This window comes from Kribbella sp. VKM Ac-2568 (assembly GCF_004345365.1).
In the GTDB taxonomy this organism is placed as follows: Bacteria; Actinomycetota; Actinomycetes; order Propionibacteriales; family Kribbellaceae; genus Kribbella; species Kribbella orskensis.
Genome location: NZ_SLVF01000019.1, coordinates 57,241 through 158,954 on the forward strand (window position 1 = coordinate 57,241; position 101,714 = coordinate 158,954).

General features: G+C 68.7%; 98 protein-coding genes, 1 tRNA gene, 1 pseudogene and 1 riboswitch (1 of these 101 running past the window's edge). Of the genes and pseudogenes, 41 read left to right on the top strand and 59 right to left on the bottom strand.

The annotated features are described in order from the left end of the window. From EV648_RS38615 to EV648_RS38630, 4 genes are all read right to left on the bottom strand, one after another. Nucleotides 1–655, bottom strand: partial view of a 3-hydroxyacyl-CoA dehydrogenase family protein gene (locus tag EV648_RS38615; RefSeq protein ID WP_132300796.1) — the 5' end (the start) only. The gene continues 1,124 nt to the left of window position 1, outside the view; the window shows 655 of its 1,779 coding nt (coding positions 1–655); the start codon lies at nucleotides 653–655; the stop codon falls past the left edge of the window. A 64-nt stretch (nucleotides 656–719) separates the two neighbouring features. Then, a complete protein-coding gene (locus tag EV648_RS38620; protein WP_158294188.1) occupies nucleotides 720–1,172 on the bottom strand; it encodes an NUDIX domain-containing protein in 453 nt (150 codons plus the stop codon). Next, nucleotides 1,169–2,065, bottom strand: coding sequence for a bifunctional 2-polyprenyl-6-hydroxyphenol methylase/3-demethylubiquinol 3-O-methyltransferase UbiG (locus EV648_RS38625; RefSeq protein WP_132300800.1), 897 nt, complete (start codon nucleotides 2,063–2,065; stop codon nucleotides 1,169–1,171). The genes EV648_RS38620 and EV648_RS38625 overlap by 4 nt, the downstream gene beginning before the upstream one ends. After that, entirely contained in the window at nucleotides 2,062–2,385 is a 324-nt protein-coding gene (locus tag EV648_RS38630) for a hypothetical protein (RefSeq protein ID WP_132300802.1), read from the bottom strand. The genes EV648_RS38625 and EV648_RS38630 overlap by 4 nt, the downstream gene beginning before the upstream one ends. Before the next feature lie 72 nt (nucleotides 2,386–2,457). Here EV648_RS38630 and nucS point away from each other — a divergent pair, with 72 nt between their 5' ends. After that, on the top strand, nucleotides 2,458–3,117 hold the full coding sequence (gene nucS / locus EV648_RS38635; RefSeq protein WP_132300804.1) for an endonuclease NucS: 660 nt from the start codon (nucleotides 2,458–2,460) through the stop codon (nucleotides 3,115–3,117). Nucleotides 3,118–3,240: 123 nt separating this feature from the next. Here the strand turns inward: nucS and EV648_RS38640 are convergent, their stop codons facing one another. Then, a complete protein-coding gene (locus EV648_RS38640; protein ID WP_132300806.1) occupies nucleotides 3,241–5,115 on the bottom strand; it encodes a M4 family metallopeptidase in 1,875 nt (624 codons plus the stop codon). Between the two features lie 260 nt (nucleotides 5,116–5,375). Here EV648_RS38640 and EV648_RS38645 point away from each other — a divergent pair, with 260 nt between their 5' ends. Together EV648_RS38645 and glmS are read left to right on the top strand one after the other, a co-directional pair. After that, entirely contained in the window at nucleotides 5,376–5,654 is a 279-nt protein-coding gene (locus EV648_RS38645; protein ID WP_132300960.1) for a hypothetical protein, read from the top strand. Nucleotides 5,655–5,727: 73 nt separating this feature from the next. Then, nucleotides 5,728–7,548: a glutamine--fructose-6-phosphate transaminase (isomerizing) gene (gene glmS, locus EV648_RS38650; protein ID WP_132300808.1), complete on the top strand. Its 1,821-nt coding sequence runs from the start codon at nucleotides 5,728–5,730 to the stop codon at nucleotides 7,546–7,548. 96 nt (nucleotides 7,549–7,644) lie between these two features. Here glmS and glsA read toward each other — a convergent pair whose 3' ends face one another. After that, the gene (glsA, locus tag EV648_RS38655) at nucleotides 7,645–9,054 is read right to left on the bottom strand and encodes a glutaminase A (RefSeq protein WP_132300810.1); all 1,410 of its coding nucleotides are present in this window, start codon (nucleotides 9,052–9,054) and stop codon (nucleotides 7,645–7,647) included. Nucleotides 9,055–9,257: 203 nt separating this feature from the next. On the opposite strand from glsA, the gene EV648_RS38660 reads away from it, so the two are divergent. Genes EV648_RS38660 through mmuM form a run of 4 tightly spaced genes read left to right on the top strand, consistent with a single transcriptional unit; the run spans nucleotide 9,258 to nucleotide 12,955 of the window. Continuing rightward, nucleotides 9,258–10,382, top strand: coding sequence for a mandelate racemase/muconate lactonizing enzyme family protein (locus EV648_RS38660; RefSeq protein ID WP_132300812.1), 1,125 nt, complete (start codon nucleotides 9,258–9,260; stop codon nucleotides 10,380–10,382). Beyond that, nucleotides 10,379–11,110: a FadR/GntR family transcriptional regulator gene (locus EV648_RS38665; protein WP_132300814.1), complete on the top strand. Its 732-nt coding sequence runs from the start codon at nucleotides 10,379–10,381 to the stop codon at nucleotides 11,108–11,110. Before EV648_RS38660 ends, EV648_RS38665 begins: the two co-directional genes overlap by 4 nt. 25 nt (nucleotides 11,111–11,135) lie before the next feature. Next, nucleotides 11,136–12,062, top strand: coding sequence for an FAD-dependent oxidoreductase (locus EV648_RS38670; RefSeq protein ID WP_132300816.1), 927 nt, complete (start codon nucleotides 11,136–11,138; stop codon nucleotides 12,060–12,062). A gap of 5 nt (nucleotides 12,063–12,067) precedes the next feature. After that, on the top strand, nucleotides 12,068–12,955 hold the full coding sequence (gene mmuM / locus EV648_RS38675; protein WP_132300818.1) for a homocysteine S-methyltransferase: 888 nt from the start codon (nucleotides 12,068–12,070) through the stop codon (nucleotides 12,953–12,955). On the opposite strand, the gene EV648_RS38680 is transcribed toward mmuM, so the two are convergent. Continuing rightward, on the bottom strand, nucleotides 12,932–14,434 hold the full coding sequence (locus EV648_RS38680; protein ID WP_132300820.1) for a PLP-dependent aminotransferase family protein: 1,503 nt from the start codon (nucleotides 14,432–14,434) through the stop codon (nucleotides 12,932–12,934). The genes mmuM and EV648_RS38680 overlap by 24 nt on opposite strands. A 47-nt stretch (nucleotides 14,435–14,481) precedes the next feature. On the opposite strand from EV648_RS38680, the gene EV648_RS38685 reads away from it, so the two are divergent. Next, the gene (locus EV648_RS38685) at nucleotides 14,482–14,946 is read left to right on the top strand and encodes a carboxymuconolactone decarboxylase family protein (protein ID WP_132300822.1); all 465 of its coding nucleotides are present in this window, start codon (nucleotides 14,482–14,484) and stop codon (nucleotides 14,944–14,946) included. Nucleotides 14,947–14,951: 5 nt separating this feature from the next. Then, complete coding sequence (locus EV648_RS38690) at nucleotides 14,952–15,653, top strand: isocitrate lyase/phosphoenolpyruvate mutase family protein (protein ID WP_132300824.1); 702 nt, start codon at nucleotides 14,952–14,954, stop codon at nucleotides 15,651–15,653. Nucleotides 15,654–16,094: 441 nt separating this feature from the next. Here EV648_RS38690 and EV648_RS38695 read toward each other — a convergent pair whose 3' ends face one another. Next, entirely contained in the window at nucleotides 16,095–16,568 is a 474-nt protein-coding gene (locus EV648_RS38695) for a pyridoxamine 5'-phosphate oxidase family protein (protein ID WP_132300826.1), read from the bottom strand. A gap of 9 nt (nucleotides 16,569–16,577) precedes the next feature. Next, the gene (locus EV648_RS38700; RefSeq protein ID WP_132300828.1) at nucleotides 16,578–17,474 is read right to left on the bottom strand and encodes a S9 family peptidase; all 897 of its coding nucleotides are present in this window, start codon (nucleotides 17,472–17,474) and stop codon (nucleotides 16,578–16,580) included. 50 nt (nucleotides 17,475–17,524) lie between these two features. Here EV648_RS38700 and EV648_RS38705 point away from each other — a divergent pair, with 50 nt between their 5' ends. After that, nucleotides 17,525–18,433 carry a cyclase family protein gene (locus EV648_RS38705; RefSeq protein WP_132300830.1) on the top strand — a complete coding sequence of 303 codons (909 nt, stop codon included), beginning with the start codon at nucleotides 17,525–17,527 and terminating at the stop codon, nucleotides 18,431–18,433. A 101-nt stretch (nucleotides 18,434–18,534) separates the two neighbouring features. Further along, nucleotides 18,535–19,023 carry a pyridoxamine 5'-phosphate oxidase family protein gene (locus EV648_RS38710; protein ID WP_132300832.1) on the top strand — a complete coding sequence of 163 codons (489 nt, stop codon included), beginning with the start codon at nucleotides 18,535–18,537 and terminating at the stop codon, nucleotides 19,021–19,023. Here EV648_RS38710 and EV648_RS38715 read toward each other — a convergent pair. Together EV648_RS38715 and EV648_RS38720 are read right to left on the bottom strand one after the other, a co-directional pair. Next, nucleotides 19,020–21,029, bottom strand: a complete 2,010-nt coding sequence (locus tag EV648_RS38715) for a protein meaA (protein WP_132300834.1) — start codon at nucleotides 21,027–21,029, stop codon at nucleotides 19,020–19,022. The two genes, EV648_RS38710 and EV648_RS38715, sit on opposite strands and share 4 nt — an antisense overlap. A gap of 99 nt (nucleotides 21,030–21,128) precedes the next feature. Continuing rightward, complete coding sequence (locus EV648_RS38720) at nucleotides 21,129–21,461, bottom strand: STAS domain-containing protein (protein WP_132190909.1); 333 nt, start codon at nucleotides 21,459–21,461, stop codon at nucleotides 21,129–21,131. Between the two features lie 121 nt (nucleotides 21,462–21,582). On the opposite strand from EV648_RS38720, the gene EV648_RS38725 reads away from it, so the two are divergent. From EV648_RS38725 to EV648_RS38745, 5 genes are all read left to right on the top strand, one after another. Beyond that, the gene (locus tag EV648_RS38725; protein WP_132300836.1) at nucleotides 21,583–21,915 is read left to right on the top strand and encodes a hypothetical protein; all 333 of its coding nucleotides are present in this window, start codon (nucleotides 21,583–21,585) and stop codon (nucleotides 21,913–21,915) included. A gap of 240 nt (nucleotides 21,916–22,155) precedes the next feature. After that, entirely contained in the window at nucleotides 22,156–22,803 is a 648-nt protein-coding gene (locus tag EV648_RS38730) for an RNA polymerase sigma factor (RefSeq protein WP_132300838.1), read from the top strand. Nucleotide 22,804: 1 nt separating this feature from the next. Next, complete coding sequence (locus tag EV648_RS38735) at nucleotides 22,805–23,947, top strand: CU044_5270 family protein (protein ID WP_132300840.1); 1,143 nt, start codon at nucleotides 22,805–22,807, stop codon at nucleotides 23,945–23,947. Between the two features lie 75 nt (nucleotides 23,948–24,022). Continuing rightward, nucleotides 24,023–24,847, top strand: a complete 825-nt coding sequence (locus EV648_RS38740) for an ATP-grasp domain-containing protein (protein ID WP_132300842.1) — start codon at nucleotides 24,023–24,025, stop codon at nucleotides 24,845–24,847. Nucleotides 24,848–24,939: 92 nt separating this feature from the next. Next, nucleotides 24,940–27,441, top strand: coding sequence for an RNA helicase (locus tag EV648_RS38745; protein WP_132300844.1), 2,502 nt, complete (start codon nucleotides 24,940–24,942; stop codon nucleotides 27,439–27,441). 9 nt (nucleotides 27,442–27,450) lie between these two features. Here the strand turns inward: EV648_RS38745 and EV648_RS38750 are convergent, their stop codons facing one another. Continuing rightward, nucleotides 27,451–28,671 carry an MFS transporter gene (locus EV648_RS38750; RefSeq protein WP_158294189.1) on the bottom strand — a complete coding sequence of 407 codons (1,221 nt, stop codon included), beginning with the start codon at nucleotides 28,669–28,671 and terminating at the stop codon, nucleotides 27,451–27,453. A 73-nt stretch (nucleotides 28,672–28,744) separates the two neighbouring features. Here EV648_RS38750 and EV648_RS38755 point away from each other — a divergent pair, with 73 nt between their 5' ends. Further along, a complete protein-coding gene (locus EV648_RS38755) occupies nucleotides 28,745–29,293 on the top strand; it encodes a CGNR zinc finger domain-containing protein (RefSeq protein ID WP_132300848.1) in 549 nt (182 codons plus the stop codon). On the opposite strand, the gene fabV is transcribed toward EV648_RS38755, so the two are convergent. The 4 genes from fabV to murA form a co-directional block, all read right to left on the bottom strand. Next, the gene (fabV, locus tag EV648_RS38760) at nucleotides 29,283–30,467 is read right to left on the bottom strand and encodes an enoyl-[acyl-carrier-protein] reductase FabV (RefSeq protein ID WP_132300850.1); all 1,185 of its coding nucleotides are present in this window, start codon (nucleotides 30,465–30,467) and stop codon (nucleotides 29,283–29,285) included. The two genes, EV648_RS38755 and fabV, sit on opposite strands and share 11 nt — an antisense overlap. 22 nt (nucleotides 30,468–30,489) lie before the next feature. Further along, nucleotides 30,490–30,789, bottom strand: coding sequence for a helix-turn-helix transcriptional regulator (locus EV648_RS38765; protein ID WP_199235066.1), 300 nt, complete (start codon nucleotides 30,787–30,789; stop codon nucleotides 30,490–30,492). A gap of 3 nt (nucleotides 30,790–30,792) precedes the next feature. Next, a complete protein-coding gene (locus EV648_RS38770; RefSeq protein ID WP_132300852.1) occupies nucleotides 30,793–31,104 on the bottom strand; it encodes a hypothetical protein in 312 nt (103 codons plus the stop codon). Nucleotides 31,105–31,170: 66 nt separating this feature from the next. Continuing rightward, nucleotides 31,171–32,457, bottom strand: a complete 1,287-nt coding sequence (murA, locus tag EV648_RS38775; protein WP_132300854.1) for a UDP-N-acetylglucosamine 1-carboxyvinyltransferase — start codon at nucleotides 32,455–32,457, stop codon at nucleotides 31,171–31,173. A gap of 51 nt (nucleotides 32,458–32,508) precedes the next feature. On the opposite strand from murA, the gene EV648_RS38780 reads away from it, so the two are divergent. After that, complete coding sequence (locus EV648_RS38780) at nucleotides 32,509–33,093, top strand: cob(I)yrinic acid a,c-diamide adenosyltransferase (protein ID WP_132300856.1); 585 nt, start codon at nucleotides 32,509–32,511, stop codon at nucleotides 33,091–33,093. A 43-nt stretch (nucleotides 33,094–33,136) separates the two neighbouring features. On the opposite strand, the gene sppA is transcribed toward EV648_RS38780, so the two are convergent. From sppA to EV648_RS44975, 14 genes are all read right to left on the bottom strand, one after another. After that, nucleotides 33,137–34,795 carry a signal peptide peptidase SppA gene (sppA, locus tag EV648_RS38785; RefSeq protein WP_132300858.1) on the bottom strand — a complete coding sequence of 553 codons (1,659 nt, stop codon included), beginning with the start codon at nucleotides 34,793–34,795 and terminating at the stop codon, nucleotides 33,137–33,139. 61 nt (nucleotides 34,796–34,856) lie between these two features. Continuing rightward, nucleotides 34,857–35,288, bottom strand: coding sequence for a DUF2550 domain-containing protein (locus EV648_RS38790; protein ID WP_132300860.1), 432 nt, complete (start codon nucleotides 35,286–35,288; stop codon nucleotides 34,857–34,859). Between the two features lie 92 nt (nucleotides 35,289–35,380). Further along, nucleotides 35,381–35,785: a F0F1 ATP synthase subunit epsilon gene (locus EV648_RS38795; protein WP_132300862.1), complete on the bottom strand. Its 405-nt coding sequence runs from the start codon at nucleotides 35,783–35,785 to the stop codon at nucleotides 35,381–35,383. Then, nucleotides 35,785–37,239 (bottom strand): F0F1 ATP synthase subunit beta, encoded by a 1,455-nt coding sequence (gene atpD / locus EV648_RS38800; RefSeq protein WP_132190972.1) that lies wholly within the window; start codon nucleotides 37,237–37,239, stop codon nucleotides 35,785–35,787. The genes EV648_RS38795 and atpD overlap by 1 nt, the downstream gene beginning before the upstream one ends. A 5-nt stretch (nucleotides 37,240–37,244) precedes the next feature. Beyond that, a complete protein-coding gene (locus EV648_RS38805) occupies nucleotides 37,245–38,156 on the bottom strand; it encodes a F0F1 ATP synthase subunit gamma (protein WP_132300864.1) in 912 nt (303 codons plus the stop codon). A 7-nt stretch (nucleotides 38,157–38,163) separates the two neighbouring features. After that, nucleotides 38,164–39,801 (bottom strand): F0F1 ATP synthase subunit alpha, encoded by a 1,638-nt coding sequence (gene atpA, locus EV648_RS38810; protein WP_132300866.1) that lies wholly within the window; start codon nucleotides 39,799–39,801, stop codon nucleotides 38,164–38,166. Between the two features lie 104 nt (nucleotides 39,802–39,905). After that, a complete protein-coding gene (locus EV648_RS38815) occupies nucleotides 39,906–40,703 on the bottom strand; it encodes a F0F1 ATP synthase subunit delta (RefSeq protein ID WP_132300868.1) in 798 nt (265 codons plus the stop codon). Then, nucleotides 40,703–41,269: a F0F1 ATP synthase subunit B gene (locus EV648_RS38820; RefSeq protein WP_132300870.1), complete on the bottom strand. Its 567-nt coding sequence runs from the start codon at nucleotides 41,267–41,269 to the stop codon at nucleotides 40,703–40,705. Before EV648_RS38820 ends, EV648_RS38815 begins: the two co-directional genes overlap by 1 nt. Before the next feature lie 31 nt (nucleotides 41,270–41,300). After that, nucleotides 41,301–41,525, bottom strand: a complete 225-nt coding sequence (gene atpE, locus EV648_RS38825; protein ID WP_132190977.1) for an ATP synthase F0 subunit C — start codon at nucleotides 41,523–41,525, stop codon at nucleotides 41,301–41,303. A gap of 73 nt (nucleotides 41,526–41,598) precedes the next feature. Then, complete coding sequence (atpB, locus tag EV648_RS38830) at nucleotides 41,599–42,381, bottom strand: F0F1 ATP synthase subunit A (RefSeq protein WP_132300872.1); 783 nt, start codon at nucleotides 42,379–42,381, stop codon at nucleotides 41,599–41,601. Between the two features lie 97 nt (nucleotides 42,382–42,478). Then, nucleotides 42,479–42,691 carry a hypothetical protein gene (locus tag EV648_RS38835; RefSeq protein ID WP_132190979.1) on the bottom strand — a complete coding sequence of 71 codons (213 nt, stop codon included), beginning with the start codon at nucleotides 42,689–42,691 and terminating at the stop codon, nucleotides 42,479–42,481. A 126-nt stretch (nucleotides 42,692–42,817) separates the two neighbouring features. After that, nucleotides 42,818–43,282 (bottom strand): hypothetical protein, encoded by a 465-nt coding sequence (locus tag EV648_RS38840; RefSeq protein WP_132300874.1) that lies wholly within the window; start codon nucleotides 43,280–43,282, stop codon nucleotides 42,818–42,820. 275 nt (nucleotides 43,283–43,557) lie between these two features. Then, nucleotides 43,558–44,676 carry a glycosyltransferase family 4 protein gene (locus EV648_RS38845; RefSeq protein ID WP_132190981.1) on the bottom strand — a complete coding sequence of 373 codons (1,119 nt, stop codon included), beginning with the start codon at nucleotides 44,674–44,676 and terminating at the stop codon, nucleotides 43,558–43,560. Next, on the bottom strand, nucleotides 44,676–45,692 hold the full coding sequence (locus tag EV648_RS44975; protein WP_132300964.1) for an L-threonylcarbamoyladenylate synthase: 1,017 nt from the start codon (nucleotides 45,690–45,692) through the stop codon (nucleotides 44,676–44,678). The genes EV648_RS38845 and EV648_RS44975 overlap by 1 nt, the downstream gene beginning before the upstream one ends. A 121-nt stretch (nucleotides 45,693–45,813) precedes the next feature. Between EV648_RS44975 and EV648_RS38855 the strand changes: the two genes are divergently transcribed. Both EV648_RS38855 and EV648_RS38860 read left to right on the top strand, forming a co-directional pair. Continuing rightward, on the top strand, nucleotides 45,814–46,830 hold the full coding sequence (locus EV648_RS38855; RefSeq protein ID WP_132300876.1) for an adenosine deaminase: 1,017 nt from the start codon (nucleotides 45,814–45,816) through the stop codon (nucleotides 46,828–46,830). A gap of 160 nt (nucleotides 46,831–46,990) precedes the next feature. Then, on the top strand, nucleotides 46,991–47,950 hold the full coding sequence (locus EV648_RS38860; RefSeq protein ID WP_241996045.1) for a hypothetical protein: 960 nt from the start codon (nucleotides 46,991–46,993) through the stop codon (nucleotides 47,948–47,950). 266 nt (nucleotides 47,951–48,216) lie between these two features. Here the strand turns inward: EV648_RS38860 and prmC are convergent, their stop codons facing one another. The 11 genes from prmC to EV648_RS38915 all read right to left on the bottom strand — a co-directional run bounded on the left by prmC (nucleotide 48,217) and on the right by EV648_RS38915 (nucleotide 60,681). Next, nucleotides 48,217–49,050 carry a peptide chain release factor N(5)-glutamine methyltransferase gene (gene prmC / locus EV648_RS38865; protein WP_132300878.1) on the bottom strand — a complete coding sequence of 278 codons (834 nt, stop codon included), beginning with the start codon at nucleotides 49,048–49,050 and terminating at the stop codon, nucleotides 48,217–48,219. Beyond that, the gene (gene prfA / locus EV648_RS38870; protein WP_132300880.1) at nucleotides 49,047–50,123 is read right to left on the bottom strand and encodes a peptide chain release factor 1; all 1,077 of its coding nucleotides are present in this window, start codon (nucleotides 50,121–50,123) and stop codon (nucleotides 49,047–49,049) included. The genes prmC and prfA overlap by 4 nt, the downstream gene beginning before the upstream one ends. 110 nt (nucleotides 50,124–50,233) lie before the next feature. Next, on the bottom strand, nucleotides 50,234–50,440 hold the full coding sequence (gene rpmE / locus EV648_RS38875; RefSeq protein WP_132190984.1) for a 50S ribosomal protein L31: 207 nt from the start codon (nucleotides 50,438–50,440) through the stop codon (nucleotides 50,234–50,236). A 388-nt stretch (nucleotides 50,441–50,828) separates the two neighbouring features. After that, nucleotides 50,829–53,012 (bottom strand): transcription termination factor Rho, encoded by a 2,184-nt coding sequence (gene rho, locus EV648_RS38880; protein WP_199235067.1) that lies wholly within the window; start codon nucleotides 53,010–53,012, stop codon nucleotides 50,829–50,831. Between the two features lie 337 nt (nucleotides 53,013–53,349). After that, on the bottom strand, nucleotides 53,350–54,237 hold the full coding sequence (thrB, locus tag EV648_RS38885) for a homoserine kinase (RefSeq protein WP_132300884.1): 888 nt from the start codon (nucleotides 54,235–54,237) through the stop codon (nucleotides 53,350–53,352). 1 nt (nucleotide 54,238) lies between these two features. After that, nucleotides 54,239–55,315 (bottom strand): threonine synthase, encoded by a 1,077-nt coding sequence (thrC, locus tag EV648_RS38890; protein WP_132300886.1) that lies wholly within the window; start codon nucleotides 55,313–55,315, stop codon nucleotides 54,239–54,241. Between the two features lie 5 nt (nucleotides 55,316–55,320). Continuing rightward, on the bottom strand, nucleotides 55,321–56,643 hold the full coding sequence (locus EV648_RS38895; protein ID WP_132300888.1) for a homoserine dehydrogenase: 1,323 nt from the start codon (nucleotides 56,641–56,643) through the stop codon (nucleotides 55,321–55,323). Then, on the bottom strand, nucleotides 56,640–58,043 hold the full coding sequence (gene lysA, locus EV648_RS38900) for a diaminopimelate decarboxylase (protein WP_132300890.1): 1,404 nt from the start codon (nucleotides 58,041–58,043) through the stop codon (nucleotides 56,640–56,642). The genes EV648_RS38895 and lysA overlap by 4 nt, the downstream gene beginning before the upstream one ends. Beyond that, entirely contained in the window at nucleotides 58,040–59,698 is a 1,659-nt protein-coding gene (gene argS, locus EV648_RS38905; RefSeq protein ID WP_132300892.1) for an arginine--tRNA ligase, read from the bottom strand. Before argS ends, lysA begins: the two co-directional genes overlap by 4 nt. Nucleotides 59,699–59,934: 236 nt before the next feature. Further along, nucleotides 59,935–60,468: a hypothetical protein gene (locus tag EV648_RS38910; protein WP_241996048.1), complete on the bottom strand. Its 534-nt coding sequence runs from the start codon at nucleotides 60,466–60,468 to the stop codon at nucleotides 59,935–59,937. A gap of 27 nt (nucleotides 60,469–60,495) precedes the next feature. Continuing rightward, nucleotides 60,496–60,681, bottom strand: coding sequence for a PspC domain-containing protein (locus EV648_RS38915; RefSeq protein ID WP_132300894.1), 186 nt, complete (start codon nucleotides 60,679–60,681; stop codon nucleotides 60,496–60,498). 153 nt (nucleotides 60,682–60,834) lie between these two features. Here EV648_RS38915 and EV648_RS38920 point away from each other — a divergent pair. Together EV648_RS38920 and EV648_RS38925 are read left to right on the top strand one after the other, a co-directional pair. After that, nucleotides 60,835–60,906, top strand: a tRNA-Arg gene (locus EV648_RS38920). A gap of 229 nt (nucleotides 60,907–61,135) precedes the next feature. Then, a complete protein-coding gene (locus EV648_RS38925) occupies nucleotides 61,136–61,531 on the top strand; it encodes an SHOCT domain-containing protein (protein ID WP_132300896.1) in 396 nt (131 codons plus the stop codon). Between the two features lie 93 nt (nucleotides 61,532–61,624). On the opposite strand, the gene EV648_RS38930 is transcribed toward EV648_RS38925, so the two are convergent. Then, the gene (locus EV648_RS38930) at nucleotides 61,625–62,152 is read right to left on the bottom strand and encodes a hypothetical protein (RefSeq protein WP_132300898.1); all 528 of its coding nucleotides are present in this window, start codon (nucleotides 62,150–62,152) and stop codon (nucleotides 61,625–61,627) included. An 853-nt stretch (nucleotides 62,153–63,005) separates the two neighbouring features. Here EV648_RS38930 and EV648_RS38935 point away from each other — a divergent pair. Further along, the gene (locus EV648_RS38935) at nucleotides 63,006–65,753 is read left to right on the top strand and encodes an AAA family ATPase (RefSeq protein WP_206751959.1); all 2,748 of its coding nucleotides are present in this window, start codon (nucleotides 63,006–63,008) and stop codon (nucleotides 65,751–65,753) included. Nucleotides 65,754–66,024: 271 nt separating this feature from the next. After that, a complete protein-coding gene (gene zwf, locus EV648_RS38940) occupies nucleotides 66,025–67,539 on the top strand; it encodes a glucose-6-phosphate dehydrogenase (RefSeq protein ID WP_132300900.1) in 1,515 nt (504 codons plus the stop codon). 54 nt (nucleotides 67,540–67,593) lie between these two features. On the opposite strand, the gene EV648_RS38945 is transcribed toward zwf, so the two are convergent. Further along, nucleotides 67,594–68,193: a TetR/AcrR family transcriptional regulator gene (locus EV648_RS38945; RefSeq protein ID WP_132300902.1), complete on the bottom strand. Its 600-nt coding sequence runs from the start codon at nucleotides 68,191–68,193 to the stop codon at nucleotides 67,594–67,596. 99 nt (nucleotides 68,194–68,292) lie between these two features. Between EV648_RS38945 and EV648_RS38950 the strand changes: the two genes are divergently transcribed. Continuing rightward, nucleotides 68,293–69,042 carry an SDR family NAD(P)-dependent oxidoreductase gene (locus EV648_RS38950; protein WP_132300904.1) on the top strand — a complete coding sequence of 250 codons (750 nt, stop codon included), beginning with the start codon at nucleotides 68,293–68,295 and terminating at the stop codon, nucleotides 69,040–69,042. Between the two features lie 34 nt (nucleotides 69,043–69,076). Here EV648_RS38950 and EV648_RS38955 read toward each other — a convergent pair whose 3' ends face one another. From EV648_RS38955 to EV648_RS38975, 4 genes and pseudogenes are all read right to left on the bottom strand, one after another. Next, the gene (locus EV648_RS38955; protein ID WP_132300906.1) at nucleotides 69,077–69,949 is read right to left on the bottom strand and encodes an LLM class F420-dependent oxidoreductase; all 873 of its coding nucleotides are present in this window, start codon (nucleotides 69,947–69,949) and stop codon (nucleotides 69,077–69,079) included. A gap of 381 nt (nucleotides 69,950–70,330) precedes the next feature. Continuing rightward, nucleotides 70,331–71,146 (bottom strand): annotated as a pseudogene (folP, locus tag EV648_RS38965) (dihydropteroate synthase); the annotation flags it as partial. Nucleotides 71,147–71,166: 20 nt separating this feature from the next. Beyond that, nucleotides 71,167–71,258, bottom strand: a riboswitch (ZMP/ZTP riboswitch). 24 nt (nucleotides 71,259–71,282) lie between these two features. After that, a complete protein-coding gene (locus EV648_RS38970; RefSeq protein ID WP_132300910.1) occupies nucleotides 71,283–71,666 on the bottom strand; it encodes a nuclear transport factor 2 family protein in 384 nt (127 codons plus the stop codon). Further along, nucleotides 71,663–72,766 (bottom strand): DNA alkylation repair protein, encoded by a 1,104-nt coding sequence (locus EV648_RS38975; protein ID WP_241996049.1) that lies wholly within the window; start codon nucleotides 72,764–72,766, stop codon nucleotides 71,663–71,665. Before EV648_RS38975 ends, EV648_RS38970 begins: the two co-directional genes overlap by 4 nt. 889 nt (nucleotides 72,767–73,655) lie before the next feature. On the opposite strand from EV648_RS38975, the gene cobF reads away from it, so the two are divergent. The 4 genes from cobF (at nucleotide 73,656) to EV648_RS38990 (ending at nucleotide 77,241) form a co-directional block, all read left to right on the top strand. Then, a complete protein-coding gene (cobF, locus tag EV648_RS38980; RefSeq protein ID WP_132300912.1) occupies nucleotides 73,656–74,450 on the top strand; it encodes a precorrin-6A synthase (deacetylating) in 795 nt (264 codons plus the stop codon). A gap of 186 nt (nucleotides 74,451–74,636) precedes the next feature. Further along, the gene (locus EV648_RS44545) at nucleotides 74,637–74,810 is read left to right on the top strand and encodes a hypothetical protein (RefSeq protein WP_241996050.1); all 174 of its coding nucleotides are present in this window, start codon (nucleotides 74,637–74,639) and stop codon (nucleotides 74,808–74,810) included. After that, nucleotides 74,807–75,547, top strand: a complete 741-nt coding sequence (locus tag EV648_RS38985; protein ID WP_241996051.1) for a chitinase — start codon at nucleotides 74,807–74,809, stop codon at nucleotides 75,545–75,547. The genes EV648_RS44545 and EV648_RS38985 overlap by 4 nt, the downstream gene beginning before the upstream one ends. A gap of 83 nt (nucleotides 75,548–75,630) precedes the next feature. Continuing rightward, nucleotides 75,631–77,241 carry a carboxylesterase/lipase family protein gene (locus EV648_RS38990; protein WP_132300914.1) on the top strand — a complete coding sequence of 537 codons (1,611 nt, stop codon included), beginning with the start codon at nucleotides 75,631–75,633 and terminating at the stop codon, nucleotides 77,239–77,241. A 1-nt stretch (nucleotide 77,242) separates the two neighbouring features. Here the strand turns inward: EV648_RS38990 and EV648_RS38995 are convergent, their stop codons facing one another. From EV648_RS38995 to EV648_RS39010, 4 genes are all read right to left on the bottom strand, one after another. Further along, entirely contained in the window at nucleotides 77,243–77,851 is a 609-nt protein-coding gene (locus EV648_RS38995; RefSeq protein ID WP_241996059.1) for a TMEM175 family protein, read from the bottom strand. A 64-nt stretch (nucleotides 77,852–77,915) separates the two neighbouring features. Further along, complete coding sequence (locus tag EV648_RS39000) at nucleotides 77,916–79,418, bottom strand: MFS transporter (protein WP_241996052.1); 1,503 nt, start codon at nucleotides 79,416–79,418, stop codon at nucleotides 77,916–77,918. A gap of 77 nt (nucleotides 79,419–79,495) precedes the next feature. Further along, nucleotides 79,496–79,975, bottom strand: coding sequence for a MarR family winged helix-turn-helix transcriptional regulator (locus tag EV648_RS39005; protein ID WP_132300918.1), 480 nt, complete (start codon nucleotides 79,973–79,975; stop codon nucleotides 79,496–79,498). A gap of 581 nt (nucleotides 79,976–80,556) precedes the next feature. Further along, nucleotides 80,557–81,057, bottom strand: coding sequence for a DinB family protein (locus EV648_RS39010; protein WP_132300920.1), 501 nt, complete (start codon nucleotides 81,055–81,057; stop codon nucleotides 80,557–80,559). Between the two features lie 148 nt (nucleotides 81,058–81,205). On the opposite strand from EV648_RS39010, the gene EV648_RS39015 reads away from it, so the two are divergent. The 9 genes from EV648_RS39015 to EV648_RS39055 all read left to right on the top strand — a co-directional run bounded on the left by EV648_RS39015 (nucleotide 81,206) and on the right by EV648_RS39055 (nucleotide 89,900). Beyond that, the gene (locus EV648_RS39015; protein ID WP_132300922.1) at nucleotides 81,206–82,387 is read left to right on the top strand and encodes an MFS transporter; all 1,182 of its coding nucleotides are present in this window, start codon (nucleotides 81,206–81,208) and stop codon (nucleotides 82,385–82,387) included. 14 nt (nucleotides 82,388–82,401) lie between these two features. Further along, complete coding sequence (locus tag EV648_RS39020) at nucleotides 82,402–83,553, top strand: N(5)-(carboxyethyl)ornithine synthase (protein ID WP_132300924.1); 1,152 nt, start codon at nucleotides 82,402–82,404, stop codon at nucleotides 83,551–83,553. A 59-nt stretch (nucleotides 83,554–83,612) separates the two neighbouring features. Beyond that, a complete protein-coding gene (cobG, locus tag EV648_RS39025; RefSeq protein ID WP_199235068.1) occupies nucleotides 83,613–84,830 on the top strand; it encodes a precorrin-3B synthase in 1,218 nt (405 codons plus the stop codon). Beyond that, entirely contained in the window at nucleotides 84,827–85,462 is a 636-nt protein-coding gene (locus EV648_RS39030; RefSeq protein ID WP_132300928.1) for a precorrin-8X methylmutase, read from the top strand. Before cobG ends, EV648_RS39030 begins: the two co-directional genes overlap by 4 nt. Then, nucleotides 85,459–86,964, top strand: a complete 1,506-nt coding sequence (locus tag EV648_RS39035; protein WP_132300930.1) for a precorrin-2 C(20)-methyltransferase — start codon at nucleotides 85,459–85,461, stop codon at nucleotides 86,962–86,964. The genes EV648_RS39030 and EV648_RS39035 overlap by 4 nt, the downstream gene beginning before the upstream one ends. Before the next feature lie 93 nt (nucleotides 86,965–87,057). Then, nucleotides 87,058–87,747: a hypothetical protein gene (locus EV648_RS39040; protein WP_241996053.1), complete on the top strand. Its 690-nt coding sequence runs from the start codon at nucleotides 87,058–87,060 to the stop codon at nucleotides 87,745–87,747. 82 nt (nucleotides 87,748–87,829) lie between these two features. Continuing rightward, on the top strand, nucleotides 87,830–88,591 hold the full coding sequence (locus tag EV648_RS39045; protein ID WP_241996054.1) for a hypothetical protein: 762 nt from the start codon (nucleotides 87,830–87,832) through the stop codon (nucleotides 88,589–88,591). A gap of 100 nt (nucleotides 88,592–88,691) precedes the next feature. After that, nucleotides 88,692–89,393: an SDR family NAD(P)-dependent oxidoreductase gene (locus EV648_RS39050; protein WP_132300932.1), complete on the top strand. Its 702-nt coding sequence runs from the start codon at nucleotides 88,692–88,694 to the stop codon at nucleotides 89,391–89,393. A 15-nt stretch (nucleotides 89,394–89,408) separates the two neighbouring features. Continuing rightward, nucleotides 89,409–89,900 (top strand): 2,4'-dihydroxyacetophenone dioxygenase family protein, encoded by a 492-nt coding sequence (locus EV648_RS39055; protein ID WP_132300934.1) that lies wholly within the window; start codon nucleotides 89,409–89,411, stop codon nucleotides 89,898–89,900. On the opposite strand, the gene EV648_RS39060 is transcribed toward EV648_RS39055, so the two are convergent. Further along, entirely contained in the window at nucleotides 89,876–90,226 is a 351-nt protein-coding gene (locus EV648_RS39060; RefSeq protein WP_132300936.1) for a LysR family transcriptional regulator, read from the bottom strand. The two genes, EV648_RS39055 and EV648_RS39060, sit on opposite strands and share 25 nt — an antisense overlap. 54 nt (nucleotides 90,227–90,280) lie before the next feature. Between EV648_RS39060 and EV648_RS39065 the strand changes: the two genes are divergently transcribed. Beyond that, complete coding sequence (locus EV648_RS39065) at nucleotides 90,281–91,342, top strand: FAD-dependent oxidoreductase (protein ID WP_132300938.1); 1,062 nt, start codon at nucleotides 90,281–90,283, stop codon at nucleotides 91,340–91,342. 6 nt (nucleotides 91,343–91,348) lie between these two features. Here EV648_RS39065 and EV648_RS39070 read toward each other — a convergent pair whose 3' ends face one another. Then, nucleotides 91,349–91,825: a GyrI-like domain-containing protein gene (locus EV648_RS39070; RefSeq protein WP_132300940.1), complete on the bottom strand. Its 477-nt coding sequence runs from the start codon at nucleotides 91,823–91,825 to the stop codon at nucleotides 91,349–91,351. A gap of 155 nt (nucleotides 91,826–91,980) precedes the next feature. Here EV648_RS39070 and EV648_RS39075 point away from each other — a divergent pair, with 155 nt between their 5' ends. After that, nucleotides 91,981–93,285: a glycoside hydrolase domain-containing protein gene (locus EV648_RS39075; protein ID WP_199235069.1), complete on the top strand. Its 1,305-nt coding sequence runs from the start codon at nucleotides 91,981–91,983 to the stop codon at nucleotides 93,283–93,285. Between the two features lie 21 nt (nucleotides 93,286–93,306). On the opposite strand, the gene EV648_RS39080 is transcribed toward EV648_RS39075, so the two are convergent. Then, a complete protein-coding gene (locus EV648_RS39080; protein ID WP_158294190.1) occupies nucleotides 93,307–93,678 on the bottom strand; it encodes a cupin domain-containing protein in 372 nt (123 codons plus the stop codon). A gap of 61 nt (nucleotides 93,679–93,739) precedes the next feature. Here EV648_RS39080 and EV648_RS39085 point away from each other — a divergent pair, with 61 nt between their 5' ends. Beyond that, nucleotides 93,740–94,204: a MarR family winged helix-turn-helix transcriptional regulator gene (locus tag EV648_RS39085; protein WP_132300944.1), complete on the top strand. Its 465-nt coding sequence runs from the start codon at nucleotides 93,740–93,742 to the stop codon at nucleotides 94,202–94,204. 4 nt (nucleotides 94,205–94,208) lie between these two features. Here the strand turns inward: EV648_RS39085 and EV648_RS39090 are convergent, their stop codons facing one another. The 5 genes from EV648_RS39090 to EV648_RS39110 form a co-directional block, all read right to left on the bottom strand. After that, nucleotides 94,209–95,477 (bottom strand): serine hydrolase, encoded by a 1,269-nt coding sequence (locus tag EV648_RS39090; protein ID WP_132300946.1) that lies wholly within the window; start codon nucleotides 95,475–95,477, stop codon nucleotides 94,209–94,211. 121 nt (nucleotides 95,478–95,598) lie between these two features. Then, on the bottom strand, nucleotides 95,599–98,451 hold the full coding sequence (locus tag EV648_RS39095) for an RNA helicase (RefSeq protein ID WP_132300949.1): 2,853 nt from the start codon (nucleotides 98,449–98,451) through the stop codon (nucleotides 95,599–95,601). Nucleotides 98,452–98,849: 398 nt separating this feature from the next. After that, nucleotides 98,850–99,269, bottom strand: a complete 420-nt coding sequence (locus EV648_RS39100) for an SgcJ/EcaC family oxidoreductase (RefSeq protein ID WP_132300950.1) — start codon at nucleotides 99,267–99,269, stop codon at nucleotides 98,850–98,852. Between the two features lie 426 nt (nucleotides 99,270–99,695). Next, nucleotides 99,696–100,583: a chitosanase gene (locus EV648_RS39105; protein ID WP_305000068.1), complete on the bottom strand. Its 888-nt coding sequence runs from the start codon at nucleotides 100,581–100,583 to the stop codon at nucleotides 99,696–99,698. A gap of 143 nt (nucleotides 100,584–100,726) precedes the next feature. Beyond that, nucleotides 100,727–101,599: a diacylglycerol kinase family protein gene (locus EV648_RS39110; protein WP_132300952.1), complete on the bottom strand. Its 873-nt coding sequence runs from the start codon at nucleotides 101,597–101,599 to the stop codon at nucleotides 100,727–100,729. Nucleotides 101,600–101,714 lie beyond the last annotated feature (115 nt).

Below are 101,714 nucleotides of genomic sequence, written 5' to 3' on the forward strand. Positions count from 1 at the left end.
CCGCGTCCACGTCCTCCCGGGTGGCGTAGTGCGACTCGACCATCGAGACGGCGTGGTTCAGGTAGCCGAAGAGCAGGGCGTTCGCGATGAAGCCGGCCCGGTCGGCCGCGACCACGGGCACCTTGTCCAGGCGGCGGGCCAGCGCGAGCACGTCCTCGACCACGTCCGGCTCGGTGACGACGGTCTTGATCACCTCGACGAACTCCTGCACCGGCGCCGGGTTGAAGAAGTGCATGCCGACCACGCGGCGCGGGCGCTGGGTGGCCACGGAGATCTCGGTGACCGACAGCGAGGAGGTGTTGGTGGCCAGGATCGCGTCGTCGCGGACCACCTTGTCCAGCGCCGAGAAGATCTCCCGCTTCAGCTCGAGCCGCTCGATCACGGCCTCGATCACCAGGTCGCAGTCGGCCAGCGCCTCGATCTCGGTGGCGAAGGTGACCCGGTCGAACAGCGCCTGCTGGTCCTCGACCGACAGCTTGCCGCGCTTCACCGCCCGGTCGGTCGAGTGCTGGATGTGCCCGCGGCCGCGTTCGACCGCCTCCTCGTCACGCTCCACGCCGACGACGCTCAACCCGTGCCGGGCGAACACCTCCGCGATACCGGCACCCATCGTGCCGAGACCGACAACTCCCACCGTCTTCAGATCGCGCGCCATGGCTCGAAGTGTGCCAGTCGCCACAGTGGTCTGGACATGAGGTGTGTCACCAGCGAGGGCAACCTCACACCTCTTCGAAGGCCGCCGGAGTCTTCTCCCAGGCGTCCAGGAGCCGCTCCAGGTCCGGTGCCGTCTCCAGCGCGGCCGCGATCAGCCTCGGTCGCACGTCCTGTACTGCGAGCTGCCGCGGCTCGATCCACACGGCCCGGTAGCTCCCGCTCTCCGACTCGGCCGGGCTCGACATCTCCTCCCCTGTGCCGGAACCGAAGTCACCGCTGAGGATCTCGGCCCGGTAATACAGCTGCGTGCTGAGCCCGAAGTGCACCACTGCGACGAGCCCTCGGATCTTCACGATCATCCCGAGCTCCTCGTAGGCCTCCCGGGCGGCGGCCTCCACCGGATTCTCGTCCTCCTCGACCTGCCCGCCCGGTAGTACGTAGTACGTCCTCCCCTCCCGGACGCGCTCGATCGCCGCGACGCCCAGCTCGGTGCACAGCACGATCCCCGCCCGGATCACGCGGTCGCCAGGACGTAGAACCAGCCGCCGACCCGCGATTGATGGCGCTCCAGGTGCAGCACGGTCCAGCCGGTGTCGGTGAGCAGCTGCCGCAACGGTTCCTCCTGCCACATGGTGAAGTGCCGTGGGAGATCGAGATACCGGTTCGACCACTCGTCGCCGTCACCCTCGCGCGTGGTGAAGGCGAGCAGCCCCGCCGCCTCCCGCGCCTTCCGCAGTACGACGGCCAGCTGGTCGGGGTCGAAGTGCAGGAACACGGCATCGGCGAAGACCACGTCATAAGGCCCGCCGAAGTCGTCCACCAACGCGTTCAGCTGGTCCGCCTCAAACCCGTCCGCCCGCATCATCTCGACGAACGACCAGGCCGCGTCGGTACGCCGTACGCGATAGCCGCGCTCCTCCAGCTCCACGGCATCCCGCCCGGTCCCGCTTCCCAGCTCCAGGACGGTCGCGCCCGGGCGGAGCCGGTCACCGGCCAGGTCGAGCAGCTCCAGCAGCGGGCCGTTCGGATCGCGCGGGATCGACTCCCGGAACCGGTCCGCCGCCTGCTCGTAGGCGGCCAGGGTGACCTCGTTGGCGCTCGGCAGGATCGACCACCCGTCGCCGTCGTGCTCGATCACCACCCGGCCCGCCGGCAGCGCGATCGGCAGGTCCAGGGTCGGCGCGATCACCGCGACCGTCTCGCCGCGATGCTGGTCCGCGATCTCCCTGAGCACCTCGTCGCCCGGCCCGGACGGCAGCCCCACCAGCTGGACGCCCAGGTTCTCGGCCAGCAGCCCGGCCGGCTCTTCGGCACCCGGACCCGCATAGACCCGGGCGATCCGCTCGCCTGTCAGGCTGCCTCGGTACGCGGGCGGCAGGACGATGAGCCGCGCCGGGCACATCAGGTTCATCCGCGGACGAACTCCAGGGCCTGCTCCGCGAACTTGGGCCAGCTCGCCGAGTGCTGGAGCGGAACGACCACCCATTCCTTCATCGGCCGGCCCATGCCGGGGTCGAAGTGCTCGGCGCCGGCCAGCGCGAGCGCCACCTCGCGCGGTTCGGGCGGCAGCTTGAACGTCATCGCGTCGCCGTACAGCCCGGCGAGCATCTTCTTCTCGATCTTCAGGCACGGCATCCCGAACATGCTGCCCTGCACCACCCCGGCGGGCTCCAGCCCCACCGCGACCGCCTCGTACTCCGTTCTGGCCTGCAGGCTGATCTTCGGCTTCATACCGGCAGCTTCTCAGCAACACACCCCACGCGCCATCAACCCCGCCCGCCGAGTGCACTACCGTGCTTCTTCGTGCGCCTGGTGATTGCTCGTTGCTCAGTGGACTACTCCGGCCGGTTGACCGCCCATCTGCCGATGGCGCCGCGGCTGTTGATGGTGAAGGCGGACGGGTCCGTGCTGATCCACGCCGACGGCGGGTCGTACAAGCCGCTGAACTGGATGTCTCCCCCGTGCAAGCTGACGGAGGAGGAAGGTGTCTGGAGCGTTACCAACAAGGCCGGCGAGGAACTGCGGATCATCTTCGAGGAGGTGCTCAGCGATTCGTCGTACGAGCTCGGGCTCGACCCCGGGCTGATCAAGGACGGCGTCGAGGCGCACCTGCAGGAACTGCTGGCCGAGCACGTGCACACGTTCGGCCAGGGGTTCACCCTGGTCCGGCGCGAGTACCCGACCGCGATCGGCCCGGTCGACCTGCTCTGCCGTGACGCGGACGGCAAGCACGTCGCCGTCGAGATCAAGCGCCGCGGCGAGATCGACGGCGTGGAACAACTCACCCGGTACGTCGAACTGCTGAACCGCGACCCGCTGCTCGCCCCGGTCCGCGGCATCTTCGCCGCCCAGCTGATCAAGCCCCAGGCCCAGTTCCTCGCCACCGATCGCGGGCTGGAATGCGTCACCGTCGACTACGACGCCCTGCGCGGGATGGAATCCGACGTACTGCGCCTGTTCTGACCCGCCCGACCCCGTTGACAGCTGATGTCGGCAGGGAACGGTTCAGCGTCGGTGACCGGTGGCTGCACAGGTTCCGGTGAGGACGGCGGGTCGGCCGTCCTCACCGGACCTGACGAAAGGTGCTCAGCAGGCGACCACCGCGTCCACGGTGAAGCCTTGGGCCACCACGGATCCGTCGGTCACGAGGCGGACCGAGCCGGTCGGGGTGGTGATGCACGGTGAGGTCGCACCGTTGCGATCCTGGCCTGTGTAGCGGGCCAGTTCGTTACCGGCGCCGTCGGACACGATGACGAAGTCGAAGTCCTTCTCCGTGTCGAGCAGGCTGAAGTGGAACGCGAACCCGCCGGTGCCGTGGTCATAGGTCCAGGTGCAGTCCGCGTTGTTGCCGTACGGGTGCGGCGACCCGAACGGGATGGTGGCATCTGGGTCGCTGAGGCAGGGCGGGGGCGGCGGAGTGGCAGGCGTGCAACCGGAGTGGACGCCGACTGCTGCCCAGGCGGCGCTGACCGCGGCCTGGCTCGTTCCCGCTACCGCGACGGTGGAGTTGCGGGCGTCGCAGAAGTTCGCGAACTCCGGCAGGCTGGTGAAGCCGTCGTAGAAGACCTGCGCCGCACGGGCCAGGCCGAGCGCCGGCACCGTGACGTCGCAGTCCGCCGTGTGCGTGTGACCGCTCAGGCTCCCGCCACAGCCGGCGTTCTTGCCGCCGTTGACGGCCAGGTAGTAGGCGTGGTTCGGGATACCGCTGTTGGAGTGCACGCCACCGTTGTCCGCGGTCGTCACGATGAACTCGCTGAAGTGGTCCGGATCGGCGTCCTCCTGCGGATCGCCCATGTTCCGGAAGCCCAGTGCGATGTCCGGTGCTTTGATGACGTCCTCGCCGATCAGCCAATCCGGCGTCCCGGCCGGGTCCCGGCGGTTCTGGGCCGCGTAGAACTCGATCGTGTTGCCCATCATGTCGCTGAAGGACTCGTTCAGCGCCCCGGACTGGTTCTCGTAGATGAGGTTCGAGGTGAACTCGGTGACGCCGTGGGTGAGCTCGTGCCCGACCACGTCGAGGCCGCCGGACAGCGGCAGGCAGCTCGTGCCGTCGCCGTCGCCGTACGTCATCTGCTCGCCGTTCCAGAACGCGTTGCAGTAGCGGTTCGCGAAGTGCACGGTCGAGATCAGCGGCATGCCCTGGTCGTCGAGGCTGTTCCGGTCGAAGACGTCGGCGTAGAAGTCGTCGACGACGGCCGAGTAGTAGTGCGCGTCCACACCCGGCGCCTGGCTGGGTGACAGGAACTTCGGCTTGTTGAAGGTCCAGTGGTCATCGCTGTCGGTCATGATCGTGCCGGGCTGCACCTGCTTGTTCCCGGCGTCGTACGTCTCCTGGCGGCCGTCGGCCGAGCGCAGGAAGAAGGTGCTGCCGATCCGGATGGTGGAGAACGTCTTGGGGTCGCCCTTCACTCCGGTCCCGTCGCCGTGCGCGACCGCGTCGTACTGCTTCTTGACCGCGCCGGAGGTGGCGTCGACCCACTGCACCCAGCGCTGATCCGCGCGCTGGCTCACGACCTGGTGGAAGAGTCGCCCGTCCTTGGGATCGATCCGTAGCGCGGACGACCACTTGCCGGCCGCTCCGACCCGCTTCGCCGCGATACCGCGGGCGCCCGCGGCCGACACCGAGGCGCTGTTCTTGGCTTTCAGGCCCGGGAAGTACGCGCCGACCACGGCGGTGGTCCGGCCCGACTTGTCGGCCAGCACGGTCAGCTGGCCGCCGAGGACCCGGGCGGCGCCGACCATCTGCTGGTAGCGGGTCTGGGTACCGCCACCGGCCCGGTCGGCGGTCCAGAGTTTCACCATCCCCGGCGGTACGGCGAAGGTACGGGCATCAGCTCCGGACAGGGCTATCGACCCGCCTGGGAGTGGAGTGGTGGCCGCCTGCCCGGCGGTAGCGGTAGTGCCGCCGGCAGTGACCAATGCGAGGGCCGCGATCGCGACCACGACGGTTGATCGGTGCATGACAAGGCCTTCCCGGTCGAAGGGACGTCGACGGGTCGGCCGAACTCCAGCCCCGAGAAGTCGCCCGTACAAGGCCAGTCGTACGCCTGGCTCCGGATACCGGCAAGACCGGGGTGCGTCGATTTCACTCGGGCCGGGTGACAGGAGTAGCGTTCACGCCCGGTACCGGTCTGGTCATCTGCTGTCAGAACAGCGAAATTTGCCCGATTTCGGGCAAGACCTTGGCGTTGGACCCTGAGACACTGCACAGTTGACGGGTGATCAGTGAGGCAACGGCAGGTCCGGTAGACGAACTCGCCGAACAGATCAGCCGGACGACCGGACTTCCGCCGGACGACGCGCGGCGGGTGGTCGCCGACGTGCTGGCCTACTTCACCGAGACCACCGAAGAGTACGTCCGGCGCCGGCACCGCGAACTGCAGACCTACGGTGCCCGCAACGACGAGATCTTCGCCCGGCTCGGCACCGAACTGCGGCACTGGCCGGTGCGCTCTCCCGAACTCTCCACCCGGCAGCTACGACGGATCGTCTACGGCTGACGGCGACAACACCCCCGTGAGCCCGCCGGCACGGCGGGCCTTTCCACGACAAACCTCCGAAAGGCATGAACACATGTGCGGAATCGTCGGGTACGTCGGCACCAAGCCGGCCGCGCCCATCCTGGTGGACGGACTGGCGCGACTGGAGTACCGCGGCTACGACTCGGCGGGTGTCGCCGTACTCGGGTCCAGCGAGCTGAAGGTGCACAAGGACGCCGGCCGGGTTCGTGAGCTGGAGGCCTCGCTGCCGAAGCGGTTCGGCGGCAAGCTCGGCATCGGCCACACCCGGTGGGCGACCCACGGCGGCCCGAGCAAGGACAACGCGCACCCCCACGCCAGCGGCAACGAGCGGATCGCCGTCGTGCACAACGGCATCTTCGACAACGCCGGCGCGCTGCGCGCCCAGCTGGAGGAGGCCGGCGTCAAGCTGCGCTCGGAGACCGACACCGAGGTCCTCGCGCACCTGATCGAGCAGTCCGAGGGCGCCACCCTCGAGGAGAAGGTGATGGCCGCCCTGCGCCGGATCGAGGGCACCTACGGCATCGCCGTGATCGACCTGGACTTCCCCGACCGGATCGTGGTCGCCCGCAACGGCAGCCCGCTGATCCTCGGCATCGGCGACGGCGAGATGCACGTCGCCTCCGACGCGGCCGCCCTGATCCGCTACACCCGTCAGGTCGTCTACCTGGACGACGGCGAGCTGGCCACGGTCCGCGCCGACGGCTACCGCACCTTCACCCAGGACGCCCGGGCCACCACCAAGACCGCCAAGACGGTTGAGTGGACCGCCGACGAGTACGAGCGCGGCCTGCACGAGCACTTCATGATGAAGGAGATCCACGAGCAGCCGGACGCGGTCGGCCGGGCCATCCGCGGCCGTCTGGACGAGCGCTTCCACACCGTCCACCTGGGCGGCCTGAACATGGACGCCCGCGAGGCCCGTGAGATCAAGCGGGTCAAGATCCTCGGCTGCGGTTCGGCGTACTACGCCGGCCAGATGGGCGCGCAGTTCATCGAGGAGGTCGCCCGGATCCCCGCCGACGCCGAGCCTGCCTCGGAGTTCCGCTACCGCAACCCGGTGGTCGAGCGCGACACCCTGTACGTCGCGGTCAGCCAGTCCGGCGAGACCCTGGACACTCTGGTGGCCGTCCAGGAACTCAAGCGCAAGGGTGGCCGGGTGATCGGCCTGGTGAACGCGGTCGGCTCCAGCATCGCCCGCGAGGTCGACGGCGGCGTCTACCTGCACGGCGGTCCCGAGGTCTCGGTGGCGTCCACCAAGGCGCTGACGAACATGGCGGTCGCGTTCGCGATGCTCGGCATCCACCTCGGCCGGATCCGCGACGTCTCCCCCGCCGACGGCCGCCGGCTGATCGAGGGCCTGAAGAAGATTCCCGCGCAGATCCAGGCGATCGTCGACCAGGAGGAGTCGCTGGCCGAGATCGCCGGCCGCCTCTCCAAGCACGAGAGCCTGTTCTTCGTCGGCCGGACCCGCGGCTACCCGGTCGCCCGCGAAGGCGCCCAGAAGCTGAAGGAGATCTCCTACCGGCACGCCGAGGCGTACCAGACCTCCGAGCTGAAGCACGGCCCGCTGGCGCTGATCTCACCGGACGTGCCGAGCGTCGCCATCGTCCCGGACGACGAGCTGCTCGACCGGAACATCGGTGCCCTGCACGAGATCGCCGCCCGCTCGGGCCCGCTGTACGTCGTCACGCACCCGGGCGTGGAGATCCCGGCCGGCGCGGCCGCGGTGATCGTGGTACCGAAGAACGAGCCGGAGCTCGACCCGATCCTGCTCACCATCCCGCTGCAGATCCTCGCGTACTACGCGGCGGTCGCGCTCGGCCACGACGTCGACAAGCCCCGCAACCTGGCCAAGTCCGTCACCGTCGAGTAGCCACCGGACCGCCGGCCCATCACAACGACCACGCGCTTGTCCCCGCCACGCTCAGCGCCGCGGGGACAAGCGCATTGTGATGGCCTGCGACTCCGCCTATCGGAGCTCCGGTCCGGTACTGCGCTGACTGGCCGAAGCTGTCGTGGCAGCGGCCCGGGAGCCGGTCGTCATGGCACCACTCGCACTGCCGGCCTTCGCGACGCCACCGAAGGCGTGCCGGGCTGCCTCAGCTGTCGCGTCGTTCTGTCGCCCACGTTCGCCGCCCAACTGCCCGTACGGGTGCAGACCGAAGTCCTGGACCAGCCGGCGGCAGACCTCGCGCCCGCGCACGGAGTTCCCGGCAGCGTCCAGCCTCGGCGAGAACGTCACGACAGCGAGCCGTTTCTCCGGCACCACCATCATCACGTTGCCCGATACGCCGCTCTTGGCCGGCAGCCCGACCTGGCCGGAGAACTCGCCCGAGTCGTTGTACATACCGCTGTGCCCCATCACGGACAGCACCCGCCCGGCCGTCTCCTGGGAGAACACCCGCTCACCCGTGTACGGCGCGACGCCGCCGTTGGCCAGGGTGGCGCCCGCCGCGGCCAGCCCCCGGGTGTCGACCTCGAGCGAACAGACCGCGAAGTAGAACTCGGCCGCCTTCTGGGGGGCATCCCGGTCCTTCGGGTCCACATTGAGCATCTCCTTGGCCGCCATCAGGTTGGCGAGACCACGGTTGCCGTGCCCGGTGTCCCGCTCGGCCAGAAACGTCCGGTGGTCGAACCCTGGCGAGCGGCCCATCATCCGGCTCCAGGTCTGCTCGACCTGGGCGAACCGCTCGGACACCTCGAGCTGGGGTCTGACCAGCGCGAGGGTCGCGATCGCGCCGGCGTTGATCATCGGGTTCTGCGGCTTACCGGCCGCGTCCAGGGACAGCCTGGGATCGTTGAAGGTTCCGCCGCTCTGCTCCTGGCCCACCCACTTGTGCACCTCCGCCGAGCCGAACTGCTCCAGCGCCATCGCGTAGCTGAACGGTTTCGAGGTCGACTGCACGCTGAACCCAAGGTCGGTGTCGCCGATCTGGAACAGCTGGCCGTCCGCCGTACAGATCGCGATCGCGAACTTGTCCGGGTCGGCATCGCGGAGCGTTGGGATGTACTGCGCGACCTCTCCGGACCGGTCCGGCAGCAGGTCCGCATAGGTCTGCTCGATGCCGCGGGTGAGTTCCGCGAACTCCGCGGGCGACACCGCCAGCTCGCCCTGCAACGCGCGCCCGATCACCGGCTCTTGCACGGCCCTCGAGAACTGTTCGAAGTCGAGCCACTCGGGCTGTCCGGGCTCGAAGCCGGCGCCGTTGCTCAGCGCTCCGCCCAGCGCTCCAGTCAGGGCACGGTCGACCCGCGGATCGTCGCTCTGCAGCCCGGACTGCTTCAGCTCCTCGAGCAACTTCCACTTCCAGACCACGTTCGCCCGGTCTGTGTCGAGTGCGTCGAACAGATCGCGCCGTGCCGTCTCCGACAGCTCCATCGCTGGTTCCTTCCGCTGGTGGCCAGATGAGGCGCGCGCGAAGCGGCCACTGCGCGACGACGGTGTCGGCCGAACAGCAGCCTTCCCGGCAGATGTTTCCGAAGATGGTCCCTGTTGTTACGCAGATATCAAGGCGACCGCCAGTGCTTCACTCACCCGATGCGCAAGTCATCACACAAGTCGACGATTTGTATGATGAGTAGATGAACGATCGGATCCGCCACGTCCGCCTGTCCTCCGTCGTCCTTCCCCTCGATCACCCGGTCAGCGATGCCAAGGTGCTGACCGGGCGGCAGCGGCCGATGACCGAGATCGTGTTGCTGTTCGCCGAGATCGCCACCTCGGACGACCAGCACGGGATCGGGTTCAGCTACTCCAAGCGGGCGGGCGGACCGGCGCAGTACGCGCATGCGAAGGAGGTCGCGAGCAACCTGCTCGGCGAAGACCCGTCGGACATCGGCCGCGTGTACGAGAAGGTGCTCTGGGCCGGCGCGTCGGTCGGCCGCTCCGGCGTCGCCACCCAGGCGATCGCCGCCATCGACATCGCACTGTGGGACCTGAAGGCCAAGCGCGCGAACCTGCCGCTGGCCAAGCTGCTCGGCGCTTATCGCGACTCGGTGCGCACCTACAACACCTCCGGTGGTTTCCTGCACGCGCCGATCGAGGAGGTGAAGGAGCGCGCCTCGAAATCCCTGGCCGACGGCATCGGCGGGATCAAGATCAAGGTCGGACACCCGGACAGCAGGATCGACCTGGACCGGGTCCGGGCCATCCGCGACCACCTCGGCGCCGGCGTCCCGCTGATGGTCGACGCCAACCAGCAGTGGGACCGCAGTACTGCGCTCCGGGTCGGCCGCGCGCTCGAGGAGTTCGACCTGGTCTGGATCGAGGAACCCCTCGACGCCTACGACGCCGAAGGGCACGCCCACCTGGCGGCCGTCCTGGACACACCGATCGCGACCGGCGAGATGCTGACCAGCGTTGCCGAGCACGTCCGGCTGATCGACGCGCGGGCCGCGGACATCCTGCAGCCCGATGCCCCGCGGATCGGTGGAATCACGCCGTTCCTGCGGCTGGCGGCGCTGGCGGACCACAACGGTCTGCAGGTGGCGCCGCACTTCGCGATGGAGATCCACCTGCACCTGGCGGCGGCGTACCCGCGGGAGCCGTGGGTGGAGCACTTCGAGTGGCTCGACCCGCTGTTCAACGAGCGGCTGGAGACCATGGACGGGCGGATGCTGGTGCCGGACCGGCCCGGGCTGGGCTTCACCGCCAGCGAGCAGTGCGAGGCCTGGACCGTCGACTCCTGCGAGTTCGGGATCCGATGAGCGAGCTGGATCGGGAGACCGGTCGTGGGCTGGCGCACGAGTTGGTCGAGCGGCTGAGGGAGCGGATCCTGGGCGGGGAGATCGAGCCCGGGCAGAAACTGCCGACCGAGAGTTCGCTGGTGAGCGAGTTCGGGGTCAGCCGCACCGTGGTGCGCGAGGCGATCTCCCGCTTGCAGGCGGCAGGTCTGGTGGAGACGTTCCAGGGCCGCGGCTCGTTCGTTCTCGACCTGCCGGAGCCGGCTCGCGAGTTCTCACTCGACACGTCCCGGGTCCGCTCGCACCGCGATGTGCTGGACCTTCTCGACTTCCGGATCGGGATCGAGGTCGAGGCTGCCGGGCTCGCGGCGGCACGGCGTACCGAGCACCAGCTGAAGGCGATCGCCCGGGCCTTGGACGACTTTCGCCGTACCGCGCCGGGCAAGGTGGTCGAGGCGGACTTCACCTTCCATCTGAAGGTCGCGGCCGCCTCCGGGAATCGCTTCTACAGCGAACTGCTGGGATCCCTCGGCCCGATGATGATCATGTTGCCGCGCACCCGGCTCGACCAGTCGTACTCGGTGTCCGACCAAGCGCACTTCACCCGGGTGATCGTCGAGCACGAGAACATCCACGACGCGATCGCCCGCTCCGACCCCGAGGGTGCCCGCGCAGCCGCCCGGGTCCATCTGTCGAACACCCGTCACCGTCTCCAGGTGCCCTCGGCAACAACGGCTCCCACTGGCGGGTGAGGCCGGGCCAGGACAGAATGCGGAGATGCGCGTGATCGTGGTGGGTGCCGGCGTGATCGGGCTCAGCTGTGCCGTCCGGCTGGCCGAGTCCGGGTACGACGTCGCCGTGTTCGCGCGGGACCTGCCACTGGAGACGACCTCGGCGGTCGCGGCCGCGATCTGGTACCCGTTTCTGTCCGCGCCTGAGGACCGGGTGGCCGCGTGGTCGCGCGCGGCGTACGAGGAGTTCAGCAAGCTCGCCGAGACCGAGCCCTCGGTCCGCCTCCGCCAGGGCCGCGAGTACTTGGTCGATCCGACCCCGACTCCGTCCTGGGCCGGCGCACTGCCGGACCTGAAGCGCGTCGGCTCGCCGCCACCCGGTTTCAAGGACAGTTGGTCGTTCACGACGCCGGTGATCGAGATGCCGGTTTACCTGCAGTACATGGTGAAGCGCCTGGAGGCCGCCGGCGGGACGCTCACCCGGGCCGCACTCTCGGCCCTCCCCACCGCAGCTGATGTGGTCGTCAACGCCGCCGGCCTAGGCGCCCGCCTGACCGCCGGCGACCCGACGGTGACCCCGGTGCGCGGCCAGGTCCTCACCGTCGAACAGCCCGGGCTCACCGAGTGGCTGATCGCCGACCGCAACCCCAGGGACCTCACGTATGTCGTCCCGCGCGAGCACGACGTGGTCATCGGCGGCACCAACGAGCCCGACAGCTGGGACCTCTCCGTCAACCCGCAGACCGCGGAAGAACTCCTGGCCCGCGCAGTCGCCCTTGTCCCCCAGCTCCGCAAGGCCAAGATCCTCCGCCACCGGGTAGGCCTCCGCCCGGCCCGGCCAGCAGTCCGCTGCGAAGCCGTCCAAACCGGCGCCCAACGCATCATCCACTGCTACGGCCACGGCGGCGCCGGCGTCACCCTTTCGTGGGGCTGCGCCGACGAAGTCGTCGAACTCGTCCGCCAGACCGGCTGACCACCATGCCGACTGTCGTCCTGGACGGCGGGATGTCGAACGCCCTCGAGGACCGCGGCCACGATCTGTCCGACGCCCTCTGGTCGGCCCGGTTACTCAGAGATGCGCCTGGCGAGATCGCTGCCGTGCATCGCTCGTACTACGACGCAGGGGCCGCTGTTGCGACCACCGCGAGCTATCAGGCGAGTGTGGGCGGCTTCGAGCGAGCGGGCGTACCGCGCGCCGAAGCCGAGCGGCTGATCGCGGCGAGCGTGGTGATCGCGCGTGAAGTGCGGGATTCGCTGGCTGACGATGGAGTTGAGCGGCTCGTGGCTGCGTCTGTCGGGCCCTATGGAGCGGTGCTCGCTGACGGATCGGAGTACCGCGGGCGTTATGGCTTGAGTGCCGCCGCTCTGCGGGAGTTTCACCTGCCCCGGTTGGAGTTGCTGGTCGCGGCTGGGCCGGATCTGCTGGCTGTCGAGACGATCCCGGACGTCGACGAGGCCGAGGTGCTCGTCGAGCTGCTGGACGAATTGGCGTTTCCGGCTTGGCTGTCCTACTCGATCGATGGTGCTCGCACTCGGGCCGGGCAGGCGTTGGAGGACGCCTTCGCCGTTGCGGCCCGGAGTACGGCGGTTGTGGCTGTCGGCGTCAACTGCTGCGCGCCGGGCGACGTGCAGGCTGCTGTGGAGACCGCGGTCGCAGTGACTGGCAAGCCGGCTGTCGCCTACCCGAACAGCGGGGAGGACTGGGACGCAGGTGGTCGTCGCTGGACCGGTGGAGCGACAGACAGTGCGACGCTGGCCCACGGTTGGGCGGCTGCCGGCGCGACCTATGTGGGTGGCTGCTGCCGAGTCGGGCCGGGTGACATCAGTGCACTGGCCCGGGCTCTAGACACCCAGAACTTGGCATAGAAGATCCAGGGCTCCGTTGTAGGAATGGTCTGGCGGCGTGCCGTAGCCGACCACTAGAGCCTGGCGAGCCGACGGGTCCGACTTGAACCGGTAGGTGTCGAGCGAGGCGACCCGCAGACCTTGTCTGGCCGCACGGTCGACCATCTCCTTCGCCTCACCCTGCACGTCGAGCAGCACGTGGAGGCCGGCCGAGATGCCGGCCACCTTGACTGCGGGGGCGCGGACTGCCAGGAGTTCGACCAGGCGGTCTCGGCGGCGGCGGTAGTGGAGGCGGGCACGGCGCACATGGCGGTCGTAGTGGCCGGCGGCTATGAACTCGGCGAGGATCAACTGGTCCAGCGTGGCCGTCAGGAGATCCGCCGTGCGCTTCGCGGCGAGCACCGGCTCCATCAGGTGTTCCGGCAGCACCATCCAGGCGAGACGCAACCCGGGCGCGAGACTCTTGCTCGCGGTGCCGGTATACGCCACGCGCTCGGGATCCAGCGCCTGCAAGGCTCCGACGGGCTGCCGGTCGTACCGGAACTCCCCGTCGTAGTCGTCCTCGATCAGGATCGCGCCCGTCTCGCGCGCCCACTCGACAGCCGCCGTACGCCGGTCCGGCGCGAGCGGTACCCCGAGCGGCATCTGGTGCGCCGGAGTCAGCAGTGCGGCCTGGCCGGTGAGCAGATCGGCCCGCACTCCGTTCTCGTCCACCGGTACCGGGACCGGGTCGAGGCCGCGCGACCGGATCACGTCCCAGTGCAGGTCGTAGCCGAACTCCTCGACGGCAATCGTGGTGGCGCCCTGCGAGGCGAGCACCTCGCTCAGCAGATTCAGCGCCTGCACATAACCTGAGCAGATCAGGATGCGCTCCGGATCAGCCCGTACTCCGCGCGCCCGGGCGAGGTAGTCCGCGATTGTCCGCCGCAGCTCGATCCGCCCGCGCGGATCGCCGTACCCGAAGGCCTCGTTGGGTGCCGCCGGCAACGCCTTCCGCGCCGCCGCCAGCCATTCACCGCGCGGAAAGGTGGACACATCCGGCGACCCGGGCGCCAGGTTGTACCGCCACTCGGTTGCCGTCGGCAACTGGCTGGTGGAGGCGCCGTGGTCAGCGGACGTGGCGCGGTCGGCGACGGAGGTGCGGTCCGCGAAGGTCGTGCGGTTGGCGAAGGTGGTGCGGTCGGCGAAGGTGGTGCGGTCGGCGACTTGGGTGCCGGAGCCCTGGCGGGCGGTGAGCCAGCCTTCGGCGACGAGTTGGCCGTACGCGTCGGCGACGGTGTTGCGGGCGATCCCGAGGTCCTTCGCCAGGGATCGCGACGACGGCAACCGGGTGCCCGGGGCCAGGCGGCCGCTCCGGATCGACTCGTGCAGGGCCCGGATCAGGTCGTTTCGTCCACGCCTCGCTCCGAGGTCCAGATGCAGGTCGGCTCCCGTCCCCACCACCTCTGCCGCATCTGCCGCATCAGCCGCCGGCACGGAATTGGCCCCTGGATCTCCCATGGAAGTGGACCATACACCTGGGCCGATTCACGCCTACCGTGGCTGTCATGAGCACAACGACCCACCGCAGAGTCAAGATCGCCACTCACGCGCCCGAGTTCTACCAGGCCCTGATCGCCCTGGACGCGCAGTCCACCACCGGACTGGACCCGCTCCTGGTGAACCTGGTCCGGATCCGCGCGTCCCAGCTGAACGGCTGCGCCTACTGCCTGGACATGCACACCATCGACGCCCGCCACGAGGGCGACTCCGAGCAGCGGCTGTACCTGCTCAGCGCCTGGCGCGAGGCCCGGAAGTTCTACAGCGAGAAGGAGCGGGCCGCGCTGGAGCTGACCGAGGCGATCACCCTGATCAGCGTCGGCCACGTCCCGGACGACGTGTACGAGATCGCCGCGAACGCCTTCGAGGAGAAGGAACTCGCCCAGCTGATCGGCCTGATCATCACCATCAACGCCTGGACCCGGGTCGGGGTCACCGGGCGGATGGAACCCGGCCACTACAACCCGAGCTGACGGCCATGACGGCCGTAGCCTTCCGGGCGATGCACCACGGACCTACTCCCCTGGTGCTGCCGAACGCGTGGGATCCGGTCAGCGCGCGAGCGATCGCCGAGGCCGGCTACCCGGCGATCGCCACGAGCAGCGGAGCGGTCGCGCGCGTGATCGGGTACGACGACGGGCAGCTGACTCCGCCGGCGGAAATGTTCACCGCGGTCGCCCGGATCGCCCGGGCGGTCGAGGTACCCGTGACCGCGGACCTGGAAGCGGGGTACGGGCTGCCTCCGAAGGAGTTCGTCGAGCGGGTGCTCGAGACCGGCGCGGTCGGCTGCAACCTCGAGGACTCGCTCGACCGGGAGATGGTCGAGGTCCAGCGCCAGGCGGACTACCTGGCCGAAGTACGGGCGGTCGCCGGAGCGGATCTGGTGATCAACGCGCGGATCGACACCTTCCTGTTCAACAGGAACCTGGAGGAGGCCATCGCCCGCGGCCGGGCCTACCGGCGTGCCGGTGCGGATTGCGTCTACCCGATCGTCGCTCCGCTGCCGGTCCTCCTGACGCTGGTCGAGGAGATCGGCGGCCCGGTCAACGCCCACGCATTTCCGGACGGCCCGACCGCCGCCGAGCTGATCGCCCTCGGCGCGACCCGGATCTCGTACGGCACCAGCCTCCACACCTACACCACCGAAGCCCTCCGCCAACTCCTGCCGGAACTCACCTAGCCGCACTCGGCCAGGACATTGGTCTTCTGGCCGGAGTGGGGCGGGGTAGCGGACGGCCACCACTCAGCACCTCGCCGATAGTGCACAGGCCCGGAGTCGCCAGGCGGAGCGCCAGCGGGTCGGGCGTGGTGGGTGGGTGCCGGATGTCCGACCCGACCCACCACCATGCCCACCCAGGTGCCGGCTCGGCCATGCCCACCCAAGTCCCGCCTCGGCCGAGCGCAGGTAGTGGGTCTGAACACCATCCGGGACTCGGACAAGAAATGACGTGTCCGAGGGCCCGGCTAGGTGTCCCCACCCCCCGCAACCGCCCCATCCCCTCCGCCCGCAACCGCCCACCCCCGCAGCCACCGCCCCGCAACCACCGCCCGGCATCCACGGCAGTCACCGCAGTCACCGATCCGGGGCGCCGCCAACGTCCTGGCCGGCTACACCTGGAGCTCAAGGCAAGGTGATGACCAGCCGGGAGTCGTGGCCTTTGCCGAGTTCGGGATCGCCGCCGCGGACGAGGACCGAGTGCTCGTGCACGGTGGCGCGGTACAGGCGGAAGATCGCCGCAGCGACCAGTTCGGAGGGCGGGAAAGCTCGCGTGTCCGGGAGTTTGCTGTTGTAGATGGCGGCGCCTGCCTCCAGGTCCTCGTCGGGCACCAGCTGAGCGGTGGCCTTGCAGTAGACGGCCTGGGCAGTCCCTACGACGGCGTGCGTATCGAAGATCGCGATGCTCACCTCGGGCCGCCCGGCGATGTTGCGCGAGTGCTGGGTGTCGGGCGAGGAGACCCAGTAGAAGTCCGTGAACTCATGCGGTGTGAAGAAAACCGGACTGACCCACGGAGTACCGCTCTCGTCCGCCGTCCCCAAGGCCATGTACAGGTTGTCCGTGATCAACTGGCGGGCGGTCTCGACGCGGTCCGGCATGACTCCTCCTCAGGTCAGTCCGAGCAGCCGTTTCGTCTCCGCCCGGCAGGTCAACCATGCCTGGTCATGCGGGTCGATCAGCTCGAAGTGGCCGACGTGCGGCAGTTCCGTCAGCTTCACCTCGTCCCCGGCCTTCGCGGCGGCCGCGCGGTACCGGCGGCTCTGGTCGATCGGCACCTGCCCGTCCCGAGTCCCGTGCACCAAGGCGACCGGCACCTTCAACGGCAATCGCTCGTACGGCGACGCCAGCTCGTACCGCGCCGGATCCTCCTCAGGCGTCGCACCGACGAACGATGCGATCGCATCCCCGCCAAGCTGGACGTTGTAGGCGTTCACCAGATCCAGTACGCCGGCCTGCGACACCGCACCGGCCAGTACTACGCGCGGCGACGCGCCCGGGGCTCCCGCAGGAAGGCCCGGGCGACTCGCGGCCCACACGACCAGGTGACCTCCTGTGGAGTGCCCGACCGCGACAACCTTGTCGAGATCAGCCCGAGGGTGATCCTTCAGAGCATCGATGGCCGCGGCGACATCCTCGAAGGTCGCGGGCCACCCGCCGCCGTTCCCCATCCGCCGGTACTCGATCGCGTACCCCGCGATCCCCACCGTGGCCAGGTCCTTCGCGAGCGGTGTCGCCAGTTCCATCCCATACCCGCTCATCCACAACCCGCCATGAATCACCACCGCGACCGGCACCTTGCCATCCCCCGCCGGCCAATGAAGCTCCGCCACCTGCGACTCGTCGTCGCCGTACCGCACGTCGACCGGTTCGCCCGGCTTCGACGCCTCGGGCGCGGTGCCCTCGTCCCCGCTGCTGCACCCGGTCAGCCCGGCCGGCCCGAGCCCGGCCAGCCCGCCGAGGCCGGTCAGACCGGCGGCGGAGAGCAGGGCGCGACGAGTGATCATGAGCGGACATTCGGCGCCGGAGCCGGCCGGGATGCGTGAGGATGATGACCATGAGCACCTACCGCGCGCGGTTCGACGCGACAGTCACGTTCACCAACGGAGGCGGTCTGCAGGCGCAGGGCTTCTTCGTCGACGTCCCGTCGGCGGACGTCACGCCCGGAGAGGTCGGCACGTTGTTCCTCGACTCGCTCGGGCTGTTGATGGCCGGTGACGTCGTGCTCGACAACCTGGAGATCGTCGAGGCCGCCCACAAGGGCACGCGCGGGGGCCCGGCCGCCGCCGGTACGCCGAGCGGCGGGCGGCCGGAGTACGTGGAACTGAGTCACGTGATCCGGGACAGGATGGTGACGCTGCCGAACCTCCCGGGGCCGGAGCTCGGCAAACACCTGACCAGGGAGGCATCGCGGGAGATCTACGCGCCGGGGACCGAGTTCGACATCGGTCGGATCTCGATGGTGACGAATACCGGCACCTACCTGGACAGCCCGTTCCACCGGTATCGCGACGGGCACGACCTCACCGGCTACACGCTCGAGAGAACCATCGACCTGCCGGCGGTCGTCGTGCGGGTGGAGGACAGCGGCCGACTCGCGATCGACGCCGGCACGCTCACGCCGTACGAGGTCGAGGGAAAGGCGGTGCTGCTGCATACCGGGGACGACGCGCGCTTCGGCACCCCGCAGTACGTCGAGGACGCGCACTTCCTCACCCGGGACGGCGCCGAGTGGCTGATCGAGCGCGGCGCGGTACTGGTCGGGATCGACGCGGCCAACATCGACGACATGACCGACGGCACGCGTCCGGCGCACACCCTGCTGCTCGGCGCGGGTGTCGCGATCGTCGAACATCTGACCAATCTGGCACAGATCCCGCCCCTCGGCGCCACCTTCACCGCCACCGCTCCCCGGATCGAGGGTCTCGGCACCTTCCCGGTCCGGGCCTTCGCCACGATCCGCTGAAACTCGAATCGCTGAAAAAGACCTGACGAGGATGTAGAGATGGTGCTGCCGGCTTCGTCCCCTTGATGAAAGCAAGTCCAGCAAACGAGAGGAAGCACCCCGTGAACAGCACCGAGATCGCCGAGATCCTGGCCAAGCCGTACTCCCAGCAGTTGCTGACCGGCCCCATCCCGGCCCGGTTCTCCTACGTCGGCCTGGACGGTGACCCGCGCGTCGTGCCGATCGGCTTCCACTTCGACGGCGAGCGCCTGCAGATCTTCACCGTGCCGAAGGCCGCCAAGGTCAAGGCCCTGCGCAAGAACCCCCGGGTCGCGCTCACCATCGACACCGAGGGCTTCCCGCCGAAGGTCCTGCTGATCCGCGGTACCACCGAGCTGAAGCTGGAGGACGGCGCACCGGAGGAGTACATCATCGCCGGGGCCAAGGTGATGACCGCCGACCAGCACGAGGAATGGACCGCCGGCGTGAAGGCCCTGTACGACCAGATGGTCCGAATCACCGTCACCCCGGACTGGGTCAAGCTGCTCGACTTCGAGACCACCATCCCGAAGGCGGTCGCGGACCTGATCGCGGAGAAGCAGCAGGGTTAGAGATGGTTCGCGTGGCGGATGACGTCGACGACGTTGGACATCATGCCGGTGAGGTCGTAGTCCTTGGGGGTGTAGACGGCGGCTACGCCGGCGCCGAGGAGGGTGCGGGCGTCGGCGTCGGGGACGATGCCGCCGACGACGACCGGGACGTCCTCGAGGCCGGCTTCGCGCAGGCCGGCGACGACCTGGGGCACGAGTTCCATGTGTGAGCCGGACAGGATCGACAGGCCGACGCAGTGCACGTCCTCCGCGACGGCCGCGGCGACGATCTGCTCGGGGGTCAGCCGGATCCCCTGGTAGATCACCTCGAAGCCGACGTCACGAGCCCGTACCGCGACCTGCTCCGCGCCGTTCGAGTGGCCGTCCAGACCGGGCTTGCCGACCAGGAACCGCAACCGGCCGCCGAGTTCCTCCGACGTCGACGCCACCTTGGCCCGCACGGCCGCGATCGCCTCGCCACCACCGGAGACCCCGACCGAGCCGGAAACCCCTGTCGGCGCACGGTATTCGCCGAACATCTCCCGCAGTACTCCGGACCACTCCCCCGTCGTCGCACCGGCCCGGACGCAGGTGAGAGTCGCGTGCATCAGGTTCTCGGTGCCCTTCGCGGCCTCGCGCAACTTCCCGAGCGCCTCCTCGACGGCCTTGTTGTCGCGCTGGGAACGCCACTCCTGCAGCGACTTGAGCGCGGCCGCTTCGGCCTCGGGATCCACCGTCTGGATGGCCGCGTCGAGGTCGGCGGTCAACGGCGACGGCTCGGTGTTCTCGAACTTGTTGACCCCGACAACCACCTGCTCGCCCGACTCGATCCGCTGCCGCCGCTCGGCGTGCGACGCGACCAGGGCCTGCTTGAGGTAGCCCGACTCCACCGCGACCACGGCGCCGCCCATCGCCTGCACTCTGTCGATCTCCTCCTGCGCCCCGGCGACGAGTTCGTCCACCTTCGCCTCGATCACGTGCGACCCGTCGAAGATGTCGTCGTACTCGAGCAGGTCCGACTCGTAGGCGAGCACCTGCTGCATCCGCAACGACCACTGCTGGTCCCACGGCCTGGGCAACCCGAGCGCCTCGTTCCAGGCGGGCAACTGGACCGCCCGAGCCCGCGCGTTCTTGGACAGCGTCACGCCGAGCATCTCCAGCACGATCCGCTGCACGTTGTTCTCGGGCTGTGCCTCGGTGAGCCCGAGCGAGTTCACCTGTACTCCGTAGCGAAGGCGGCGCGCCTTGGCGTCCGTCACGCCGTACCGGTTGAGGCAGACGTCGTCCCAGAGCCGAACGAACGCGCGCATCTTGCAGGTCTCCTCGATGAACCGCACCCCGGCGTTCACGAAGAACGAGATCCGCTGCACCACGTCACCGAACCGCTCGGCCGGCACCTGTCCGCCGTCCCGCACCCGGTCCAGTACGGCGATCGCCGTCGACAGGGCGAACGCCAACTCCTGCACGGGAGTCGCGCCCGCCTCCTGCAGGTGGTAGCTGCAGATGTTGATCGGGTTCCACTTCGGCACGTTCGAGACGGTGTACGCGATCAGGTCCGTCGACAGCCGCAGCGACGCGTCCGGCGGGAAGGCATACGTACCGCGGGACAGGTACTCCTTGACGATGTCGTTCTGGGTCGTCCCGGTGAGTTCGTCCGGCAGGGCACCCTGCTCCTGAGCGGCGACCTGGTAGAGCGCGAGCAACCACATCGCGGTCGCGTTGATCGTCATCGAGGTGTTCATCTGAGCGAGCGGGATCTGGTCGAACAGTGCGCGCACGTCACCCAGATGCGCGACCGGTACGCCGACCTTACCGACCTCGCCCTTGGCCAGCGGGTGGTCCGCGTCGTACCCGGTCTGGGTGGGCAGGTCGAACGCCACCGAGAGCCCCGTCTGGCCCTTGGCCAGGTTCCGCCGGAAGAGAGCGTTCGACTCCGCGGCCGACGAGTGGCCGGCATACGTCCGCATCACCCAGGGGCGATCAAATGCCTTCCCCGCCCCACCACGCCGGTCCTTCTCGGTCGTCATGTACCCGAGAGTAGGACTGTGTGCCCTTGTGAGTCCCTACCTCGTGACGGGTGTCACCAGCGGCCTAGGTCACAACGAACACGCCGCTCGGGAGGGTTGTCAGGCGGAGATGGGCAGAGGCAGCCGCTCCACATTGAGGATCCGGTGCAGGCGGGTGACCGCGAGGATGCGGACGACTGACGGGACCGGGTGGCGGAGGACCAGTTGACGGCCGAGGAGTTGGGTGCGGCGGTGGGTGGCGACCAGCAGGCCGAGGCCGGTGGCGTCCATCGCGTCGACGGCGCCCAGGTCGACGATCACGTCGCCGGCGGAGTTGTCGATCAGGTCGTTCAGGAGTTGGCGAACGTCGCCGACCGAGCGGACGTCCAGCAGTCCGGACAGCCGGACGATGTTCTCTTGGCTTCGTACTGCGTCATGGGTCGGTGCAAGCATGTCCGCGCCCTCCGCTCTTCCGGCGACCCCCGAGTGTCGGCCGCTGCAGCGTGTGTTGGTAAAGACTCCCTGGCGACCCGAAAGGTTGCCAAGAGTTCGAGACCTTCCATTTCGCGAGACAATGGTGTCCGTGTTCGCCGACCAGTACTTCCTCTTCCCGCTGGTGGCCATCGCGTTCGCCGGTGGCATGGTGCTGCTGACCCGCTGGGCCTTCTCCAAAGCCAAGGGCGGCTCCTTGGTGCGCCGTACTGATTACTCACCGGCTGAACGCGACACTTTCGGACTCTTGGTCGACGTCCACACCGTCCGGACCTACAACGAGGCGCAGGTCAGCGTGTCGATGCTGAAGGATTTCGGTATCAAAGCGACCGCGGCCCGGACCAAGGACGGCTGGTCCGTCTACGTCTGGCCGGCCGACGAAGCCGCCGCCCGCGGCTTCCTGAAGACTCGCTGAGCCCGGTTTGCTCACATGCTGAGCGTGATTGCGCCCACTTCGTGAGCTGACCGCACCTTTTTCGCCATAACGCTCCCCAGGCGTGTCATCCGGAGAGCGCTCCCGCACGTCTTGACCCCGGGGATCGAGGGGTACGAGAAGGGGTCTGGGGACATCGGACAAGAACAAGGTGAACCGGAGGGCGGCACGGCCGCCACGGGACCGGGAGGTCCCGCCGGAGGCACCAGCGTGAGGAGTTCGATGACGCCCGACCTCGCCCTGGCGACGCTCGCGTTGCCCGGCCGGTCCATGGCGACCCCGACTGCGCCTGCAACGGCGGCGCCGGACGAGGATGCATCCATCCTGGAGGCCTCGGCCCGGGAACCGGATCGCTTCACGCTCATCTTCGACCGCTACTTCCCGCAGGTCCACTCGTACGTCGCTCGCCGGCTGGGCACGGACATCGCCGACGACCTGGCGTCCGAGACGTTCCTGATCGCCTTCCGGCAGCGGGCGAGGTTCGACAGCCGCAGCGGCGTGGTCCGTGCCTGGCTGTACGGCATCGCCACCAACCTGATCCGCCGGCACCGCCGCGACGAAGTACGGGCTTGGCGTGCCACTGCCAGGCTGCCGCTGCCGACGGCGTCGGGGAGCCACGAGGAGCGGGTCGCCCAGCAGGTCACCGCGCAGGCGACCAGCCGGCAACTCGCGGCAGCGCTGGCGAAGGTGTCCGCCCGGGACCGCGAAGTACTGATGCTCGTGGCGCTCGGCGAACTCACATACGACGAGGTCGCGGCCGCGCTGGGCATCGCCTACGGGACGGTGTGCTCACGCCTGTCCCGGGCCCGGCGGGTGGTCCGGGAGAGCCTCGGCCACACCGACCCGACTGCCGATCGCGACGGGGACTGACATGGACGAGCTGCACAAGATCCGCTCGGCGTACCCCGAGCAGCCCGGCCCGTCGGCCGAGGTGACCGCGCAGGCGCGGCAACAGATCCAGGCGCTGGCCCGCGAGGCGGCGACCGCCCGGCGGCGCGATCGGTGGCACGCGGCGGCACGGTCCGGCCGGGTCGGGGTGGCGCTGACCGCGACCGCGGCCGCCGTGGCGCTCGCCGCGCTGGCGACGCCGTTGATCCTGTCCCCCGACTCAGGTCCGGACGCCGCGCCAGTGCCGAGCACCATGGCGCCGACGCCGCGGCTGATGACGGCCAGCCAGGTGTTGATGGCGGTCGCCGTGAAGCAAGAGGGCGACGAGAAGGTGTCGGGCAAGTACTACCGGGTCCGCAGCCTGCAGATGCGGGCGACCACCGAGGTCGGTGCCCCGGGCAAGAAGTACCACCTCGAGCGGCGGAACATCACCGAGAGCTGGATGCCGATGAAGCAGGGCGTCGAGTCCTGGTTCGGCTGGGCCGATCTCGGCGCGCGCCCGGCGACGCCTGCCGACACAGCCAAGTGGAAGGCGCAGGGTTCGCCGAAGTCGTGGCAACTGGACTACGAGGTGGACCCGGTCACGATGGCCGCGGGTGAGCCGACCGTCCGCAAGATGACTTTCGCGGAGGTGCCGCCGGGGTACTACCTGAGCGGGATCAAGCCGGTCACCGCCCAGCAGATCCAGGCCTTGCCGACCGATCCGGTCAAGCTGCGCGCGGTGCTCGCTCGCGGCGCCGAGCCGGGTGCGGCGGCGGAGGAGATCGACTACGTGGTGTTCAACGCCGCGGGGCGGCTGCTCTTCGAGACGCCGTCGCCGCCGAAGTTGCGGGGTGCCGCGCTGCGGGTGCTGTCCGAGCTGCCCGGTACGCAGTACAAGGAGAACGTCAAGGACCCGATCGGCCGGACCGGCACCCGGATCACGATGGCGTGGCCGTCCTCGGTGAAGGGACCGACCGCCCGCAAGACCGCGTTCGGTGACGGCGGCACCAGCTACATCATCGAGCCGACCACCGGCCGCCTGCTCAGCTCGGAGACGATCGGCATCAAGCGCGGCGCGAGCGTAGTCCTCGAATCCGGCTGGACCGACGACTCCCCAGAGCCGCCTTCGCCCGCCATCCGCTGACCGGGCTCTTGGGCGTCACCGGGCAACGCGCGGAAACAGGAGGCGAAGGCGGGCCGTGCCAGCAACAATTCAGGCATGTTGCTGGTACCGGGGGACCCGCTGAACCCGCGCCGGGTGGATCCGCACTTCGCGCCGCAGGCCGCTGCCGCGCGGGAGCTGGGGATCACCGTCGCGCGGATCGACCATGACGCGCTGGACCGGCCGGACGAGGCGGTCGCGGGCGTGCCGATGGGCGACGACGCGGTCTACCGCGGCTGGATGATGTCCGCCGAGGAGTACGGCCGGATGGCCAAGGCGCTCGACGCGCGCGGAGTCACCTTGCGAACCAACGGCGAGGAGTACCGCCTCGCCCACGAGCTCCCCGGCTGGTACCAGGCCGTGCGGCCCCTGACCCCGGAGTCCGCGTGGACCGACGGGCTGGATCTCGCCGCACTCGATGCCGCGGCCGATCACCTCGGCGGTGGCCCCGCAGTACTGCGGGATTTCGTGAAGTCGATGAAGCACTACTGGGACGAGGCCGCGTACATCCCCGACGTCGCCGACCGGGCCGCTGTACGCCGGGTCGCCGAGCGGTTCCTGGAGCTCCGGGGCGACGCGTTCACCGGCGGGTTCGTGCTGCGGCGGTTCGAGGAGTTCACCGGCGCGGAGGCGCGGACCTGGTGGATCGGCGGTCGCTGCGCCCTGGTCACCCCGCACCCGGACACCCCCGACCAGCTCCCCGGCGGGCTCGACCTGGTCGAGGTCGAACCACTCGTCGCCAACCTGTCACTCCCCTTCGTGACGGTCGACCTGGTACGGCGTACCGACGGTGCCTGGCGGATCGTCGAGCTCGGCGACGGCCAGGTCAGCGACTGGCCGGCCTCCGGGGACCCCGCGGACCTGATCAGCGCCCTGTTCTGACTCCGCAGCTCTGACTCCGCAGCTCTGACCGCAGCTCCGACTCCGCAGCGCCCGGTCCGGCTGCCCTGGCCGCGTACGGGACAATGGAACCGATGACGCTCACCGAGAAGCTTCCGGACTCCACCGATCCCGATGCCCTGTACGACGCCTTCGCCACCTGGGTGGGCGAGCAGGGCATCTCGCTGTACCCGGCGCAGGAGGAGGCGCTGATCGAGGTGATGACCGGGTCGAACGTGATCCTGTCCACCCCGACCGGTTCCGGGAAGAGCCTGGTCGCCACCGGCTCGCACTTCGCGGCCCTCGCCAACGGCAGGCGGACCTTCTACACCGCGCCGATCAAGGCGCTGGTGTCGGAGAAGTTCTTCGCCCTCTGTGACATCTTCGGCGCCGACAAGGTCGGCATGCTCACCGGCGACGCGTCGGTCAACGCCGGCGCCCCGATCATCTGCTGCACGGCCGAGGTGCTCGCGAACGTCGCGCTGCGGGAGGGTTCCGCCGCCGACGTCGGCCAGGTGGTGATGGACGAGTTCCACTTCTACTCCGAGCCGGACCGCGGCTGGGCCTGGCAGGTGCCGCTGCTGGAACTGCCGGACGCACAGTTCATCCTGATGTCCGCGACGCTCGGGGACGTCGAGCGGTTCAAGATCGACCTGAACCGGCGGACCGGCCGGCCGACGGCGATCGTCTCGTCGGCCGAGCGACCGGTGCCGCTGGTCTACAAGTACGTCACCACGCCGCTGCACGAAACGCTCACCGAGCTCCTGGTGACGCACCAGTCTCCCGTGTACGTCGTCCACTTCACGCAGGCCTCTGCCCTGGAACGCGCCCAGGCGCTGACCAGCATCAACGTCTGTACGAAGGAAGAGAAGGACAAGATCAAGGAGCTGATCGGGCACTTCCGCTTCAGCCCGGGCTTCGGCAAGACGCTGCAGCGGCTGATCATGCACGGAATCGGCGTCCACCACGCCGGCATGCTGCCGAAGTACCGGCGGTTGGTCGAGCAGCTCGCGCAGGCGGGGTTGCTGAAGGTCATCTGCGGCACCGACACCCTCGGCGTCGGGATCAACGTGCCGATCCGCACCGTCCTGCTGACGGCTCTGAGCAAGTACGACGGACGCCGGCAGCGCATCCTCAAGGCGCGCGAGTTCCACCAGATCGCCGGCCGCGCGGGCCGCGCCGGGTACGACACGTCCGGCACGGTCGTCGTCCAGGCGCCGGATCACGTCGTGGAGAACGTCAGGTTGCTCGCAAAGGCCGGCGACGACCCGAAGAAGCAACGCAGGGTCCAGCGCAAGAAGCCGCCGGAGGGTTTCGTCACCTGGGGTGAGGACACCTTCGACCGGCTCGTCGCCGCCGAGCCCGAACCGCTGCAGTCGAGGATGCGGGTCAGCCACGCGATGCTGCTGAACGTGATCGCCCGCGACGGCGATGCGCTCGCGAGCATGCGGCACCTGCTGCAGGACAACCATGAGGACTCGAAGGCGCAGCTCAGGCTGATCCGGCGGGCGATCCAGATCTATCGCACGCTGCTGACGGCGGGCGTCGTCGAGCGGCTGGACGAGCCCGACGAGAACGGCCGCACGCTGCGGCTGACGGTCGACCTGCAGAAGGACTTCTCCCTGAACCAGCCGCTGTCCACCTTCGCGCTGGCCGCGCTGGACCTGCTCGACCCCGAGGACCCGGTGTATGCACTGGACGTGGTGTCGGTGGTCGAGGCGACGCTGGAGGACCCCCGCGCGATCCTGATGGCGCAACTGCACCACGCCAAGGGCGAGGCCGTGAACTCGATGAAGGCCGACGGCATCGAGTACGACGAGCGGATGGAGCTGCTCGAGGAGATCAGCTGGCCGAAGCCGCTCGAAGAGTTGCTCGAGGCAACCTTGGAGATGTACCGGCAGACGCACCCGTGGATCGCCGAGGCCGGGCTGTCCCCGAAGGCCGTGGTCCGGGACATGTTCGAGCGGGCGATGACGTTCGGCGAGTACATCCAGTACTACGGTCTCGCGCGCTCGGAGGGCATCGTCCTGCGGTACCTGAGCGACGCGTACAAGGCGCTCCGGCAGACCGTGCCGCCGGACAAGGTGAACGAGGACCTCACCGACCTGATCGAGTGGCTCGGCGAAGTGGTCCGGCAGACCGACTCCAGTCTGCTCGACGAGTGGGAGGAGCTGACCAACCCGACCACCGCGGAGGTTGTCGCCCCCGTCCCGCAGGGCCCGCGCCGGATCACCTTGAACAGCAGGGCTTTCCGCGTTCTCGTCCGCAACGCCATGTTCCGCCGCGTCGAGCTCGTCTCACTGCACCGCTGGGCCGAGCTGGGCCAGCTGGACGCCGAGTCAGGCTGGGACGCGGGCCGCTGGGCCGAAGCCGGTACTGCGTACTACGCGGAGCACGGCGTACTGAACACCGGCCCGGCAGCACGTGGTCCGGCGCTCTTCATGGTCGAGGAGCACCCGGGCTACTGGGAGGTCCAGCAGATCATTGACGACCCAGAGGGCAACCACGACTGGCGCATCACCGCCACCGTCGATCTGGACGCCTCCGACGAAGCCGGCGACCTCGTCCTCGAACTGGTGTCGTTCAAGCCGCTGTAGCCACAGCGTTCAAGCTGCTGTCGCCACCGGCGTCTGTAGCCGGCGGATCTCCTTGGCGAACATCGGCAGCGCCGACAAGGCGATTCCGATGCTCCCAATGGCTACTGCGGCGGTGGTTCCGAAGCTGGCGCCGAGGACGCCGCCCAAGGCCGCTCCGATCGGCAGTACGCCGAAGGTGAAGGTGCGGTAGGCGCCGTTGCTTCGCGCCAGCGTGCTGCGCGGGATGAGGAGCTGGCGAATCGTCACGGACAACACATTCGCGCTGCCGAGTCCGATGCCCGCGCAGCACTGCACGGCACCCAGCAGTACTCCGAACAGCACGCCGCGGCCCGGCAGCAGCGCGAGGAGGAGCGGCAGGCCGGTCGACAGGACGAGCGAGGCCCCGAAGGCGCGGCCGTAGCCGAGCCGGTCGGCCAGGCGCAGGCCGAGCATCGCCCCGACGAAGGCACCTGCTCCTCCGGCGCTCAAGGCCAGGCCGTATCCGCCTGCCGACAACCCACGGTCCTTCACCGCCAGGATCACCAGGTTGACCACCAGGATCTGCGCCGAGGCGTTGTAGACCGCGGCATGCACTGTGAGGGACCGCAGGAACGGGCTCACCTTGAGCTGTCGCACGCCCTCCCAAAGGCTCGCCTTCTGCTCGGCCCCAGCCGGTCGGACCTCCGGCCTCTGGGCACCTGCCACTCCTAGCGCACTCGCGAGGTAGGAGACGGCATCGACGAGTAGGGCCAGGGCAGGCCCCAGCAACTGCACCAGGAGGCCCGAGATGCCGGGACCACCGACCTGCGAAGCAGTGGTCGACCCCTGGAGTGCTCGGTTGGCCGCCGGGAGGTCCTGCTCGGCCACGAAGTCCGGGAGATACGCGAAGGAAGCGATGTCGAAGACGACGCTCGCGGCTCCGACGACGAATCCGACGATCACCAGCAGCGGCAGGCTGAGGCTGTCGAGCGCCCAGGCGATCGGGACTACCGCGACCGCCGCGGCCCGGAGCACGTCAGCGGCGACCATGACACCTCGCTTGCGGCGGCGCTCCAGCCAATGCCCGGCGAGCAACGGGAGCGCGGCGCTCGGCAGATAGGTCGCCGTCGCGATCGCGCTGACGCCGGCCGCGCCCGCGTCCAGGGTGAGCGCGGCCGTCAGCGGCAGCGCGACAGCCGTCACCTGGGTGCCGACAGCCGAGATCGTGTGCCCCGTCCAGAAACGCCGGAAATCCCGGTCCTTACTCACCATCGTTACCCCTAGCTCACCCTCATCCGGTAACAGCGTTACCGAATCATGCCCCGATGGCGGTAACCTCGCAACCATGATTCAGCCAGGAGCACGAACCCCGGCGCCCGAGCCGCTGGTGCTCGTGCAGGACCTGGCGAACACGGTCGATCTGGAGATGGAGCGCGATCAGCTGCGCTCCGCCGCGGACCTGGCGTCCTTCGCTGCCGAGCACGGGTTGCGGCTGACGTTCGGCGCGGACGACCTGGCGGAGGTGCTGGAGTTCCGCGAGGCACTGCGGGATGTGTGCCAGGCCCATGCCGGCGTGGACGTGCCGGCGGCGTCGGGCGCAGTACTGGAGCGGCGGTTGTCCAGGGCTCCGCTACGGCTTGCTTTGGGCGCTGACGGCAGCGCTGTCGTTCAGCCAGCCGCAGACCTCGGCGGCCTTGATGCGCTGGTCGCGAGGATGGCTGCGGACATCGCGGGGGCCGTGGTGGACGGCACCTGGCGGCGGCTCAAGGCGTGCGCGGCAGACACTTGCCGGTGGGTCTACTACGACCGCAGCCCGGCCGGCCGCAGTCGGTGGTGCACGATGGCGCTCTGCGGCAGCCGGAACAAGATGCGTCAGTACAGGGCTAGGACCTAGCCGGCCACTCCACATCGACCTCACACGGCTCTTCGTAGTCCACACCGGCTACGTCGAACCCGTAGAGCCGGCGGACCTCGCTGTAGAACCACTCCGTGTCCGCCACGTCCGCGATCGTCTCCTGGGTCGCGGCGTCCCACTGCGCCCGTACTGCGGCCTGCACGTCGTCGGCCAACTCCCAGCGGTCCAGGCGGATGCGGCCGTCCTCGTCGAGGTCCAGCGGCTTCTCGCCGGTCAACTGGTCCCACAGCGCGATGGACTGCTGCATAGGCGTCTGCATCTGCTCACCGAGCACCTTGTGCAGCAGGCTCACGTACAGCCCGATGCCCGGGATCGCGGACGACGCCTGCGTGACTGCGGCACCGTTCACCGACGTACGGGCCTCCACGCCGTCCCGCTTGCTGAGCGCTAGGGCGGTCTGCTCCAGGTGGGCCTTGGCCGCGCCGATCGAGCCCTGCCGGTAGATCGGCCCGGTCAACTCCGAGCCGATGTAAGTCAGAGCCACCGTGCTGAACCCGTCCTTGAGCAGCTTGCGCTGTTCCAGCGCGTCCACCCAGCGGGCCCAGTCCTCACCGCCCATCACGGCCACCGTCTCGGCCACCTCGTCGTCGGTGGCCACCTCGATCCCGACCTCCTGCAGCACCGGCCGGCCATCGTCGTACGCGAGGCTCTTTGTCTGCGCAGACTGCCCGATCGCCTTGATGGCCGACTGGTACGTCGTGTCGGTGCGTGGGTCGACCCGCCGGGGCGCGGCGACGCTGTAGATCAGGTAGTCGACTCCCCCGAACTTCTCCTGCAGCAGGTCGAGCACCTCCGACTTCGTCGTGTCGGCGAACGCGTCCGCGTTGACGAAGTGGAAATCGCTGCCCTGTCCCTCGGCGTAGGCCGCAGTGGCTGCCGTGCGATACCAGCCGGCGGTGGCGGTACGGCGTACGGTCGGGGCCTTCTCGAAGGAGACGCCGATCCCGTCGATCCCGTACCGAGCCAGCCCAGCCACAGTCGCCGCCAGGCCGTACCCGGAGCTGGAACCGATCACCAGCGCAACCGGCCGCTGCTCAGGCTTACGCGCCTCGACCTGCTCTGTCAGACCCTTGACCAGCTGGGCACAGCCGACCGGATGCGAGTCGAGAAAGAGGAAACCACGGCCGACGGGCTTGATCAGGCGGTCAGTCATGCGACCGACCCTAGACCACCACCTAGTGGAACCGCTCCAGCCACGAACCGGCGACCGCGTGTAGACGGTCTTTCTCCAGGCGGTAGACCCGTTCGCGGCCACGGAGTTCGACTGCGAGCAGGCCGGCCTCCTGCAATACCCCCAGATGCCGACTGGTGGTGGGCCAGGCACAGTCGAACCGGGAGGCGATCTCGCCGGACGTCATCACCCCACCCCGGGTGTGCAACACCAGCAGAATCGTGCGCCGCGTCTGGTGCGCAAGGGCAGCGAAGACCAGATCCAGGTCCCGGAGATCCTGGACCCCCCGAGAAGGTTTGACCACCGGCTAGAACCGGACCGGCTCGAAGTGCGGGAACTCCCACTTCGGCCGTCCGTCCCGGTCCTCGAGCAGCGGATCCATCGCTTCCCAGAGGGCCAGCACGTCGGGATGTTCGTGAGCCTGGTCGAAACCGCCGTCGACCCAGGTGAACATCTCGACATAGGTCGGCTCCCCGAGCTCGCGGAGCACCACCGGCTCGACCTCGGTGACGAACCCCAGCTCGCGCAGGGTTGCCCAGTGCCGGCTCAGCAAGGCCTTGAATTCCGGCTCCTTGTCCGGCCGGGTCCGGTAGGTGCAGAGCACGATTTCATTAGCCATATCGCTAATAATTAGCAAGCTGGCTCAGCTTGTCAAGGCGTGGGGATCGCTGGAAACCCGGGTGGCTCAATTCCAGTACAGCTCAGCGTCGTCCGGCTCGACGGTCACATCGGCGCCCAAGCGGCGCAGGTTGCCGGCGAAGTCTGTGTAGCCGCGGTGCACGTGGTGCGCGGCGGAGACGAGAGTCTCCCCCTCGGCCGCGAGGCCCGCGATCACCAACGCGGCGCCCGCGCGGATGTCGCTGGCGACCACCGGCGCGCCCGACAGCCGCGGTACGCCGCGAACCACCGCGTGGTGGCCGTCGGTCTGAATCTGCGCGCCGAGCCGGGTCAGCTCCTGGGCGAAGGTGAAACGGCCCTCGAACAGGTTCTCCGTCACCATCGCGGCGCCGTCGCTGAGCGCGTTCATCGCGATCACGAACGCCTGCAGGTCGGTCGCGAAGCCCGGGTACGGCAGGGTGACCACGTCGACCGGCTTCGGGCGGTCGTGCATCACGACGCGGAAGCCGGGGTTCAGCACGGTGATCTCGGCGCCGGCCTTGTGCAGCTTGTCCAGCGGCAGTTCGAGGTGCTCGGCGTGACCGTTCGCGATCGTCACGTCGCCCTTGGTGATCGCGGCGGCGAACGCCCAGCTGCCGGCCACGATCCGGTCCGGCACCGTGACGTGGTCGACCGGATTGAGCAGACCCTCGACCCCGGTCACCTCGATCCGCGAGCTGCCGGCGCCGTCGATCTGCGCGCCCATCTCGACCAGCATCGCGGCGATGTCCTGGATCTCCGGCTCACGCGCCGCGTTCTCGATCACCGTGATGCCCTTGGCCAGCACCGCGGCCATCATGATCGTCTCGGTCGCGCCGACGCTCGGGAAGTCCAGCCAGACCTCGGCGCCGTGCAGACCCTGCGGCGCCTCGGCGATCACGAAACCGTGCTCGATGTGCACCTTCGCGCCCATCGCCTCCAGCCCGGCGACGTGCATGTTCAGCCCGCGGGAGCCGATGTTGTCGCCGCCCGGCAGGGCGACCTCGGCGCGGCCGCAGCGGCCGAGCAGCGGTCCGAGCACCGAGATCGACGCGCGCAGCTTGCGAACCAGCTCGTAGTCGCACTGGTAGCCGATCTCGGCCGGTACGGCGATCGTGGCGCTCGTCTCGTCGGCGTCCACCTTGACCGAGCAGCCCAGGGTGTCCAGCAACTGAGCCATGAAGGTGACGTCCAGAATGCTCGGCACCTGCCGCAGTGTCGTCGTCCCCTCGGCCAGCAACGCCGCCGCCATCAGCTTCAGCACGCTGTTCTTCGCGCCTGCCACCTCGACCGAGCCCTCGAGCCGTGCCTCACCTGCAATCCGAAACCGTTCCACCCGGCGACTGTATCCGCTCCGGGATCTGGGCTTTGCGTAGAGTGCCGTGACATGGCTGTGAACTTGACGCGGATCTATACCCGGACCGGTGACGCCGGCGAGACCCGCCTGGGCGACATGAGCAAGACCACGAAAACCGATCCGCGGCTGGCGGCGTACGGCGAGGTGGACGAGGCGAACTCCTCGATCGGCGTCGCGATCGCCGCCGGGCACCTGAACAGCAGCCTGGTGCTACTGCTGACCAGGATCCAGAACGACCTGTTCGACGTCGGCGCGGACCTGTGCAACCCGATCGCGGCGAACCCGGAGTACCCGCCGCTGCGCATCACCCAGGACTACATCGACCGGCTCGAAGGCTGGTGCGACGAGTACAACGGCCGCCTGACCAAGCTCCGCTCGTTCATCCTCCCCGGGGGTACGCCGGGCGCCGCTTACCTGAACGTCGCCCGGACCGTCGTCCGCCGCGCGGAACGAGCCGGCTGGGCCGCCGTCGAGGCGCACGGCCCGAGCGTCAACCTGCTCGCCCTGACCTACCTCAACCGACTGTCCGACCTGCTGTTCATCCTCGGCCGGGTGGCCAACCTCTCCTCCGGCGGCGACGTCCTCTGGGTCCCGGGCGGCGACCGCGACAAGTAGTTGTGACCGCCCTTCCCGGTCAACTACTTCGAGTGCAGGCGCTCTAGCTCACGCGCCAGTTCAGGGGCATGGTCAGTACTCCGGTCGGCGGGAGACCGAGCGCAGCATAGATCGCACTGGTCAGGCCGTCCGCGGTCCAGGCCTTGGCGGTGGCGGCGAGGTCCTCGGTGGACTCCGGCGGGCGCAGGCGATCCAGCAGCGAGCGGTGAGGTGCCGCGGTGAGGGCGATCTCGTCGCGGTCGAGGCCTGCTCGCTGGCAGGCGAGCTGGATCGCCCGCTCCATGCCGCCGAGCTCGTCGACCAGCTTGCGCTCATGCGCATCGGCGCCGGTCCAAACGCGACCGCGAGCCAACGGCTCCAGCTCGGACTCGGGCACGCCCCGGTCCTGGGCCGCCTTGGCGACGAAGTCGGCGTAGATGCGGTCCAGGGTCTCCTCCAGACGCTCCCACTGCTCAGGAGAGAACTCCTCCTGCGCGGAGTACATCCGCGCGTTCTCGCCTTGTGACACCGCCTCCTGCGAGATGCCGATGCGGCCGAGCGCGTCGCGGACGACCCCCTTGCCCATCAGCACGCCGATGGAGCCGGTGATCGTCCCCGGCTGGGCGACGATCACGTCCGCCGGCATGGCGACGAAGTACCCGCCTGAGGCAGCCACGCTGCCCATGGACGCGATCACCGGCCGACCAGTGGCTCGTAGGCGCAGCACCTCGTGCCGGATCGCGTCGGACGCGACATACGAACCGCCCGGGCTGTCGACCCGCAGTACGACGGCTTTGACCTTCTCGTCGTCGCCCACCGCCCGCAGTGCTGCACCGACGGTGTCGGAACCCGAGCCGGAACCGCCCATCGGGCCACCGCCGGAATTCCGGCCGACACTGATGGCACCACTGACGCGTACGACCGCTACGACGGGCTTCTGCGGCCAGGGGAGGTTGTCGCGCACATCTCGGAGCGTGCGGGGGCCGCGGCGTTGGTAGCGCTCCACCAGCAGCGGTGTGGTCTCCCCCAGGCTCTTCTCCAGGGCGTCGTAGACGTCTGACCGGTAGCCCAACTGGTCGACCAGACCGGCCTCGCGCCCGGCTTCAGCGGACAGCGGCGCATTGTCCACAAGTTCCCGCACCCTCGCGGCATCCAGCCGACGCCGTAGGGCGATGCCGTCGACGATCTGGCCGAACGCCGACTCGGCCAGCCGGGTCGCCATCTCCTTGGCCGGCCCGGTCATCTCCTTCTCGGTGAAGGTGTCCACGGCGGTCTTGTACTCACGCCGCTTGCCGAACTGCGGGATCACTCCGGCCTTGTCCAGCGCGCCCCGGACGAAGATGGCCTGGATGGAGACCCCGGTGACGCCGAGCTCCCCCGACGGCTGCACCCAGATCTCGTCGAACGCGGTGGCCAGGTAATACGGCACGGTGCCGCCGCCGACCTCCCCGAACGACTCGGTCCAGGCGACCGCGGTCTTCCCCGACGTCCGGAACGCCTCTACCGCGTCCCGGAGATCCTGCACCTGTGCCAGCGACAACGCCGGCCCTCCCAGATGCGCGACCACCCCACGCACGTTCTCGTCCCGGGCCGCCTTCCGCAGCCCCGCGACCAACTCCCGCAACGTCGGTAGATGCCGCATCCGGAACGCGGCCACCGGCGAGGCCGGCGGCGTCTCCAGCACACCCCGAGTCAGGTCCAACTCCAGCAAGATGCCCGTCATACACCGACCCTAGACAAGTCGGGCAAAGAGCGCGGGCGGCGGGGGGAAGAACGCGGAGAGGCTAGATGTAGGTCTCGGTGCTGGGTGGGGCTGATTCCATCCAGGCCAGGACGCCCGTCAGGGCTTCCTCGGTCATGGCGAAGTGGACGGTTCGGTCGCGCAGTTCGGCGTCGACAATCACGTGGCCGGCGTAGGTGACCAGCGGCTCGTTGCCCATCGGGCGGCGGGTGGTGACACCTTGCAACTGATGCCGGTTGACGGTGAGTTTCGGCCACCAGGCGAGGCTGAAGACACGAAACCACTGGAGGTCGTCACCGACGTAGCGGGCCAGGCCCAGGGCCCAGCCGCGGCCGTGGTCCTTCTGGGCGAGTTGGAGGCTGCAATCGAACGTGCCGCCGTCCCTGGACAACCAGCGACGACGGCACGCGAAAACGACGATCAGCAGTACGGCGGCAAGCAGACAGACCCCGACCACATCGAGGGCTGTCCTCATATTTTGCCGACCTCATTCCTGGTGCCCTCGCTGAGGTGGCACCGACCCCGAACCGTACTGACTGTGACGATATTCAATTATTACAGGTGGGGTCAGGACGTCTTCTCGGCGGCCCGCACCCTGGCCTCGGCGAGCCGGACCTGCTCCTGCTCGTCCTCCGAGTCGGTCCCGGTCGACTGAGCCTGCTCGAGTGCGCGCTTGGCCTCTTCCAGGTCGATGTCGTGCCCCATCTCGGCGTTCTCGGCCAGGATCGAGACCCGGTCGTGCGCCACCGAGATGAAGCCGTCCGGCGCGGCCGCGACGAAGTACTCGTCGTCGACGGTCCGCACCTGGACGGTGCCACCCTGCAGCAGACCCAGCAACGGGGCATGACCCGGGAGGATACCGACGTCGCCGTCGGTGGTGCGGGCGATGACGATCTTCGCCTGCCCCTCCCAGACCACCCGCTCGGCCGCGACCAGCGCGACCTCGAGGTGCTTGGTGGTTTCCTCGGCCATCAGAGTTCCTTCTGGAGCTCAGCCCAACGCCGCTCGACGTCGTCGAGCGAACCGACGTTGAAGAACGCCTGCTCGGCGATGTGGTCGCACTCGCCCTCGGTGATCTTCTTGAACGACTCGATGGTGTCCTTCAGCGGCACCGTCGAACCCGGGGTGTTGGTGAACTTCTCCGCCATGTAGGTGTTCTGCGACAGGAACTGCTCGATCCGGCGCGCCCGGGCGACGGTGATCTTGTCCTCTTCGGACAGCTCGTCGACACCCAGGATGGCGATGATGTCCTGCAGTTCCTTGTTCTTCTGCAGGATCTGCTTGACCCGCACGGCCACGTCGTAGTGCTCCTGGCCGATGTACTGCGGGTCGAGGATCCGCGACGTCGAGCTCAGCGGGTCGACGGCCGGGTACAGACCACGCGAGGCGATGTCACGCGACAGTTCGGTGGTCGCGTCCAGGTGCGCGAAGGTGGTGGCCGGCGCCGGGTCGGTGTAGTCGTCGGCGGGCACGTAGATCGCCTGCATCGAGGTGATCGAGTGACCCCGGGTCGACGTGATCCGCTCCTGCAGCACGCCCATCTCGTCGGCCAGGTTCGGCTGGTAACCCACCGCGGACGGCATCCGGCCGAGCAGCGTGGAGACCTCGGAACCGGCCTGGGTGAACCGGAAGATGTTGTCGATGAACAGCAGCACGTCCTGGCCGGCGACGTCGCGGAAGTACTCCGCCATCGTCAGCGCCGACAGTGCGACGCGAAGACGCGTGCCCGGCGGCTCGTCCATCTGACCGAAGACCAGCGCGGTGTCCTTGAAGACGCCCGCGTCCTCCATCTCGTGGATCAGGTCGTTGCCCTCACGGGTGCGCTCACCGACGCCGGCGAACACCGAGGTGCCACCGAAGTTGTGGGCGATCCGGTAGATCATCTCCTGGATCATCACGGTCTTGCCGACGCCCGCACCGCCGAACAGGCCGATCTTGCCGCCCTGCACGTACGGGGTGAGCAGGTCCAGCACCTTGATGCCGGTCTCCAGCATCTCGGTCTTGGACTCGAGCTGGTCGAAGGCCGGCGCCTTGCGGTGAATCGGCCAGCGCTCGGTGATCTCGAACTCGGACTCGTCCTGGCTCAGGCACTTGCCGGTCACGGACCAGACGCGACCCTTGGTGACGTCGCCGACCGGGACGGAGATCGCCGCACCGGTGTCGCGCACCTCGGTACCGCGGACCAGGCCGTCGGTGGGCTTCATCGAGATGGCCCGGACGATGTTGTCGCCGACGTGCAGCGCCACCTCGAGGGTGATCGTCTGGGTGGTGTCGCCCAGGGTGATGTCCACCTCGAGCGCGTTGTACATGTCCGGCATCGCGTCCGCGGGGAACTCGATGTCGACGACCGGGCCGATCACCCGGGCGACGCGGCCAACGGCACCTGCCGCGCCGCTGTTGTCTTTCTCGGTAACCGTGGCAGTCATCTCTCTCACTCGCTCCCGGCGGAAGCATCGGCCAGCGCACCCGCGCCACCGACGATCTCGCTGATTTCTTGGGTAATTTGGGCCTGACGCGCCTGGTTGGCCTCACGCGTCAGTCGCTCGATCAGGTCCTGCGCGTTGTCCGTCGCGGACTTCATCGCCCGCTGCCGGCTGGCCAGCTCGGAGGCCGCCGCCTGCAGCATGCAGTAGTGGATCCGGCTGGCGACGTACTTCGGCAGCAGTCCGTCGAGCACGTCCTCCGCGGACGGCTCGAACTCGTACAGCGGCAGGACGTCGTCCGGCTCCGGGGCCTCCTCGCCCTCGACGACCTCCAGCGGCAGCAGCCGGATGACGTCCGGGCGCTGCGTCAGCATCGACACGAACCGGGTGAAGACGATGTGGATCTCGTCCACGCCGCCCTCCTCGGTCGGGGTCAGGAAGGCCTCGATCAGCGCGTCGGCGATCTCCCGGGCCCGGGTGAACGACGGCGCGTCGGAGTCGCCGCTCCACGACTGCGCGACCTCGCGCTGCCGGAAGGTGTAGTAGGCGATCCCCTTGCGGCCGCTGAGGAACGGCACGATCTCCTTCTCGTCCTCGCGGAGCAGCTGGTTCAGCCGCTCACCCTCGCGGATGACCGAGGAGGAGTAGGCACCGGCCTGGCCGCGGTCCGAGGTGATCAACAGCACCGCGGCACGCTTCGGATTCGGATTCTCGGTGGTCAGCGGGTGGTCGACGTTCGAGAACGTCGCCACCGCCGACACGGCACGGGTGAGCTCACGCGCGTACGGACCGGCCGCCTGGGCGCGCTGCTGCGCCTTGACGATCCGGGACGCCGCGATGAGCTCCATCGCGCGGGTGAGCTTCTTGATCGTCGAGACCGAGGCCCGGCGCTCGCGAAGCTGCCGCAGAGTGGCTGGCATGGGTTGATCAGCCCCGCTTCTGCCGGACGATCTGCTCCTGCTCGACGTCCTCTTCGTCCATCGCTTCAGTCTCCTCCCGGCCGACCAGCAGCTCGCCGCCGGAGGTCTGGAAGGTGGGCTTGAAGTTGTCCAGCGCCGTGACCACGGCCGCCTGGGCGTCATCGTCGAACAGGTTGGTCTCGCGGATGCCGGCCAGCACGTTGGTCTCCCGGCGCAGGTAGTCCAGGAACTCGCGCTCGAACCGCAGCACGTCCTCGACCGGCACGTCGTCGAACTTGCCGGTCGTACCGGACCAGATGGACACGACCTGGTCCTCCACCGGGTACGGCGAGTATTGCGGCTGGCGGAGCAGCTCCACCAGGCGCTGACCACGGTCCAGCTGACGGCGGGAGGTGGCGTCGAGGTCGGACGCGAACATCGCGAACGCCTCCATCGAGCGGAACTGCGCCAGGTCCAGCTTCAGCGAGCCGGAGACCTTCTTCATCGCCTTGACCTGGGCGGCGCCGCCGACCCGGGACACCGAGATACCGACGTCGATGGCGGGGCGGATGTTGGCGTTGAACAGGTCCGACTGCAGGAAGATCTGGCCGTCGGTGATGGAGATGACGTTGGTCGGGATGAAGGCCGAGACGTCGTTCGCCTTGGTCTCGATCACCGGCAGGCCGGTCATCGAGCCGGCGCCGAGCTCGTCGCTCAGCTTCGCGCAGCGCTCGAGCAGCCGGCTGTGCAGGTAGAAGACGTCACCCGGGTACGCCTCACGGCCCGGCGGGCGGCGCAGCAGCAGCGACATCGAGCGGTAGGCCTCGGCCTGCTTGGTCAGGTCGTCGAACACGATCAGGACGTGCTTGCCCTGGTACATCCAGTGCTGGCCGATGGCCGAGCCGGTGTACGGCGCGACGTACTTGAAGCCGGCCGGGTCGGACGCCGGGGAGGCCACGATGGTGGTGTACGCCATCGCGCCGGCCTCTTCGAGCGCGCCGCGCACCGAGGCGATCGTCGAGCCCTTCTGGCCGATCGCGACGTAGATGCAGCGGACCTGCTTGTCCGGGTCGCCGGACTCCCAGTTGGCCTTCTGGTTGATGATCGTGTCGACCGCGATCGCCGTCTTGCCGGTCTTGCGGTCGCCGATGATCAGCTGACGCTGACCGCGGCCGATCGGGATCATGCCGTCGATCGCCTTGATACCGGTCTGCAGCGGCTCGCGGACCTCCTGGCGGTCCATCACGCCGGCGGCCTGCAGTTCCAGCGCGCGGCTGCCCTCGAGGTCCTTGATCTCACCCAGACCGTCGATCGGGTGGCCCATCGGGTTGACGACGCGACCGAGGTAGCCCTCGCCGACCTGCACGGACAGGACCTCGCCGGTCCGGCGGACCTGCTGGCCCTCCTCGATGCCGTCGAACTCACCGAGGACGACGACGCCGATGTCGCGGACGTCGAGGTTCAAGGCGATGCCCTGGGTGCCGTCCTCGAACTCGAGCAGCTCGTTCGTCATCGCCGAGGGCAGGCCCTCGACGTGCGCGATGCCGTCACCTGCGTCGACAACGGTACCGACCTCTTCGCGGGTCGCCGTCTCCGGTTCGTAGTCGGAGACGAAGCGATCCAGGGCGTCCCGGATTTCCTCCGGCCTGATCGTGAGCTCCGCCATTATCTTCCGTCCCTGCTTCCTTGACCTAGCTGGCCTGGTGTCTTGGCCCTAGAGGTTTCCGTATTTGCACTGGCCGCTAGCGCCATAAATTTTTGTCGTTAGGGTCAGCCCGCGATGCGCCGTTGCGCCTCGTCGAGCCGGGCCGCGATGGTTCCGTCGATCACTTCGTCGCCGATGTCCACCCGGACGCCGCCGACGACCTTGGGGTCGACGATCACGTTCAGCTGGATCTGTCGACCGTACTGCCGGCCGAGCGCCTCGGCGAGCCGCTGGCGTTCGCCTTCGGTCAGGTCGACCGCCACCCGCACGGTGGCGATGCTGGCGTTGCGCCGAGCCGCGGCCGCGACCTGGTAGGCCCGCATCGAAGTCGCGAAGTGCCGGCCGCGGCCGTCCACTGCCCGCTCGGCGAGCCGCACGGTGACGGAATCCGCCTTGCCCTGCAGCAGGCCGTGGATCAGCTCCTGCCGGGCCGCGACCGGGATGTTGCGGTCACTCAGCTTGTCGCTGAGAGCCCGCTCGGCCGAGATCACCCGGTCGAGGCGGAACAGCTCGTCCTCCACCTCGTCCAGCTTGCGCTGCGAGTCGGCGTAGGCGATGTCAGCCTGGACGCTCAGCTCGTCGAGCGCGTTGCCGAGGTCACGGCTGCTGACCCAGCGGCCGCTCACCGCGGCGGTCAGGACCTCCAGCGCCTGGGCGGAGATCTTGCCACCGAACAACTGCTGAACCAGCCCCGTACGGGCCGGCACCGGACGAGCCGGGTCGGTCAGGGCCCGCCGGAGCGAACCGTTCCCGTCCAGCAGCTTGGCGATCGAGAACAACTCGGTGCCGAGGCCCTCGGTGACGGTGACACCCGCCAGGGCCTCCTGGGCCCGGGCGAGTGACTCCTTCGATCCGCCGCGCATCAGCCGTCCGTTCCCACAGCCTGGCGGGCGGACTCCGACGACTCCAGGTCCGCCAGGAAGCGCTCGACGGTGCGACGCTGACGCGCCTCTTCCTCGAGCGACTCACCGACGATCCGGCTGGCCAGCGTGGTCGCCATGGTGCCGACCTCACGACGCAGCGAGGCGACGGCCTGGGCCCGCTCGGCGTCGATCTGGGTGCGGGCGTGGGTCACGATGCGGTCAGCCTCGGTGCTCGCCTGCTCGCGCATCTCCGCGATGATGAGCGCACCCTGCTCGCGCGCGTCCTCGCGGATCTTCGCCGCCTCCTGCCGGGCCTCGCCAAGTTGCGCGTTGTACTTGTCCAGCGCCGCCTTCGCTTCGGCCTGGGCCTGCTTGGCCGCGTTCATTCCGCCTTCGATCGCCTGCGTCCGGTCGGCGTAAGCCTTCTCGAACCTGGGGACGACCAGCTTGGCGAAGGCGATGGCCAGCAGGATCAGGAAGACGAAGCCGAAGATGATCTCCGCGGTGTGCGGCATCAGCGGGCTCGGGCCCTCGGCCTCGGTCAGCGGCAGAACTAACGTCAACATGTCTGGATCCTGTCAGTCGAAAGGGGGGCGATCAGGTGCGGAAGACGAAGGCGAGGGCGATACCGATGATCGCCAGCACCTCGGTCACGCCGAAGCCAATCCATGCGATCGACTGCAGCTTGCTCTGCGCCTCGGGCTGACGCGCGGTGCCGCTGATGACGGCCGCGAAGATCAGACCGACACCGACGCCCGGGCCGATCGCGGCGAGGCCGTAACCGAGGACGGCGATGTTGCCGGAGAGCTCGAGAGCGTTCATTGCAGTGTGTTCCTTTCGGTACGGATAGGGACTATCCGGGTTTCCGTTGGTACGGGGTCAGTGGTGGTGCGGATCAGTGTTCGTCGGCGAGCGCGCCGCCGATGTACTGCGCGGACAGCACGACGAAGATGTAGGCCTGGATGCACTGGACGAACAACTCCAGTCCGGCGATCGCGAGGCCCATCAGCAAGGTGATGACGCCGACGCCGCTGAGCGCGATGCTGCCGGCGTGCAGCAGCAGGTACTCACCGCCGAGGACGAACACCAGCAGCAGGATGTGGCCGGCGAACATGTTCGCGAACAGCCGCAGGCTCAGCGAGATCGGCCGGACCACGATGTTCGAGATGAACTCGATCGGGATCATCAGCGGCAGCAGCCAGAGCGGCACACCGGCCGGCATGGTCTGCAACTTGAGGTAGCCGAGGAGGCCGTGCTTGCGGATGCCGACCCCGTTGTAGATGACCCAGCTCAGGATGGCCGCCGAGTACGCCCAGCCGATGTGGCTGAAGGTCGGGAACTGGACCAGCGGGATCGTCGCGGCCACGTTGTTCAGCAGGATGAAGAAGAACAGGCCGCACAGGTACGGCACGAACTTCATGTAGTCCTGGCTGCCGATCGCGTCGCGGGCGATCGAGTTCCGGACGAAGTTGTACCCGAGCTCGCCGGCGAACTGCAGCTTGCTCGGCACGATCGCGGACTTACGGGACGCCCCGTAGAAGAACCAGACGATCAGGACCACCGACAGGCCGGCCACCAGGACCGGCTTGGTGAACCAATCGACGCCCGGGATGATGGGCGGCAGCTGGAAGTCCTCTGGACCGGGTGGGTTGAACTCGGTCGAAACGCCGGCGATCACCGGGTCTCCTCTCGCGTCGTGCTCAAGTCGTTCGCCATAGGGCTAAGGGCAGGGCGGCTCAGGGCAAGGCGGTCAACTACGTCAGACCCGGTAGGGCTCAGGACTGCCCGTACCGGAAGTGCAACAGCAAGATGGTGAGGCCGGCACCGAGGACGATGCCCACCGGAAGCAAGAACTGGGTGCCCAGCCAGCGGTCCAGACCGAACCCGATTCCCCCGTAGATGAGGATTCCGCCGATCAAGTAGGACAGGACCCGCCAGCCATCGCCGGAAGTGTTCGGCGTCGGCTTCGGATCCTCTTGCTGGCTCATTGGCACCCGAACGGTAGCAGTCGGCGACAGGCCGGGTCATATCGGCCTGAGCGGGGTGTTCAGTGCGGTTCGCCACACCCTTGATCACGACTGGGAAACGGCTATCCGAGGCGTCACGGACGGTGATCATCTGTTCACCTCGTGGTCGAGGTCGTAGATCGGAATGCGCAGTCGCGACCAGGCCCAGATCTCGCCGGCCATCCAGCCCATCACGACCACCATCGCGCTGATTCCCAGCGCGGTCAGGTTGACGTTCTCGGCCAGGCTGTCGGAGCTCAGGGCCAGGGCGAGGAGGCCGCCGAAGATCGCGATCCGGCCGGTGTAGGAAGCCATCGCGACCGCGAGTTGCACGGTCGGGCTGGTCCGGCGGGACACGTGCAGCGCCAGCAGTCCGGCGCCGGAGAAGATGATCACCATCAGCAGACCCAGCACCGCACCCCACAGGCCCTCGATGCCGGCGGCCACGGTCGCCACGGCCACGGCGTTCACGCCGACGACCACGGCGGCGACGAGTGCGCCGCGCAACATCGCCAGCGCCGGGTGCCGAGTGGCCTGGCCGGCTTCGTTCTGGCTGACTACTTGGGGAGCCATCCGGTCGTTCCGTCCTGCTGGCGACCGGGATTGTTGCCCTCGGTCGTCGGGTGGGCGGGGTCAGGGGTGAAGCTGTACTTCGCTGGTGCTTGTGAAAACTAGCACAAAGTCTTCGCAGTCAGCAAAACCAGCACCCTGCCGCTGTACACGAACACCCTATCGGTAGCCCACGTCACTCACTGGTCTGGTCCCCCTCCAGCTCCCGCAGGCATCGCCAGTACGCCCGGAAGGACCTCGGTACCCGGATCGTCCAGGAGCTCACCCCACCGCGCAGCTCAGACCTTGGCGAGGGGTTTCGCGGTGCGGCGCGGCAGGCCGGTGGTGAGGAAGATGGCGGTGATCGTGACGGCCAGCACGAGGAGGGCCGTCCACCAGTACAAGACCAGACCGAGGACCACCACTCCGAAGGCGATCAACGCGGTCCACAGGTACATCAGGAGCACCGCGCGCCGGTGCGAGTGGCCGCGCTGCATCAACCGGTGGTGCAGGTGGAGCTTGTCCGCCGCGAACGGCGACCTGCCCGCCTTGGTACGCCGTACGTACGCCATCGTCAGGTCCAGCGCGGGGATGGCGAGCACGGCGATCGGCAGGATCAGCGGGAGCAGGGCGGGCAGCAGGCTCGAGCCGCCGACCTCGTACGGGACCGCGTTCGGGTCCATCTGGCCGGTCAGGCTGATCGTCGACGCGGCCAGCATCAACCCGATCAGCAAGGCGCCGGAATCCCCCATGAACACCCTGGCGGGGAAGAAGTTGTGTGGCAGGAATCCCAGACACGCACCGGCCAGGGCGACCGTGATCAGCGTCGAGGTGGTCGCGCGGTCGAGGTTCTGCTCGACGTTCAGCAGGTACGAGTAGGTGAAGAACGCGCCCGCGCCGATCGCGGTGACGCCGGCGGCGAGACCGTCCAGGCCGTCGACGAAGTTCACCGCGTTGGTCGAGACGAGCAGGATGCCGGCGGTGAGGACGGCGAGCTGCGCGGGCGGCGGCGAGAAGATGCCGCCGGGCAGCGGCAGCCAGTACAGCTGGATGCCTTGCACGACCATCACGCCGACCGCGAGCACCTGGCCGGCGAGCTTGGTGATCGCGTCGAGCTCGTACAGGTCGTCGACGACGCCGACGGCGCAGATCACCACGCCGCCGATCAGGATCGCCCGGGCGTCGTGGGCGACCTGCAGGCTGTCGCCGAGGAAGGGCAGGCTGGAGGCGACCGCGAAACCGGCGATCAGGCCGCCGAGGATCGAGACGCCGCCGAAGTACGGGATCGGGATCTTGTGCACGTCGCGGGCGCGGACCTTCGCGACGGCGCCGTACCGCAGCGCGATCTGCCGGGCCACGCCGGTCAGCAGGAAGGTCGTGGCCATCGCCACGAACAGGACCAGCAGGTACTCGCGCACTAGTCCGCAGGCCTCACATCAGTCTTCGTTTCGTCCACCGTCTTCTCGTCCACAGGCTTCACATCGGCCGGCTTCCCATCGTCCGCCGGCTTCCCATCGTCCGCCGGCTTCCCATCGTCCGCCGGCTTCCCATCGTCCGCCGGCTTCCCATCGTCCGCCGGCTTCTCGTCGGCGGGCTTCTCGTCGGCCGGCTCGTCGGCCACCGGCTTGTCCTCGGCGGGCTTCTCGTCCGCCGGCTTCTCGTCGGTGGGGAGGTCGGCTGCCGGGGTGTCGTCGGCGGGCTTGGCGTCCGTCGTCTGCTGCTTGGACGCCTCGGGCTGCGGTTCGGTTGGCTCGTCCTCGGTGTCGGGCTTCTCGTCCGGCTCGAGGTCGGTGGTCGCCTCGGGGACGATCTCGCGGATCTGCGCCATCGACAGGGCGCCGATGCGGACGACGTGCGGCACGTCGCCGGTCAGGTCGACGATCGTGGACGGCTCGCCGCCGGTAACGGCTCCCCCGTCGAGGAAGACCGCGACCGAGTCGAGCAACTGCGCCTCGGCGTCGTACACGTCCAGCGCAGCCGGCCGGCCGCTCAGGTTGGCCGAGCTGACCGCCAGCGGTCCCGTGCGGGACAGCAGTTCACGGGTGTTCTCGTGGTCCGGCACCCGCAGCGCGACGGTCCCCTGGGTGTCCCCCAGGTCCCACATCAGTGACGTCTGCGCGTGGCAGATCACCGTCAGCGGCCCGGGCCAGAACGCCTCGCACAGCTTCCGGCCCGCTTCCGGCACGTCGGTGGCGAGCGCGTCCAGCGACTCGACCACCGAGATCAGTACGGGCGGGGGCATGTCCCGGCCGCGGCCCTTCGCGTCCAGCAGCCGCTGCACCGCGTCGGCCTTGAAGGCGTCGGCGGCGATCCCGTACACAGTGTCCGTCGGCAGGACCACCAGATCGCCGGCCTCGATGGCGTCCACGGCCGCGCGGTAGGCCGGTGCCAACTCGTCACCGGTGAAGTCAAAGCGCTCGCTCACGCAGTGCATCGTGCCACCCGCGGGGCTCCGCACTCCAGCCGGGCCGTCCACAGGCCCACAGAACAGACTCCTGACAAATGATTGTCAGCTTCCGCACCGCCCGGCCGGAGTGCTGCATAAGATCCCGGCCATGACTTTGTCGCGGGAGTTCCTGACCGGTTTACCGAAGGCCGAACTGCATGTCCACCACGTCGGATCGGCGTCGCCGCGGATCGTGGCCGAACTGGCCGCGCGGCACCCCGACTCCCCCGTGCCGGCCGACGCGGCCGCGCTGGCGGAGTACTTCACCTTCACCGACTTCGCGAAGTTCATCGACGTCTACCTGACCGTGGTCGACCTGGTCAGCACCCCGGACGACGTGCGGCTGCTGACCTACGAGATCGCCCGGGAGATGGCCGCGCAGAACATCCGCTACTCCGAGCTCACGGTGACGCCGTACACGTCGGTCCAGCGGGGGATCGCGCCCGAGGCGTTCTGCGAGGCGATCGAGGACGCCCGGACCGCCGCGGAGAAGGAACTCGGCGTGACGTTGCGCTGGATCTTCGACATCCCCGGCGAGAGCGGGATCCCCGCCGCGATCGAGACCACCCGGATCGCGACCGAGATCCGTCCCGACGGCCTGGTCGCCTTCGGACTCGGCGGCCCGGAGATCGGCGTACCGCGGCCGCAGTTCGCGCCGTACTTCGATGCCGCACGGGCCGTCGGTCTGCACAGCGTGCCGCACGCGGGTGAGACCACCGGGCCCGAGACGATCTGGGACGCGGTGCGGGCGCTGAAGGCGGAGCGCATCGGCCACGGCACCTCCGCGATGCAGGACCCGGCGCTGGTCGACTACCTGGGCGAGCACCGGATCCCGCTGGAGGTCAGCCCGACGTCGAACCTCGCCACCCGCGCCGTCGCGTCGTACGAGGAGCACCCGCTGCGGGCGATGGTCGAGGCGGGACTGGTCGTCACCATCAACTCCGACGACCCGCCGATGTTCGGGACCGACCTGGTCAACGAGTACGCCGTCGCCGCCGAACTGCTGGACCTCGACGAAGCCGGCGTGGCCGAGCTCGCCCGGACAGCCGTGCGGGTGTCCTTCGCCGAGGACTCGGTGAAGACCGCGCTCCTCGCCGAGATCGACGACTACCTCACCAAGGCCTGACGGCACAGCCCGTCGGCGGCGGAGGACCATCGACAAGCCGCCGCCCGGCCTGGCTGCGATCGACCAGGCCGGGCTCGCTTGGCTGGACGCGGCGGATCGGAGTGGGTGGGGTGACACGCTCCGCTGTGGCTGAGTCGGCGCAACGTGGTTCCCTAGTCCGGTGGTCGTTCCGCGCAAGGCTCCAGTCGCCACCGCAGCCGTGTTGATGCTGCTGGCAGCGCTGAGCAGTTGCAGCGACGTGCCGGCGCCCACAGCCCCGGCTCCAGCCGCCCAGCCCACGCCGACGCCGAAGCCGTCCACCACCCCTACTCCGGCAGCGGCCGCTGACGGCGAACTCCCCCGCGGCGGCGGGCAGATCTTCCCGAAGTACCAACTGGTCGGGTACGTCGGGATGCCGGGTTCACCAGCGCTCGGTCCGCTGGACAGCAACCTGGAAGCCAAGGCCGCCAGGCTCGAGAAGCTCTCGAAGTCCTACGCCGCCGGCCGAACCCCGCAGCCGGTGATGGAACTCATCGCCGTGGTCGCGAACGACCACCCCGGCAAGGACGGCAAGTACCGCACCCGCATCTCCGACGCCGACATCCAGAACTACCTGACAGTCGCCCGCAAACACCGCATGCTGCTGCTCCTCGACGTCCAGCCCGGCCGCGCCAAGATCATGGACGAGGTGAAACGCCTCGAACGCTGGCTCGACGAACCCGACGTAGGCCTCGCCTTCGACCCCGAATGGGCGGTAGGCCCCACCCAGGTCCCCGGCCGCGTCTTCGGCCACACCACCGGCACCGAACTGAACACGATCGCCGCCTACCTCTCCACTTTGGTCACGAAGAACAAGCTCCCCGAGAAGGTCTTCGTCTTCCACCAGTTGAGCGTCCGCATCCTCACGAACGAACGCGCCCTCAAACCCCACCCCGGCGTAGTCACCATCAAGTCCGTCGACGGCATCGGCCACCGAACCGACAAAGAAACCACCTGGCGCAAACTGACCCCCACCCTCCCCCCAGGCACCCACGCCGGCTTCAAACTCTTCTACCAAGAAGACACCCGCCACGGCCCCCTGATGACCCCCACCCAAGTCCTCTCCCTAAAACCCCGCCCCGAATACGTCCTCTACGAGTAACCCGGCCGGAGCAAACGGCCACCTGCACATGCGCGCCAGCGAAGGCTTTCGCTGGCAGGCTGTTCGCCGACTGGCGGCTAGCAAGGCGCCAGCCGGCAAACAACTCGTCAGCGGGCAGCCGAAGCCGCACCTTGTGCACCGCGTGAGCGCCCAGGGCTTCCGCAGTACAGGAACCACACTGGGGGCTGGGTACGAGAGGGAGCTCGCACGACAGGATCGAGGGTAGGCGGGATGGTGTACCGCGTACCTGGGTGACTGGCCGGGGGTCAGACTCGGCGGCCGGTGGTGAAGCGGTGGCGGCCGGCCAGGTCTAGCTGGTCCCGGACCTCAGTGAAAAGCCCCGTAGAGGTGAAGACCGCCGGCGCCGATTCACCCTGGACATCGGCGTGCTCACACCCGAACCACCCACCAGGCTTCAGCAAACGCCCCGCAGTAGCTGCCACGACCTTGATCTCATCCAGCCCGTCATCACCCGACCACAAGGCCAACGCCGGGTCATGATCCCGCACCTCGGCGGTGACCGATTCCCAAGCAGTCAAAGGGATGTACGGCGGATTCGAGATCACCGCGTCAACCTTCCCATTCAACTCCGGCAGACACCCATCGATATCCCCCTCATGCAATGTCGCCCCCGTCCCCGCCAAATTCCGACGAGCCCAGACACATGCCTCCGGCGACAACTCAACCGCATGCACCGTGCTATCCGGCCGCTCAGTAGCAACCGCACCGGCAATAGCCCCAGACCCACTGCAAAGATCCACCACCAGCGGCGCCTCAACCCCAACCAGCCGATCGAGAATCCACCCCACAAGCACCTCAGTCTCAGGTCGCGGCACGAACACCCCAGGCCCGACAGCAAGCTCCCGATACCGAAAGGCCGCAGTACCAGTCAGATGCTGCAAAGGCTCCCGTTGAGCCCGCCGCCCCACCAGTACTGCGTACTGCGCCTCCTGCTCGGCCGTCGGCTCGACAAGCCCAAGCTGAAGCCGGCTGCTCCCCGTCACATGCGCAAGCAGCTCAGCCGCGTCGTAGTCGGGTGATGCCACTCCAGCCTCGGCCAACCGAGCCGTGGCCTCCGCCAGCAAGGTACGAGTACTCACTGCGAGTCGACAGCCTCGAGACGCGCCGCCAGATCAGCCTCGGTCAGCGCCTGGATCACCGGCGCCAGGTCCCCACCAAGAACCTGGTCCAGGTTGTGCGCCTTGTAGCCGACCCGGTGGTCCGAGAACCGGTTCTCCGGGAAGTTGTAGGTGCGAACCCGCTCCGACCGGTCCACCGTCCGGATCTGCAGCCGGCGCGCGTCGGATGCCTCCTGGTCGGCGGCCTCCTGGGCAGCGGCGAGCAGCCGGGAGCGCAGTACGCGCATGGCCTGCTCGCGGTTCTGCAGCTGAGACTTCTCGTTCTGCATCGAGACGACGATCCCAGTCGGGAGATGCGTGATCCGCACCGCCGAGTCGGTGGTGTTGACGCTCTGCCCGCCCGGCCCGGACGACCGGAACACGTCGATGCGCAGATCGTTCGGGTCGATCTCGACGTCGACGTCCTCCGCCTCCGGCAGCACCAGCACGCCGGCCGCCGAGGTGTGGATCCGCCCCTGCGACTCGGTCACCGGCACCCGCTGCACCCGGTGTACGCCGCCTTCGAACTTCAGCTTCGCGTACGGCGCCTCGCCCGGATCTGGAGTCCCCTTGGCCTTCACGGCGACGGTGATCGACTTGTAGCCACCGAGATCCGACTCCGCCGAATCCAGTACCTCGGTCTTCCAGTTCTGCGACTCGGCGTACTTCAGGTACATCTTCAGCAGGTCACCCGCGAACAGCGCGGACTCGTCCCCACCCTCGCCGGCCTTGATCTCGAGGATCGCGTCCTTGTCGTCGCTCGGGTCGCGCGGCACCAGCAGCACCTGCAGCTTCTCGGCCAGTTCCTCGCGCCGGTGCTCGAGCTTGGTGGCCTCCTCGGCGAAGGACGGGTCCTCGTGCGCGAGCTCGCGGGCCGCCTCGATGTCGTCGGCGGTCTGCAGCCACTCGTCATAGGTCCGGACCACCGGCGCCAGCGCGGCGTACCGCTTGCCGACCTTGCGCGCGTTGCCCTGGTCGGAATGCAGCTCCGGATCCGCCATCCGACGTTCCAGCTCGGCGTACTCCGCCTTCAGCGTCTGCACCGCCTCGAACATGCTCCGCACCCTCTCTCTGACCTTGCGACTCGTGAACCAGCGAACCCGGACAACGCAACGGCGCCGGTCCCCGAACCCGTGAGGGATCGTGGACCGGCGCCGGAAAGTCGCTACTTCTTTGCGTACCGCTTCTCGAACCGGGCAACCCGGCCACCGGTGTCAAGGATCTTCTGCTTGCCGGTGTAGAACGGGTGGCACTGGGAGCAGACGTCGGCGTGGATCACGCCGTTCTCCGCGGTCGAGTGCGTCTCGAACGTCGCGCCACAGGTGCAGGTCACCTTGGTCGCCACGTAGTTCGGGTGGATGTCGCTCTTCATGGATCTCCTCGAGTCAAGGCGGCCCGGGTCGCCCGCACGTCACGAGCGTGAACCGGAACCAACACACGATTCTGCCATGCGGTACCACAGACTGACGAATCCGGGGGTACGGCGCGGGCTGTGGTTGGCGCACGTAGGCACGGTTGCTGTGGATCAACCCTCGCGGGGCGGCTGACCGGTCGCGCGCATCTGCGGGTGGGTGCCGGCTGATACTTCAGCCCGGGAAGCACCACTCGTCACCCCGTGGCGGACGCACACCTGGCTCGCCGTAATGTCCCGCGCCACGGCCTGTTGCTAACCGCCTCCCCGGCCACCGCCTCCGCCGTACCCGGAAAAGCAACGGTCCGCCTGGAAATCCAGGCGGACCGTTCTACTGCAAGAACCTGCCTCAGTTGCCGTCGTCGGTGTTTCGGCCGCTGCCGGCGCTGGGGGTGGTTTTGTTGACCTGGAGGAGGAACTCGATGTTCGACTTGCTCTCCTTGAGCTTGCCGATCAGGAGTTCCAGGGCGGCCTGGCCGTCGAGGGCGGAGAGCACCCGGCGGAGCTTCCAGACCACCTGGGTCTCGTCCTTGCTCATCAGGAGTTCCTCGCGGCGGGTACCGGAGGCGACCACGTCGATGGCCGGGAAGATCCGGCGGTCGGCGAACTCGCGGCGGAGCCTCAGCTCCATGTTGCCGGTGCCCTTGAACTCCTCGAAGATGACCTCGTCCATCTTGGAGCCGGTCTCGATCAGCGCGGTGGCGAGGATGGTCAGCGAGCCACCGTCCTCGATGTTGCGGGCCGCGCCGAAGAACCGCTTCGGCGGGTACAGCGCCGAGGAGTCGACACCACCGGACAGGATCCGGCCGCTGGCCGGTGCCGCGATGTTGTACGCCCGGCCCAGGCGGGTGATCGAGTCGAGCAGCACGACCACGTCGTGACCCAGCTCGACCAGGCGCTTGGCCCGCTCGATCGCCAGCTCCGCGACCGTGGTGTGGTCGTCGGCCGGCCGGTCGAAGGTGGAGGCGATGACCTCACCCTTGACCGTGCGCTGCATGTCGGTGACCTCTTCGGGCCGCTCGTCCACCAGCACGACCATCAGGTGTACTTCGGGGTTGTTCGTGGTGATCGCGTTCGCCAGCGCCTGCAGCACCATCGTCTTACCGGCCTTCGGCGGCGACACGATCAGGCCACGCTGGCCCTTGCCGATCGGGCTGACGATGTCGACGATCCGGGTGGTGAGGATGTTCGGCTCGGTCTCGAGGCGGAGCCGCTCGGTCGCGTAGAGCGGCGTCAGCTTGTTGAAGTCCTGACGCTGCTTGGCGACCTCGGGGTCCGACCCGTTGACGGTGTCGATCCGGACGAGCGGGTTGAACTTCTCCTTGCGCTCGCCGTCCGACGGCTGCTTCACCGCGCCGGTGATCGCGTCACCCTTGCGCAGGCCGTAGCGCTTCACCATCGACAGCGCGACGTACACGTCGTTCGGGCCCGGCAGGTAGCCGCTGGTCCGGACGAAGGCGTAGTTGTCGAGCACGTCGAGGATGCCCGCGGCCGGGACCAGGACGTCGTCCTCGCTGATCGTCGGCTCCGGCTCGAAGCGCTCGGTGCGACCGCGGTTGCGGCCACTGTCACGCCCGGTGTCGCGACCACCCGTGTCGCGGCCACCCCGGTCACGATCGCGGCCCCGGCGGCGACGACGACGGCCCTCGCCCTCCTCGCCACGGTCGCTCTGCCGGTCGCGGTTGTCGCCACGGTTGTCCCGGCCACCGTCGTTGCGCTGGTCGGCCCGGCCGTCGTTGCGGTTCTGGCCGTCGCGGCCGTCGCGGATCTGACCACCGTCGGCGCGGTCGCCACGCTGGTTGTCCCGCTGACCATCGCGGTTCTGAGCACCATCGCGGCTCTGAGCACCATCGCGGCTCTGGGCGCCGTCACGGTTCTGGCCCTCACGGCCGTCCCGGTTCTGAGCGCCGTCACGGTTGTCGCGGTTCTCGGTGCGCTGGTTGTCGCGGCCACGGTTGCGGTCGCGGCTCCCGTCGGCGCGGCTCTCGTCGGACCGGTCGGCGCGGCTCTCGGCATCACGCTCGGTGCTCTGCTCGGAGGGCTGCTCGGCTGCCTTCTCCGGGACCTGGACGGTCTCGGCCGGAATAGAGCCGTTCTGCGCCGCGGGCGCTTCGGCGGCCGGAGTGGTGGCGCCGTTCTGCTCGGCCGCCCCGGTCTGTACGGCGGCAGCGCGGGTCCGGCGGCTGCCGGTGCGCTGCGGGGTCTCCTGAGCGGGAGCCTCGGCGCTCGGAGAGCGCACCTCAGGCTCCGCGGCCGCCTCGTCGAGGGTCGGCTGGCTCGAACGCGAGCGCGAACCGCCCGTCGAGCCGCCGCCCGTCTGGGCAGCCTTGATCGCCTCGATCAGCTGGCCCTTGCGCAGAGCGCCGGTGCCCTTGATGCCGAGCGTCCCGGCGAGCTGCTTGAGCTCGGGGAGCAGCATGCCCTCGAGGCCGCCTCCGGTCTTGCGGCGACGCGTCACGGCGGTAGCCGTCGCGTCGGTGCCCGGGGCCGACGATGCGTCGGCTCCGTTGGAGGCTTCAACAGTTTCTGTCACGTGAGGTCCTTCCCACACGGATGGACGATGTCCAGAAGGCTCATCGCCCGGAATCATCTCCCGCGACCGACGAAACGGCGACGCGGGCATAAAGTGGCGGCTCTCGCTGAATCTGGGTTCCCCCGGAAATCTCCGGCGCAGGCGGCGCAAGTCCTTCACTGGGAGACGCCACGTACACCTGGGTGCCGGGAGCAAAGCCCGATTGCGGCGAGAGTTCGCCGATCACCTGGAGGGGATCGGGTGAGTCGAGACTAGCACCACTGAGGGTCCTTCTGGTGACTCGGTCGGTATAACGCGTGTCCGGAACCGATAATTCCTGGCTCACCCCATCTGCGCCTCAGACCGCTCCGGACCAGACCTGTACGCCGACTGGATCAATGCCCAGGTCGTACCGCGACCAGCCGTCGGGGGGCTCCGGCGCGGACGCCGCAGAGGTCCCACCTGGGCCGCCCAGCACGAGCACCGTCGGACCGGCGCCGCTGATGACCGCCGGCAGGCCACTCCCCCGCAACTTCTGGACGAGGGCGAGACTCTCCGGCATGGCCGGCTCCCGGTATTCCTGGTGCAGCCGATCCTCGGTCGCCGTCATCAGCAGATCGGGCCGATTCGTCAACGCAGCCACGAGCAACGCCGACTTCCCGGCGTTGGCCGCCGCGTCACCATGCGGTACTACGTGGGGCAGCAGCCCGCGCGCCGCCTTCGTCAGAACTCGCGTCTGCGGCACGTATGCCACGGCCGACAATCCTTCGACCGGCTCCAACCGCACAGCCCGCCCGGCATCCCCCTCGGTCCACGCGATGGTGAAACCACCGAGTGCACTGGCCGCCACATTGTCCGGGTGTCCCTCGAGCTGATGGGCGAGCGACACCACCTGGTCGCGGTCGAGCGGCGTACCGGTCAGTCCGTAGGCGGCGGCCAGGCCTCCGACGATCGCGGCCGAGGAGGATCCCAGGCCGCGGCCGTGCGGAATGCGGTTCTCGCAGCGCAAGGTGAACCCCGGCACCGCAGCGCCGAGCGACACCAGCCCGGCGCGGATGGCGCGGACCACCAGGTGCGACTCGTCCAGCGCCACCTCACCCTCCCCCGGCCCGACAACCTCCACGGTGACGCCGGAACCACCCGGGGTCACCGTCAGTTCGTCGTACAGGGTCAGGGCGAGGCCGAAGGCGTCGAAGCCGGGGCCGAGATTCGCGCTGGTCGCCGGGACGCGGACCCGGACGGTCATTTCAGGCCAGTCCAGCGACGCGCGCCACCGCGTCTGTGTCCGCCGGGGTCACGGGAGCCTCCATGGGCGGCGCATAGGCCAGGGCGGTGTCGATGTCCTTCAGGCCGTGACCTGTGACGGTGATCACCACGGTCAGGCCGCCATCGAGCCGGCCGGCTGCCTTCGTCGCGAGCAGGCCAGCCACACCGGCAGCTGAGGCGGGCTCGACGAAGACCCCTTCACGCGCAGCCAGTTCGCGCTGCGCGGAGAGGATCTGGTCGTCGGTGACAGCCTCGATCCGGCCGCCCGACTCGTCCCGGGCGGCTTCGGCCAGCGTCCAGGAGGCGGGGTTGCCGACGCGGATCGCGGTGGCCGCCGTGTCGGGGCTCTCGACGATCGCACCGCGCACGATCGGCGCGGCGCCCTCGGCCTGGAAACCCCACATCTGCGGGGCTTTCGAGGAGAGCTTGTCCTTCTTGTACTCCGAATAGCCCTTCCAGTACGCCGCGATGTTGCCCGCGTTGCCGACCGGGAGCACGTGCAGGTCCGGGGCGTCGCCGAGCGCGTCGCAGACCTCGAACGCCGCGGTCTTCTGGCCTTCCAGCCGGACCGGGTTCACCGAGTTCACCAGCGCGACCGGGTAGTGCTTGCCGAGCTCGCGCACGATCCGCAGGCAGTCGTCGAAGCCGCCGTCGATCGACACCAGCTGCGCGCCGTGCACGATCGCCTGCGCCAGCTTGCCCTTGGCTATCCGGCCGGCCGGGATCAACACCAACGGCAACAACCCGGCCCGCACTGCGTACGCCGCGGCCGAGGCGGAGGTGTTCCCGGTCGAGGCGCAGACGACGGCCTTGTCACCGGCCTGCGCGGCCAGCGAGATCGCCACGGTCATGCCGCGATCCTTGAACGAGCCGGTCGGGTTGTTCCCCTCGACCTTGAGCCAGACCTCGCAGTTGGTCTTCTCGCTCAGCCACTGCGCGGCCACCAGCGGCGTACCGCCCTCGCCGAGCGTGACCACCGGGGTGTCCGTCGAGACCGGCAGCCGGTCGCGGTATTCCTCGATCACGCCTCGCCACTGGTGTGGCCGCTGGTTCGCCATTGCGATCAGTCTCCTTCAACCCGCATGACACTGCTGACTTCGCGGACGATGTCCATCTCGCGCAGGGTCTCCACGGTCGCGGACAGCGCGGCGTCGGTGGCGGTGTGGGTGACTACCACGAGTTGCGCGTCACCACCCCTGCCCTCCTGGCGGACGGTCTGGATCGACACGTCGTGCTCGGCGAAGGCGTGGGCCACCGCCGCCAGCACACCGGCCTTGTCGGCCACGTCCAGCGACACGTGGTAGCGGGTCATGGTGGCACCCATCGGACGGGCTGCCCGCTGGGTGTACGACGACTCGCCGACCCCCGGCACGCCCTTGAGCCGGTTGCGCGCGGCGGACACCAGATCCCCGAGGACAGCGCTGGCCGTCGGGGCGCCGCCGGCACCACGACCATAGAACATCAGCTGGCCGGCCGCTTTGGATTCCACGAACACGGCGTTGTAGGCATCCCGGACGGAGGCCAGCGGATGACTGAGCGGGATCATCGCCGGGTAGACCCGGGCGCCGACCGAGTCGCTCGCCTCGTCCAGCTCGCAGATCGCCAGGAACTTCACCACGCAGCCCATCTCGCGGGCCGAGGCGATGTCGGTCGCGGTCACCTCGGTGATGCCCTCGCGGTGCACGTCGGCGATGGAAACCCTGGTGTGGAAGGCCAGACTGGCCAGCAGCGCGGCCTTTGCCGCCGCGTCGAAGCCCTCGATGTCGGCGGTCGGATCGGCCTCGGCGTACCCGAGGGCCTGGGCCTCCTCCAGCGCCTCGTCGAAGCCGGCGCCGGTGGAGTCCATCTTGTCGAGGATGTAGTTCGTGGTGCCGTTGACGATGCCCATCACCCGGACCACGTCGTCACCGGCCAGCGACTCGCGCAGCGGCCGCAGGATCGGGATCGCGCCGGCCACGGCGGCCTCGAAGTACAGGTCGCGCTCGTACTTCTCGGCGGCGGCGAAGAGCGTCGGGCCGTCCTCGGCGAGCAGGGCCTTGTTCGCGGTGATCACCGAGGCGCCGTTCTCCAGCGCGGTCAGGATCAGGCCGCGGGCGGGCTCGATGCCGCCGATCACCTCGATCACCAGGTCCAGGTCGCCGCGCGAGACGAGCGCCTGCGCGTCGGTGGTGATCAGCGCGGGGTCGACCGCGATGTCGCGGGTCCGGCCGGCCCGGCGGACCGCGATACCCGCGATCTCCAGCGGCGCGCCGACCCGGGCGGCCAGGTCGTCGGCGCGCTCGGTGAGGATCCGGACCACCTCGGTGCCGACCACGCCGCACCCGAGCAGCGCCACCTTCAGCGGCTGTTTCTCTTCTGCGAGCGGCTTGTCCGCGTTCTCGGTCATTCGGCCCCCATGTCCAGGCTGAGCAAGTCGTCCTCGGTCTCCCGGCGTACGACGACGCGCGTCCGGCCGTCCTTGACCGCGATCACCGGTGGCCGCGGTACGTGGTTGTAGTTGCTCGCCATCGACCGGCAGTAGGCCCCGGTTCCCGGTACGGCGACCAGGTCGCCCGGGGCGACATCGGCGGGCAGGAACTCGTCCTTCACCACGACGTCACCGGACTCGCAGTGCTTGCCGACCACCCGGGACAGCGTGGGGCCCTCGTCGGAGTACCGGTTGGCGAGCGTGCAGGAGTAGTCCGCGTCGTACAGAGCGGTGCGGATGTTGTCGCTCATCCCGCCGTCGACGGACACGTAGGTGCGGGACTCTCCGAAGTCGAGCGCCACCTCCTTGGTGGTGCCGACGGTGTAGACCGTGCAGACCGCAGGTCCGACGATCGCCCGCCCCGGCTCGATCGACAGCTTCGGCACCGCGAGGTCGAGCGCCTTGCACTCGTGCTCGACGATCTTGCCGAGCTCGGTGGCCAGCTGGGCCGGGTCGGACGGATCATCCTGAGTGGTGTAGGCGATCCCGAATCCGCCGCCCAGGTCGAGCTCCGGCATGTCCACGCCGAGCTCGTCGGAAACCCTTGCGTGCAAGGCGATCAGCCGCCGAGCGGCCATCTCGAATCCGGACGAGTCGAAGATCTGCGAACCGATGTGGGAATGCAGCCCGAGCAGTTCCAGCTCCGCCGTTTCGTTGATCCTGGCAACGGCATCGAACGCCTCGCCGGTGGTGATCGAGAAACCGAACTTCTGGTCCTGGTGCGCGGTCGCGATGTAGGCGTGGGTGTGTGCCTCGATACCGGCGGTCACCCGGACCATCACCGGCGCCACCACGCCCCGCTCCGCGGCGAGCCGGGTCAGCCGCTCGATCTCGTGGAACGAGTCGACGATGATCCGCCCGACCCCCGCGTCCAGTGCGCGAGCCAGCTCGGCCTCCGACTTGTTGTTGCCGTGGAACCCCAGTCGCTTGGGATCCGCGCCGGCCCGGAGGGCGACAGCGAGCTCACCACCTGAGCAGACGTCGAGGTTGAGTCCCTCCTCCATCACCCAGCGCACCACGGTTGTGCACAGGAACGCCTTGCCGCCGTAGTAGACGGCGAAGTCCTTGAATCCTTCGCGGAACGCCCGGGCCCGGGCGCGGAAGTCCGCTTCGTCCAGCAGGTAGGCCGGAGTGCCGTGCTCCGCAACCAGTTCGCGCACGTCGACGCCGCCCACTTGGAGCGCGCCGTCGGTGTTCTTGGTCGCGGTCGACGACCACAGTTGCGGGACGAGGTCGTTGACATCCTCCGGGGGACGCAACCACGACGGCCGAGGGTGCCCTGCCTCGGCCTGTCCGGACCGCACCTCGCGCGCCCTCACATCCGCTCCGGGGCGGAGACGCCGAGCAGGTCGAGCCCGTTGGCGAGAACCGTCCTGGTGGCGCCCACCAGGGTCAGGCGAGCCTTGTGCACCGGCTCGACCTCCTCGTCGCCGCGCGGAAGCACCCGGCAGCTGTCGTAGAACTTGTGGAACGCCGAAGCGGTGTCCTCGAGGTACCGGGCAATCCGGTGCGGCTCCCGCAGCTCGGCCGCGGTGGCGACCACCCGGGGGAACTCGGCGAGCGCCCGGAGCAGGTCGCCCTCGCGCTCATGACTGAGCAGGCCGGGGTCGAACTCGTCCAGCTTGATCCCGAGATCGTCCGCGTTGCGCAGGATCGAGGCGAGCCGGGCGTGAGCGTACTGCACGTAGTACACCGGGTTCTCGCTGACCTGCCGGGTCATCTCCTCGATGTCCAGCGTCAGCGGCGAGTCCACCGGGTAGCGGCACAGTGTGTACCGCAGCGGGTCGACGCCGCTCTCCTCGACCAGCTCGGCGAGCGTGACGATCGTGCCGGCCCGCTTCGACAGCTTCATCTCCTCGCCGTTCTTGAGGATCTTCACCAGCTGGCCGATCAGGATCTCGATGTTGTGCTCGGGGTCGTCACCCGCGCAGGCCGCGATCGCCTTCAGGCGGTTCACGTACCCGTGGTGGTCCGCGCCGAGCAGGTAGATCGCTACCTCGAAGCCGCGCTCGCGCTTGTTCACGTAGTACGCGGCGTCGGAGGCGAAGTACGTCGGCTCGCCGTTGGACCGGATCAGCACCCGGTCCTTGTCGTCGGTGAAGTCGGTGGTGCGCATCCAGAGCGCGTCGTCGGCCTCGTAGAGGTGGCCCTGCTCACGGAGCTTCTCGATCGCGTGGCCGACGCCGTCCTGCTCGTGCAGGCTGCGCTCGGACGTCCAGACGTCGAACTTGGTCCGGAAGTGCTCGAGCTGGCTCTGCTGCTCCTTGAGCTGACGCTCGTACCCCGCCTCGCGGAACGCGACCAGCTGCTCGTCCTCCGGCAGCTTGGTGATGTCCGGCACCTCGGCGACGATCTGCTTCGCGAGATCGTTGATGTACTCGCCGTGGTAGCCGTCCTCGGGGATCGGCTCGCCGTGCGCCGCGGCCTTCAGGGAGGCGCCGAACTTGTCCATCTGGGCGCCGCGGTCGTTCACGTAGAACTCGCGGGTGACGACCGCGCCGGCCGCGTTCAGCACCCGGGCCAGCGCGTCGCCGACGGCCGCCCAGCGGGTGTGGCCGAGATGCAGCGGGCCGGTCGGGTTGGCGGAGATGAACTCGAGGTTGATCGCCTGGCCCTTGAGGGAGTCGCTGCTGCCGTACTGCGGGCCGGCCTCCACGATCGAGGCGGCGATCTTGCCCTGGGCGTCGGCGGCGACCCGGATGTTGATGAAGCCCGGTCCGGCGATCTCCACCGCCGTGATCGCCTCGTCGTCGGTCAGCTTGGCGGCGAGCAGCTCCGCGAACTGCCGCGGCGGCATGCCGGAGCGCTTGCCGAGCTGCATCGCCACGTTGGTCGCGTAGTCCCCGTGCTCGGGGTTCTTGGGTCGCTCGACCTTCAGCTCGCCCGGCAACCCGCCGTCGACAGTGATGGTGCCGTCGTCGACGAGCGCGGTCAGGGCCTGCAGGATCTTCTCAGCGAGCTGTTCCGGAGTCACCGGCCCAGCCTAATGGCCCCGGTGCCGAACCCTTGACTCAGTATCCACAGCCCGGTACGGCAGGCACGCGAGCGCAGGTCAGGCGGGGATCAGGCGCAGGATGGCGGTCTGGCCGGAGCAGCCTGCCAGCGGGATGAGGAGTGCTGCGCAGTCGGGATCGTGGTCACGTGCTTCGCCATGGGTTCAGCCAACCGCACCACGGGGCCGCAGTACGGCGTGATGCCAGGCTCCTGCCATCAACCGGTGGCTTCCACCTGGATCAGGCTCTCGCGGGAGAGTTTGGTGTCCCAGGGGGCCGGCTGGCCGTTGACCCGGACGGTGACCGACGAGCACGCGTCGCCCAGGCACTTGCCGTCGTACCGGACGCCCCAGAGCTCGAAGAACTGCTTCAGGGTCGGCCGCTCCGCCTTCGTCTTGGCCTCGACGTAGACGACACCGTCGGTGGCGTGCGTGTGGATCGCGGCCTGCTCGGCCCGGACGCGGTCGACGCCGATGCCCGCCGGGATCTGTATCGCGTTCCCGTCGACCGTCACCGCGACCTTCACCGTGTACGGCGCCGGTCCGCTGAAGTCGAGGGGCAACCGCTCGAAACCGGCCTTGTCGATGTACGACACGGCGTCGCGCGGCGCGTCCCACGGCGGTGGCCCGGACCGGAGCTCCGCCGGCCCGGGTGGCGCGGGACCGACCTGGCAGCCGCTCACCACGGGTAGCAGGCCCACCGCGACGGCGGCCGCCAACGCGCTCGCCCGGCGCCGAGTACCCACTCTCATGGAGAGCAGGTTTTCATGCCCGGCTGCTCAGTCCTCCGACGGCATCAGGATCCAGAGCACGATGTAGATCAGGAACTGCGGGCCGGGCAGGATGCAGCTGACGACGAAGATGAGCCGCATCAAGCTCGGCTTGATCCCGAACCTGCGAGCCAGCCCGGCGCAGACACCGCCGATCCAGCGGTCGCTGGACGGACGGACCAAGGTGGTAGCCATTGTCAGAAATCCTTTCGGTGCTCGGACTTACGACCACTATGACGGTCCGGTACCCACGGTTGATCCCGCCGCGCGGAAGACCCAGGGACCGTTCAGGGTCTCCCCCGGTGCAAGACCTGGCCGAATTTCCTGGTACTGTTCTGCCGTTCCTGAGCCCCCGTAGCTCAGGGGATAGAGCACCGCCCTCCGGAGGCGGGTGCGCAGGTTCGAATCCTGCCGGGGGCGCCTTGAAAAACCGTTGCTCACGCCTCTCGATCAACTGATCGGGAGGCATTTTCCGTTTCGGGGGCTCGGTCGAGACCTGCACTGAGCTGTCGAGGGCCGGCGGCGCTCGTGGCCCCAGGCATCTGAAACCTCGGGTGGCTGACCACTGGCGGTCACCGACGCCCTCTGGGACGCTGAGACGCGGCGCTCACCGGACGACGCGTGGACCGACCTCGTGAAGGAACGACCAATGGACGCAATCACGAATGACTTCGGGGAAGTTCTCTTGTGGAGCTTCTGGTTCTTCATCTGGATCGCCGCACTGGTGGTGTGGTTCCGCTGCCTTTTCGACTTGTTCGGCGACAGATCCCTCAGTGGCTGGGCGAAGGCCGGTTGGGCGATCCTGCTCATCTTCGTGCCTTGGGTGGGCGCGCTGATCTACCTCATCGTTCGGGGCCGGAGCATGTCCGAGCGCCAGGTGAAGGCGGTTGCGCAGCGCCAGGCCGAGCAGGACAAGTACATCCAGCAGGTTGCAGGCACTTCCCAGGCCCCGGCCGAGCAGATCGCGAGCGCCAAGGCGCTGCTCGATTCCGGCACCATCACGCAGGCGGAGTACGAGTCCCTCAAGGCCAAAGCGCTCGCCTGACCGCACCGTACTCACGGCGCCAACGGCGCCTGCCGCGCTCAGCACGATAGGGCGACGTCAGGCGCCGCGCGACGCATGCAGTGAGTTTGCCCGTCAGTCCGTCGGGTTCGCTGACACCAGGGCAGCCTCGAGTTCGGCGGCAATCGCGTCCAGGTCCCGCGACATCGTGTCCGGGCTGCCGGATTCCAGCAGCTCCTGCATGTGTCCCCGGGCTGATCGTACGGCGTCTCGCAGGGCGCGCGTCCGCGTCCGGGCGGCCTCATCCGGAGCCGAAGCCTCCAGAGCGGTCAGCCGATCCTCGACCGCGGTGACCCGACTCTCCGCGATGTTCCAGCCGCCGGCGGCCTCCGCGAGCGAACCCATCTGGCGCAACTCCGGGACGAGCACGCGGGCAAACCAGGCCATCTCGTCCTCGGCCGACGCCAGGTCAGCCCGCCAGGCCCCGCGACGACGCGCCCTGACAACGAGCGGAACGGCCACGGCCACCGCGAGCACCACCGCAGCCAGCAGCCACCACAACCACGAAGGCGCACCGGACGACTCGGCCGACGAGGGCTCAACCGACGCCGAGGTCTCCGGCGACTCGGCAGACGTGGGAGCCGCGGTCGGGGAGACAGTCACCAGACGTGTCGATGTCTGGGTGGGGCCTGGCTCTGTGACCGTCGGGATCGGCGAGGCGGCCACCGGGCCACCCGGCGACCGGGTGGGGCTCGGCTCCGTCGGCGTCGGAGTCGGCGCCTCCGGGCTTACCGATGACCGGGTAGGGCTAGGTTTCGTCGCCGTCGCGGAGGGGGGCTGGGTCTCGCCGCGTCCCAGCGACCGGGTGGGACTCGGCAGCGTCGCCGTCGGGCTGGGTAGCGAGCTTGGCGAGCGCGATGACGTTGCCGTCTGGCGGTCGGTCGGGCTGTCAATGGAGCCAGTCTCTCCACAGCTACTGAGAAGCAGGGCCGCCAAAGCCAGACCAACTGCTCGCATCACCAGCGTCAGCAAGACGGTGCTGTCGGATCCGGCTCTCCTGGTCACCCTCCAGCCCTTTCGACCACCACCTGCCGACATGTCTGTGTGGCTGCCGCGACCTCGGTTGTCCAGGTGTCGATGAGCTTGAAGGGGCGTTGTGGCCTCCGGCACAGCACGCACCGACCCGTTGCCACCGGCAAGATGTTGCGGACGGCCCGGTTCGATGACACACCGGCGACACGACGACCAGGCCCGTGGCCAGCCCCACACCGCCACCCAGAACACCTCCAACCCGTGTCGGCGTCTCATGCTTGCGGCCGATCTCCACCTTCCCGTCGAGGGCAGCGCTGCCCGGCGCAGCAACCTCCCCGCTGCCCTCCCACCAGGGACGATCGCACCATCTGCGCCGGACGGACTCACCCGTACGGGACGATATCGGGACGATTGGTGCGCTGCTCGTTCTCGGCGTCTAGCCTGCTCTGAGGCAGCAGACGGCGAGTCACGGAGGGGGCGGGCGATGCCGGAGGTCGGCGGAGCGGTAGGGCTGCCGCTCTTCGGGCGGGAGCTGGAGTCGAAGCTGCTGGCCGACCTGGTCAGCGGTATCCGCGATCGCGGCGGTGCCTTGTTCCTGTCCGGCGAGGCCGGGATCGGGAAGTCGGCGTTGCTCGCCGAGGCGGGTGCGCTGGCGGCCGCCGGCGGCCTGCGGGTGATGAGAACGACCGGGGCCGAGGCCGAACAGCACCTCCCGCTCGCCGGGCTGCACCAGATCCTTCACCCGATCCGCTCGGGTCTCGACACCCTGCCCGGTCCCCAGCGCGACGCGCTCCAAAGCGCGATGGGTCTCGCCGACAGCGCCGTTGCGGACCTCTACCTGGTCGGGCTGGCGGTCCTGAATCTGCTGGCCGAGGTCGCCGCGGAGACGCCGGTGGTGCTGATCGCGGAAGACGTGCACTGGCTGGACCAGGTCAGCGCCGACGTACTCGCCTTCGTGGCCAGGCGGCTGGAGTCCGAGCCGATCGTGCTGATCGCCGCGGGTCGTGACCGCGCTGAGTCCCAACTGCTCAGCGCGGGACTGCCGTCGCTCCTGGTCGAGCCGCTGGCCGCCGAACCCGCGGCGGCGCTGCTCGTCGCGGTCGCTCCCGAGCTCGACCAGGCGGTCCAGACCCGGCTGCTCGCCGAGGCGGCCGGTAATCCGCTGGCGCTGACCGAGCTGCCCGGCACGGTCTTCCCAGATTCGTTGCTGAAGGCCACCTTGCCGTTGAACGCGCGACTCGAGGAGACCTTCGGCACCCGGGCCGCCACGTTACCCGCGGCAACCAGGACGAGCCTGTTGGTTGCCTCGCTCAACGACAGCGACTCGGTAGCGGAAGTGCTCGCCGCCGCCGCGACAATGCTCGGTACAGCGGTCGAGGCGGACGTGCTCACTCCCGCGGACGACGCCGGGCTGATCGAACTGCAGAGCAATACGCTGACTTTCCGGCATCCCCTGATGAGATCGGCGATCTCGCAGGCGACGGGAGTGGTGCAGCAGCGGGCCGCCCAGCAGGCGCTGGCCGAAGTACTGGCCGATCAGCCGGACCGACGGACCTGGCATCTGGCGGCGGCTGCCTCCGGGCCTGACGAGGGCATCGCCGTCGAGCTCGAGGCCGCTGCCGACCGCGCCCAGCGCCGAGGCGGCGTGGCCGCAGCCATCGAGGCACTCCAGCAGGCTGCCCGGCTGAGCGAGGCACCCGACCGGAAGGCGGATCGAGTACTGCGGGCCGCCGACCTCGCCGTCGAGTACGGCGACCGCGACCTTGTCCAGCGTCTCCTGGCCGAGGTCTCCCCGGCCGAGCTGTCCCCGCAGCAGCGCGCTCGGGCGACCTGGATCCGGAGCAGCTTCGACGACGGGCTGAGTGAGGACACGGCCGGCCCTATCGAGCTCGCCCGGCTGGCCGAGTCGGTGGCCGCGGACGGAGACCTCGACCTGGCGATGCGGATCCTCTGGGGTGCGGGGATGCGCTGCTTCTGGACCGAGCCCGGACCCGAGGCGCGGCAGGTCCTGATGGAGGTGGCCGACGGCCTGCCGATCGACGAACGAGACCCCGGCCTGCTCGCGATCTCGGCGTACGTCGCTCCGGTGGAGCGGGGCAAAGCTGTCGCGGCCGGGCTGATGGATCTCGCCGGCAGTACGGGCGGCGATCCGCAGGTGGAGCGTTTCCTCGGCAGCGCGGCGCTGCAGATCGGGGCGTTCGAGCTGTCCGCGCGGTTCTCCGCCGGCGCGGTGGCCGGGTTGCGTCCCCAGGGCAGGCTCGGGCTGCTGACGCGGGCTCTGGCGGTCCAGGCCTGGAGCTCGGCCCGCCTCGGCAACCTCACTGTGGCGCTGCCCGCCGCGGAGGAGGCGGCGAGGCTCGGCCGGGAGACCAATCAGCAGTTCATGTACGGGCTGGCCGTGGCCGTGCAAGCCGAGATCGCCGCCCTGCGCGGTGACTACGAGGCGGCCACGAGCTTGGCGGCGGAGGCGGAGCAGGTCGGCATCGCCGCAGGCGCCAGACCAGTACTGGCCACTGTTCAGCTGGCCCGGGGCCTGACAGCACTCGGTGAAGGCCGGTACGCCGATGCCTTCGCGGATCTCCGCCGGATCCACGATCCAGCCGACCCGGCGTACCAGGTGGCACTGCGGTGCTACGTCGTCGCGGAACTGGCGGAGGCGGCCGTGCGCAGCGGGCAGGTCGCCGAGATGCAGGACATCGTCCGCGACCTCCAGCAGGCCGCGGCCTCGACCACCTCGCCGGCTCTGCACATCGGCGTGCGCTACGTCAGTGCGGTCCTCGCGGAGGGCGACGAGGCGGAATCTCTGTTCAAGAGAGCCCTGGATGCCGAGCTGACCGGGTGGCCGCTCGAACGTGGGCGGCTCCAGCTCGCCTTCGGTGAATGGCTGCGGCGACATCGGCGTACCGCCGACTCCCGGGTGCACCTGCGGGCCGCCCGGGAGACCTTCGATGCTCTGGGCGTGATCCCGTGGAGCGAGCGAGCACGCGCCGAGCTACGCGCTGCCGGCGAGACCAGCCCACGCCGTACTCCGGACGCGCGCGACCACCTGACCCCGCACGAGCTGAGCATCGCGCAACTGGCTGCCGAGGGGCTGACCAACCGGGAGATCGGCCAGCGGCTCTACCTGTCCCATCGGACGGTCAGCACGCACCTGCACCGGATCTTCCCCAAGCTCGGGATCAGCGCGCGCGGCGACCTGGCAGCGGCGCTCGCACCGCTCGCCGGGCAGTGACGTACACCCCCACTCCTGCGCAAGCAGCCGCCCATCACCGTGCCCGCTGTCACCCTCGACGGTCTGGACGACGGGAACTTCCTGCCGACCGACGGATCCCCCTCGGCGTCGCACTTCACCGGACCCCGCGTGCACCACCAGGTCGCCGGTGCAGGGCACAACCTCCGCAGGAGAAGCCGCGCGCTTTCGCCCAGGCGATCTTCGAGGCAGCGCGGCTCCGCTGACCTACACTGAAGCCGTTTGTGGCGTCGTCTGTAGGAGGACCCCGAGAATGCCCGACTCCCGTACTCAGACGATCGCCTATCCGGCGCCCGGTTCGCGGCCGTCGCGGCGTGATCCCGAGCCGCTCGCACCGCACGTGATCGTGTTGTTCGGCGCCACCGGAGACCTGGCCAAGCGCAAGCTCCTGCCGGGCCTGGCGTATCTGCAGCAGTCCCGGTTCGCCCCCGACGTCCGGATCATCGGTACGGCGACCGAGGAGCTCACGTCGGACGAGTTCCGGGCCCGGGCGCGGGTGGCGGTGGACACCTTCGGCACGCACCAGATCACCGACGAGGAGTGGGCGCAGTTCTGCGACCGGATCGAGTATGTGCCGACCACGGCCGGGCCGGAGGCGCTCGCGGCCGCGGTGAAGACGGCGGAGAACACGCTCGGACCCGACACCTGCCGCCTGCACTACCTGTCGGTGCCGCCGAAGGCCGCGCGCTCGGTGATCCAGATGCTGCGCGACGCGGATCTGGTCGATCGGGCGCGGGTGGTGATGGAGAAGCCGTTCGGCGACGACCTGCAGAGCGCGATCGAGCTGAACGACTTCGTGCACGAGACGTTCGACGAGTCGCAGATCTTCCGGATCGACCACTTCCTGGGCAAGGAGGCGGCGCAGAACATCCTCGCGTTCCGGTTCGCCAACGGGCTGTTCGAGCCGATCTGGAACCGCAACTTCATCGACCATGTCCAGATCGACATTCCCGAGTCGCTCGGACTGGACCAGCGCGCCACCTTCTACGAGCCGACCGGCGCGTTCAAGGACATGGTCGTCACGCACGTGCTGCAGGTGCTCGCGTTCGTCGCGATGGAGCCGCCGACCGCGCTGGAGCCCCGGGCGATCTCGGAGGAGAAGAACAAGGTCTTCCGCTCGATGCTGCCGATCCACCCCGAGCACGTGGTCCGCGGCCAGTACGGCGGCTACCGCAGCGAGGAGGGGGTCGCGCCGGACTCCGACACCGAGACGTTCATCGCGCTGCAGGTCGGGATCGACAACTGGCGCTGGGCCGGCGTGCCGTTCTACCTGCGCACCGGCAAGAAGATGGCCGAGGGGATGCGGATCATCTCGATCGCCTTCAAGGAGGCACCCAAGACGATGTTCCCGGCGGGTTCGGGCGTCGGCTCGCAGGGGCCGGACCACCTGACCTTCGACCTCGCCGACTCGTCGCGGGTTTCGCTGTCCTTCTACGGCAAGCGGCCCGGACCGGGGATGCGGCTGGAGAAGCTGTCGATGCAGTTCTCCACCCAGGAGACGGAGACGGCGGGCGACGTACTGGAGGCGTACGAGCGGCTGATCCTGGACGCGATGCGCGGCGACCACACGCTCTTCACCACGGCCGAGGGCATCGAGTCGCTCTGGGAGAACTCCACGATGCTGCTGGAGGACCCGCCGCCGGTGAAGCCCTACGCTCCGGGCACCTGGGGCCCGAACGCGATCCACCAGCTGATCGCCCCGCGGGCCTGGCGGCTGCCCTTCGAACGCGAATGGCGCGAAGGCAAGAAGCCCGTCCCGGAGGGCTGACGCTCAGCGACGAGGACGCCTGGGTTGCTCAGCCACGAGGACGCCTGGGGCTGCTCAGCGACGAGGTCGGCGGAGGCCGTCCAGCGCTTCGGTGAGGGCGTCTTCCAGGTAGCTGAGGCGGTCGGTCGACTGGAGCAGGGTCGCGCCGCCGGTGACAGCGGCCAGGATGGCGGCGGCCGACTTCGCCACGTCGACGCGGGCGTCGATCTCGCCGGATTCCTTCAGCGCCCGTACTCCGGCCGCCAGGTAGGCGTGCCATTCGTCGGTCAGCGCGTTGACGATGTCTCTGGTGGCCGGGTTCGCGGTACCCAGCTGGGAGGTCAGGGCTGACAGGGCGCACGCCTGCCGTTGCGCGTCGTAGATCTGGATCACCCGGCGCCGCCAGGCCTGCCACTTGCGCCAGGTGGTGAGGTCACCGAGCTGCGGCATCTGGTCGGCGATCACCTGGCCGGCCTCGTACTGCGCGACCGCGAACATCAGGTCCGCCTTCCCGTCCGGGAAGTAGTGGAACAGCTGGCTCTTGCTCGTCGAGCTGGCCCCGCGGATGTCGTCCAGACCGACGTTCTGAACACCCTCGACCCGGATCAGCTGCGCGGCGCCCTCGACGATCCGCTGCCGGGTCGCCGCCCCCTTGGCGGTCAGCACTCGCTCCATGCCCGCCAGCCTAGCGCGACCCACCCCCTGGACCGAGCGGTCCAATCGATGCGCTACTCTGGACCTAGCGGTCCAATCTAGGATTCTGAGGAGAACCCCATGCGACTGGCAGGCAGGACGGCTCTGGTCACCGGAGCCACCAGCAACATCGGCCGGGCGATCGCCGTCGCCCTGGCCGCCGAGGGCGCCCACGTCGTGGTTGCCGGGCGCAACAAGGAGCGCGGTGACGAGGTGGTCGGCGAGATCCGCGCCGCCGGTGGCCAGGCGGACTTCGTGGCGGTGGACCTGAACGGCACGAAGGCGGCCGCGAACGAGCTGGCCGAGTCAGCCACCCGGCTGCTCGGCGGACGGATCGACGTACTGGTCAACAACGCCGGCGCCATCGACGGCGGGAAGACGACGGAGACCGACGAGGAGACCTTCGACACCGTCTACGCGGTGAACGTGAAGTCGCCGTACTTCCTGACCGCGGCGATCGCGCCCGCGATGGTCGCGGCCGGCGGCGGCACGATCATCAACCTCGGCTCCTGGGTGGCGCGGCTGGGCATCCCGGTCGGCGCGGTCTACGCCGCCAGCAAGGGCGCTCTGGAGACCCTGACCCGCGCCTGGTCGGCCGAGTACGGGCCGTCCGGGGTCCGGGTCAACGCGATCGCTCCCGGTGTCGTCCACACCGATCCGAACCACCCGGCGACCACGATGATGACCGGTACGCCGTACGGCCGGATCGGCGCGCCGCAGGCGATCGCCGACGCCGCGGTCTTCCTCGCGAGCGACCAGGCCGCGTTCATCCACGGCACCGTCCTCGACGTCGACGGCGGCCGCCTCGGTGTCGCGGTGATCGCCGGCTGACCCTCCGCGTGGCCGCCCTCCAGAAGGCTGGTGATCAGAAGAGGGCGGCTGCCGGTAGGACCTCGAGGCCCAGGCGTTCCAGGGGGTCGAGGCGCGGGAGGCCGGGGACGAAGCCGATCGCCTCGCTGAAGCCGAGGCGGTGCAGCCGGCCGAGCTCGTCGATCAGCTGATCCTTCTTCTCGCCGTGCTCGCCGACGTCGAGCATCTGGTAGACGGTCTTGGTGATCTCGTCGTAGTCGCGGCCCTCGTTCTCGCAGTGCCGCTTCAGCACGTCGAGCTTGTGCTCCAGGTCGGGTGTGTTGAAGAGATTGCACGCCTGGGCGTACTTCGCGACCAGCCGCAGCGTCTTCTTCTCGCCCCCGCCACCGATCAGGATCGGCGGGTGCGGCCGGCTCAGCGACTGCGGGACGTTGAGCAGCCGCTCGGCCTGGTAGTGCTTGCCCTGGAACGGCCCGTCGTCGTCCGACCACAGCTGCAGCAGGTACTGGAGGGTCTCCTCAAGGCGCTCGAAGCGCTCGGCGACCGGCGGGAACGCGAAGCCGAGCCCTCGGGACTCCTCCTCGTTCCAGCCCGCGCCGATGCCGAGGATCGCGCGGCCCTCGGAGAGCACGTCGAGGGTGGTGACCGCGTTGCCGAGCAGGCCGGGATCGCGATAGTGCACGCCGGTGACCAGCGTGAACAGCCGGGCGCGATCGGTGTGGCCGGCCAGAAAACCGAGCGTCGTGTACGCCTCGAGCATGTCGTTCTCGGTCGGGCCGACGCCGGGGATCTGGAAGAAGTGGTCCATCACCGCGATCGAGCTGAAGCCGGCCCGGTCGGCGGTACTCGCCACTTCGGCGAGTTCCGCCCCGAGGGCCGGGGCGCCGTTGGACCAGGTGTAGTTCGGGATCTGCAGACCGATTTTCATGGCTCAAGCCCTTCCGGATCGTCACCACCCACCTAACACCCGCCCACAACCACCACCACCCGCGGGTGCCTATCCTGACCGGATGACCTGCCGCGGCGCCGCTCCCAGCCGACCACGTCGGACCTAGCCGTGGACGCACGCCAGTTGGAGTACTTCCTCGCGGTGGTGGATCACGGTGGCGTCAATCGGTCTCGCCCGGACGCGGTCGAGGGGCTTGCGGTGCTGGACATCGTGCCGACGCGCTACACCTTCGCCCATGCGGACGCGGCCTTCGGCGCGGAGTACTACCACCCACTACCTCCCCGAAGAATCCCCAGCCGCTACTGCCGAAGCACTCCAGTCCTTCCTGTCCGAGTGAGTCGCAGGGAAGGTGATCGGACTGCGCGCAGTCAGAGCGCCGAACACGGTCAGTGCGTCGCGGATCGCGGCGACGTCGTGGGTCCGGATGAAGTCGACGCCCTGAGACGCGGCGTACAACTCTGCTGCGACGGTGGCTGGGCCGATGGCGGCAAGATCACTGCCGGTGAGGGCTCGGAGGAACGACTTCCTCGAGGGTGAGACCAGGACCGGCAGCCCGAAGCGCGCCTTCAACTGCCCGAGCGCAGCCATGATCGCCACCGATGGTTCTGGGTTGCTCCCGAGGAAGTAGCCCAAACCTGGGTCGATGATCAGTCGATCGCGGCTGACGCCCGCGGCTTGGAGCGCGGCGAGGCGTTCAGTGAAGAACTGCTCGACCTCCGGCCAGATGTCCTCTGGATCAGTCACCTTCCTGGTGGCCGGTCCTCGGCGTTGGACCGAATGCATGACCACCAGCCGGCACGGGAGTTCCGCGAGTTCCTCGTACCTGTCGTGGTCGGGGAAGCCCTGGATGTCGTTCAGGTAAGCGGCACCCCGCGCGGCGGCGTACCGCTGGGTCTCAGGGCGGAAAGAGTCCACCGACACTGGGATGCCGTCGGCGATCAACTGACCGAGGACGTCGGCCAGCCGGTGGCGCTCCTCTGCCGCGCTCACCTGCTCCGCGTCTGGGTGGCTGGACGCCGGGCCGAGTTCGACGATGTCGGCACCCGCCGCATGCAAGCGCCGCGCCTGGGCGATCGCGTCGTCTGCGGTCAGGAACCTGCCGCCATCGGAGAACGAGTCGGTGGTGATGTTGACGATGCCGACGAGCCGAGGCGCCGGGTCGGAGTACTGGACCATGCCGTGTCTCCCAGATCGATTCCAGAAGCCCAGGCGCACGGCACGACGTCTTGATGACGGGGTCGCTTCCCGATGGTTGATCCATCTCGAGACGCCAGTCACGACCCGCTCGCACCCTAGCAAGCGGGGAGTTCGGTCAGGGGGCGATTTCCAAATTGGTGATGAGGTTTTCGTCGTTGAGGGTGAAGCGGTAGATGAGGTCTACTACGCCGCCGGGGAAGTTGCCTTCCAGGTGGTTGGTGACGTCGTAGTGGGTGTCGTCGAACTTCTCCACGTGGGTGAGTTCGACCGTGTAGGTGTACTCGGTGGCGGCGGTTTCGCGCCAGTGGTGGATCTCGTCGTGGCCGCGGTAGGTCTTGTCGTCGTCGATGACGGTCGCGTCGGAGGCGAAGGCGGAGAGCAGGTCGTGGGCGTTGGCCTTGTGCGCCGGGTCGGCCTCGCGCAGGTACGTCGTGATCGCGTGCGGCAGGTGCTTCGCGGATTCGGCGGCGGTCGGGTCGGGAGGGGTGGGGATGGTCATCGGGTGCCTTCCAGCGAGAGGGTGAAGGTGGACCGGCCGTAGCCTCGGCCGTTGATCTGGAGCTCCAGGGCGTGTTCGCCCGGGTAGTACTTGCGCGTCGAGATCGGCTTGAACGAGTGCCGCTTGCCGAGCGTCACGGACTCCCCCGGCGCCAGCGTGCGGGTGGTCAGCTTGAAGACCTTCGGCGCGAGGGTGCCGTTGGCCTTGACGTGGTGGACGACGTAGTCGATCGCCAGTCGCATCTCGACCTCGCCTTCGTTGTGCGCGGTGAACTCGAACTCCAGGATCTCACCCACGCTCACGCCCGCCACGGCCAGTACCGGCCCGTCGACGACGAGACCGCTCGGCTGCTCGAATCCCAGCAGGGCAAGGGCTCCGGGGTCACCGGCCTTGATCAGCGTGCGCAGCGCATGCCGGACCAACTGGGGTGTCGTCGCCTCGGGATCCGCCAGCCAACCGCCCGCGATCTCGACCGCCAGCGCCGGGTCGGAGCGGCTGATGTCGTTCAGGTGGTTCGCGACCGAGCGACGCACGTACGCCGAGTCGTCGCGGCGCAGTATCTCGAGAATCGGCCGCGTCGCCTCGACGTTCTCCAACAACTGAGGTACCCGCTTTGCCCAGGGCAGGCGTGGTCGCGTGCCTTCGGTGGCGAGGCGCCGGACGTGTTCATCTTGGTGACCGGTCCACGTCTGCACGACAGCCAGAGTCCGATCGAGGTCGGCCGTGAGCACCGTGCGGAGCGCGAACTCCGCGGTCAGCCTGGGCGTCAGCTCGGCGAGCAGTTCGAGGCCGGCCTCGAATTCCTCAGCTTCCACGGCCCGTACTGCGACCGCCTCGGTGACCGGCCAGATCATCCAGCCGGTGAACGCGTCGTCCTCCAGCGCAGCGCGGAAGATATCCGCCAGCGGCTTGAATCCCGCGGGCAGATCCGCCAGCAGGGCGTCCCGGACCAACTGACCCCGCTCACTGAAGGAGGCCTCCGCCAACTTGCCCGGAGCGGCCCGCAGTGCGGTGAATCGCAGGTCCGGCGCCACCTTCTGAAGGCAGCCGCCGAGGGCGACCACGGACGCAGTACTGAGCATCTCTTCCGCTGTGGGCAAAGAACACCTTCTCGCGTCGCAGCCTTGTCGGCAGGAGGTCAGGAGCTACTGACTTCTAAATTAGCAGTAACAACCACGACGACCAACCGCCCCCTCCTCCACCGGCCCGGCGCCAACCACACCACCTTCGGCTTTGGGCCCGAGGGTGCCGCTGGCGGGTTGTGCGCTGGCTGGCGGTCTATAAGGCGCCAGCGGCCGAGCAACCCGCTACCGAGCCCGCCGCCCGGCCCGGATCCGCTGGCGGCACAGGTGCCGTGCAGTTGTGGGGACCGCGGACACCTTCTCGGGGGTGTGACGCCGGACGGCGGTGCGGTTGTGGGATCTCGGACACCGTGTGGGGAGCTGGGACAGGTCATGTCGTGTCCGGGGTCGCGACTTGGTGTCCGAGCCCGCACTTTGTGCACCGGTTGAGTGTCCGGGTCGCCGGGATCTGCTCAGGTGGTGCACAAGGTGCCGGTTTCGGGAGTCCCGCTTCCCCTCCGGGCAAAGGAACACCTCGAACTTCCCGGCGAGGCAACTCCCCGAACGTCTGGGCAAGCAACACCCCGAACTTCCGGCGGCAGCTCCCCGAACGTCTGGGCGAGCAACTCCCCGAGCGTCTGGGCGGAGGAGCTCCCCGGCCCTTGTCGCCACACCTCCCAGCGGCTCCGGGATAGCTGCGTTCCTTCCCTGGTCGGGGTGGTGCGGGTCCAGAGTCGGAACTTGTTCCGATCCCGAAGGGACGCGACGCGCTCTTGACGCACACCAGCCCGACCAGCACCATCACGCAGCCCGGGGACGCCCCCCTTCGGACACCCCTCGCGAAGCGACCAGTGCTGCAACGTGAGACGGGCAGCGCCGGGCTGGGGGTGCGCGGATGGGGGTGACGGATGGGACTTAAGGTCGCGGGGTGAAGCAGATCTTGGTGGTGGGGGTTGGCGCCGGCGATCCGGAGCAACTGACCGTGCAGGCGGTCAACGCGCTGGGCCGTGTGGATGTGTTCTTCGTGCTCGACAAGGGTGACGTCAAGCAGGAACTGGTCGACCTGCGGGAGGAGATCCTGCGACGGTATGCGCCCGACGGCGACTACCGGGTGGTCACCGGCCGGGATCCGGAGCGGGACCGGACGGCCGGCTTGGACGGTGATCGGCCGATCGCCGGGAGTTCGGCGTACGTCGAGTCGGTGGACGACTGGCGGCGACGCCGGGCCGATGTCTGCGCGGGGATGATCGCGGCCGGGCTCGGCGAGGACCAGGTCGGGGCGTTCCTGGTCTGGGGTGATCCGTCGCTGTACGACAGCACGCTGGCGATCCTCGACGACATCCTCGCTCGAGGTGAACTCGGCTTCGAGATCGAGGTGATCCCCGGCATCAGCAGCGTGTCGGCGCTGGCGGCGCGGCACCGGGTCGGGCTGAACCAGGTCGGCAAGCCGATCCAGATCACCACCGGCCGGCGATTGGCGAAGAAGTGGCCGGCCGATGTCGACGACGTGGTGGTGATGCTCGACGCGCAGACCGCCTTCACCCAGCACACCGACCAGGATGCCGACATCTACTGGGCCGCCTATCTGGGCACGCCGGACGAACTGCTCATCGCGGGACCGCTAGCGGAAGTAGCGGAAGAGATTGTCGAGGTGCGCGCCGAAGCACGCCGGCGCAAAGGCTGGATCATGGATACCTATCTATTGCGCAGGAATCGCAAGTAAACAATAAACCTGGCAATTCTCCAGAATGCGCAAGCCATTACCAAAGGTTCTTTAGGAAGTCTAGAGCGCGCGCTCTTCTCCTCCCCGGTCCGGCCGCCGTACGCTGACCGGGCCATTTTTGTCCACCGCCCCCACGGTCGCGTCCCGCCCCCTTCTGCGACGCGGCCAGGACAGAGGAGTCGCATCATGAGAATGCTCCGATTCTTGCGCGCCCTGCCGGTCCTCGTGGTTGTCGGCGCCGCCCTGTCGATGCTGTTCACCGCCCCCGCGGACGCTCGCGAAGTGTCGCCGACCGCCACCCAGGCCTGCACCTACCCGAACTGGGTGGCCGGCAACTGGTACGCGGCCGGCACATCGTGAAGTACACCAACGGGCTGTACTACGTCGCCGAGCACGACAATCCCGGCTACGACCCGACGATCAGCACCTGGTACTGGGAACCGTACAACTGCTCCGGCGGCGGAAATCCGGAGCCGAGCGCATTCCCGGTCAGCGAACCGCAATTCAACCAGATGTTCCCGAGCCGGAATCCCTTCTACACCTATTCCGGCCTGGTCGACGCACTGAGCGCCTATCCGGGCTTCGCGAACACCGGCGACGACACCACCAGGAAGCGCGAGGCCGCAGCCTTCCTGGCGAACGTGAACCACGAGACCGGCGGGCTGGTCTACATCAAGGAGATCAACGAGGCGAACTACCCGCACTACTGCGACTGGGGCCAGCCCTACGGCTGCCCGGCCGGTCAGGCGGCGTACTACGGTCGCGGCCCGATCCAGCTGAGCTGGAACTTCAACTACAAGGCCGCCGGTGACGCCCTCGGCATCGACCTGCTTGGCAACCCGTGGCAGGTCGAGCAGAACTCGGCGATCGCCTGGAAGACCGGGCTCTGGTACTGGAACACCCAGACCGGCCCGGGCACGATGACGCCGCACAACGCGATGGTGAACGGCGCAGGCTTCGGCGAGACCATCCGCAGCATCAACGGGTCGATCGAGTGCAACGGCGGCAACCCGGGCCAGGTGCAGAGCCGGGTGGACGCCTACCAGCGGTTCACCCAGATGCTGGGCGTCTCCCCCGGCAACAACCTCTACTGCTGATACCCGTACCCCGACCAAAGGTGTAGGTGCAGTGGCCGTGCGGCCGAAGCGGGACCACCCGATCCCAGCGGAGGCTGCACGGCATGAGGAGATTCCAGATCACACGAAGCAAGGTGCGGCTGGCGGTAGCCCTGGCGCTCGTGCCGGCCGCATTCCTTGCAGACAAGGCCACCGCCGCCCGGTCGGCACCACCAGCGGAGCCCAGCGTCGTACGGACTGACGCTGGGCTGCTGCGCGGGCAGACCACTGGTACCGCTCGCGTCTTCAACGGCATCCCGTACGCCGCTCCACCGATGCAGGCGTTGCGGTGGAAGGCGCCGCAGCCGGTGAAACGGTGGGACGGCGTACGGGACGCGCTGACGCTCTCGAGCGCATGCCCCCAGCAGGACAACCCCGAGGCGCCCGGTGGCTCCACAGCAGAGGACTGCCTCTACCTCAACGTCACGACGCCGGCGCAGAAGGCAGCCAAGCCGCGTGCGGTGGTGGTGTGGATTCCCGGCGGCGGGTTCTTCACCGGCGCCGGGAACAGCTACGAGGCGTCGAAGCCGGCCACTCGTGGCGATGTGGTCGTCGTGACGGTCAACTACCGGTTGGGGATCTTCGGGTTCTTCGGCTACCCGGGACTGGCCGGATCCGGCACGTACGGCATCCAGGACCAGCAGGCGGCGCTGCGCTGGGTGCAACGGAACGCCCGGGCCTTCGGCGGCGACCCGCGGAACGTCACCGTGGCCGGGGAGTCGGCCGGCGGGATGAGCGTGTGCGCACAGTTGACCTCGCCGACGTCGACCGGGTTGTTCGCCAAGGCAGTGATGCAGAGCGGCTCGTGCGCGTTCAACTGGGCTGACAACAGCCAGTACCCGGGCCAGGCGGCGGACTCACCGTGGGTTCCGCAGAACACCGTGCAGAGGACCGGCACGGACTGGGCCGCCTCCCGCAGGGACGACCTGAAGTGCAAGCCGCGTCAGGCCATGCTGCACTGCCTGCGCGCGGCCGATCCCGCGGTACTGGTTGAGGACACGCTGCAGTTCACGCAACCGGCGTACGGCGGTACTGCGGTGCTGCCGGTGAGCCCGGCGAAGGCGATGAAGGCCGGGCTGTTCCATCGGGTGCCGGTGCTGTCTGGGAACAACCACGATGAGGCGGCGGCGTGGATGTCGGCGTTCAACGGCGGCGACCTCACCGATGCGGACTACCCGCGGTTGCTGACCGACATGGTGGGTGCAGCGGATGCGATGGAGGTGCAGCGCGAGTACCCGCTGGCGCAGTACGGGTCGACTGTGGCTGCCTGGACCGCAGTGACGACGGACCGGATCTGGTCGTGCACGCAGGTCGCCAACGACCAGCAGGCGGCTCGGAAGGTGCCTGTGTACGCGTACGAGTTCGCGGACAAGCACTCGCCTCTCGCACAGCCCGGCCAGGGTGCAGCCCATGCGGTGGAGTTGCCGTATCTCTTCAGCCTGGGTGGTTACGACTTCCCGATGAGCGAGACGCAGAAGAGGTTGTCGGAGCAGATGATCGACTACTGGACCGCATTCGCTCGCACTGGCGATCCCAACGGTCCGGGACGGCCGCACTGGGCTCCGGTCGGGCATGGCGACATCCGTGGGCTCTCCCTCGCGCCGACCGACCAGGGCGGCATCAAGACCGTCGACCTGAGCACCGAGCACCACTGCGCCTTCTGGGACGGGCTCTGACTCAGACTGCGCGCTGCTCGCGCAGGTCCCACAACCGGCTGAAGACTGGCGCGAGCAGCAGCAGGAGCAGTGCGTAGAAGGTGATGCCGGGCACGAGGACCGCGAGCAGGAAGGCCACCAGCGAGAGCACGGTGAAGGTGACGGTGCCGAACATCTCGCGGCGGGTGACCGGGTTGTCTTCCTGCTCGAGCTCCCGGTGACCGCGGGTCATCAGTATGAGGCCGAGCTGGCAGATGCCGAGTGCAACGATGTTCGCGATGTAGAGGCCGGCGGTGAACCGGCTGCTCGGGTAGGTGCCGACGATCTCGGTCGGAAACGGCAGGATGACGATGAAGAGCAGCCAGATCATGTTCAGCTGGACCAGCCGGGTGTTGTACGCCCGGACGTGCTCGAACATCCGGTGATGGGTCAGCCAGAACCTGACGATCACCACGAAGCTCAGCAGGAACGAATAGATCTGCGACTTGTGGTCGGTGATCACCGCGAGCGCGTCACTACCCTCGGCCGCCGCCTCCGGGACCACGTCCACCAGCGGCAGGATCAGCAGGGTGACCGCGATCGCCACCACCGCGTCGGTGAACAGCACCAGCCGGTCCGGGTTCCTCGTCATACTCACGGCCGACAACGGTAGCGCCCGGTGCTGTAGGCAACCACAGCGCCGGGCACTACCCGCGTCACTTCTTCGAGGGCCGCAGCAGAGTGGCAGTCAGCACCAACGCAGCAAGGACGAAGCCGGCCGCGGCCACGAAGGCCGCGCTGTAGCCGTCCCTCAGCGCAGCAACCTCCGCCACACCTTCAGACACCCGTACTGCGCTCTGCGACGCGGCCAAGGTGGCTAGTACGGCTGTGCCGACGGCTGCTCCCGCTTGCTGCGCAGTGTTGTTCAGCCCGGAGGCAAGTCCGGCATCACTTGGCTCCGCGCCGGACATCGCCAGCATGATCGCCGCAGGGATCCCTACGCCTATCCCGGCTCCCATCAGCGCGAGAACCGGTGCCACGTTGAGGAGGTAGCTACCGTCGGCCGGGGCCTGGCTGATCACCAGAAGCGCGACCAGGAAGGCGGCCAGGCCGGCAAGCAGCAGCGGCCGGCTGCCCAACCGCACAGTGAGCCGAGGTGCGACGAACAACGACATCACCGCACCGAGCAGTGGAGCCGGAAGGAACGCCAAGCCGGTCTGCAGCGAGTCGAAGCCCAGCACTCGCTGCAGGTAGAGCGCCGTCATGAACTGGAAGCCGAACCCGGCTGCGAACAGGAAGACCACCACCACGTTGGCCGTAGTCACCTGGCGCTTGCGGAAGATGTGCAAGGAGAGCAGTGGCTGCGCCGCGCGGGCCTGGCGCAGTACGAAGGCTGCTAGGAGCAGTACGGCGGCTGCGGCCAGGACGAGCGTCCGCGGCAACTCGGCGGTCGGCTCGGCAGTCTGCACGATTGTGTAGACGGCCAGCGAGAGGCCGGCGGTCACCAGCACGGCTCCGAGGACGTCTGCGCCCTTGCCGAGACCCAGACCGCGCTGCGGTGCGAGCAGCCGTACTGCGAGCACCAGCGAGACGAGTCCGATCGGCACGTTGATCAGGAAGGACCAGTGCCAGCCGACGGTCTGGGTGATCACGCCACCGAGGATCAGGCCGATCGACGCGCCACTGGCCGAGGTGAACCCGTAGACGCCCATCGCCCGCGCCTGCTCCCCCGGCGCCGGGAAGAGGCCGACGATCATGCCGAGGATCACCGCTGAGGCGAGCGCGCCGCCGACACCCTGCAGGAAGCGGCCGGCGATCAGTACTTCGGCGTTGGTGGCGACCCCGCAGAGCAGCGAGGCCGCGGTGAACAGCGCGAGTCCGGCGAGGAAGACCCGCTTGCTGCCGATCAGGTCACCGATCCGGCCGGCCAGCAGGAGCAGGCCGGCGAACGCGATCAGGTAGGAGTTCATCACCCAGGCGAGCCCGGCCTGCGAGAAGCCCAGGTCGCTCTGGATCGTCGGCAGCGCCACCGTCACGACGGTGCCGTCGAGGATGATCATCAGCTGCATCGCACACAGCACCGCCAGCGCCTTCAGCCGCGTCCGCTGCGCGCCGGAACCCGGCATCGTGCTGGAGCCCTCTTGCGTGCTGGAGCGCTGTTGTGGCGGCTCCGACCTCTGCTCGGGGGGTGGGCTTGCTGGTTCTGTCGTTGAGGTCACCGGTCGTCTCCTTGTCAGCAGAGCAGGACAAGAACGACCTTAACAGATAGTTCCGTAGCAGACGATTTCTTATTGGATTAGGTTCGCTGCCGGGACCGCCGGACGGGTTGCGCCTCGACCGGCGTCGCCAGTTGACCGTTGACGAGTTCGATCAGCGAGTCGGCGAACGGTGCGCGCTGGGACGCCGCCAGCGCCCCGAGAGCCTCGGCATGCACCTTGTCGACGATCCGCTGCCCCTCCTCGGCCGCCTCGGCGCCGGCCTCGGTGACGGCGATGATCCGGGCCCGCCGATCGGTCGCCGACGGCTTGCGCTCCGCGAAACCCGCCTTCTCCAAGGCATCCACGGTCGTGACCATGGTCGTCTTGTCCAGATATGCGAGCTCGGCGAGCTGGATCTGGGTCCGCTCCTGCCCGAGCGCATTGATCAGCACGCACTGCATCCGCGGCGTCAACCCGATCTCCGCGAGCGCCGCCGTCAACTGCGTCTCCAGCACGTGCCCGGCATGCTTCAGCAACCCGGTCAGGTCCGGCACGGTCCGCAACGGTGTCTCAGCCATGAATTCATCCTACTGCGGGATCATCTACTCGCAGATGATCCAAGTGCAGAACCTTCTCGCGTTCCCTCGAACTGCATGGGTGCAGGTGGTCGCGGTCTCCCGTCGGGTGGATTTGGTTTCCAGGGGTGTACCGAGCGACAGGCAGTACAGCGCCAATCGCCGACGTTGCAGGCGCGGCCGGTACGCCGCGGTGGTCCGTGCGGCGACTACTTCCTGTCTGTCGTTCGGTACGCCGCGCGGCATCCGCGACGCTACGCTCCCCCGGGCGGCCGGGCTGTGGTTTGGCCAATACCCCGGTTGGTCCGATTCTCCCCTGCGCGTCCCTGCTTCTGGCGGCCAGCGGCCGTACAGCGTGGCTCTGACGGGTTGACCCCGCAGGGTGCGGGTTGCCCTTTCAGATTCTGAGCGGGCAACCCTGCGGTTGAGTGGTTAACCCCGCAACCGCAGGCGATCTGCTGCCCAGCGGGGCCAAGGGTGGCGGCTCGCCGCCGGGTTACCTGCTGTTATTGGGGGTTGCCCCCTTGGAGGTTCGGCGGGTAACGACACAGCGAGTGGGTAACACCCTCAAAGTTGGCCGACTGCTACTCGCCCTTGGTGCCGTCGATCAGTTCGCGGAGGATGTCCAGGTGGCCGAGATGGCGGGCTGATTCCTGGAGGACGTCGGTGAGGAGCCGTTCCACTCGGACCGGGCGGTAGCTCTGGACGACGGCGCTCCAATCGGCCTCGCGCAAGGTCTGCTGCGAACGCTCCCACTCCTCGTCGTACGCCGCGACGACCGAGGCGATCGTCTCGTCCGGCCCGATCCGGAACTCGTAGTCGTGGTCGTCCGAACGCCACAGCGACGGCAGGTCCTGGCCGCCGACGGTTCGTTGGAGGTGCTGTCGCTGCACCGCGGTCAGGTGCTTGATCAGCCCGAGCGGACTCATCACCGGCGAGGATTCCAGCGGCGTCGCCCGGGCCTGCGCCTCATCCAACCCGTCCAACTTGTTCACAGCCGTCGTGTGCACGAACTGAAGGAATCCCACCACCGACTCCGCCAACGTCGACAGCGGATCCGGCCAGGGACGATCACGCAGCGCCATACCCGGATCCTGCACCACCCACCGACATCCACCCGGCGACGACCTCCACTCCAGCCGGATGGCGGGAATGCGACGTTGTGCTCGACGGGAAGCCAGGTGGCGGATTTCCGCGAGTATGCGCCTGCCGCGGAACGCTGAAGTGGTCGGCATGGTGCTCACAGAAACGGTGCGGCCGCTCGTTCGTTGGGGCGGGGTGGTGGCGGTGACGGCGGGGATCTTCCTGATCGTCACGGCTGAGATCCTGCCAGTCGGGTTGCTGACGCCGATGGGAAACAGTTTCGGGGTTTCGGCCGGACGGGCCGGTTGGTTGATGACGGTGCCCGGGCTGGTGGCAGCGGTCGCCGCGCCACTGGTCACGGTGTGGACGGCGCGACTTGATCGCAGGCTGATGCTGGTTGCGCTGATGGTGGTGCTGGCGGCGGCCGACTTCCTCACGGCGGCCGCATCGGCCTACTGGCTCCAACTTGTCGCGCGGGCGATGGTGGGGCTGACGATCGGCGGATTCTGGTCGATCGGCGCTGGGCTGGCCGCGCGGTTGGTCCCGGACCGTTGGGTCGCTCGCGCGACCGCCGTCATCTTCTCGGCAGTCCCCCTCGGCTCCGTGCTCGGCGTACCGGGCGGGACCTTCCTCGGCGAGCACGCCGGCTGGCGGGTGCCGTTCGTAGTACTGGGGATGTTGTCGCTCGCAGTATTGGTCGCACTGCTCGCACAGGTGCCGCCTCTGCCGCCGTTGCAGGTGACGCGCTTGGCGGTACTGCGGGAACTGCTCGGGCGGCGGCAGACGAGGATCGCGTTGCTGGTGACCTGCCTGATCGTCACGGCCCACTTCGGCACATACACGTATGTGACCCCCTTCCTCCGCGACGTCACCGGGGTCGGCGCGGCCCACATCAGCACGCTGCTGCTCGTGTACGGCGTGGCCGGGCTGGTGGGCAACCTCGTCGCCGGTACGACGGCCGCCCGGCATCTGCGGCCGACCTTCGCCACCAGCGCGGGCCTGCTGGCGGCGGCCACCTTGCTGCTGCCGGTACTCGGGCGGACGACGGCCGGTGCTGTCGTGCTGCTGATCGTCTGGGGCATCGCGTACGGCGCGGTGCCGGTGTGCTCGATGACCTGGTTCGCCCAGGCAGCGCCGGGGACGCGGGAGGCGGCGACGGTGCTCTTCACGTCGTCGTTCCAGGCGACTCTGTCCACCGGCGCCCTGCTCGGCGGGGTGCTCGTCGACGCTACTTCGGTGTCTATCGCGATGGTCTGCGGCGGACTACTAGCGGCAACGGCCGTGCTCGTCGTCGGAGCGGATTCCAGCCGGGCTGTGCTAAACAGGCAGTAACCAAAGGGGCCCTCGTGGACCAGTTAACTCTCGGCGTCGTCGGCCGTTCCCGCAAAGAGAACGAGCATCGGCTGCCGATCCATCCGCACCATTTCGACCGGATCGATGAGGATCTGCGGCAGCGCATCTTCCTCGAGGCCGGGTACGGCGACCGGTTCGGGATCTCCGACGAGCAGTTGGCCAAGTCCGTCGCCGGGGTCGTCGACAGAGGCGAGCTGATCGCCCGGGCCGATGTCGTGCTGCTGCCCAAGCCGCAGCCCGAGGATCTCGCCGAGCTCCGGGACGGGCAGGTGCTCTGGGGCTGGCCGCACTGCGTCCAGGACGAGAAGGTCACCCAGCTCGCGATCGACCGCGGGCTCACGCTGATCGCGTTCGAGGCGATGAACCACTGGACCGCCGACGGCCGGTTCAACCTGCACGTGTTCCACAAGAACAACGAGCTCGCCGGGTACTGCTCCGTACTGCACGCGCTCGAGCTGATCGGCTCGACCGGCGACTACGGGCGCCGGCTGCGGGCGGTGGTGATCGGGTTCGGCGCGACCGCGCGTGGAGCCGTCACCGCGTTGAACGCGCACGGCGTGCACGACGTCGACGTACTGACCGGGCGGGGTGTGACCGCGGTCGGTTCGCCTATCCACTCGGCCCGGATCATCCAGTTCGACCACGACGACCCCGAGGACGACGATCCGCGCCGCAGTCACGCGCTGACCGACGACGGCAGGGTGCCGCTGGCCGGGTTCCTGGCCGAGCACGACGTGATCGTGAACTGCGTGCTGCAGGATCCGGACGCGCCGCTGACGTTCCTGATCGAGGAGGATCTCGCCCAGTTCGCGCCGGGCAGCCTGATCGTCGACGTCTCCTGCGACCTGGGCATGGGGTTCAGCTGGGCCCGGCCGACCGGGTTCGCCGACCCGACCTTCGTCGTCGGCGACCACATCACGTACTACGGCGTCGACCACAGCCCGTCGTACCTGTGGAACTCGGCGACCTGGGAGATCAGCGAGGCTGTGCTCCCGTTCCTCCGCCCGGTGCTCGAGGGCCCCGCCGCCTGGCACGCCGACGAGACCCTCAGCCGCGCGATCGAGATCGAGGCCGGCACCATCCGCAACCCCGGCATCCTCTCCTTCCAGCATCGCTCCCCTGATTACCCCCACCCGCATCTCTGATCCCACTGAGCTCGCGTGAGCGAGAACACAGTCGGAGGCCGGGAAGTAGCATCACGGCCGTGCCACCTGTCGAAAGGGTCTCCACCGACCGCTGCCCCGGTGTTCTTGCGGTTCACCAGGCGGCTGACGGCGGGTTGGCACGCGTCCGGCTACCGGGCGGGCTCCTGAGCGTCGAGCAGCTGGAGCTCCTCGCCGCGGCCTCCGCCGAGCTGGGCGATGGCAACCTCGAGCTGACCTCCCGGGCGAACCTCCAGATCCGTGCGCTCCGCCCTGGCGCCCCGCGGACGCTCTCGGACCGCCTGTACGCCGCCGGCCTGCACCCCTCGATCACCCACGAACGCGTCCGCAACATCCTCGCCTCGCCGCTCTCCGGCCTCGACCACCACAGCCTGTACGACGTACTGCCCGCCGCAGCTGAGCTGGATCGCCTGCTGTGCGACCGTCCGGGGCTCGCTGAGCTGCCCGGCCGGTTCCTCTTCGCGCTGGACGATGGCCGCGGCGACCTCGCCTCAGCCCGGGCCGACGTCGCCGTGCAGGTGGTGCACGGCGGACAGGCACTTCTGGCACTGGGCGGAGTGGTCTGCGGGCAGACGACCTTGGCTGAGATGCCCGCAGTGATGGTGGCTGCCGCCGAGGCGTTCCTGGTGGAGCGTGCGGAGCAGCAGTCGGAGGCCTGGCGTCTGGCCGAGCTGCAGGACGGCCCGGCGCGGGTTCTGAAGCACCTGGACCTGCAGGAGCCGACCGGCCAACCGCAGAGTGCAGCTCCGTTAGTGGCGGGGCGCTACCAGCAGCCAGATGGGCAGTGTGCCGTCGTGGCCACCGTGCCGCTCGGGAGTCTGCGGCCGGAGCAGGCGTCGGCACTGGCGGTCGTCGCCGCACTTGGCGCCGGCCAGGTCCGGGTGACCCCGTGGCGGTCTGTGGTCGTCGCGGGCCTGGCTGACGCAGAGGATGCCGTCCGACGGCTGCAGGCAGCTGGGCTGGTGGTCGAGCCGGAGTCGCCCTGGAACGGGGTGACCGCGTGTGCCGGCCGACCTGGGTGTGCGAAGGCGTTGGCGGACGTGCGAGCGGACGCGTGGCGGCTGACACCCACGATGGCGCCGGGCCATCGGGCGGTGCACTGGTCTGGGTGTGAACGGCGCTGCGGACGCCCGAACGGTGATCACCTCGAGGTCCTCGCGGTGTCCGGCGGTGGCTATTCGGTCGACGGGGTCCCGGTGGACGACCTGGCAAGTTCTCTGTCCCCAGTACGAACCGCGGTACGAAAGGCGAGGTCGTGAGCAGCAAGTACGAGTACGTGACGGACGGAGCCGAGATCTACCGTCAGTCGTTCGCGACGATTCGTGCGGAGGCTGCGCTCGGCGTACTCCCCGCGGACGTGGCGCAGGTCGCCGTACGGATGATCCATGCGTGCGGGATGACCGATCTCGTCGCTGACCTGGGGTGGTCCGGCGGGGTAGTCGCCTCGGCGCGGGCCGCGTTGCGCTCGGGCGCGCCGATCCTGTGCGACGCCGCGATGGTCGCCGCCGGGGTCACCCGGCGCCGGCTCCCCGCGGACAACGAGGTGATCTGCACCTTGAGCGATCCGTCCGTCCCGGCGCTGGCGGCCTCGCTCGGCACGACGCGGAGCGCCGCCGCGCTCGACCTCTGGCTGGATCGGCTAGAGGGATCGGTGGTCGCCATCGGCAACGCCCCGACCGCGCTGTTCCGGCTGCTCGAACTGATCGGCGACGGCGCGCCACGGCCGGCCGCGGTACTGGGGATCCCGGTCGGGTTCATCGGCGCCGCGGAGTCCAAGGAAGCACTGGCCGCCAACGACCTGGGGCTCGAGTACCTCGTGGTCCGGGGCCGCCGGGGCGGGAGCGCGATCACCGCTGCCGCCGTCAACGCGATCGCGAGCGAGGAAGAATGACCGGACGGCTGTGGGGTGTCGGGCTCGGCCCGGGCGACCCCGAACTGGTGACGGTGAAGGCCGCCCGGCTGATCGGCGCCGCCGACGTGATCGCTTTCCACAGCGCGCGGCACGGACGCAGCATCGCCCGCTCGGCGGCCGCGCCGTACCTGCGGGACGGGCAGCTCGAGGAGCACCTGGTCTACCCGCTGACCGTCGAGACCACCGATCACCCCGGTGGCTACCAGGGCGCGATGGACGACTTCTACGCCGAGTGCGCCGAGCGGCTCGCCGCACACCTGGACGCCGGGCGCGAGGTCGTCGTACTGGCTGAGGGCGATCCGCTGTTCTACGGCTCCTACATGCACATGCACAAGCGGCTCACCGACCGGTACGAGTGCGAGGTCGTGCCGGGAGTGACCTCGGTCAGCGCGGCCGCCGCAGTACTGGGTCGGCCGCTGTGTGAGCGCGACGAGATCCTCACCGTGCTGCCTGGCACGCTGCCGCCCGAAGTACTGGCCGAGCGGCTCCGGAACACCGACGCCGCCGCGGTGATGAAGCTCGGCCGGACCTTTGGCAACGTCCGCGAGGCCTTCGAGCTGGCCGGCCGCCTGGACGAGGCCTGGTACGTCGAGCGCGCGACCACCGACGCCCAGCGGACCGCGCCGCTCGCCGACGTGGACCCGGACTCCGTCCCCTACTTCTCCCTCGCCCTGCTCCCCAGCCCGCTGAACAGCACTTCACCCACCACCGAACAAGTTGCGCTCAGCGACAAGGGATCGGTGACCGTGGTCGGGCTCGGGCCGGCCGGGCCGGAGTGGATGACCCCGGAGGTCCGGTCCGCGATCGCCACCGCCGACGACCTGATCGGCTACGGCCCGTACGTCGACCGTCTGCCCGACCGCGCTCGCCAACGCAAACACGGTTCGGACAACCGGGTCGAGTCCGAGCGGGCCGCCTTCGCCCTCGACCTCGCTCGCAAGGGGTCCCGCGTCGTCGTCGTATCCTCCGGGGATCCGGGCGTCTTCGCGATGGCGAGCGCGGTCACCGAGGTCGCCTCGGAGCCGGAGTACGCCGACCTCGCGGTGCACGTGCTGCCCGGAATGACCGCGGCGCAGGCTGTCGCGAGCCGGGTCGGAGCGCCGCTCGGGCACGACTACTGCGTCCTCTCACTGTCCGACCGGCTGAAGCCGTGGGAAGTGATCGCCGCCCGGCTGAGCGCCGCGGCCGCCGCCGACCTGGCGATCGCGATCTACAACCCGGCGTCGAAGTCCCGCACCTGGCAGGTCGGCGCCACCCGCGACCTGCTGCTCGAGCACCGTTCGCCCGAGACCCCGGTGGTGATCGGCCGCGATGTCGGCGGCGGGTCGGAGTCGATCACCGTCACCACCCTCGCCGACCTGGACCCCGACCAGGTGGACATGCGGTGCCTGCTGCTGATCGGTTCGTCGCAGACGCGTACGGTCGACCGCGAGGCCGGCCGTCTGGTCTTCACCCCTCGCCGCTACCCGTCCGGGGCGTGATCTCAGGGGACCGTTAATTCTGCCGAGACCTTGCATGAGGACACGGGTCGACGGGTAGGGACCCGCCGCAGGACGGACGTGAGGAGAACTGCAGTGGTTCAGAGCTATGGCAACACCGGTACCTTGACCGAGCCCGGGATGGACCCGGGGACCGATACGACGACTACCAAGCGCTACGAGGAAGCGCGGGCGGCGGCCCGTCGGGCCATGACAAGCGTGACCGAGGTTCCAGACCAACCCGCGGCCAAGATACCGGCGGAGGTCGAGCGGCCGGCATACACAGGCTTCAAATTCGGTGCGGCATTATTCGGCTGGCTGATCACGGTGTCGATGGCCGTGCTGCTGACCGCTGTCGTCGCAGGCGCAAGCTACGGCGCCGGCTACGTGCTCGACTACACCCGTGCGGACGCGAAGCAACAGGCCGGTACGGTGGCCATCACCGCCGCCGTCGTCCTGGTGCTGACACTGAGCCTGGCTTTCTACATCGGCGGGTACGTCGCCGGCCGGCTCGCGCGGTTCGACGGCGCCCGGCAGGGGTTCGGCGTCTGGATGATCACCTTCCTGCTGCTGGCCGTCACGGCCGGCGTCGGTGCCTACTGGAACAGCCAGTACGACCTGGTCGGCCGAGTGGACCGCCCGGACGTGCCGCTCAGCAACGACGTGCTGCTGACCGGGAGCCTCTTCACCGCGGCCGCCCTGGTGTTCCTCCCGCTCCTCGCCGCGCTGCTCGGCGGCAAGACGGGCCAGCGGTACCACGACAAGATCGACGACATGCTCGACTGAGCGCGGGGACCGTCTGCTTAAGGGTTCGAGGGGTGGGGTACGGGTTCAGCAGACGGGGCTGTCGATATGAGGAGACGGCGACATGGTTCAGCAGTATCGGGACGACCCTGACACGCAGCATTTCAACCACCCCAGGCAGTTCAGCGAGGACCAGCCGGCCAAGCGGCCGACGGTGGATCCCAAGGCGACCAGCCTGACCAGGACCGATGGATCGACAACCACGCGGCCGACGGTGGATTCGACCACGGAGCAGCCGGTGGTCGTGGACAAGACCGCCACGCACCGGGCGAACATCAAGACGTCCGCGGCCGCCGAGGTCGACCCGGCCTACCGCGGCTTCAAGTCCGGCTCGGCGTTCTTCGGCTGGTTGATCGCGGTCGGCCTGACCGTGCTGTTGACCGGCATCATCGGCGCCCTCGCGGCCGCGGTCGACTACGCGATCACCCTCGACCGGTCGATGGCCGAGGAGAACGCGGGCACCATCGGCATCGTGTCCGGCACCGTGCTCGTGGTGATGCTGGCGATCGCCTACTACAGCGGCGGGTACGTCGCCGGCCGGCTCGCGCGGTTCGACGGCGCGCGGCAGGGCCTCGGCGTCTGGGCGATCGGCCTGATCGTGACGCTGGTGGTCGCCGGGATCGGCGCGCTCGCCGGTTCGCAGTACAACGTGCTCGACCGGGTCGACCTGCCGACGGTGCCGATCGCGGACGACACGCTCACCTCGGGCGGCCTGATCGCGGCGGCCGCGGTGCTGGTCGTCACGCTGCTCGCGGCGGTGATCGGCGGCAAGGCGGGTCAGCGGTACCACCGCCGCATCGACAACAGTTGGGACTCACCCGCGTAGGCAACACGAGACAGCCTCAAGCACCCGGAAGTCGGATCGCGGTGATCCGGCATCCGGGTGTTTCTTGTCGCAGGCACACCCAACCACCAGGCTGAGCGACATGGCCCGTACTGCGCTCGTCGTCGGAGGTACCAGTGGTATCGGCGCGGCCACCGCGCTCCGGCTGGCCGCCGACGGCGCCACCGTCCTCGCGGCCGGCCTCAACACGGCGGCGGCGTCACCCGAGCTCCGACAGGCGGTTGAACTCCACGAACTCGATCTCCGCACACCAGGCGCGCTGGAGGACCTGATCACCTCACGTCCGCGGCTCGACGTACTGGTGAACGCGGCCGGCATCATCCGCCGGGGCGACGAGCACCGGCCGGAGGTGTTCGCCGAGGTGGTCGAGATCAACCTCACCGGCGCGATGCGAGCCGCGGCCGCCGCGCACGAGCTCCTTGCCGAGAGCAAGGGCTGCATCGTCAACGTGGCGTCGATGCTGAGCTACTTCGGCGGCCCGCTGGTGCCGGGGTACAGCGCGAGCAAGGGCGGGATCGTGCAGCTCACCAAGTCGCTCGCGGTGGCGTGGGCCGCCGAGGGGATCCGGGTGAACGCGGTCGCCCCCGGCTGGATCGCCACCGACCTGACCGCGGCCCTGCAGGCCGACCCGGTCACCGCCGAGCGGATCCTCTCCCGTACGCCGATGGCGCGCTGGGGCCGCGCCGCGGAAGTCGCCGGCGCGATCGCCTTCCTGACCGGACCCGACGCCACCTTCATCACGGGCGCGGTGCTGCCCGTCGACGGCGGCTACCAGAGCAGCTGACCCACTGGAGGAACGATGACCAGCCAGATCCCGATCTCCGCCGGCGTGCCCGCGGAGATCGCCGTGCAGGCGATGCCGGACGACGACCGGTTGTGGGTGCCGCAGGCGCCGGACGTGTGGTTCCGGCCGCTGATGCTGAATACGATCACCGGGCAGTGGTGCAACCTGCTCAAGGTGACCCGGGCCGGGATCGTGTCCCGGCACCGGCACCCGAGCGCGGTGTTCGGCTACGTGATCAAGGGCCGCTGGCAGTACGACGAGCACGACTGGGTCGCGGAGACGGGGTCGTTCGTCTACGAGCCGCCCGGTGAGATCCACACCCTGCGGGTGCCGGAGAACACGACCGAGATGGTGACCTTCTTCAACATCTCCGGCGCGATGATCTACGTCGACGACGAGGGCAACCAGATCGGCTACGAGGACACCTTCACCAAGATCCAGCTCTGCCGCGACCACTACGCGGCGAACGGCCTCGGCGCCGACTACGTCGACCAGTTCATCCGCTGAGGCCCCCCGTCCCCTGAGCCCCCACGTCCGCTCACCGGCACTGGCTTGACGCTATAGATAGCGGGTATATATTCCCCGAGCCGGTTCAGGATCTCCTCGGCGTGCGGCAGCAACGCCCGCACTTCCGGGGTCAGGGCGGCCGGGTGCGCAGTACGGTCGAAGAGTTGGACGCCGAGGGCCTTCTCGAGCTCGGCGACGTGCTCGCTGATCCGCGACTGGGAGCGGAAGGTCGCCTTGGCCGCGGCCGAGAAGCCGCCGTGCCGCGCGACGGCCACGAAGGAGACGATCCAGTCCAGGCGGTAGCCGTACGCCGCGGTCAGGTCCATGGCTGATCAGGCTAGCCGGGAAGAGAGACAACCGCTCCGGCTGTTGTCATCAGTGTGAAGACGACCCAGGTGGTGGTGATCGGAGCCGGCCAGGCGGGGCTGTCCGCGGCGTATCACCTGGTCAGGATGGGATTCAGCCGGTACGACGAGGTCGTGGTGCTGGATCGCAACCCGGCCCCGGGTGGAGCGTGGCAGCACCGCTGGGACTCCCTCACCATGCACGACGTGCACGGGATCGCGAACCTGCCCGGCGTCGCAGTACCGGAGAGTGCGGGTGACGAGCGGGCGAACGTGTTCGTGCAGCAGTACTTCGCCGACTACGAGGCTCGGTTCGACCTGCCCGTGGTCCGGCCGGTGATCGTGCAGAGCGTGCGCGAGACCCCGGACGGGTTGTTCGAGGTGACGACGGATCACGACAGCTACCGTGCCGAGGCGATCGTCAACGCCACCGGCACCTGGAACCGGCCGTTCATCCCCTGGTATCCGGGCATCGAGACCTTCCAAGGCCGGCAACTCCACACTTCCGACTACAACGGCGCCGAAGAGTTCGCCGGACAGCACGTGCTCGTCGTGGGTGGTGGCGCGTCGGCGGTCCAACTGCTGGCCGAGATCTCTGAAGTCGCCAGTACTACATGGGTCACACGCCGGCCGCCCGAATGGCGCACGGGTGAGGAGTTCGGTTCGGAGATCGGGCGCCAGATCATCGCCAAGGTCGAGGCGCGGGTTCGCGCGGGGCTGCCGCCGAAGAGCGTCGTCGCTGTGACCGGGCTGCAGTTGCGCGAGCAGGAGCAGGCGGCGCTGCGTCGCGGCGTCTACACCAGGCACCCGATGTTCGAGCGGATCACGCCGACCGGTGTCGAGTGGGCCGATGGTCGCAAGGAGCGCGTCGACACGATCCTGTGGGCGACGGGGTTCCGCGCCGACCTCGGCCATCTCGCTCCGCTGCATCTGCGCGAGCCCTCGGGTGGCATCCGGATGGACGGCACGCACGCCGTGCTGGAGCCGCGCGTCCACCTGATCGGGTACGGCCCGTCGGCCAGCACCATCGGCGGCAATCGCGCCGGCTTCACCGCCGCCCGCGAACTGCGGGACCTGCTGCAACCCGTCGCCGCCTAGACCAGCTCAGCCGCGGAGGCGGAAGAGGAGTTCCGTCTCCCAGGTGTCCATGTCGGGCTGCTCGACCGGGTCGGACTTGTAGACCTCCAGCCGGCTGCCCCACTTGTCGCCGTCGACGTCCCATTCCAGGCCTTGCTCGTCCGCCCAGGCGAGCAGGTCGCGGGTCGCGTCGTACAGCTTGTCGGGGTGACCGAAGTGCGTGACGCTGGCGTAGCGGCCGCCGGGCAGGACACCGGCGACGATCTCTCCCTCGCCGTGGTGCCGCTCCTCGACCGGGACGCCGATCTCGATCACGAGCCCGTTCTCCATGTCGACGACGTCGTACTTGAAGAACACGTCGCCGATCGGGTCGATCGTGCGCGCGGCGAGCCAGCTGAACAGCTCGGGCGTGCGGTCCGCGAACTTGCCGATCTCGTTCATCGCGACCTTGCCGCGCAGCGCGACGTACGGCTGGTCCTCGCGCTCGACGATGGTGGGCTCCATGCGATCTCTCCTGATCTGTGGGGATGCCAAAGCCATCCTGCCCGAAGGTGGTCTCCCCGCGGGATAGCCAGGCCTTCACCCGCCCGAAAAACTGGCCATTGCCGTGCTGTGATTTCAGCGGTGTACTGCAAGTGGGGTTCAGGGGGATGGTCACCATGGTGCGGATCAGAGTTGCTTTCGTATTGCTGACGGCCGGGCTCTTGCTGGGTCCGGCCCTACCCGCCGCGGCCGAGCCCGCGACCTCGATCGCCTATCCCGTCAGCGCCACGGGGACGCGGTACATCGGGCTGGCGTTCGACACCTGTACGGCGCCGACCGTCGCGCAGATGACGGCGTGGAAGGCCTCGCCGTACCGGGCTGTCGGGATCTACATCGGCGGGGTCAACCGCGGGTGCGCGCAACCGCAACTGACGGCCAGTTGGGTCAGCAGCGTGACCAAGCTGGGCTGGCGGCTGATCCCGATCTACATGGGCTACCAGGCACCGTGCACGTTCCGGCCGAACGCGGTGAAGATGACGGGGCCATCCGCCGCCGCGCAGGGGACGAGCCAAGCCGCCGACGCGATCGCCAAGGCCAGGGCACTGGGCATCCTGCCCGGCAGCGCGATCTACGGCGACATGGAGCACTACAACGCGACCGACACGACCTGCCGGGCGACAGTACTGCGGTACCTGTCCTCGTGGACGAAGGAGCTGCACCGGCAGGGATATGTGTCGGGCGTGTACGCGCACCAGAATTCGGGCGCAAGGCATCTCGCCGAGGTGTACAACTCGACCTCCTATGCCCGGCCCGACGCGCTGTGGATCGCCCGCTGGGACCTGAACTCCGCGGTGAGCACGCTGACCAACTGGCCGCTGATCTCCAACCGGTACTGGCTGATCGGCCAGCGGGCCAAGCAGTACCGGGGTGACCACCTGGAGACGTACGGCGGTGTCACCCTGAACATCGACAACGACCGCCTCGACGCGCCGGTCGCCTCGGTCGCGTACGCCTACACGGTTCGGGTGGCCGTGTACTCGCGCACCGGCCCTGGGACCAACTACCCGGCGACGGCAACCCTGGCAGCGAACTCCGGCGTACGGGTCGTGTGCCAGACCTATGGGACGAAGATCGGCGCCACCATCGTGTGGGACAAGCTGACCAACGGCACCTACGTCTCGGACTACTACGTCAGGACGCCGTCCTACACCGGCTACAGCCCGCCGATTCCCGGCTGCAGCTACCCGTACCAGACGACTATCGACAACCTGGCCCGCCGGAAGGGGCCGAGTTCGACATACGAGAGATACCCAGGGCTGCTGCCGATCGGCTCACTGGCGTGGGTCACTTGCCAGCGAGCCGGGGGCAAGGTCGGCACTACGGTGGTGTGGGACCGGTTGACGGACGGTAGCTGGGTCACCGACTACTACGTGGCCAACCCGAGCAACACCACCTACAGCGCTCCGATCCGCCGCTGCTGATCTCCTGGGCCCTGCTGGCTTCTATTGGGCCCAGGGCGGCTGGATCTGGGTGCCGTCGGCCATCGTGCCGGTGAAGCCGGCGGTGATGGCGACGTACAGCTCCGCCGTGGTCCCACCAAGGTTGGAGAGCTGGATCGGCTCGCCCGCCTGCACGACCAGGGCGTCTCCCGGGCCGAGCTTCTCGCCGTCCGGCGTGATCTGCACCGAGCCCGCCAGCACCATGAACACCTCGTCCCGGTCGATCGTGTGCGGTTCGTCGTTCCGGACTCCTGGATCGACGGCCAGCCGCCAGGTGCACAGCTGCCGTGAACCGCGGCTCGGCGCGGCCAGTCCGGTGAACTCGACGCCGTGCAACTGGAACCGCGGCGCGTCCGCGGCATGGATGACCTGCATGAGCACTCCCCTCATTTAGACAAGCTGACTTGTTCAATCTGACTTGTCTATCATGGGAGACATGGCGACGAATGGCAAGCCCGATTTCGGCATCCTGCTGCTGCTCGCGGACCAGGAGTTCGTTCGCGAACTCCGGGCCGCGACGGCCGAGCAGGGCTTCGACGACCAGGGTCGCTCCGACGGCTTCGTACTCCGCACGCTGGGTGCGGCGCCGACCACGATCAGCGGTCTCGCCGAGCGGCTGGAGATCAGCAAGCAGGGCGCAGGCCAGATCGTCGAGGACATGGAACGCCGCGGCTACGTCGAACGCCGTCCCGACCCGACCGACGGCCGCGCCCGCCTCCTCCATCTGTCCTCGAGAGGCGAGGCAGCCCTCGCCGCGGCACGGAAGTTCCACCAGTCCTACGAACGCCGCCTTCGCCGGGAACACGGCGACGAGGCGATCGACGCAGTACGGGCCGTCCTCACCGCGATGGCCGGTGAGTCACAGACCACCGACCCGCACTTCCGCGCCCTGATGTTCTGAGCGCTCAGGCGAAGTAGGTCGGGAAGAAGTCGTTGGTCGGCCAGGTTTTCACGCCATTGGCCGCGGTCCAGAGCGCGGCGTCGATGTCGCCCCACGACTTGCCGCCGGCGTCGTCGCGGCGGTTGAACACGGCGGCCCAGCTCATCCCGTTGTAGGTCCGGACCACGATGCTGAAGGTCCCCGGCAGGCTGCCGGTGTGCCAGGTGTTGCGGCCGGTGCCACCCGTGACGGGACGCACCTGCCAGCCGAGGCCGTAGTACCAGCCGTCGGGGTTCACGCCGGTCGAGGGCTTCGACCAGAACCGGCTCAGCGAGGTGCTGTTCAGCACGCTCGACGGCGCGTCGAACATCTTCGCCCAGCGGACCAGGTCCGGAGCGCTGGCGATCCAGCCGCCGTTCGCGTCGTGGAGCCGCATGCTGAACGAGCCGTACGGCGCGGCGACGGTCTTTCCCGACATGTCCAGCACGGTCGGCGCCGTGTACTGCGACTCGTACGACATCTCGCCGGCGTGCTTCGCGATGGTGTAGCCCTGCGCCATCCGCTTGATCTTCAAGGGAGTGAGCAGTTTCTGCTGCACGTAGGTGGCGTAGCTCAGGCCGCTGACCTTCTCGATCACCCGGCCGGCCAACAGATAGCCGAAGTTCGAGTACGCGACCTTGGTGCCCGGGTTGAAGTCCAGCTTCTGTCCGGCCATGTACTTGATCACGTCGGCGTGCTGCAGTTCCATCGGTACACCGAGAGTCCGGGAGATCACGGCGTCCTTGGCGAGCGGGTCACCGGAGACATCGCGATCCCAGCCGCCGAGGTGCTGCAGCAGTTTCCACAGCGTGATCGTCGACCAGCGCGAGTCCAGGGTCTGACCGGTCGGCGGGGTGATGCCGAGGATGTTGCCGACCGGCGTCGACAGGCTCAGCTTGCCGTCCTGCACGAGCTTCACGATCGCGGCCGCGGTGAAGGACTTCGACAGGCTCGCGACCCGGAACAGCGAGGTGGGCTGGACGGTCAGCGCCGTCGACGTACTGTAGCCGCGGGCAAGCACCAGGCGGCCCTTGTAGGTGACCGCGACCTGCCCGGCCGAGATGCCCCGGGCCTGCATGAACGCCTTCATCTGGTTGTCGAAACCACTCAACGCCGGTACTGCGGTCCCGGTCGCGCGCCAGGTCGCGTCGGCACTGGCCGAGCGGCCCATCACGGTGCCGACTCCGGTCCCGACGGCAGCGGTCGCTCCGGTCGCCACGGCGAGCTTGCCGAAATTACGGCGCGTCAGTTCCACGGAGGTGAACTCCTTCGATCTGCAGGGGGCAGGTGTTCGTCGCGCGAGGAACGTTACTGCTAGACCGGTTCAGCTCAGAGGTTCGTCGAGGATCCAACTGGCGGCTGGTCGACGGTTCGGCTCAGGGCTCGTCGACGACCGAGGCGTACGCGATCACGCCGCGGCGGATCTGGTCGGTGACGGCCCGCGCCCTGGAGCGCAGCGGCGTGGGACCGGCGGCGTCGGCGACCTGTTCGGTGAGGTCGATCAGTTGCTTGACCCAACGGACGAAGTCACCGGCAGCAAGGTCCGACTCGTACAGGACCTCGGCCAGCGACGCACCCGACGCCCAGCGATAGGCCGCCCAGCTGAAGCCGAGATCCATCGGGCGGAGGAAGTCGACGCGCATGTCGCGTTCCAGTGCCGACAGGTCTCGCCAGATCGAGCCCATCTTCTCGATCGCGTGCCGCACCTCGCCCCGCGGCAGCCGCGGCGACGTCGGCTCGTCCTTGGCGCGCGACTCGTAAACCAATGCCGCCAAGCAGGCGGCCAGGTCCGGCACCTCCAGGTCGTCGAACACGCCCTGCCGCAGGCACTCGGCCGCGACCAGGTCGAGCTCGGTGTAGATCCGCGACAGCCGGTCGCCTGCCTCGGTGGTCTTGTCACCGTCCAGGTAGTGCAGCGCGTCCAGCACCTGGCAGACCCGGTCGAACTGCCGGGCGATGGTGTTGGTCCGCTGCTCGATCTTGCGCTGCACCTCGCGGTTCTCCCGGTCCAGCCGGAAGTACCGCTCGGCCCAGCGGGCGTGGTCCTCGCGATCCGCGCATCCGTGGCAGGGGTGTGCGCGCAGTTCCGCCCGCATCTGCTGCAACTCGGGGTCGTCCGCGTGCGTGACCACGTCGCCGTTGCGGCTCCGCGACGACGGCGGGCCTTCCTCCCCGAGCATGTCGGTGCGGCCCCGCAGTACATGGGCCAGCTCGCGGCGCTGCTGCGGGTTGCGCGGGTTGAACTTCTTCGGCACCCGGAGCGAGCCGATCGCCTCGACCGGCGTCGGGAAGTCGATCATCGACAGCTTGCGCACCTGCCGGTCCAGCGTCAGCACCGTCGGCCGCGGTCCCTCGCGCTCCGACCGCACCCCCGGGTCGAGCACCAGCGCCCAGCCGGCACTACGGCCCGCCGGGATCCGGATGATGTCGCCGATCCGCAGCTTCTCCAGCGATTCCTGGGCCTCGACCCGGCGATCCAGCTTGCGCCGCTTGGACCCGGACGACTCGCGCTCGCTGATCCGGCGGCGCAGGGCGGCGTACTCGAGGAAGTCGCCGAGGTGGCAGTCGATGGACTCCTTGTACCCCTCGAGCGCCTCGTTGTTGCGCTGCACCTGCCGCGCCAGCCCGACGACCGCCTGGTCGGACTGGAACTGCGCGAACGACAGTTCCAGCATGTCGCGCGCCCGGCTCCGCCCGACCTGGCGGACCAGGTTCACGGCCATGTTGTACGACGGGGAGAACGACGAACGGAGCGGATACGTACGGGTCGAGGCCAGGCCGGCCACCGCCCGCGGGTCGAACCCGGGCTGCCAGAGCACCACGGCATGGCCCTCGACGTCGATGCCGCGGCGACCCGCCCGGCCGGTCAGCTGGGTGTACTCCCCCGGCGTGATGTCGACGTGCGCCTCGCCGTTCCACTTGCTCAGCTTCTCCAGCACCACCGTGCGGGCCGGCATGTTGATGCCGAGGGCAAGGGTCTCGGTGGCGAAGACGACCTTGATCAGGCCGCGCGCGAACAGCTCCTCGACGACCTCCTTGAACGCGGCCAGCATGCCCGCGTGGTGCGCCGCGATGCCTCGACTGAGCGCCTCGGCGAAGTCGTGGTACCCCAGTACTCCGAGGTCCTCGTCCGGCAGGTCCGAGGTGCGCTCCGCGAGCACTCGCTTGATCTCGTCCCGCTCGCTCGGCTTGGTCAGCCGCAGGCCCGAGCGCAGGCACTGCAGCATCGCGTCCTCGCAGCCCTTGCGCGAGAAGATGAAGTAGATCGCCGGCAGCAGCGCGCCCGCGTCCAGCTCCTCCACCACGTCCGACCGGTACGGCGTGAAGTGCGACCGGGCCGGGCGGCTCTTCGGCAGGTCCCGGCGGCGGCGTGGCTTGCGCGAGTCGTCCCGGAAGATCCGGCTGTCGTCGCGGGCGATCCGGACCAGCTGCGGGTTGACCAGATCCTTGATGTCGGAGCTGCCGCCTCCGGCTCCAGCTCCGGCCTTGGCCGGGTTGCCGGACTTCGCCGGGTTGCCGGAGCGGCTGGGCGCGCCGGTCCGGGCGGTCGGGGCCTCGCCGGCGAACAGGTCGTGCAGCCGCTTGCCGACCATGACGTGCTGGAACAGCGGCACCGGCCGCTTCTCCTCCAACACGACCACGGTGTTCCCGCGGACCGTCTCCAGCCAGTCGCCGAACTCCTCGGCGTTGCTCACCGTGGCCGACAGCGACACCACCGCCACCGAGTCCGGCAGGTGGATGATCACCTCTTCCCAGACCGCGCCACGGGCCCGGTCGGCCAGGTAGTGCACCTCGTCCATCACCACGTACGACAGCCCGAGCAGGGTGTTCGACGCGGCGTACAGCATGTTCCGCAGTACCTCGGTCGTCATCACGACGATGGGCGCCTCGGAGTTGATCGAGTTGTCCCCGGTCAGCAGCCCCACGTTGTCGCTGCCGTAGCGGCGGACCAGGTCGGAGTACTTCTGGTTGCTGAGCGCCTTGATCGGGGTGGTGTAGAAGCACTTCTGCCCCCGCTGCAGCGCGAGGTGCACCGCGAACTCCCCGACCAGCGTCTTCCCGGACCCCGTCGGAGCCGCCACCAGAACCTGGTGACCGTCCTCCAGGGCCGCACAAGCCCGCAACTGGAACTCGTCCAGCTCGAAGTCGTAAAGCCCCCGGAACTCCTTCACCGCAGGATGCTCCTGGTCCGAGCGGAAAACGGCATACTTCTCGGACGGGGTGCTCATACGCCCCAGGCTATGCGAAGCCACCCCCAGACCCACGCCACCCGCCCGTACCCCGCCCCACGCACCCCCTCCGCCGCACGACTCCCACCCACCCCCTGGGTCGCGCTCCTCGGTCGCCGCTCGGCGAACACCAGGTGGTCGCAGTGGAGTGACCTGGGTCACTGGACGGGCTGCTGGGTGGTTACCAAGCTGCCCGCGAGGTGGTCAGGCGGCCGGCCCGCTCTAGAAGACAACCCCGAGCTGCTGATCCGGCCTGGCTGTACCGAAGGACAGGAAGAGGTCGCTCGCAACGTCAACCTCCACGCCTACCGAGGCGATCGAAGCGCAGACAGATTGCAGTACTTCCTGTCATTCCGTACGCCGCTCGCCTCGTCGACGTCTGCGTGAGCTGAGGGCTGCTACTGGATCGGTGTGGTCTGGGCCAACCCGATCCGCCAGCCGTCAGCCGTCCTGACCACGACGTAGGTCAACGCTCCCTCCGAGGGCAACGCGCCCTCCGAGCCTTGCCTGTTGTCGTGGACAGTCTTGATGCAACTGACCAACGCGACATCAGTTGCCAGGACCCGGATGTCCACGATCTCGACGCTCGTCTGCACATCCTTGAGCGACGAGGCAAGCGCAGTACTCATAGCCTCCGCGAACGCCTCCCGCCCCAGCAGCCGCCGCCCCGCGATGTTCACGATCGCCATCTGCTCCAGGTGAAGCCCAGGCAACACCGCCGCATCACTCTGCGCCCGATCGGCCTCCGCAACGAGTTGCCGGATCGCCTCTTCATCCTCAACGGCGAGGGCCACAGTCGAAGTACCAGTTGAAGTCATGCCCCCACCCTCCAACCTCAAGCACCCTTGAGGTCAACCTCACTCTCCGCCAGGCGATGCACCACCGGGTCCAGGCACTGTGTCCAGGCACCTTCGCTGGACCTCGGACACTTAGTGGGACCTCGGACACCTTGCCGGGGGCTTGGACAGGATATTGCTTGTTCAATGCCCCCAGTTGGTGTCCGAGGTCCCGACAACTGCCCTTGTCCACAGTCCGGATCGACCGAACGGCGAACCAGCACGAGACGAGCTGCGACCTCCCGGCGTCCACACCACCACGGAACGCGCACTCCCGTTCGCCGACGGCCCTGAGCTAACGGAGCCCGGCGACGCGGCGAGCCACCGGCTCTTGCCGGGCGGCGACGGATGAGCCGCAACCCTGGATGGGTCGGAGCGGGGGACGGAGGAGCCGCGCGGGGCGGAGTACTAGCCGATGTGGAAGGGGTCGCCGTAGACCTTCCAGTCGAGGGGGGTGTTGAGGTTGAGGTTGCCGTTGCGGAGGAAGACTCGTTGGGCAGTGTCGACGCGGCTGGTGTCGCTGTGGGCCTCTTCCTGCTTCATCGCCCAGACTCGGGCGTCGAGGAAGGCGTTCAGGTAGGTGGTCTCGTTGCCGCCCTGGGACGGCGGCTTGGCCTTCTGGAGGGCGCGTTTGCGGATGCCGCCGAAGCTGACGGAGTCGGTGCCGGGGCCGTGCATGACGATCGCGTCGTAGTACATGAACTGGCCGAGGGTGCCGATGCCGTCGGCCTTGCCCTGGGCAACGGCCGGGTTGAAGTAGACCCGGTCGCGCTCGTCGTTCTGCGCGGTCTTGAAGGCGGTGTCGTTGGCCGCGGTCTTCCAGTCCCTGGTGTAGTTCGGGTCGAGGCCGGCGTGCGAGTCGCTGCCGTCCACGTCGCGCAGCGCCGGCAGGTACCTCGCGAGCACGTTGCCCGGCTTGCGGTTCGTGTAGAGCTGGACCAGGTCGAGCATGTCCCCGGTCCCGGAGCAGAAGCCGATGATGCCGGCGGTGTAGCCGCGGCCGTCGTCGATGTCCTCGATGTACTTGTACTGCGCCTTCCAGTCCAGCGACGAGTTCTCCGCGCTGGACACGATCTTCATCGCGATCTCTTTCTTGGCCGGGTCGTCCAGCCCGGTCGCGGCGAGCTTGTCCTGGTACTGCGTGACCGTGGCGGCTTGCGCGTACTGCGCGGCGCCGGGAGCTGCGGCGGCCGGCTGGTACGGCCGGGCGAACGCGGTCGCCGGGGTGGCGGCGAGGCCGAGTCCGAGCAGGATGCCGGTCAGCCGGGTGACCTTCTGACGGGGGCGGTGGGTCACGATGTTCTCCTCCGAGGGGCGTCGGGAGCTATCTGTTAGGAAGCTTTCCTATCAGACAATTCCCGTGACGACTAGAGATGAAGAGAATTCACTGCGTAGCCGATCCCCAGCGACCCCAGCTCGGGCGGGGGCGGTTCGCCCGCTCAGGCGAAGACGGTGAGGGCACCGGGAGCTATGCCGATGTCGACCGGGAGCGGGCCGAGGATCTCGCCGTCCGCGTAGGCGGTGACGCCGGCGGACTCCAGGCGGACCGTGCTGCCGCGGAGCGCGTGCACTGCCGGGTGCCCGACGTGCGTGCCCTTCGAGAGCTTCGGGAACAGCTGCAACAGAGTGAGCCGCGAGACCGGCTTGATGATGGTGATGTCGAGCAGCCCGTCGTCGATCTCGGCGCCCGCGCAGATCTGCAGGCCACCCCCGTACGTCGGGCCGGTGCCGACCGCCACGAGCATCGCATCGGTCTCGATCGCCTCGCCGTCGACGGTCACGACGTACGACAGGGGGTTGAAGGTGCGCAGTTCCGCCAGCGTGGCGACGGTGTAGCGCGAGTTGCCCTTCGGCCAGCCCATCTCGTTGGCCCGCTTGTTCACCAGCGAGTCGAAGCCACCCGCCACGACGGTAGTGATGTACCGGTCGTTCGCCATCGCGAGGTCGACGGCGCGGGTGTCGCCCTTCACGATCAGGTCGGCCGCTCCAAGCGGATCCTTCAGCGGTACGCCGATGCCGCGGGCGAAGTCGTTCCCCGTACCGGCCGGGATCACCCCGAACGGCATCCCGGACTTCGCCAGCACCTGGGCGCCGAGGTGGATCGTGCCGTCACCACCGACCAGGGCCACCGCGTCCGCGCCGGAGGCGATCACCTCCGCCGCGATCCGGCCGACATCCTCGGCGCAGGTGGTCGCGTACTCGTCGACGGTCAGCCCGGCCGACTCCAACCGGGCGCGGACCTGCGGGGCGACGCGGGCACCAAGGCCCCGGCCGGAGGTGGGGTTCACCACCAGCGCGATCCGGCGGCTCATCTCAGCCGGCCAAGAGTTCGTCGGCCTTGCGGGCCTTGCGCTTGTCGTTGATCTTGGCGATCACCTCGGCGGCGAAGAACAGCAGACACATCGGGATCGCCAGCAGGCACATCGT

Coding starts and splice junctions, on each gene's coding strand:
- EV648_RS38970 (WP_132300910.1), bottom strand. CDS start 71,666: ATGACCATCCCCACCCCTCCCGACCCGACCGCCGCCGAATCCGCGAAG.
- EV648_RS39010 (WP_132300920.1), bottom strand. CDS start 81,057: ATGGCGCTGCGTGATCGTCCCTGGCCGGATCCGCTGTCGACGTTGGCG.
- sppA (WP_132300858.1), bottom strand. CDS start 34,795: ATGACGGGCATCTTGCTGGAGTTGGACCTGACTCGGGGTGTGCTGGAG.
- EV648_RS39060 (WP_132300936.1), bottom strand. CDS start 90,226: ATGGACCTGACCGCGGCGTACGGCTACCGCCTGGACTGGATCGTCTCC.
- mmuM (WP_132300818.1), top strand. CDS start 12,068: ATGCCGACTGTCGTCCTGGACGGCGGGATGTCGAACGCCCTCGAGGAC.
- glmS (WP_132300808.1), top strand. CDS start 5,728: ATGTGCGGAATCGTCGGGTACGTCGGCACCAAGCCGGCCGCGCCCATC.
- EV648_RS39075 (WP_199235069.1), top strand. CDS start 91,981: ATGGTGCGGATCAGAGTTGCTTTCGTATTGCTGACGGCCGGGCTCTTG.
- EV648_RS38835 (WP_132190979.1), bottom strand. CDS start 42,691: ATGAGCCAGCAAGAGGATCCGAAGCCGACGCCGAACACTTCCGGCGAT.
- zwf (WP_132300900.1), top strand. CDS start 66,025: ATGCCCGACTCCCGTACTCAGACGATCGCCTATCCGGCGCCCGGTTCG.
- EV648_RS38945 (WP_132300902.1), bottom strand. CDS start 68,193: ATGGAGCGAGTGCTGACCGCCAAGGGGGCGGCGACCCGGCAGCGGATC.
- EV648_RS44545 (WP_241996050.1), top strand. CDS start 74,637: ATGAGAATGCTCCGATTCTTGCGCGCCCTGCCGGTCCTCGTGGTTGTC.
- EV648_RS39005 (WP_132300918.1), bottom strand. CDS start 79,975: ATGGCTGAGACACCGTTGCGGACCGTGCCGGACCTGACCGGGTTGCTG.
- EV648_RS38855 (WP_132300876.1), top strand. CDS start 45,814: ATGACTTTGTCGCGGGAGTTCCTGACCGGTTTACCGAAGGCCGAACTG.
- EV648_RS38795 (WP_132300862.1), bottom strand. CDS start 35,785: ATGGCCGAGGAAACCACCAAGCACCTCGAGGTCGCGCTGGTCGCGGCC.
- EV648_RS38895 (WP_132300888.1), bottom strand. CDS start 56,643: ATGACCGAGAACGCGGACAAGCCGCTCGCAGAAGAGAAACAGCCGCTG.
- EV648_RS38915 (WP_132300894.1), bottom strand. CDS start 60,681: ATGGCTACCACCTTGGTCCGTCCGTCCAGCGACCGCTGGATCGGCGGT.
- EV648_RS39070 (WP_132300940.1), bottom strand. CDS start 91,825: ATGGAGCCCACCATCGTCGAGCGCGAGGACCAGCCGTACGTCGCGCTG.
- EV648_RS38725 (WP_132300836.1), top strand. CDS start 21,583: ATGGTGTCCGTGTTCGCCGACCAGTACTTCCTCTTCCCGCTGGTGGCC.
- EV648_RS38670 (WP_132300816.1), top strand. CDS start 11,136: ATGCGCGTGATCGTGGTGGGTGCCGGCGTGATCGGGCTCAGCTGTGCC.
- EV648_RS38805 (WP_132300864.1), bottom strand. CDS start 38,156: ATGCCAGCCACTCTGCGGCAGCTTCGCGAGCGCCGGGCCTCGGTCTCG.
- EV648_RS38955 (WP_132300906.1), bottom strand. CDS start 69,949: ATGAAAATCGGTCTGCAGATCCCGAACTACACCTGGTCCAACGGCGCC.
- EV648_RS39085 (WP_132300944.1), top strand. CDS start 93,740: ATGGCGACGAATGGCAAGCCCGATTTCGGCATCCTGCTGCTGCTCGCG.
- EV648_RS38660 (WP_132300812.1), top strand. CDS start 9,258: ATGAACGATCGGATCCGCCACGTCCGCCTGTCCTCCGTCGTCCTTCCC.
- EV648_RS38750 (WP_158294189.1), bottom strand. CDS start 28,671: ATGGTGAGTAAGGACCGGGATTTCCGGCGTTTCTGGACGGGGCACACG.
- EV648_RS38755 (WP_132300848.1), top strand. CDS start 28,745: ATGATTCAGCCAGGAGCACGAACCCCGGCGCCCGAGCCGCTGGTGCTC.
- EV648_RS38820 (WP_132300870.1), bottom strand. CDS start 41,269: ATGTTGACGTTAGTTCTGCCGCTGACCGAGGCCGAGGGCCCGAGCCCG.
- EV648_RS38990 (WP_132300914.1), top strand. CDS start 75,631: ATGAGGAGATTCCAGATCACACGAAGCAAGGTGCGGCTGGCGGTAGCC.
- EV648_RS38935 (WP_206751959.1), top strand. CDS start 63,006: ATGCCGGAGGTCGGCGGAGCGGTAGGGCTGCCGCTCTTCGGGCGGGAG.
- atpD (WP_132190972.1), bottom strand. CDS start 37,239: ATGACTGCCACGGTTACCGAGAAAGACAACAGCGGCGCGGCAGGTGCC.
- EV648_RS38840 (WP_132300874.1), bottom strand. CDS start 43,282: ATGGCTCCCCAAGTAGTCAGCCAGAACGAAGCCGGCCAGGCCACTCGG.
- thrB (WP_132300884.1), bottom strand. CDS start 54,237: ATGACCGTCCGGGTCCGCGTCCCGGCGACCAGCGCGAATCTCGGCCCC.
- EV648_RS44975 (WP_132300964.1), bottom strand. CDS start 45,692: ATGCACTGCGTGAGCGAGCGCTTTGACTTCACCGGTGACGAGTTGGCA.
- EV648_RS38705 (WP_132300830.1), top strand. CDS start 17,525: ATGAGCACCTACCGCGCGCGGTTCGACGCGACAGTCACGTTCACCAAC.
- EV648_RS39080 (WP_158294190.1), bottom strand. CDS start 93,678: ATGCAGGTCATCCATGCCGCGGACGCGCCGCGGTTCCAGTTGCACGGC.
- EV648_RS38910 (WP_241996048.1), bottom strand. CDS start 60,468: ATGAGAGTGGGTACTCGGCGCCGGGCGAGCGCGTTGGCGGCCGCCGTC.
- EV648_RS38665 (WP_132300814.1), top strand. CDS start 10,379: ATGAGCGAGCTGGATCGGGAGACCGGTCGTGGGCTGGCGCACGAGTTG.
- EV648_RS39035 (WP_132300930.1), top strand. CDS start 85,459: ATGACCGGACGGCTGTGGGGTGTCGGGCTCGGCCCGGGCGACCCCGAA.
- EV648_RS38690 (WP_132300824.1), top strand. CDS start 14,952: ATGACGGCCGTAGCCTTCCGGGCGATGCACCACGGACCTACTCCCCTG.
- EV648_RS39100 (WP_132300950.1), bottom strand. CDS start 99,269: ATGACTTCAACTGGTACTTCGACTGTGGCCCTCGCCGTTGAGGATGAA.
- EV648_RS38695 (WP_132300826.1), bottom strand. CDS start 16,568: ATGCCGGACCGCGTCGAGACCGCCCGCCAGTTGATCACGGACAACCTG.
- EV648_RS38685 (WP_132300822.1), top strand. CDS start 14,482: ATGAGCACAACGACCCACCGCAGAGTCAAGATCGCCACTCACGCGCCC.
- EV648_RS38720 (WP_132190909.1), bottom strand. CDS start 21,461: ATGCTTGCACCGACCCATGACGCAGTACGAAGCCAAGAGAACATCGTC.
- EV648_RS38995 (WP_241996059.1), bottom strand. CDS start 77,851: ATGACGAGGAACCCGGACCGGCTGGTGCTGTTCACCGACGCGGTGGTG.
- EV648_RS38925 (WP_132300896.1), top strand. CDS start 61,136: ATGGACGCAATCACGAATGACTTCGGGGAAGTTCTCTTGTGGAGCTTC.
- EV648_RS38790 (WP_132300860.1), bottom strand. CDS start 35,288: ATGAGGACAGCCCTCGATGTGGTCGGGGTCTGTCTGCTTGCCGCCGTA.
- EV648_RS38625 (WP_132300800.1), bottom strand. CDS start 2,065: ATGAACCTGATGTGCCCGGCGCGGCTCATCGTCCTGCCGCCCGCGTAC.
- EV648_RS39055 (WP_132300934.1), top strand. CDS start 89,409: ATGACCAGCCAGATCCCGATCTCCGCCGGCGTGCCCGCGGAGATCGCC.
- rpmE (WP_132190984.1), bottom strand. CDS start 50,440: ATGAAGAGCGACATCCACCCGAACTACGTGGCGACCAAGGTGACCTGC.
- EV648_RS39015 (WP_132300922.1), top strand. CDS start 81,206: ATGGTGCTCACAGAAACGGTGCGGCCGCTCGTTCGTTGGGGCGGGGTG.
- atpA (WP_132300866.1), bottom strand. CDS start 39,801: ATGGCGGAGCTCACGATCAGGCCGGAGGAAATCCGGGACGCCCTGGAT.
- EV648_RS39050 (WP_132300932.1), top strand. CDS start 88,692: ATGGCCCGTACTGCGCTCGTCGTCGGAGGTACCAGTGGTATCGGCGCG.
- EV648_RS39095 (WP_132300949.1), bottom strand. CDS start 98,451: ATGAGCACCCCGTCCGAGAAGTATGCCGTTTTCCGCTCGGACCAGGAG.
- EV648_RS38745 (WP_132300844.1), top strand. CDS start 24,940: ATGACGCTCACCGAGAAGCTTCCGGACTCCACCGATCCCGATGCCCTG.
- EV648_RS38770 (WP_132300852.1), bottom strand. CDS start 31,104: ATGGCTAATGAAATCGTGCTCTGCACCTACCGGACCCGGCCGGACAAG.
- EV648_RS38815 (WP_132300868.1), bottom strand. CDS start 40,703: ATGCGCGGCGGATCGAAGGAGTCACTCGCCCGGGCCCAGGAGGCCCTG.
- EV648_RS38715 (WP_132300834.1), bottom strand. CDS start 21,029: ATGACGACCGAGAAGGACCGGCGTGGTGGGGCGGGGAAGGCATTTGAT.
- EV648_RS38700 (WP_132300828.1), bottom strand. CDS start 17,474: ATGATCACTCGTCGCGCCCTGCTCTCCGCCGCCGGTCTGACCGGCCTC.
- fabV (WP_132300850.1), bottom strand. CDS start 30,467: ATGACTGACCGCCTGATCAAGCCCGTCGGCCGTGGTTTCCTCTTTCTC.
- prfA (WP_132300880.1), bottom strand. CDS start 50,123: ATGTTCGAGGCGGTGCAGACGCTGAAGGCGGAGTACGCCGAGCTGGAA.
- EV648_RS38780 (WP_132300856.1), top strand. CDS start 32,509: ATGGCTGTGAACTTGACGCGGATCTATACCCGGACCGGTGACGCCGGC.
- EV648_RS38680 (WP_132300820.1), bottom strand. CDS start 14,434: ATGGGAGATCCAGGGGCCAATTCCGTGCCGGCGGCTGATGCGGCAGAT.
- atpE (WP_132190977.1), bottom strand. CDS start 41,525: ATGAACGCTCTCGAGCTCTCCGGCAACATCGCCGTCCTCGGTTACGGC.
- EV648_RS38730 (WP_132300838.1), top strand. CDS start 22,156: ATGACGCCCGACCTCGCCCTGGCGACGCTCGCGTTGCCCGGCCGGTCC.
- EV648_RS38640 (WP_132300806.1), bottom strand. CDS start 5,115: ATGCACCGATCAACCGTCGTGGTCGCGATCGCGGCCCTCGCATTGGTC.
- EV648_RS39045 (WP_241996054.1), top strand. CDS start 87,830: ATGGTTCAGCAGTATCGGGACGACCCTGACACGCAGCATTTCAACCAC.
- EV648_RS38630 (WP_132300802.1), bottom strand. CDS start 2,385: ATGAAGCCGAAGATCAGCCTGCAGGCCAGAACGGAGTACGAGGCGGTC.
- EV648_RS38740 (WP_132300842.1), top strand. CDS start 24,023: ATGTTGCTGGTACCGGGGGACCCGCTGAACCCGCGCCGGGTGGATCCG.
- glsA (WP_132300810.1), bottom strand. CDS start 9,054: ATGGAGCTGTCGGAGACGGCACGGCGCGATCTGTTCGACGCACTCGAC.
- EV648_RS38950 (WP_132300904.1), top strand. CDS start 68,293: ATGCGACTGGCAGGCAGGACGGCTCTGGTCACCGGAGCCACCAGCAAC.
- thrC (WP_132300886.1), bottom strand. CDS start 55,315: ATGGCGAACCAGCGGCCACACCAGTGGCGAGGCGTGATCGAGGAATAC.
- EV648_RS38735 (WP_132300840.1), top strand. CDS start 22,805: ATGGACGAGCTGCACAAGATCCGCTCGGCGTACCCCGAGCAGCCCGGC.
- EV648_RS39110 (WP_132300952.1), bottom strand. CDS start 101,599: ATGAGCCGCCGGATCGCGCTGGTGGTGAACCCCACCTCCGGCCGGGGC.